Source organism: Sphingobacterium litopenaei (assembly GCF_014692495.1).
Classification (GTDB): Bacteria; Bacteroidota; Bacteroidia; order Sphingobacteriales; family Sphingobacteriaceae; genus Sphingobacterium; species Sphingobacterium litopenaei.
The window spans coordinates 57,672-139,796 of record NZ_JACOIJ010000006.1; the positions used below are offsets into that span (position 1 = coordinate 57,672).

Genomic DNA, 82,125 nt, shown 5'->3' on the forward strand with positions numbered 1-82,125 from the left:
TTCCACAAGTCTATGCAATAGACCTTTAATGTTATGAGATAATGCAAGCTGTACAAACTTAGATACATTAGTATACTTTTCAGTAAAATGTACAAATTTAGCTACTGGAATGCGCAAAAATATGCTCTCGCTCAGCGTTTCAAAAAATAAGACGAAGCGGTCTGTGTCATCGCAGAATCAACCACGCCCGAGAATGAGAATGGATACGAGAAAATAATATTAGCTTCACGCCCATCTGGAGAAACATGATAGATCTCTGTACACCTTCTAACACAAAATACAGGTACGATTCTACCTGTCCATGAAGTGTAATAATTGTTTTCATTGGGAATCTAACACAGCACCATTCCGAACTAAAATCATCCCACTCCTCATCAGCTATTGGGGATATTTTTTCAATATGCTGACGCAGTTGTTGAAGCTGTAATTCCGTAGGCATTGATTTCATATCTAAATTTAAGAAAATTCTACAATGCGTAACGCTGGTATAATGATAAAGATTGGAAAAAAACAAGCCCTTAACCATTGGCTAAGGACTTAATGATATAATTATGATAACCTACAAATTAATTAATTGGCACTCCATCACGCTTAAAACCTTCTATAATCAAACAGGTAATAACATAATCTGAATCTCGCCCTGTATCTTCGTGCGCTCCATTAATACCATAGGGCCAAAAATGTTGATTATCTCCTTTTAACTGCGCACTTGGATCATTGGTCGCTTTTCTCAACGCAAGATTTGCATTGGTCCCCGTATAGATTCCATTTTTTATTAAGGTATTTGTCCAATAAGAAGAAGTTCCTGCACCGATTGTATGTGCAAATTCATGTAAAAAAGTTCCTGCTTTCTGATAAGAAACATTGCTTCCCCATCTCATCCAACCCGAAAGACTTGCATCAGCAGTCGCTACTCCCGTATTATATTCTATAGTTACTGTTTTTACAATACTCGTATGTTCTTCCAGTAAGCGGACACCATGGTCTGCCATAGCTTTAAGACGTGCAAATACATCGGCAGGAATATTAGACTGATTGTGATAGTTCACCGTAATCTTTCCTTTATTATACGTTTGAAAACTACCTTGGCTACCATAAAATGTGCCTTTAACCGTAGTGACATACGAACGAATAAAATAACTTTTACCTAATTCCAAGTTTTTAACATCAACTTTGAAACTTTCATTCTCAATTTTGGATGCAATAACTTTAGTATCGTTTATCGTCGGATTTTGATTATGAGAAATACACACCCCTGCTTCTAACACATTAGCACCTCCGGTTGATTCGATTTTAGAGGATGCTTCCATGCTATTTAATTTGTAGAACAATACTGATGTTACAGCCATTTTAGCATCTTCGTAACTATCTGTTTTAAATTCAAAAACAGGACCGTATGCTCTTCCCTTACTATTTGAAGCAAAAGATTTCGCATAATATGTCTTACCACCTTCCAGAGCCGTTAGTTCTACTTCAAATTCTCCGCTTCCCGAAACACTATTTGGACGTGCTTTAGAATCATTTACCGTAGGAGTATTGTGTATAGCCCAGCAAATACCCCGTTCTGTAATAGATGCCCCACCTGTATTTTCGACTTTAGACTTTAGAGTAGCTTTCGTCGTGCTTACACTTAGCAATGTTGTACTAGCCAATTTGGGTAACTCTATGGTTGGAGCAGGCGGTTCATTACCTTCATCAGGCGCAGGTTGAGGATTATTAGTTTTGCCACATGCAAAGGAAAAAACTAAAGATATTAGAAGTAAAAATCTATTCATTTTTAGAATGTATAGGTGATAAAAAACTTAATCAATCAGAAAGGCAAAGCCATTCTGATTGATTAAGATATAATTTGGTTTTTTTAATTAACGCGTTTCTAGGCGGATATTACCCAATACTTTGAAATAAGAACCCGTATTTGGCATATTTCCTAAGAAACCGATTAGATAAGTCCCGCCTTTGGTAATGGTAAAATTCATCTCTTTACTCAAGGTTCCGGCAGCAAAGCTGGAATATGCTATAGCTTGTGTAGCTAGGTTAGCCTCATCTGGAATTTCTGTTCCTTCTGACACCACGAGATTCACCACTCCTGCAGCACCTTTTTCATACTTTTCGACTGTTATCTTATAATTACCTTCAGGCAACTCAATACTTTGATAGATTTTTCCATTTACTACAGCAGGAAGTCCCCAGCCCCCTTCAAGAGATAAGGCTCCATTTCCTGAACGCAGTTCATAACCTCCGTAGGTATTATTTCCTGCATTACGTGTTGCTGCATTTACAGTCCAATCTGCAGGATTCCCCCATCTACTTCCGTCCCAAGCTTCACGAGCAAAAGGAAAAGTTCCATTCTTCAACTCAAACTTCAAGGCAGGGTTAAAATGTGTATAATCCGTGTAGAACGTGTCCAAACATAATGTATCCGGTAGATATAAACTACGATAAGACATCAGTTCGCCTACTTTCACATTCGATAAGCTCAACGCATTTTCGTCAATTTTAATTCTCTTAACTTGCTCTTGCCCTGATAAATCAATGTATTTCAACTCTGTAGCAAATATTCCCAATGTACGATCCACATTACCGAAAGTAACGTCAAAAGTATTGGTTCTTGTATTCAAACTGTTCGTTGCGATAGGACGATTGGTTAACGAAAGTTGATAATTTTCACCGTATGATCTTCCAAAGGCATATACTTTGACTGACTTATTGCCCAGATCATCATATGTTACAATTTCAAAATTATAGACACGATCCTCTAGATTGGCAATAGCAGCTTTTAAGGTATCTACTCCTGAAGTTCTGGAAATAGGAACTACAAGCGAATCTCTACGGCCATCCCAATAGATTCTCGCCTCTTTGATTTTTGGATCAGACACCAATAAGCCTTTTATTAAGACTCTATTTTTACCAGAAAATACACGGACAGAATCTACTTTTCCTGTATAATTAATTACAGGTTTATCTTCGATATATTTCTTATAATCGTCCATTTTTTTACACGAAGCAGCAGCTATTACAAACAATAACACGGCTACACATGTAAATATTCTATGATTATTCATCTTATTCATAACTTAGTATTTAATTATCTAGGGTCACCATATACTTGAATCTCTCCAATTGCCATATAAGAAGATCCATCCCAATTCTTTGTACTTCTGATACGGATATATCTAACTTTTGGCGCTGTGATATCAAATTCCCAATTGAAGCCGTTTACAGCAGTTTGGTAATCTTCATCCGATTGTTGACCGAATGGTAATCCCGAAGGCTTAGTCGCGTTATAAGACCCTAATAAATGCCAGTTATTCCACGATCCATCAGCCGGAGGATTATCAGAACCCCAAACTTCAAACTCTTTTAAGTTTCCTTTGTAATAATAAGTACGTCCATTATAGTATTCTGGATAATCCCAAATCACTATACGGCTGAGCTTCGATAAGACACCCAAATCAATTGTCGTGAAATGTGGTCCAGAAATAGCTGCTTGAGTCATATAAATACGAGGCCAGTTCATAATATCGCCATCCCACATACCTGCATGTGATGTGGAAGTATGATTTGGCGCATCACCTGGCAATCTAAAACCACGATAACCAGATTTAGGAATAGCCGTTTCGTACAAAGGTTTGATTTGTGTATACAATGTGTCTGTGTAATTCAACCAACGATCACGCACCACGAAAGCAAAGTCACGAGAGATTGTATCCATACCACGCATAGTCGCCAAGATTTTGTCCGTAGAAGTATACACACTATTTGGATCAGCCACCCACTCACCGTATTCATTTTTTTCCATGATCAATATTGCGATTTTAGCACGGTCTGGATTTTCAGCTCTTAATTGCAAACCGCCAAATGAAGGTTGTACTGCTAAAGAACGATAGATATCCCAAATAGGAGATTCTTCAGGCGTAACAGTCACTTCTGTAGGTTCAGATGCTACCTCTGAACGATTAACAGCGTATAATTTAACTTTATACGTTCCTGGCTCTGAAAATCCATCGACAATTAGCTGATTCGTATAATAAGAAGCTATAACTGATCGTATTGAACCATTTGGAAGTACATATTCAGCTTTTACGTACGACAAATCTTTATCGTTAGGTATGCTATAAGTCAAAACTGATAACCCCTTTTTATTCAAGACCTGCACATTCGTTACTTTACCCGGAGGAGTAGAATTTGATTCCAAGGGGTTTAGCATATTCTCTTCTTCGCAGGAAGTTGTCAACAATGCTATATTACACAGCATCATTATTCCTAAAATTAATTTCTTCATGATATATAAATTATTACTACCAACCATAGTTTTGAACAAGATTCAAGTTCTGAATTACCGTATTTTCACTAATAGGCCAGAAATAATCTCTTGGCGCGATAAATCGCTGATTATACACTGTTCTGATCACATAATAGGAGGCTGTGTTTTCTCCCTGCATATTCCACCCTGTAATAGGTTCATTTAAGGATACCGCAGCTGTTTTCCATCTTCTCAAATCCCAAAAACGTTGACCTTCAAATGCTAGCTCAATTAAACGCTCACGACGTATAATCTCTCTAAGCCCTTCTTTTGTTGTAAACTTATTAGGGTTGGTAGAAAAATTTGTCCACGACTCCTTCACGCCTTTTAATCCGGCGCGAGTTCTGATTTTATCCAAATACACAAAGACATCTTCATTGCCCGGACCTTCGGATTCGTTTAAGGCTTCTGCATACATCAGATACAAATCTGCTAAACGAATTTTTGGCCAAGGATATTCTTTATATGTTACCCCCGAAGCTGTAGTTACCTGATTCCAATCGATTAGTTTTTTGATAAAATAGCCTGTTTCATTAAAGTGAAATGCGTGTGTACTACCAGCATAGTCTGGTCTTTTACTACGAACTACTTTAGAATTTTCGTCAGAATATCCTGGAGTATCGTATTTAAACCAACGCGCACCATCGAAAGCTAATGAAGAATAAAACCTAGGTTCACGATCAAAATGCAATCTTGCTGTTGTGAAATCTGGTTCGATACGATATTTATCGTCTTGTGTAGCTGTACGCAATTCCGTATCATCATTAAAATTCAATGTTTTATCTTCATTAATAGGCACACCATTTTTGGTATAAAACATCTTCGCAATCTTCAATGGCGGAGAGAAAATTTTACGGTTATCATTGTGATTTTCTTCTGCACTCAATGGAGGCATCGCATCACGTTGTAAATCCCAAGTACGGCTATTTGGATCCGCCCAAATATGTTCTTCATTAAATTTTTCACACACAGCCTGTCTCAATGTTAATTCCAATTTAGTCACATCAGAAATAGACAAGTTACCCCCTTGTGTGAATGTAAATAACGAATGTAAATTAGCTTCTGCAGTTTCTATAGCATCTTTCGCTGCTTCTGCTGCCCTTGCCCACTTAGTTTGGTCAAACTGCTGTGGAAACAAGAATTTACCGTCTTTATTTTTCAAACTTGAAAAATCAGGATTACCATTAAACAAAGGACTTGCTGCTAGCAATAGAGTTTGTGCTTTCACCGCCTTAGCAATCGGCAAGGTAATACGACCCAATTCATTTTGTCGGTCAACAATTTGATCTGGTAAATCGGAATAAGATTCCTCCAGTAAATTAACGATATATTCTACACATTCATCCACGGAATTACGCGGAACATCCATCACTTCCTTAGGCGCACTTACCGGAATATCATCATCCATAATTGGAATAGGCCCATACATACGCATCAAATAGAAATGAAAATAAGCTTTCAAAAATTTTGCTTCCGAAATCCAACGAGCTCGTTCCGAAGAACTAATATCAGGGACTAAAGTTGGATCAGACATATTATCAATAAAGATATTGCAGTGTCTGATACCCTGATACAAACCTCTGTTAGCATCATAGTTCCCATACCAATAGTTCACATAGGGATCAGTCACACGTTGATTACCTCTCGCGATCTCGAAAGACCATGGAGAAATACTGGTTTGATAAGGAATCCATATTTCGTCTCCCGCTAGAAAGGCTGGATTATTCCATACATTGCCTTCTTTGGGAATATAATTATAAAGTGTAAAAAGGTACTTTTCAGCTTCTACACGTAATCTAAATGCATATTCTATTGTAGCAACGTTATCAGGCACAATATCCAAAAAATTCTTACAAGAATTCGTTGTACTCAACAATACAGCTGACACAGAAGCTAACGTGATATATTTCTTTAATTTTTTCGCTTTCATAATTAAAAATTTGCTTGAATACCAAAATTGTATGTACGTTGAATTGGATAACCTAAACCGTTACCTCCCATCTCAACATCCCACAACTTAAAATTGCTAATTGTAAATACATTCATCATATTGGCATAGAAACGAACAGAACCTAACTTATAGCGATCCAACAAAGATGAAGGCGCATTAAATCCTAATTCAATATTTTTTAGACGCAAGAATTCGCCATTACGCATCCACCAAGTAGATTGTTGGTTGTTATTACCTACAAAATAGTCACTCAATCTCGGGAAGAAAGCATACATATTTCTGTTTTCTTCAGACCAATGACTTTCAGCAATCGCAGTCAATAAACCGTTTTGAGCGCCAGCATTAACATTATGGACGAATGGCGTTATGTTTTCTGGATTGATAAAGAATGAAGATTTACCCGAACCTTGGAAGAAGAATGAGAAATCAAAACCTTTATACCCTGTTGTACCCCCAAATCCATAAATCAATTCAGGAGAAGTAGGATAACCAATGGGCACAGCATCATTCCAAGTAATCATCTCATCCCCATTCATATCACGGTATTTGATATCCCCAGCCATATAATCACCGAATTGTTGGATTGGAGAGTTAGCAACATCATACTCATCAATAAACAAGCGTTCTGCAATTAATCCAAACTGTTGTGCTGCCGAATGCCCAACTTGGTATCGATATGACATATTTTCTGGATACAGCAACTCATCCCGTTTTGTGATCTTAGATTGGGCAAATGTTAAATTACCTCTGTATTGGAAAAACCATCCTGTAGATAAGCTTTTGCTGTAATCTATCGCAATATCAAAACCTTGTTTTTCTACTTTACCCGTATTAGCCATAGGAGTTGCTTGAAGACCTATAGTTGTACCGATGTATGATCTAGATTCTAGAATATTTGATTTATAATCTTTATATGCGTCTGCTACGATATTGATACTTCCATTCAAAAATGACATATCAAAACCTAAGTTAATTTGTCGGGATTGTTCCCAGGCGATGTCATGGTTTGCATAGCGACTCACACTGACACCAGGCCTACTATATTGGTAATCGTAACCAAACGTAGAGCTATAGTTTCCATTTCCAATATTAACTTCTGACAAGTAAAAAAATCTATCAGTATCCGAACCTATTGCATCGTTACCAATAATACCATATGTCGCTCTTAATTTCATATCCGAAATCACAGGCTTTAGCGATTCAAAGAAATTCTCATTCGAAATTCTATACGCTAAACCAAATGAAGGGAAGAAACCAAAACGTTTTGATTCGTGAAAACGTTCAGACCCATTATAACCGAAGTTAAATTCAGCTAAATAACGATTATCATAACCGTATGTAAAACGCCCTGAAAGACCATTGTTTCGACGAGGAAGACCTAATTGTAGTGAAGTAATATTATCTCGTGCAATTTTATAATCTTGGAATAAGGTAATCAACATACCCGATACATCATGTTTACCAAAATTGCGGGCATAGTTAGCAGCAGCTTCTAAATATAAAGTAGAATTGATATCCGATCCTGATGAACCATATCCTAAAAATTCTTGGCCAACCTGTCCTACAGATCCAGTGGTACCGTCATTGATTACACTTAAATCCACAGTATAATCAGCCGGATCTAATCTTGCCGAATAGTAGAATGGGTTATATGAGCGAGAAGTCTGACCATACGAGTAGCGCTTTGCATAAGCCATTGTTCTGAAATTCAATCCTTTTGTAAGGAAATCTAAATTTTGTTTGATCTCCAATTGTGGCATTAATGTGGAACGATTATATTGTCTATATCCCCTAACCAATTCTGCGTATGGATTAGTTAATAATGAACCATTCGTATTAACACCATCCATTACCACATATCCACCAAATAAGGGGTGTTGGATATATGGAAGATACTCTGCTGGATAAACTGCGGGGAATTGAACTGGATTAGACCATAATGCCATTCTAAAGTATTCTGCACCATCGCGAATAGGTCCATTATAATCATCAAATTGTCCATATAGATTTACACGAGCTTCTGTAGTTTTAGTTAAGTCAATATTGATATTCGAGCGTAATGAATAGTTAATTAATTTGATGTTGTTATTGAAATTACTTGTTCCATGTTTTTTCAATATACCATTATCAGCATTATATGTTCCTGACACATAGAAGCGTACTCTATTACCACCACCACTTGCGCTTAAATTGTAGCCTTGGTTGAATGTATAATCTTTGATCAACATATCTACCCAATCATTATTTGGGTACAAATAAGGGTCAGTTCCTCTAATCGTATGCTCTATTTTAGCTTGTGAATAAGGCAAAGGTTTTGGAGTGGGTCTTGTTAAGACAGCTTCATTTGCCAAGTTCATGTAGGTAATATTGTCGGTCAGCTGAATATGCTGCGTATTAGTAGACAACTTCCCTTCCGTTCTAACCATAAATTTTGTTTTACCTTGAGCACCGGTCTTAGTGGTAATCAAAACAACACCATTTGCACCACGAGCACCGTATACAGCTGCTGCAGTTGCATCTTTCAATACAGAAAATGCCGAAATATCATCGGGTTGAAGACGAGCCATATCAGTTGCTGTAGACTCAATACCATCTATTAAGATCAATGGATCAGTTTTTCCTGAACCAAAAGATCCCAAACCACGAATAAAGAATTGTGCGTTATCTGCACCTGGTTCTCCCGATCGCTGGTATGCGATCATACCTGAAACACGTCCAGCAAGCATGGTGGTCAAATTGGAACTTGGCCCCTTTAGTTCCTTGGGATTAACCACAGTAATCGAACTCACTAACGACGCTTTTTTCTGTGTACCGAATCCAACAACGACGGCTTCATCGATTTCATTACCTATTTTTTCGTTTAAAGCTAGGTCAATGACATAAACTCCTGTCGAGTTTGGTTTATAATCCGTGATTTTAATCTCTGTCTTTTCATAAGCGAGGTGATTAAAAATCACTGTGGCGGTTCGAGGAACCTCAAATTCATAATACCCTTTAACATCAGTAGAACCTAATGTTCTTCCTGCTTGCAAGGAAATAGTAACTCCTGATAGTGGGCCATCTGTCCCCGTGACCACACCAGCGATGCGTATCAAATCTTCTTGTGCATAGGATGAAAGAATCATCAAGGAACACATCAAGGATAACAACAATCGCTTAAACGGGCTTGTTTTTAAGTAAAGTTTGTCTCTCATAATTGGTAACTATAGATTGATTAAATTTTCATAATTAATAATAAATGTTTTTTTAACACTTATTAAATAAGGCATAGATTTTCTTTAGGTCATTTCGTGTTAATAAAGTCTTTGATTCTTATTGGTTATATAATCAGGCTATAAATTTATATAATTATTAAATAGAATTGTGAAATAGCCTCAAACATGTTAATTCTTGATAAGGATATGTTAATATCTTGTATTATACAAGATACCAGAAGGCATAATTGGTATTATGCCCCTAAAGAAGAAGAAGTATTAGTAAAAATTTAATAAGCATTTCTATGCATTCGTAGAGATATACAGAAATTGGTTTAGGATAGAATTTTAAATAAATAGGTAAACCTTAGTACAAAAAAAGCCCTAACTTTCGTTAGAGCTTTCTTGTCGGGGTGGCAGGATTCGAACCTACGACCTCCACATCCCAAATGTGGCGCGATACCGGGCTACGCTACACCCCGAAAAGATATCACCTTTGTTGATTGTGATGCAAATATACAGCGTTTTTGATTACTTCCAAATATTTATTTGTATAAAATTTAAAACTTACTGATTTATTGAAAGATAATTTTCACTACTCATCAAAAACGTATGTCTACATATTCGAGAAAAATAAAATTGCAAGATTTGAGGCTCGTCCAGATGATTTCATTTCATCTAAAAACAAAATATCTAATTTCAAGTTATCTTTTTGAAGTCTTATACTTTTATTTAAGAAATAAGGATATGGAGACTAAACTATTTTTAATTCTAATTAGCTTTATATTCACTTTGCAATCTTGCGAAGCGCAACAAAATTTAAACTCTTCATCTGCAAAAATGACAAAACAAGATGTTATAAAAGCCATAAATCAAAATGATACAATCGCTGTGGTTAATGCTATCCAAAGAGGATTTGATATTAATACTATAGATGATGAAGGTCGTTCATTGTTACTCTTAGCGACAATCGAGGGAAATTATGAAATGGCTAAATTACTTGTTATTCAGGGCGCGAATGTCAATCAACAAGCAAACAATAAAGACAGTGCATTTCTTTATTCTGGTGCAACTGGTCAAACAAAATTGGTCGAACTATTTTTAGCAAACGGAGCCAGGTTTGACATTTTTAATAGATATTATGGAACAGCTTTGATACCTGCCTGCGAACGTGGTCATATTGAAACCGTCAAATTACTTGCTAACACAAAGGATTTTCCTATAGATCATATCAACAGATTAGGTTGGACGGGATTAATGGAAGCTGTTATTCTAGGAGACGGCAGCCTCAAATATCAACAAATAGTGCAGATACTAAAAGATGCTGACGCAAATATGCATATTCCTGATCATGACGGAATCACTCCATTACAACATGCCGAACAAAGAGTATTTAAAGAAATTGTAGCCATTATTAAATCCTAATCTATTTACAGCTTCATGACGAGGTATTGCGTAAAAATCATCAACTTTGCATCATACCGTTTAGCACATGAGAGATATAGAAAATATGGAGGATATAAAGCTATTGGTGGACACTTTCTACGGAAAGATCCAACAAGATGATATGCTTGGTATTATTTTCAATCAAAACATCCAAGACAGATGGCCTCAACATTTGGAAAAAATGTACAGATTCTGGCAAACCATTTTGTTAGATGAATACACCTATGACGGCAGACCATTTCCTCCTCATGCGCATTTACCTATTAGCAAAGTTCATTTTGATCAATGGTTATCACTCTTTGAGACTACGGTAAATAGCTTATTCAAAGGCGAAAAAGCAAATGAAGCCATTTGGCGCGCGCAAAAAATGGCTGTAATGTTTGAAAGTAAACTAGATTACTTACGCAATAATCCTGACAAACCCTTTTTATTTTAAGTCGATGAGAACACTTCCTAAACCTCCTAAAACAGTTGATTTACACGCAGAAGCTTTTGTGGACGATTTCCAATCTTATGAAGCGGATGAATTATTAGCGCTGTCGATTGATCGTTTTAGAGAATGTCTTGATTCGGCAATTTATTGGGATTTTTCAGAGATAAAATTCATACATGGCAAAGGAAAAGGCCGATTGCGTGAAGTCTTATATGAAGAATTGAGAGATTACAAAAATTCGGGATCTATATCTTCTTATTATCCGGCTTATCATAATGAAGATATTGTTGTAGTACAAATAGGGGTATAAAAAATGGCTTTGAGATTTCAAAGCCATTTTTGTTAGTATTGAATAGGTGTAATTTTAATTTTTCTAAATTCTACACCTGTATGATCTCCTTGCAAATAAATTGGACCAGGTTCGCCTTCTTTGCTATTTAAAGCTCCGCCAGTAATTCCAGGAATTTCTTGATTACTGATAACAGTTTTGCCATTCGCCACTACTGTTACCATTCTACCTTTCAATGTAATTTCATATTTATTCCATTGGTCAGGACCATTTGTCACAATCTCGCTTGGTGTCAAAAAGCCATAAACACCGCTAAAATACAACGATCCTGGATGTCTATCTAATGGAGAATCCTCAATTTGGACTTCATAGCGTCCGCGAAGATAAATTCCTGAATTACCATCTTTAGCATATTTGAATTCTACTTCTAATTTAAAATCTTCGAAAGTTTGATCTGAAATTAAATTCGCACCAGCTTTTTTATTAATTAAAATTCCATCTTTCACCTCCCATTGATTGTCATCCGAAGAAGTCTTCCAACCAGTCAAATCTTTACCATTAAACAATTCAATTGGCGTACCTAATTTTCCTTCTGCTGTACGCACTAGATAAGGAGCCTTTTCACCCTCATATGTATATTCATTACCTTTATTGCTAATGATCTTTCCTTTTAGCTTGCCTCCTTCCAATGATCCTTCTACTTTGATAAGCCCCGTCCCATCTTCCCATTGCGTAGGCACTTCAAAAGAAAATTTCCCATTCTCAAATTTAATATGCGATACAGGACGCGCACTACCTGCATCAGCGACATAATAACCCACTAACGTGCTGAAACCAGATAATTTTACTTCTAACCATGAAGGAACTTGCTTTCCATCTTTTTCCACCGTAAGATCCCATCGACCAATAATATCTTTGGCTTCTTCAGGTATAACTTGGGTCGCCGCATTATGGACTTCATCTTTATCTTCTTTATTCTGTGAATTACAAGATGCTAATGTCCCTAATGCTAAAGCTGCACAAACAGTAAACGTATTAAGCTTATTAATTTTCATATAATGTATGGTTTATAAAATCTGAAAAACAAATATACTATAATATAATAACGAAAATATCGAATAAACTTTTTTACCAACAAATAAAAAATAATGTTATTTTAGGTTAAACTTTAACAATAATAACCTAAAAAAAAATGCCCAAGTTTTTATCAATATTATTCATGCTGCTTTTATTTTCTTACGTAAAGGCACAAGATTTTTCTTTTGGAAAAATTTCAAAAGAAGACTTCGACCAAGATACCTATGCTCCACACGCAGAAGCCATAGTGCTACAAGAATTCGGAAGAGCTCGTATCGAATACCAAGACATCAAAGGAGAATTAGTATTAAGATTTTATTATCATACCAAAATCTTTATTAAAAATAAAGAGGGCTTGGATTATGCTAATTTCACGGTTCCATTATATAAAAGTAACAGTAATAGAGAAACAATAGATGGTATAAAGGGAATAACATACAATCTATTAGAAGATGGAAAAATTGAAAAAATAGACCTAGAGAAGAAAAATATTCTGACAGAAAAAGTTTCGGAAAACCGGGATGCAGTAAAGATCGCCTTAGCCAATGTGAAAGAAGGTTCTATCATTGAACTTCGTTACACGACCGAATCTCCTTTTTTATACAATTTAGAATCTTGGCAGTTTCAAAGCTATATTCCTAAAAAACATTCTGAGTTTATCTCTGAGATCCCAGAAATATGCCAATACAACGTGAACATGAAAGGTTATGTCAAGTTAGATACAAGAAAAACTCTACCTTACGACACCAAAATTGTGACATCTACCGGTGATGTCCGCGGAACACAGACTATTTATATCGCGAAAAATATTCCTGCTTTTATTCGTGAAGATTACATGACATCACCCAAAAATTTCATGGGAACTCTAACATTTGAATTGGCTTCCTTCTCTATTCCCTTCGGTCCAAGACACAATTACACTAGTACATGGGAAAATGTGCGCGATCAGTTATATGGAGCTGATAATTTTGGCAAAGAGTTGAGCAGAACTGGATTATTTAAGTCCATTCTTCCCACCGTTATCAAAGACGACATGACTCCATATGCAAAAGCAAATGCCATTTACAATTATATTAAATCCCAAATAAAATGGAACAAGTCCTATGGATTATTTACAGATAATGGTGTAAAAAAAGCCCTAGAACAACGTAGCGGTAATACAGCAGATATTAATCTCGCTTTAATTTCCGCTCTTCAAGCTGCAAATATTGATGCCAGTCCAGTAATTCTTTCTACCAGGGATAATGGAATGCCTGCTCTATTCAGACCAACCATTACAGATTATAATTATGTAGTTGCCCATATTGAGCTGGATTCGATAGAATACTTATTAGATGCCTCAGACGCACATGCTCCATTTGGAAATTTACCACTTCGGTGTATAAATTATCAAGGAAATTTACTTAAAAAAACTGGCTATAAATGGGTTAAATTAGAATCACTTCTTAGTAGCAGAGTTTCCTACGATTTTACAGGCGAATTGAGTGAAGACGGTACGCTTCGAGGGACCTTAAATTCTATGCGAAATGGATATTCAGCAACCAATAGACGAGAAGAAATTTTCAGTCATAATTCATTGGAAGAGTACAAAGAAAAAGTGTACGAAGAAACAGTCAACTATAGAATTAATAACCACGAAATTCATAACCTGGATGATCCATCACAAATGTTGACTGAAACACAAGAAATAGAATTTAAAAATTTCGCAAATATAAATGGAGGTGATCTAAAATTTATTCCGTTCATCACTGGAAAAACCACAAAAAATCCATTTAATCTCGATGAAAGGTCTTATCCTGTAGATTTGGGTTCAAATTTAGAAGAGTCTTTTATTTTAAACATAAAACTTCCAACATCTTATACCATTAAAAACAAACCCAAAAACATTAATATGGCTCTTGCAGATAAATCTGCAAGATATCTTTATATTATAAAGGAAAGCGAAGGAACATTAATTGTTCAGATTCAATCCTTAATAAACAAACCTATATTTTTGCCAGATGAATACTTGGATTTGAAAGAATTCTTCTCGCACATCATTCAATCTCAAAGTTTAGATATTACAGTAGGAAAATCCAGTATTTAAACCTCACAAAAGTATATTTCGATTTTAGCTTATAATAATTAAATATTTACAGGTAATTTAAATTTTACCTGTAAATATTACGTTATTTCATCTCAATTTGATATTTTTGAATATTATCAAAACCTGATATATAAATGAACTTAGACCCTACCGATATTAAATTGCTGAAATTATTGCAGGAAGATGCTACATTAAGCAACAAGGAATTGGCCGAGAAACTCTACAAATCCATAGCTGCTATTCATGAACGTGTTAAGAAGCTTAAAAAAGCAGGTTATATTAAAAAGACTGTTGCGATATTGGATAGAAATAAAATTGGAATAGGCTTAATCTCCTTTTCTCAAGTATTCCTCAAAGCCCATACGTTCGAAACACTAAATGAATTCGAAAATGAGGTTTCTAAATTTCCTGAAGTAATGGAGTGCTATCAAATGGCAGGTTCGTATGATTTTATGTTACGTATTGCAACTAAAGATATGGAATCCTATCACATGTTCTTGCGCCATAAATTGGCAGTTCTTCCTCAAGTAAATACTGTTCAGACTTATTTCGTCTTATCGGAAACAAAAAGCGAAACAGCCTACCACTTTTAACAAAAAGCGAAACAACAAAGAGAAATTGTTCCTCCAAAAATTAATGGCTATATTTAATTTCATCAAAACCATTAATTATGAGAAACTTACTTTTAATTTTATTCTTTTTCGCAAGTACGCTTACGTATAGTTTTGGGCAAGATTTATCCGGTGCTTACCTCGCCAAAATGAACGAGGACAATCATTTGATCCTGGTGATCGACGGCTATATAACACATAGTATATACAGCGATAATACCTACAAAGGCACACAAGGCGGTACGTACAAAATTGAAAACAATAATTTGGTTGTTAGTTATGAATTTGACGACCAGTCTCCAGAAAAAGTCGGAGAAACCTTCTCTTTACCGCTCGAAATTGAATCCAATAACCTACTTATCAATGGATTTCCTTTTCAAAAACAATCGGTTAAAAAACAGGATCTCGATGGACTATGGCGAATCACGGGACGTAAAACAAATGATAACATCCAAACGATTCAACGCGGAAACCGAAAAACTATCAAAATCCTCGTAGATGGCTATTTCCAATGGATAGCTATTAATCCTGCTGAAAAAGGCTTTTATGGAACTGGAGGTGGTAAATATTCTTTTAAAGATGGAAACTATCAAGAAAATATTTTATTCTTTTCAAGAGATAATTCACGGGTAGGTGCTACATTAGATTTCAATGGAAAAATAGAAAAGAGCGATTGGCATCATAGCGGTAAAAGTTCAAAAGGCGATCCGATATATGAGATTTGGTCACGAGAAAAATAAAAATTAAGCCCAATTGTTTCCAATTGGGCTTTGTGTTTATAAGGTTAGGTTGAATCTATTCTTTTGATTTGAACTTTTCTAAAGCAGATTGAAGAAAAGCTTCATATTTGTCGATATCATATACAGCGCCACTTGTTGGAACTAGTAACTCTCCTTGAGAATCCAATAAAGCATACAACGGCTGCGAATTGCTCTCAAATCTGGTGATTTGCAAGTCTGCATTGCGTTTGCTTACTGTATTGACGTTCTTTCCTGTTTTCGGAGAAATATAATGTTCACTTTCTGGCAGCGTCAAGACTTTATCATCTACATACAATTCCACCAAAATAAACTCCGTGTTGATTAAGTTTTTGATTTTAGGCGAGCTCCACACTTCAGCTTCCATCTTGCGGCAGTTTACACAGTTCCAGCCTGTAAAATCAACCAAAAGTGGCTTGTTTTGTTCTTTAGCAGCGGCCAAAGCTTCTTCGTAATCGTAATAAGGATCCATGCCTTTTATCGTTGCCTTGCTATGGAAATAGGTGTAATGCTTGCGCGAAGAAGCATCAACATGTGCTGTAGTGTTTGAGGATGTAATACCCGAAGTCAGATCAAAATCCTGTGTGCCAACTGGAGGCAAGAAAGCTGAAATAGCTTTCAATGGTGCACCCCACATTCCTGGAATCATATAGATCACAAACGTGAAGACCAAAATGGCGATAATCGTACGCGGCACCGACAAATATTCCAATGTACTGTCGTGTGAGAATTTTATTTTGCCGATTAAATATAATCCCAACAACCCGAAAATCACAATCCATAAAGCCAAATACACTTCTCTATCCAAGAAATTCCAGTTGTATGCTAAATCCACATTCGACAAGAATTTCAAGGCTAAAGCCAGTTCTAAGAATCCTAAAACCACTTTTACGCTATTTAACCATCCGCCAGATTTTGGCAAAGATTTCAACATGGATGGGAACATTGCAAAAAGCACAAAAGGAATAGCTAGTGCACTAGAGAAGCCGAGCATTCCGATAGCTGGTCCCAAACGTTCTCCACGTGTAGCTGCTTCCACCAATAATGTTCCGATAATAGGACCTGTACAGGAGAAAGAAACCACTGCCAAACTAGCTGACATAAAGAACAATCCAACTAATCCTCCTTTGTCTGAATTGGCATCGATTTTATTAACAAAAGAACTTGGCAAAGTAATTTCGAAAGCTCCTAAGAACGAGGTAGCAAAAACAACCAATAAAAGGAAGAAGAAGAAATTGAAAATACCATTGGTTGAGAGTTCATTTAAAGCTTCCGGACCAAAAGCAATGGTAATCAACATGCCCAGAGCCACATAAATCACAATAATAAACAAGCCATACATGAAAGCCTGAGATATGGCTTTAGAACGAAAACCTGCTTTTTTCGTGAAGAAACTCACTGTAAGCGGAACCATTGGGAAAATGCAAGGCATAAAGAATGCGGCAAAACCACCCAACACCCCTGTGATAAATATGCCCCAAAGAGAAGAATCTTCAGTATTGGCCTCGTCTGAACCAGGAAGAACCGTCTGTACCGAATCTACTTGCGTACTGTCTTTTAAAAGCACATCTTTAGTAGAATCTACATTTGTCCCATCTGTAAATTCAACATCATCAAAATTCACCACCGCACTTGAATCTACCGCATCACCATCCGAAAACTCTATATCCGTTAAATTAACTAAAGAATCCTGAGCAATAACCGTATGCGAACACCAGAAAAGAGTTACTAGAATCAAAAATTTAAAAAATAATTTCATAGACTTGGTTTTAAAAGCTAAAATCAAGATCAGCCGAGCAGGAACTCGGCTTAATCTATTCTAACACAAACAATTCCTAATCAAATAAGATGAAACAAAATTTTTATTAACCGATTAAAGGCTTTGCCAGCCTTGCAATTGGTAGAAATTCCGTAAAGTTAAGATCTGTAGAAATATAACCTTCTTTTACAGGTTCATCTTTTACCAAATCTGTACTTAAATATTTTTTATTGTCATCACACAAAAGTGTCACAACGACCGCATCATCACCCAATTGCTCTTTCAATTTTATAGCTCCAATAACATTGGCTCCGGAAGAAATTCCTACGGCCAATCCCAATTGCTTAGCTAATTTTTGAGCCATAATGATAGAATCACCATCCGATGCACAAACTACTTCGTCCAATTCATCCAACTTCACTATCGCTGGAATAAATTCATCCGAAATCCCTTGAATACGGTGAGCTCCTACTTTGTATCCCGTTGTTAATGTAGGACTTTCTTGTGGTTCTAAAGGATGTATCTTCACAAATGGATTATAATTTCTCAATTGCTTACCCACTCCCATCACTGTACCTCCTGTACCTACACCCGCTACAAAAGCATCGGCTACAAGACCTTTAGATGCTAACTGAAGTGCTATTTCTTTACCAGTAGTCAATTCATGCGCTTCTGAATTAAATAAGTTTTCGAACTGACGAGGCAAGAAAACTCCACCTTGAGCCGCCAATTCCTCACTTAATCGTATACTACCTAAAAATCCACCCTCTTCTTTACTGATTAGTTGAATATCTGCACCCATACTTTTAATAATATCGATACGTTCTTTACTCAACCAATTAGGCATAATGATTTTTACAGGATGTCCCAAAGCTTTTCCTATAGCCGAGAATGCGATACCTGTATTTCCACTTGTTGCTTCTACAATGATATCATCAGGTCGAATTTGGCAATTCATATACGCTTTGTACATAATATAAAGCGCCATACGATCCTTAATACTTCCTGTTAGGTTGTAATTTTCGCACTTTACATAAATCTTCCCTAACTTCCCTTTATAAGTATATCGTAATTCTAGCATCGGAGTATTTCCTACTAGACACCACAAATGATTGAAACGACTATCTAATTCAGGAGACAAACATTTACTATAGGTAGCATTTGATGACATAATTCTCTGAACTTATCTGTTAATGATTTAAATCACAAAACTGCATTTAATCAATATAATTTTCAACAACAAATGCATTATTCAGAAAATTTTATTAATAACTATATTATTACCAGAAAATTTTACCTTTTAAAAGCTAAAATAATTTTTAATTCGAATAAACTATCGTTTATTAAAAATCGATATAAACAAAAAAGGATTCGATATCGAATCCTTTAAAAACAAATTATGGCTATGGAAAGTTGATTTATTGTTGCTGCTGCTGTTTGAAGATGGCCTCCTTAAAATTATAGCTATAAAAGAAGACTATAAAGGCGGTTCATTTACGTCCTCAAGAATCAAAACTCAAGGAAAATTTGATTTTAAATATGGCATCATCGAAGTTAGAGCTCGCGTTCCTGAAGGTAAAGGAACTTGGCCTGCTGCATGGATGCTTGGATCCAATATCACAACTGTAGGCTGGCCACAATGTGGAGAAATAGACATTGTCGAACACGTTGGCAAAGAACTCAATACAGTATATGGCACATTACACTATCCCGAGCGATCAGGAGGTAATGCAGATGGCAGTAAGCTGATTATTAAGAATGCAACTACTGAATTTCATATATACAAAGTGGATTGGAGTGAATCGTCCATTCGAATTTATGTAGACGACAAGCTGATTCATGAAATGAAAAATTCTCCAAATATTCCATTTCATCACAATTTTTTTATCATTCTCAACCTTGCTATGGGCGGAAATTTTGGAGGTCCTATAGATGAGAATATTCAAAAAGCTTTATATGAAGTCGATTATGTTCGAGTCTATCAAAAAAATAAATAGATGGTTATGAAAAAGGAGTGCATATACACTCCTTTCGCGTAACTATTATTAAATTTTAGGGTTCGCTATATATTCATTCCACAATTCATCTACATTTTTACCTGTCTTATTTACCCAAAAAGCATCTGTATAGGTTTTATTTCGCATTTGAGCATCTAACGCCTTAACCAATCCTTTTTTCTTATTATTCTCTAGCCACAAGAAAAAACGCGCTGTAATACGATAAGCGTCTGTATATTTATGCGTGCTTCGATATTCTGGCAAACTCCAATTAGCGCCCGCATTATCTACTCCCATAGTATGACGCACATAATCTGCAATTCCTTCTGTAATCCAGCCAGGACCCGCATTATGCGGATAGCTTTGAACCAGGTGCATAATTTCATGCGTTACGATGTCAATATCTTTAGGATTCTTTTTGAACCATTCTGGATTAAAACGAATAACTCCACCTCCCGCAGCAGCTATTCCGTCATATTCTGGATCAATCACAAAAATCACCTGAGGAGCTGAGTTTTTGTTATAAAGCTTTACCTGCTTTGGATAGTTTATAAAAAACACTTCCTTCAATCGATCCCCTATTTGTGAATCGAAATCTTTGGATTTATTGATAAATATTAAAGTGAATTTTTTCTTCTTTAAGGTATCCACTTGGACCGCATGCTGTATATCACGATTGATATTAGACCAATCGCGTTGCGCAAAAGAAAAATGAATAGTCAAAAAGAAACAAATTACAGAAAGTCCAATATAATTTTTGAAATGCATATTACAGTTTAGAATTTATTTTTATCAGTTGTAAATGAATAAGGAAACGATGATGATTGTGTACCTCTAGATTTGTTGGGTTGCTCACGCATATCAACTTTGAAAACACCACCTTTCAAAATATCAGCATGTTTGATATAATTATAATTATGCGTTTTGGCATTTAAACTTGCTTGATGCACATAGATATTTTTATCCGAATTGTTTGGCGCTTCAATGACAAAACTCTTTCCATTTTCTAAGTAAATAGTAGCCTTTTTAAACAATGGTGCACCTAATACATATTCGTCCATAGCGGGACAAACAGGATAATAACCTAAAGCTGAAAACACGTACCAAGCTGAAGTCTGTCCATTATCTTCATCACCGCAATAACCATCTGCCGTAGCACTGTACATTCGGTTCATGGTTTCACGCGCCCAATATTGAGTTTTCCAAGGCTCTCCGGCATAATTATACAGGTAAATCATGTGTTGAATAGGCTGATTACCGTGCGCATATTGTCCCATATCAGCGATTTGCATTTCACGTATTTCATGGATAACACCTCCATAATAGTTATCATCAAATATTGGTGGCTGCACAAAAACAGAGTCCAACATATTCACGAAAGTTTTGTTTCCTCCCATCAAGTCAATTAATCCTTGTACATCATGAAAAACGGACCAAGAGTAATGCCAACTATTTCCTTCTGTAAATGCATCTCCCCACGTCAAAGGATTAAAAGGACTTTGGAAGCTTCCATCCTTATTTTTTCCACGCATTAAATTCGTTGAAGGATCAAAAAGATGTTTGTAATTCTGACTGCGTTTCGCATATAGTTCTAATTCTTCCTTTGGTTTTCCTAAAGCTTTTGCCAATCTATAAATCGCAAAATCGTCATAAGCATATTCTAAAGTACGCGCCGCATTTTCATTAATCCCCACATCGTAAGGCACATACCCTAAATCATTGTAATACTGTACCCCTTTTCGACCTACAGCGGTCATAGGGCCTTCATTATTTGCGCCGTGTTTTAAGGCTTCATAAAGTGTTTCAATATCATACCCGCGTATTCCTTTTAGATAAGCTTCAGCTACTACAGATGCCGAATTGTTACCTACCATGATATCTGCAAAACCCGGACTACTCCATTCTGGAAGAAAACCTCCTTCCTTATAACAATTTAACAAACCTTCTTGCATCTCTTTATTGATGGAAGGATACACCATATTCAACAAAGGATATAAAGCCCTAAAAGTATCCCAAAACCCTGTTCCTCCAAACATATATCCTGGTAAAATCTCTCCAGTGTAAGGACTATAATGAACTATATTTCCCTTGGCATCCAGCTCATATAATTTATTCGGAAAGAACAATGTACGATACAGACAACTGTAGAAAGTTCGCATTTGATCAATTGTACCACCCTCTACTTTTATCTTTCCAAGTTTATCATTCCATTGTTTTCTTGCATTAGAGGCAACCGTATCAAAAGAATTATTTCCCAATTCTTTCAAATTGAGCTGCGCTTGTTCTGCACTAATAAAAGATGATGCGACACGCGCATGGATTACATCGTGCTTACCTGCAGATTTAAATCCTACAATTGCACCCACGTGATCCGCTTGAATTTTAAGCACACCATTTTTCTTCGTCTTTCCTTCCCAAACAGCTTGATTTGTAAATGGTCTATCAAAAACGACTACAAAATAATTTTTGAAATTTGGCAATTTCCCTCTGCTATATCGAGATGAGTAACCAATAATCATATTCTTCTCTGGAATAATTTGCACTTCCGAACCGCGATCAAAAGCATCCAATACCACAAACGCACTATCGGTTTTTCCAAAAGAAAATCTAAACATAGCAGCTCTTTCTGTTGGTGTAACTTCAGCTGTCACATCATAATCCGCCAGGTAAACTTTATAATAATGCGGTTTTGCAACTTCCGCTTTATGCGAGAACCAGCTCGCACGCTCATCCTGGTCAAATACAGATTTACCACTCACAGGCATTAATGAAAACTGACCATAATCATTCATCCAAGGAGAAGGCTGATGGGTCTGTTTCAATCCCCGAATTTTGTTGGAAGCATAGGTATATTGCCATCCATCCCCCATTTTTCCTGTCTGAGGAGTCCACATGTTCATTCCCCAAGGCACTCCAACAGCTGGATAAGTATTTCCATTAGACAAGGAAGGGTTTGAATCCGTTCCCATCAAAGGATTTACAAAATCCACCAGATCAGTTGCTCCATGACTTTGTGCAAATAGATTTGGGAACCATAGCGTGAAAAAATAAAAGAAAAGGGCTAAAAATTTAATTTTCTGTTTGTTCATATTAATAGAAGTCTATATTAGATTTATTAGTAAGTAATAGCAATGAAATCTTGCTTAGCCTTTTGAAATTGAGGTTGCCAAGGATTACCATGTCGATCTTTGTCCCCAAAAGCCGCTAACGCTAATTCGGAAAGATCTTCACCAGCCGCTCCGCTCCAAAAATGTATGAATTCCCCAAAATTTAAGTCCCGGGTATACTTTCTTCCGTTAGGAATACTAGTTGTAGGAAAATGCTGAGAAAGAAGCTTAAAGTATTTATTCAAAACGGTTACATTTCCGTATTTGTCATAAATAGGATAAAACCAATCTCTATACCAATAGGTATTTTCTTTAGGGAAATTATCCTTTGTTACCAACATCCGATTATGCCAGTTTTGTGCCTTGTCAGCCCAACCTAAAGCTTTGTAAACATCATACTGATAAATTTCCATCCATTTACTATCTCCCCAAATCGGCATAGAGGGAGAGTTTAACGTATTATATGATGTACCTTCCACAATATGTCCTATTTCGTGTGCTATCAAATCCAAAGGCTCTCCGACACTATCTAACCAACGTTGGCGACCTAAACCCACGTCGATTATATTAATATATCCATGGCTATTACTCAAATAATAACCCGGGTGACCTCCTCCGTAAGTACCACCATGCAGCGCTACCTTTAGACGTATATCAGAACCGAATCCACCATACGTTTTCCACGTATAATTCCAAATCTTGGTTGCAGCTCGTCTAGGCCACGTCACCGATGGATCCATATCGTCATCGTGATAAATAACGATGGAATCATTGTAATACTGTCTAGTAAGTAAAAGCTCATGTTCTAACCAATTTTCACGCCACAACCGCGGAGGTGCATTGGGATCTTCAGAATCAACCGGAACCTCTTCCTCTTCCTCCTCGGGAAGAATTACTGCTGCTTCTTGGCAAGAGAAGCTAAGAAACAGCAGAAGACACACACACAGTAACTTTGAGTTTATCATAGGATACATATTAATATTTTATGAGGCTTCATATAATTCTAATAATATTGAATCAATCGCCATTCAGTCATTTGGAATAAATTCGATCCATTATTAGACACTACAGTCACACGATAATGCGTGTATGGCGTAGTATTGGTCGTTTCAAATCTTTTAGTTTGATTACGGTCAGAAAAGAAATACTCCACTTTATTATCCAATACAGTCCATGTATTACCATCATTAGACGCTTCAAAACGCCAAGTTTTAGGATCTCTTTCACTCGCATCATTACCAGAAGTAAAAGTGTACGCACCTATTACTTGAGGTGTATTATATTTAACCTGAAACCACATACCCGGAGCATATCCTTGTGTTAAATATTTGGTTCCCAAATTATTATCTACCAACTTTGGAGAACCTTCGCCAGCACCTGGCCCACCATTATTTTCGTGACTCACAGAGAAAGCACCTAAATTGGTAATATCTCTTTCTCTCCGAATAAGCGAATCAATTCTAAAATAAGCTGTATTCAAATCGTCTTTTATGTTTGAAGAACCTGCTGAAACTAACTTCACAGGCAACATATAGGATTTACCAATTTGAAGTTGTCTAGCCGTAATCATCACTTTTATAGGATCACTATTCGCCGTTCCTGCTCTGATTACCGATTCTAAGCCTGATATATTATATGACGCTTGGGGGAAAGCAATATAATTGGTACCATGTTCTTGGTTGTATGCGTTGATCAAACTTTCATCCACAGTGAATTTGACGTTTATATCAATATCAGGATATTTAATACCTCCATACGAGGCACCAAAGAATATATCTTGAATTGTATCTATATCAAATAGCTGAAGATATGATTTACTTTCTAAGGCCTGCGCCATATATATCGTTCCCTCATTTTCTACTGTATAATCCACATCTTCTACACAGGAATTTGCAGAACTTAGGATGATACCCGAGAGAGTCATAACCGTTACCAATTGCAAGCAACTGAATTTTATGTTAGTTATAATATTCATTTCTGTTCTTTTTAAAATACTACCATCCAGGATTTTGAACCATTAATTCATTTTTCAAGATTTCATTATTCGGTATTGGGAATAAATAATCTCTTTGTCTGAATACACGTGTTTCGATTAATGTTTTGTCATAAAAAGCATTGCCATCCGCAAACATATTCATCCCGAAAACTTCACCCGCAAATTCTGTAGCAGCTGTCTTCCAACGTCTACAATCGAAATAGCGAACATTTTCAAAAGCTAATTCCACTTGACGTTCACGGCGAATAGCATTACGCATAGCCGTTTGCGATGCCGGAGGAGTAATTTGTCCAGCTCCATTGCCATACGTCGGAATACCTGCACGTTGACGAACAAGATTTAGGTAAGTCAAAATGTCGGCGTTGTTTGGAGCGTATTCATTCAGAGCCTCTGCATAATCTAAATAGATTTGTGCTAACCGCAACTGAACAGATCCTCTACTGTTATCATTGGTCGCGACATTTTTACGGACAATATATCCGGTTGGAGAGACATCGGAAGTACTTTGTTTACGTCCGGAATTTCCTGAAAGTTCCATAACTGTAATTACTTCACTGGAATTTGAACCTTGGTTGAGCCAATAACTTCTATTATAGGTGATCCCTACATAAAACCGTGGCTCACGATCTGCCCAAGCCTTGAACGTACTTCTAGCATTTACGTCAAATGGTGCGCGGAAATTTTCAAACCCCGAAGATTCATATCCTGAAGCCGCATCTGTAATAGGCAAACCATTCGCCATATAATAAGCGTCCACAATTTTTTGAGTAGCACCCAATGCGCCTCCGCCCTGTACATTGGTAGTATATCCTACGTGTTTTGGTCTTCTATCGTAATCTGAATAGTTTGCTGCATTGGTACGTGCAAAAATCCATTCTTCATTCCATTCTCTGGTCATTACATTACGTGTCGACAAATATGCTTTTACAAATGGATCGGCATTATTTTCTTCATACAACTTGTAAGTCGTTGGCACAAATTCATTCAAAAATTCTTTAGCGGCATCCGCAGCTAATTTCCATTTATTGGCATCATACGTTGTATTAATCAATTGCTTGCCATCCGTGTTTTTAAGATTGGCATAATCGCTATTGCCATTGAATAATGGGCTAGCCGCTAGATGCAATGTTTGTTGTTTGAAAGCTTTTGCCATACCTTTGGTCATACGGCCATATTCACTATTCACGGGAATAGTCGGCAGATCCACATAAGCTAAATCTAACTCTGAAACGATAAATTCAACACATTCATCGAAGCTGCTACGTGGCAAAAGAACCTCAGACAATGGTGCATCTACAGGAATAACCTGTGTAACCAAAGGAACTGGTCCGTAAATTCGAATCAAAAAATAATAATATATCGCTCGAAGCGCTCTGGCTTCGGCTTTATATCTTGATTTCATAGACTCATTAACTTCCGCTGGATTTGCTGAATCTATTTTATCGATAAAATCAGTTGCATTACGAATGGATTTATAATAATTGTCATAAAATGTAGATACCGAACCATCTGTAGTAGACCACGTACTTTTGTTCATATTATTGGCATAATTGAAATCCCAATTATATTTAGCTTCATCAGAAGCAGCGGTCCATGGCCCAGAAAATTGAGTTCCAACAAATCGTTGAGCCATTTCATTGGGAAGGTTCGCATATATTTGCGTAAGGTAATTATCTACATAATTCTTTGACTTGAAGATATCATCTACAGTCAAAACATCATCAGGAATTTGATCCAGAAAGCCGGCACAAGAGGATAGAAAAACACCTCCTGCCATCAGTATTGATAATATTTTAGTTTTCATGTTGTTTACTTTAATGTTGCTAATCCCACCTAATTGGATATGATTTTTCTTCATCGCTAAGTTTGTTTTAGATTAAAAATTAGCTTGAATTCCTAATGAAATTGTACGTGTATTCGGATAAGAAGAACCGTTACTAGTATTCAACTCTGGATCCCAAAGTTTGAATTTACTCCAGTAATACAAATTCACTCCTTGCACGTAAATTCTAGAATTTTTCAATCCCCAATTTTTCAAACGCTCTGTAGGCAAGTAATACCCAAAATCAACAGTTTTTAAACGTAGAAAATCAATATCTTTTACCCACCAAGATGAGGCTACAGCGTTGTTTGTATTCACCGAATTACCATACCCTAAGCGTGGATAGAACACATCAGATGAAGGATTATCTTCAGTCCAACGCGACTCTGCAATAGCAAACAAATTGCTTCGCTCCGCACCGATACTATTGTTGAATGGAATTATACCATCACCCGAAATTCTTCTCTCGGCTCCTTGCACCCCTTGGAAAAAGGCACCGAAGTAAACTTTTTTATAGTTCACATTGAAGCCAGCACCATACACCAAGTTAGGCACATCGCCATTACTTATTTTTGTTTGGTCATAGGTATTGATTACACCATCACCATTCAAATCCTTGTATCGAATATCTCCAACACGTTGCGCACCCAAAGCTGTTTGATCTGCATGCACGTCTATTTCTCCTTGACTTTGGAAAAGACCATCTGCAACATAACCGTAGCCCGCTAAGTAATTTCTTCCACGACGTTCTAGATAAGGGAATAATTGACTTGGATTATCATTCTCCATTACTTGATCCTTGTTGTACGAGAAAGTACCATTGAAAGACCAAACTGTCTTGCCTAACTCTAGATTTTCTAAGGCTACAGTACCGTCAAAACCTTGGTTTTTGATGATACCTAAATTTCCATAAGGTTGGTTTTGAAGACCTAAATAATTTGGCAAACTACCTCTTTGCAAGAATACTCCAGAGCGATTTTCTTTAAACCAATCCACCGTAACATTTAACTTTCCTTTCAGCGTAGTAAACTCTAAACCGATATCATGTTTGTGCGATTCAGCCCAGGTCACATCATACCCATAATCCGAAATTGCTACTCCGCCGTAATTCACATTACTAGTACCATTCCAGAAAGAATAGCCGTTAGCACCAGTGGAAACAATAGTTAAGAAACCGAAGCGACGTCCACCACCGCCAGATCCAGTGATACCGTTGGAATAACGCAATTTGACCATTTGGAAAGTTTCTTTAGCCGATTCGAAGAATTTCTCATTCGATAATATCCAGCCTACACCAAAAGAAGGGAAGAAACCAAATCTTCGGCTTGGCACAAAGTTTTCCGAACCATCATATGCAAAATTGAATTCTGCAGCATAACGATCATCGTATAAATAATTCGCTCTACCTACCATACGTTGCGTACGATAAGGTAATGAAGAGGTTAAATCGCCAGCGAAAGCAGAAACTTCATCAGTCTGCGTATACAACAATAACGCATTCAGATTATGCTTATCAAACTGACGATTGTAATTGAAACCGCCTTCGAAATAAAATTGTCTATCACCGCTATTGCCTCTGTCATAGCCCAAATCTTCTGAACCATTGGACATAATCACTAAATTCAATGAACCATCTTCATTGTATGGGTTTGCACGATCAATAGAATAGGTTGTTCTGTTACGCGTACGCGCAATATTGTGTGAGTTATTCGTATCAAATGAAAACATTCCATAAGCCGATAAGCCATTGGTGAAACTGCTCAAATCTTGTGTAATTCTCGCACTAGAATTCAATTGGCTGGAAAAATTATTTTGATAACCAGTCTGTGTTACTAACGCATAAGGATTAGGTTGAGCATCAGAAGATTGGTTAACTGCGGGAACAAAATTCCCTGGATACATCAAAGGATATAATACCGGATTTGTCTGCATCACACGTCCAAACGCTTCTTGCGGATTTACACCCGGATAATTATTGTTAATAACATACCCTAAAATTCCCAAAGAAAATTTTGTGGTTTTGGTCCAATTCATATCCACGTTTGAAGTGAAATTATACCTTCTGAAACGAGTATCAGCCTTATAGCTTTGTAAATTATCAGTTTTTAGCAAACTGGTCTCATCATAGTATGAAATAGCCGTATAGTATTGCGTATTTTCTGTTCCCCCACGCGCACTAAAATTAGCCCTTCTGTTATAAGACGCTTTTTTGAATAAAGCATCTAACCAATTAACATTAGGATATAAATTCGGATCGGTACCATTTAATGTATTTTGGATATACTCATCACTGTATTCTGGAGCCAATCCAGAAGCCACCATCGCTTCATTACGCAAGCGCATATATTGCTCCGCATTAGTTAAATCTGGTCTTTTGGTAAAATCTACCATACCTTGATTGTAGTTAAACATCAAAGAAGGTTTTCCTACACGACCTTTTTTGGTGGTGATCAAGATCACGCCATTTGCACCTTGCGCTCCATATACTGCCGTAGCTGATGCATCTTTCAAGATGGTCAACGTAGCGATATCCTCGGGATCAAAAGCATTTAAATCCCTTCCTTGTACGCCATCTACCACGATAAGTGGTGAAGCACTATTCTGTGAATTGAACGTCGAGATACCACGTATCCAAACATCAGCGGAATTACTACCCGGAAGACCTGTACGTTGTACACCTACCAGACCTGCAATTCGACCCGCTAACGTCGCACTTAAATTCGCTACTGGCTGTTTAAGATCTTCGACTTTTACAGTAGATTGCGAGCCGACCATGTTGATTTTACGTTGTTGGCCATAACCTACTACCACGACTTCATTTAAGCTGTTGTTCAATGCTTTTAGCGTAATGGTAAGAGTAATGCTGTTGTTAATGGCTACAACCTGGTCTTCAAACCCAACATAAGAGAAGCGAAGAGAATCGCCACGCTGAGCTAAAATTTGAAACGCACCAACTTGATTGGTCACAACACTTTGTTTGGATTTTAAATTGGTAACACTTACGGAAACCAAATTCTCGTTCAATTCGCTTTTTACGACCCCTTGAATTTCGATGTTGGAATTACCTTGAGCGAATACCATAGAAGTCCCCATAACTATTAGCAATAGTATTTGAACCGCTCTTGTCATAAACTTTAAAATGTGTAAATTTCTCATCTCATAAATAATTGATTAGTTTGTTTTTCTGTAGATATTAATAATTCAGATAGGTATATAATTTGAAATTCTTGTTAATCTAGTCCATAATCACTGAAAAAATGGTTTACCAGAATGTTCACTACGCATATTTGTGTTTAAATTCATCGTTTAATTGGTATAATATAATCTCACTTACAAACGGTTTAGAGCCGTTGCATAAAATTAAGAAGAGAATAAACAGCAAGTTGTTAACCCATTCCTAATGGATTGTTAACAGATTGTTAATAAAAAGAGAAATAGTAAAATACGAAGGCGATATTTTACGGATTGGAATCCTCCAACTTGAATATAAAACCTACACCGTATATGTTTTCAATACGAATAGTGGAAGATTGACTAAGAATTTTTCGCAAGCGCGAAATAAAAACATCCAAACTGCGGCCCATGAAATAATCGTTTTCACCCCACACCGCTGTAAGGATTTCATCCCTTTTAAGCACTTTATTTTTGTGTGTAAAAAAGTATTCCAGCAAGTCGACTTCACGTTGCGTTAACACGATAGGTTTTTGATTACCAACCACCAGCTGCATCAAGCTCGTATCGAAAGAAACATCCGAAGTTTGATATAATACATTGTGAGGAACGGTATGGGTTTCTGCATCATTAAATAGTCCCGATCGTCTTAAAATAACCTTTATACGTAATATTAATTCATCTATATCAAAAGGTTTGGTAATATAATCTTCCGCGCCTATGTCGAGACCATAGATACGGTCTTTCTTTTCATTTCGAGAGGTTAGAAACAGGAAGAATATATCTTTGTTAATCATTTTGATTTGTTCAGCTATTTCAAAACCATTCATATCTGGAAGTTGAATATCCAGAATAACTAAGTCATAGTGAACTTTAGATACTAAAAGCTCTACTGCAGGTTTGCCGCGTTGCACCCAAGTCACTTCAAAGCCTTTTAGCTCCAAATATTGCTTTACAACATTTCCCAAATCCAGTTCATCTTCGACTAAAAGTATTCTCGCTGACATATTATTTCTTTGCGTTAATCTTAATAATAAAACTACTTCCCTTATCGACCTCACTATCCACACGCAATTCCCACCCATGCAGATTGACCACTTGTTGTACATAAAATAGACCAAGACCTAGTCCTCCTTCTTCCACACGTTCTTTGCCGCGGAAAAACTTTTTGAAGATATGCCTTAAGTTTTGCAAATCTATTCCCACACCATTATCTTGTATCTCAACGAACACAAAATGCTCCTTAGAATACACTTTTACTTGGATAATCTTTTCTTTGGAAGTATTATACTTAATACCATTATCCAGCAAGTTGTATATCATCGTGGTAAAAAGAAATTTATTCAATTCCACTTCATTGACCTCATGTTGCAAATCAGGAACAATAGAGACATTGCTATCTAATTTTAAACTGTAATCTTCTAATAACTCCAACAGTACTGAAGGCAGGTAATATCGCTTCTTTTCTAAATTGACACTAGAAAGTTGAGAAATCATCAGCGATTGATTGATAAGATTCTTCAAACGCAAGGATTGCCGCTTAATAACAGCAATCAAATCTCTGGATTTGGTTCTATCATTATCATTAACTGAGCTTTCCAAAGATTGGTTAGCTACCAAAATAGTTGCTATGGGCGTATTAAATTCATGCGAAATACTATTGATAAAATCAGAGGTCATCGCGGTCAATTTCTTCTGCTTCATCCAATTGCGATAAGTAATAAAATAAATTCCGACCACAAGCGCTATGGTTAACAGCGATAGCATAAATGTAGGAAGCATTGCCTTAAAAATTTGTAATTGTCTATTTTCCTGATCTACATACAGCATAAATGTTATTTGGTAGGAATTCTTCGTATGCGCACTAACCGTATATCCAGACACCTGACTTTGCTTATCTACTTTATTCAGCGTGCCTGCTATCATATCACCATTTGGATGAGAAGGAGTAATACCTTTGACACTTGGCAAGAAAACGGGAACATAATTTACGCCATCAAACGAAAGACTCAAATGCTCAATGTATAGCCCATACCGCAGTTTGTCACTGAGATGGTATTTCTCGATCATATTAGGAAAAATCGTATCCATGTTTTGCTTCAACCGCAACTCAGCGACCATCTCCTTCCATACCTGAGCTAATGTCTTCTCATAAGCTTCACTATCAGTTTCGTACAACTTTTGAAAGAGTGCCATACGGGGCATAATATGACTATCGATAATTTTTTGAGCACCAGGGAACAATTTATCGTTACGAATCTGGGCGCTATAATGTTGATTGATAATATCCTTTTCTTTGAGATAATATTGGTTGTTCGTTAATTCGAACGTATTGTATATCAACTTAAACTGCACAGTCACGAGACACACTAGACTGATAATAGCAATCAAACGGTAGATGCTGTGCGACTGAACAACCATAGGACGATCCGAAATTTGATGTATAGATTTTAATTGGAAAAAACATCTAAATATAGCGGATATAATTTATTATTCTAGAAAAGATGATTTTTTAAGGCGCCTTCTAGTATTTTACACTTCCAATAAAATTGACTTTAAAGTTTTAGTGCTGGAGAAATAGCGGATCTCGGAGCATATAGTTCACAATTTATTAGTGAAGTTGATTTGAAAAGAATGTTCAATTAACAAGTAATCCACCCAATTTTAAAAACTACTGTTTGACTTCATAATTCTTAAATTGCTTTTCAAAAGTTTTTCCGTTAAACTTAAATATATTACCATCGGCCATTCCAAAAAGCAAATTGTTTTGGTTGTCTTTATAAATGGTCCAAATCATGGGTTTAGATGGATTATCGCTAATTGAATAGCTGGTAAACTTTAGACCGTCATATTTCCAAGCCCCAGTATATAAATCACCAAACCAAATATTGCCATCCAAATCTTCTTCTATAGCAAAAGGGTGTTCAAGCGTACCGGGTAGTGATTTATTACCTCCTCTTCTGGTGCTTGTTGGGTGGATTAAATTATTCTTTTCAGAAAAATTAATGATGGAATTATTTTCAATTAGCAAAACGCCAATTCCATTATTTCCTATCCAGATCCGACCTTTTGAATCGGCTAATACAGTTCTTATATGCAATTGCTCATTATCCTTTAGTTTTAATTTTTCAGCATCAAAGATGTTTACCATTTTGTTATCATAACTAAATAATGCTGAATAAGTTGCAATCCAAATTTTACCGTCTTTATCTTTTGAGATACCCGTAACACCATAAGATTTATCAGGTTGTTTATTTTTGGGTTTTGGAAAAATCAGATAGTTCATATTTATGCCGTCAAAACGATTAATTCCATCTTCTTCCCAAGCATAAAACCATAAATCTCCATGGGTTTTATTCCAATCTAATATTCCATTGTTATTTTTAGATGGGTAATTAGTAAGCTTCCCTTTTTCATATACACTTATTCCGTTTGCAGTTCCAAACCAAATTCTACCATTCTCATCCTCTTGGATAGATCGAATTTGATTGTCGGATAACCCTTCCTTTGTTGTAAAATAATCATATGATTTCCCATTATAAAAGCTTACACCTTCATTATGACTTCCCAACCAATAATTGCCTTTACTGTCCTGAAAAATAGCACGTATTGCAGAAGTAAATTTTAAAGTATCAGTTTTTGAAGTTGCGATCGGTTCGGGATTGATAGTTTCTATTTTGGTAGATTTCTTTTCAACGCAAGAAAAATTTAGCGTTAATACGAATATTAGATATATCAATTTTTTGTTCATTTTGGCTTTTGGAATATGATTCATAATGTCTGCGGGGCTTGGCTTCAGAGGTGAATTTCGAAGCATAAAAGTTTCAAAACTATTGAGACGATAAGCAAACCCAATTAACAGATTAAATTTAAGAAAAAAGTCAATATAGCTGGCTTTTAGTGGAATAGAAAGTTAAACTTCAATTTTCATCTTAAACGCCTGACGCAAAACCCGTTTTAGCTGCTGCCAAATCTCACATCGAATATAATGTTTGCAAAAATGTCCCATAAGTTCCGATATCAATCAACTCGTCTTTGTCAGAATTTATTGCAAGTCCGAACATTTTAGTTTCTTCGTCAAAATAAATTTTGTAGCCATTTCCGTCTTCAGTTCCTTCAAGCACAGTCCATAATTCGTAAACGTTAATAGAGTCATTAGCGTTTTTATATTTCTGTTTTGTAGGCTCGATCAAACACTTTGTTAAGTCAAGTCCAGATACATTATTTATATCAGGTTCGGCAATTATTTCACTATTTATTATGTCTCTAATATCCTCGGCTGTCATTCTATGAGTTTTAAATGTTTGATAAGATTTTTTTCAACTTCTTCCGCAGACAAATTATTAAAGTCACTCAGGGTGTATATGGAAATTCTTCTGTTGATGGTGGGTTTGACAGCGAAACATAAAGCACACTGTCAACTCTTCCGTTGTCAGTTATATAAACTGTATATTTTTTTGTTTTATCTGCAAGTCCAATTGCTGTATTGTCAGCGTCCCAATAGTCCGTTACGAGCATATTTTCTGAACCATACTTATCTAAAAGATGGTCTGTCAATTGCTTTATTGGTTAAGTCTTTTGTTCCAAGTTCTAAATTCTTGTTATTAGATTGTTGTCTCTATTGGTTGCAGCTAACATTTTTGAGCTTAGCGTCAGTGGCGGAAATTGAAGCATCCCGATAAATATCGGGATCAATTTAGCGATACTGTAAGCAAAAGCCAAATAATTGAATAAATTTAAGAAAAAAGTCAATATAGCTGGCTTTAGTCGAATAGAAAGTTGTAACTTTAATTCCTCCCTTAAACCGCCATTGCGCCAATACGATGCTGCGCGATCAGCATTATTTATTTAGTGTTAACGTTTTAAGACTTTTAGTCGTTAGATAATAGGTCTTTCTAATTCAGTCCTAACCACCATTGCTTAAATTGTTGCGTAGTATCTTTTAGATAAACTAATTCCCCAATTATTGGAGTTACTAAGGGAATGTTATACGATTTATTAAGTTCTGATAATTTAACTAGCGGCTCGTCCCAATCATGACTTGCTAATGCAAATTTTGAGGAATGGACAGGAAAAATCCGTTTCGCATTTAAGTCCTGGGCTGCTTTCAACACGTCTTTGGGCAGGTTATGAATGTATTTCCAAGCCTCATTGTATTGTCCATTGTCTAAAATGGCTAAATCAATAGAACCATATTTATTGCCTATTTCTGCATAATGTGTGTCATACCCGCTGTCGCCACCAATATAAATTTTCATGCTTGGGGTTTGTAATACATACGAAGCCCATAAAGTGTTGTTCGTAGATAAACCTCTACCCGAAAAGTGTCGGGCAGGCTCTACAAAAGCAGTAAAACCGTTATTCAATTCTACTTTTTCGTTCCAATCCTTTTCAATTATTTTACTACTATCGTATCCCCAATGTTCAAAATGAGAGCCTACTCCTAAACCACAAATCACTTTTTTTGTTTTCTCTTTTAATGCAATTAGTGTTTCATAATCAGCATGGTCGTAATGGTCGTGAGAAATAAACAAATAATCAATACTAGGCAAGTCGGCAACAGTGTAAATGTCCGTACCTGTGAATGATTTGGTCGTGCCTGGAATTGGCGAAGCATTTCCACTAAAAACAGGGTCAACCAAAATTCGCTTTCCATCAATTTGCATAAAGTAAGACGAATGTCCGAACCACACTAAAATATCCTTATCAACTGGCAAATTCAGCAAATCTGTTTTCACGGAAGTAATGATGTCGGACGGGTTATGTCTTGGTTTGTCTTTTAAGTAGGCTTCGTAAAGCACTTTAATCCAACTATGTCCTTCGGCAAGAGTAGGTGTATGATTTAAATTTTGGAATTTCCCCTTTTTAAAATTCGGTGATTGTTGCATTCTTTCAAGCCGTGTTCCACTTGGGCTTTTCCCGAATTTAGCTTGCTGCATATACAGCCCAGTTGCTATAAGCAATGCTCCAATGGTGATGAATGTTATTACCACTAATCTCTTGAAAATTTTTAAAAAATTCTTTTTCACTTCTTATCATTCAAACAACTACCGTTTGCTCACGTTAATCCGAAGTTGTTTTTTTAACTTTATTATTATTGATTTCATACGTCAACAAAAAACAGCCCGTCAATCAGAATAATATTTTTCAAATTATTGAAAATACTTCTACAACATATTTGTACTCATAACCTGCAGATTTTAAAGTTAATCCATAAAAATATGATGTATATTTAATACCTACAAGTATGAAGTATGGTATATACTTCATATTTTTTTTCAACAATAATACTATATTATGTTAATAAACGAATTATCAAAGCGGACAGGTGTCTCTATTCCGACATTGAGATACTATGAAAATTATGGTTTGTTCAAAGGCGTTTCTGATGAAAAAGTAAAAACAAACAACTACAAAGACTACGATGAAAGTATTGTAGAAAAAATTGAAATGATAAAAGGTGCAAAGGAAGCGGGCTTTACCCTGTCAGAAATTAAAAAGCTGATTGACAGTTGGTATAATAATCGTCTTTCTATTGATAAGAAAGTAGAAGTAGTAAAAAATAAAATAAATGAAATCGATAGCAAAATTCGTCAATTAAAAAATGTCAGAAAATTACTTTCAGAATGTATTGTTGCTATTGAAAAAGGAGATTGTTAATCTAAAAGTGGTATAGCCTGACTGATAACCTATAGCCTGACTGATAACCTTTTTCTTCTTCGGGAAGTGGTGGAAATTGAAGTATAAATGTTCAGTTTTGCACAAAAGTGTATTAGAAGCACAGAGCTCCAAGATTGCACGTCAGCCCGCCTAACGCAAAAGTCGTGTTATAGGTAGCTATTATCTTTAAAAAAGATCAATAATAAAATTACCCATTTCAATACTAAACATAAACATTACAGCTATTAAAATTCCAGTCAGAATAAAAGGATTTTGTCGGTATGACAGGATTGGCTTAGCCCCGCATTCTCCAAACACCCACCTTTAGCCTTCTTCGAATTGAACCTAGGCTCTCTTCTGCCAACCCTATAAACGCAGTACTTAGGCATTGACAAAAATTCAGGCTCTTTTGCTTGCGAAGCGGTCGCCCGTTCGTTGGGGCAAGCAAATGTGCCTGAATGTGCGGTTGGCTTTTTATTTCTGTCCTTCATTTTGTTCACTGTCGTTGTCTTTTTACACTGAGCGATTGTTAGCAAGGAGCGCAGCGGATTGCTAACAACGTTTTGCAGCTACCCGAAGGTGGCGATTTCGAAGCACTTCACTGTCATCCAAGCACAAACTTTGATAGAAGCACAAAGCTTGATTTAACCACTGAACCGCCACTTTTGGGTAGGTGCTGTTGTGCGTTCGTACTTTATTTAACTTGTTCAATTAACCCCTTTATTTTATTATGATAATCTTTATTTCCGTAATTTATTAAAATCAAGTTTGCTCGACTTCTTGTGATTCCTGTGTAGAGTATTTCGTCAAAAGTCATTTGAAAATTTAAGTTCTCTAAAATTAAAAAAATGGTTTCACACTCCCAACCTTTAAAACTATGAATAGTAGATATTTTCACTGTTCCACTATTCATATGGAAATGTATTTTTTTGTTGTTGCGAATCATTTTAAGATTGCTTGTTTGTCTTGATGGACCAAAATCCTTTTTAAAATCAGAAATCTCACTTTTGTATTTTTCGAGATAACTTTGGAATTTAGCCAAGTTTGTCGAGTATTTTTCACAATAAATATTCATCTTATCTTTAAATCTATCAGGATATTCGGTAAATAAATCGTTCAAAGTGAAAAGGATACTAAGTTGATTATATGCTTTTGTTTCTGTTCTATCATTTTGTCTATTCATCAAAATAATGCCTTCTTTTAGCCATTCTGGTTTTTCGTTTTTCAAATAGTTAAGTCCCATTCGATACACCATTTCATATGTTTCAAACATTGTGTTTGTTCTTTCATTTGATGAGTATCTATAATAGGCTTCAAATTTTTTCAAAAGCGAGGTTGAATTTCCTAAAATAGTTATGTCATTAGGTGGAATATCCTTGTTTATAGCATTTTCGTGAATGATTGTATACAAAGTGCTCACACTGTCTGCATCTTGTAAATAAATATAATTTATACTTCCTTGTTGATTCCTTTCAAATGCTAATTCGAGAGTTTGTGTCTTTTGATTAAAGGTATCTATTTCATACTTGTCTTTAAAGATGTCTTTTTGGTATAATATTGCTAAATCTTTGATTTTAAAATCAGAACGGAAACAATTTTTTAGTTCGGTTACACCACGAACATTTGTTGATACATCTCTTGAGTCCGTTTTATTGTTGTAGATATTTTGCTTGACATCACCAAATAAAACATACTCACCGTTTTCAGCAAGAAAACATTCTTTGATAATTTCCATCCATACTCTTTTATAGTCTTGTATTTCATCAATAAGAATGACATTATATGGCTTAATTTTATCTTTGTTATCAACGAAAAGTTGTTTGTTTGAATAGTACTCTTTTTCGAAATGCTGGTCTTTTTCTTCTTCAGAAAGTTCGTTAAACCCTTCAGGAACTTTTACAGGAATACCCAAATTATTTAATTCAGAGTTTATAAATAGGTGGTAATTGGAAATCACAAAATTCTCCCAAGCAAATTCTTCTCTTACTTGACTGATTTTATCCTTAATGTAGTTTCTTAAAGTAATGTTGTAGGTCAATATTAGAACATTCCCTTTTGTTCTTTTGTGCGCTTGTACCGCCCTTGCTGCAAGAACTGTTGTTTTGCCTAAGCCAACCACCCCCTTTATTCTTTGTTCTTTTCTTGTGGCATCATAAATTATCTCAAGTTGTTTAGGGCTATAATGAATATCTTGACCTTGCTCTTTTAAATGGATTGGTGGTTTAAGGAATCTTTTAAAGCTATTGTAAATATCATCTGTAAAAAGAAAAGATGGTCGTTCTGATTTCAAATATCTATTAATAAGAAGAGCATTGAAGTCCATTTCATTTAGATTATCTCTCCCAATAAGGTCAATATTATACTTTAGAAAAGTCAAATAATTTTTGTCGTGCTTGAATGGCTCGATTAGAAAGTCATTGATTTTGTCAGAATTTGCATTGTGGAAGTAAACCGCACAAGAAACAATATTAAAATGTCTTATGTCTTTAATTTTCTTTTCAAGCAAATTTTCAATGTGTAGTTCAAATAGATTGTCTTTATATTTAAGTGCTTGCGAAATGGGTGATTTTATGTTGAAATTTTGATTTTTTACTTTCCAATTCTTTTTGTCGTCTAACTGGTAGCTGTCTAGTTCATAATCTTTAACTTCAATTATCAAAACACCTTGACCTTTTCGCATTACTACAATATCTGGTCTATCGCCATTCATAAATGGGTTGAAATACACTTCAAATGACTCGTCAAGATGTGAATCCAAAAATTTCAATAAATGTAATTCTCCTTCTTCAGGTTTTACCTTTAATGACAGTATTTTCTCGTATGAAGGTATTAATGTTGCCATTTATCTTTCTTGGTTACGGGGACTCTTAGTATGACGCACAACCGCTCGGCGAATTGGCGAAGTAGCGAAGCTGTATCGAAGATACAAAAGCGGAGCTATTTAGCCAAGTCGCTTGTTGTAAGCAGTCCGCGAAGCGGCGGCTTACGGCAAGCGACGTAAGTCGCCGAGCCATTGTTAGCAAGGAGCGCAGCGGATTGCTAACAACGAAAAAGTATTGGCGATAGTGGCGGATTAGAAAGCCAAAACTTTCAATTTTGCACTAAGCTAAGCAACAGCCTTTTATTATTTTCTAAATTTATGAAAAAAGGAAATATAAAAGGCTGTTGCGATAAAAAAAAGGAGAAACTTTCAATCTCTCCCTTAAACCGCCATTTCGCCAATACGATGTTAGGCGACGTTTTTATTTTAACTTTTTATTTCTGATTATTTGAAAATTAAATAGTCCATTTGATAAATCCAATTCTACAAAGTTTGCTTTTTTCCAGTTTTCGATTTGATCTCGTCCGAATTTTATTTCTTTAGTAAATGAATTATTTATATCTATTACTGCCAACGGAGACTTTTTACTTCGATTATATTTTGGTAACATAACTTCCTTTTTTTCTTGAATTCTATAGTTTTCCGTATTAATTTTATTACTAGAAAAGAAGTAATTAAAACCTAAAAGTAGAAAAGATAAAAAACTTCCAATTACAGAAATACAAAAAATAAAATTATTGAAATTATTCCAAGGACTTATATTTTTGAGTTTATTAATTAAAACAAAAAATGTTAAAACTCCAATTAGATAGAAAAAGCCAATTATTTCAAATCGAATAATTGTTCTTTCATATATTTTCAAATTCACTAATATTAATATAAGTGAAATAAAAAATATAGAATTAAAGTAGAGTGATTTTTTACTGATTTTCAATTTATGTTGCGTTATTTTGTAAAATGTCGCCTAACGTTTCGGGGCTTGGCGTCAGTGGCGGAAATTGAAGCGAAAAGTTTCAATTTAGCGAAACGGTAAGCAAAAGCCAATTAATTGAATAAATTTGAGAAAAAAGTCAATATAATTGGCTTTTTGCGGAATAAAATGCCGAAACTTTTATTTTAGCCTTAACCCGCCATTGCGCCAAGCCAATGTTATGCACAGTAATTTTATTTATAGACAAATGGTTTGTGTTTATATTCTGTCTTATTATATTGTTGTGCAAGTGCGTCAAAACGATTATTTTTTTTGTCACTACCAAATTTGCAAAAGACACTTTCAATAGACGTATTTTCAAGTGCTGGAATTAATTTTTCAGGTTCTTGGTTTTCCGCCAAAACATAAATGAATTCTTTTAAACTTGGTGCATTTTTCAAAGAAGACAAATCATTCAGACCCTTTAAATTTTCTAAATAAATACGCCTAAGCTTCTTGTTGTTTGAAAAATCAGGTAGTCTCGTTAATTGTTTTAGGGATTGAATAAATAAGTTCTGAAGTGTTTCCAGTTTGGAAATGAAGGAAAGGTCTCCCAAGTCTCTTACTTGCCATAGTTCCAAATACTTTATTGATTTAAGACTTTCCAAACCACTTAAATCTTTTATTCCACCTAACTTTATGTCTACTGACCATAGATGTTCTAAATTTTTCAGATAGTCAATATTGTTTGTTGAAATTGACCTTAAAACAATTTTTTTCAGATTTTTCAAATTGCTTATAGTTTCAATTCCCTTTTGTTGTCCTTCCAAATACAAGTATTCGAGATTTTCAAATTTCTGTAGGCTATTTATTTTTGGCTTTTTTGACCTTGTTTGATGAAGATAAAGTTCCGTAAGGTTTGGATTTATTTCGTCAAGAAAATCGAAGTTATCTAAGTTGAATACTCCAACTCCTAAATGTTCTAAATTCTCAAGTTGAGTTAAAACGTCTATTCCTTTTACGTCCATTAAACAGTCAGCTGAAATTCTTCTTAAGGACGGAATTCTTTGAATGAATGACAAGTCACAAGTTTCTCCATAGTGCCCATAAACTCGCAAAGAGATGTCTGGTCTTTTAGAAAAAACAACTAGTTCCAATTGTTCAATTTCTTCGTCAGATAATGGACTTACAAATTGAATAGATTGTGTTTTAGGATTATTAGCTAAATTTTCAAGGTCAATTTTCGTTACACCTTTAGAAATATGATATTGACCAACTATTTCATTTACTATCTGTACGCTCATTTTTGGATTATTGTGCATAACGTAAAAGTATTAGCGAAGTGGCGGATAAATTGGACGAAAAGTTCAATTTAGCTGAAACGTAGCCGATGTGTTTTCACAGAGCTAACTTACAAAATAAAAAGCGAATGTGTTCCACATTCGGCGGATAAAATGCACAAAAGATGAGTTTTGCACTTAACCCGCCATTTTGCCAATGCGATGTTGTGGGCAGTATTATTTTTTTAGATTTTCACTTCGTATTAATTTTTGAGAAATGTCGAAGTAAATTATATCTGAGTGATAATACTCAGTTGGAGAAATTTCAAATTTGTCACATAAACCAACTAAACTTTGTTTTTTAATATTTTCAACATCAAAATAAGTGTATATTACATCATATTCATCCGAAACGCTAATTACTTTAAAAGCAGTTTCACAAGTCAAACCATTTCCACTATAAACAATTACTTTTCTAAGTGCTCTATATCTTTCTTGAAATTTTCTCCATTCCGATTCGGGTTTGTTGAGTTTATAAAGTGAATAAGCCATTAAGTCATTTGCTTTTAAACTTACAGGATTTATTAAAAGATATTTTTCACAAGCGGAAATTAGCTCCTCGTATTTCCCTTCTTTTTCTAATTTAGAGAGTTCGATTTCTTCCGATTGATTTTTTAAATAATTTTCTTGAAAAGTAAAACCGTAATATAATAATGCATATTCTTCAAGTGTTAATTTCTTGTCAAAATTATTATATCTCTTTAAAATAGTTGGATAATAATTAGGTGAATTTTGGTTTTCAATTTTCTCTTTAATTTCAGAATAATTAATTGTTAGTTCATTCTGAGCATTGGCTTGTGAGAAAACTGATATGAATATTAAAAGTAAAAATGTTCTCATTAATTTTTAGGTTAGTTTTTAAGCTGTGTTTTTTTTTATATTGCCTACAATGGCTCGGCGACTTGGCGAAGTAGCGAAGCTGTATCGAAGATACAAAAGCGGAGCTATTTAGCCAAGTCGCTTGTTGTAAGCAGTCCGCGCAGCGGCGGCTTACGGCAAGCGACGTAAGTCGCCGAGCCATTGTTAGCAAGGAGCGCAGCGGATTGCTAACGTTTTCGGGCTTTGCGTTCGGGCGGGTTTCAGAGCACAAAGTTTCAATTTATTACAAAAGTTTAATAGTAGCACAAAGCCCAAAGTTTGCACGTCAGCCCGCCTGACGCAAAACCCGTGTTATGCGTAGTTTATTTGAATATATTTTTTAGTCTGTTCCAAAACGTGTTTTTAGTCTGAGTGTTTGTCTGTTTTGGTTTAACAGGTTCTTGATGATTTGCTGTTCTTCTACTTTGCTTTTGAAGTTCCTCGAGAAATTGTGGTGTGTCGGCAACTAACATTTCTCTTGAATATTTCATTTGGTCGTCCATATAGTAAATCAAAGCATTACTATGGTCTATTAAAGCAAGAGAAATAAGTCCGATGCAAGCACCTGCAGCAAAGTCTGCACCCCAAACAAATGAAATCGCTGTATCTTGGTCGGTTATGTCTGTTATATAATCTGCTTCGTTGTCTTCTATTGTGTTGGTAGCGATGTCAACATAAGTTTCAAAATATGTCTGATGTCCATTAATGTTGCATTCAAGTCCGTCTTCATCTATTTGTTTGTCAAGTCCACTCAATATTTTAAAGTCATACCCAAGTTTTTGGATAGTTTCTTGAATTTGTCCGTTTGTCGGTAAGTCCGCTTTTCTTATAAAAGCTATTTGTGTCATTGACATAGTTCGTCTGTTTTTAAATTACGCATAATGGCTCGGCGACTTGGCGAAGTAGCGAAGCTGTATCGAAGATACAAAAGCGGAGCTATTTAGCCAAGTCGCTTGTTGTAAGCAGTCCGCGAAGCGGCGGCTTACGGCAAGCGACGTAAGTCGCCGAGCCATTGTTAGCAAGGAGCGCAGCGGATTGCTAACAACGTTTTGGGTATTGCCGAAGGCGGGGAAATCGAAGCCGTAAGTTTCGATTTTGCACCGAGGCGAGCCAAAACGAATTTTTATGAGTTAAATTAAAAATAAAAAACGAATAAATTTCGTTTTTGGCGGAAAAGAAGGGGAGAACCTTGAATTTAGCACTTTAACCCCGCTTTTGGCAATACCTTGTTAGCCGTTCGGTGTTCTTTTCTGTTCGTACGAAAGTGTTGGCAAAGACATACTTTTTTGCAATTTTTGGCTCCTGTTTTGGCTTAGGCGAATTGCAAATATGTATGGCTTTAAGCGTTGGCTATTCAAAAGTCCTTTCTCAAAAACTTTCTTTGTCTTTCCCAATCTCCACTTCTTAAACAAGATTCAATTTGTTCATTGATATAGTTTTTAATAGGAATCAATTTTATTCCCACATCCGATTTATTAGCGATTTCCAATAAATTTCTCCATTCTGAGGCTTGGATATCTCCAATAATAACATCTCCAGAATAAGTCCCGCCATTTCCTCTCCACATTAACCTGCTAAAAGTTTCTTTATCTTGATTTAATGAAATGAATAATAGGAAAATCTCTTCAAATAATTCTTTTCTTGAATGCCTGATTAGGTCAACAACAATTTGCATCTTTTTGTAATCGTTATTATTATCGCTTACATATTGTCTAATGAAATTATCTGCTCTCAATCTATGTTCTTCTTTAAGATTTCTAAAGAATACATTGCAGTAATGCTCCAAAATGCCAAAGTATAAATCTTTCTCAATAACTAGGTCAAATACTTGGATGAGCGTATTTTCTATATCATCAATATTCCATACAAAACTCATATCACTATGGTCTCCACCAAGACTATGTCTTTCAGTGGAAGAATATAGACTTTCAACAAACTCAACTAGGAAATTTTTATCAACCTTTAATATTTCCAAAAATCCTTGTCCTTGATAATCAAAATGATGTTGAATAAGATTTTGTTGGATGTAAGCTTTTTTAATCAACTCAATGTCATCTCCAAGACTTTCAAAGTGTTTGCTGAAAAAGTCCATCCAAACTTGTAATCTTACACCTTCCTTTTCGTTTTTATCTGTAATTAATTTTAAAATTGACTGAAACAGGTTTGGCTTTACTTTTAAAAATCGCTCAAGTCTGTCAAAATGAATTGTATTGGGTTTATTCATTTTTGAAATTGTTTTAATCAATGAATCGGCTAGTTCATCATTGATTAAAGTATCATCTATGTAATCATAAAATGATAATTCCCAAAGCTCTTTGTTTTCAAATTGTGATTGCTGAATAAGTTCCCAAATTTGATTCACTGCATTTTCAACTTTCAACTGATTTCTAAAAGTAACTCTTGGAACATAGTTAATTTGATTATCATTTTCAATTACTTTCTTTAACAAGGCAAGACCTATTTTTAGGTCTTTTGAGCAATTTTCATCAATAACAAAATCTAGTGAATTGTTATAACTCCAATTATTGTCTGCTGAATTCTTAAGTAAAATGAAAGTATCGTAAAAATCGTTGATTTCGTCCTCGTTGGATAAAATGAATGAGCTTCTAATTTCCGCCTCTTTTAATCGATCATATTCTCGAAAATCATCAAATTCATACATTTCCTTATCTCTAAATCTGTCCCAATCAATTTTCAAAAAGGCTAAGTATGTTTCATTAACAAATCTGTTCGTTAGATTTGAGAATTCAAGTAAATCAAAATCGTGTCTTCTAAACCATCTTATTTGGTTTTGAACATATTTACAATGCTCAAAATTTTCATTGGTTAAATGTTTGTCAATTATATTGAGTACAAATGGAATGTCGAATGACATTATCTCTTTATTGACATCCGGATGAACCTTTGAATAATTCTTTAAAAGACTAAAAGCCATTATAGGTCGAGATTCAAAACTACTTTCTAAAGTATTCCAAATTTTTGTTCTGAATTCCTGAATAGTCTTATTGTTTGGAATTGGATACTGATAGTGAATAAAACTATTTTTTCTTCCTCCTTTAAATTGTTGAAATTTATGAGAAAGGAAAGTTTTTGCTAGTTCGTAAAAGGATGTAGAAAGTAACTCATCATTCTTTTCAACTCCTTCTATTAGAATATCAAATAGAGTTTTTTGTCTATAAAAGTTCGAGTATTCATCATCTCTATCAAAAATCAAAAATTCTCTAATTTTATGTATTAATTCGGGTAATTTATCTGGTTTACGTGATACATACTCAAATAATAATCCAATTGAATCCTTTAAATTCTTGCTATTAAGACGAAAAAAATTACCTAGTAATTCAATGATTTCATCCTTGTTATAATTGAACTGATTTGTTTCATAAGAAGTATCGTATGTAGTTTCTGCTACTTTCGGAAATGCTTCTATTTGCTGATATGTAAACTCTAAAGTTTGGTCTTGTAAATAGAACCAAAATGAATTGAGAAAATCAAAAGATTTGTTGCTGTCAGAACTAATGTGATTCCAATATTTTACTAAGTCGGGTTTAATTTTGTCCATTACATTTTGTGGACCAAAGGTATTGTTGGCAGGAATTATACTATCTGTAAATCTATTTTTATAATTCTCAAAATAGTTGTTTAAGAGAGTGTTAAATGAAAGTAAATTATCCTTGATGAATGCTTTATAAAAGAAAAAAGTCGCAAGATTTTGCTCTGGCACTTTCACGTGTTCAAATTGAATTTCCACCAATTCTAATTTGTCGAGAGTATCAATTATGTCAATAAAATCATTATACGAAACATCAAACTCTTTTAAAATGGATTCTGTTACTTCTCTATTTTTATATGGAATAGTATAAAAGAAAGCAATTAGTCCAAGACATTTTATGTTTAAAGGACTTTCAAACTCGCCATCATCTTTGATGAAAGTTGAAAAATATTTTTCAAATAAATCGGAAACATTGTGTAAGGCATATAAATTTTGCTCTTGCTTAGCTAAAAGCGAAGTCATTATGGCCAATCTTGGATTTCCATCAGAAATTCTTACTATTTCTCTATGGTAATCAGGGTTTAATATTTCAAATGGCTTAGATTTTATTATGTCAATAATTTGTTCATCTGATAGCTTGAATAAATCTATTCGTTGAGTTGAAAATTCTTGACATTTTCTTCCAATTTCTTGAAACGCATAATCCCTAACTGTAATTATTATCTTAAGTTTCCCTTTTCTATTGGCCTTGAAAAAACCTGTTATTTGTTCAAACGCATCAATTCTGTTTGCATCATCTACAAAAAGTATATAATCTTTGTCTACATCAAAATATTGATACAAATCGTCAAGTAGAGTATGACTTTTGTAAGAAACACAGTAAGCCTGAAAAGAATGGTTTTTTGATAGATAATTATTGATAGCTTCAATTGCTAATTTCGTTTTTCCAACTCCTGGTGCTCCTGTAAGAATTATAAAGTCGTGACTATCTATGGCATTACTTAATTCTTCGAGTTCTGATTCTCTATGTAAAAATGTATTGTTTAATGGTGTTGCAATACCTTTTGAAGCTCTATCATACTCCTTGATGAAGTTTTCTATTGAAACTATTTGACCTGTATCTAAAGGTAGACCCAAATAATAATGAGCTAAATCTCTATGATTTAAGTGAAGTTCTAAAGCTAGTTCTTGTAGCATCAAATAACGAATTCTAACATCAGCTTTATAGCTTTGAGCAAGCGTATTCAATTCGGTTATTTTATCTTGGTCTATGTTCCAATTAAAGCAAAGAATGATTTCTTGAATTTTTTCAACAGGGATTTTCGTCTTGTCTGGGTCAAAACAAGCTTTTATGTCATTGGCAAGCTTGTTTTTTGTGCTTGTATCAGTTGTTATTTCAGAGTACAAATAATTTCCGTTAGGTAATTGAAAGAAAGTATCAGGTGTTCCTTTTGTTGTCTTTTGTTTTCCTGTTTGACTTCCTGTCCTAGATATTGCCAAGTAATTATTATCCCTAATAGTTAAATAACTATCACATAGTTCTTGAAAGACAGTTCCGTTTATTTCTTTTAGTCGATTTTCTATTGTTTGCAGTCTACTCATATTGGTCATTTACTTAGAGCGTTGGTAAAAAACAGCTCTTTTGGTTTTTCAGTGTTGGCTTTTGTGTTGGGAAAAGCCAAATGTGCTGTTTGTGCGTTTGGCGTTTACACTGACGGCTAATGGCTCGGCGACTTGGCGAAGTAGCGAAGCTGTATCGAAGATACAAAAGCGGAGCTATTTAGCCAAGTCGCTTGTTGTAAGCAGTCCGCGAAGCGGCGGCTTACGGCAAGCGACGTAAGTCGCCGAGCCATTGTTAGCAAGGAGCGCAGCGGATTGCTAACAACATCTGTTTTAACGAAACGAATATACGGAAAATTTCGCTTAACCAACCCTATATACGTGTTTCGTTATTTGACTTTTCTTTCTACATAAGATATTGATATATTTGTATTTAAAAAATAAAACCGCACAAATAGCGAAACAAAATATTATAAAATACTATCTCCCTGATATGAATAGCGAAATCATACTTGAAACCTTCGAAAAGAGATTGCTGATGCAGAGATATGCTGGCAATACCATTAGATCGTACAAGGATTACGCTAGTATATTTCTTAAACATGTTAGCAAATATCCCTCCCTTGAAGAAATTCCACTGTCAGATATTGAGGCGTTTATAAACGAAAAAGTTCAAAATGGGAAAATTAGTGTTTCCTATCAAAAAGGATTAGGGGGCGCAATCAAGAAGATGTACGAACTGATATTGGACAAAAAAATCCAATTGGATTACTTATACCCGAAACGCTCATTTTCTAAATTACCTAAATTCTTTTCAAAAGAAGAAGTAAGAAATATTCTCGATAACACTCAAAATCTAAAACACAAGGCTATTCTGATGACAATCTATAGTTGTGGACTACGTCTTAGCGAACTGTTGAATCTCAAAATCAAAGACATAAAATCTTCCGATGGAATTATCAGAATCCATCAAAGCAAAGGTAATAAAGATCGGATTGTATCATTACCAGACAAATTGCTGGCGACTTTGAGACATTATTATCAAGCATTCAAGCCAAAGGAGTACCTCTTCGAAGGTGAGAAGGGTGGCAAGTATAGCGAACGAAGTGTACAGTTGATTCTGAAAAAAGCATTGATCAAAGCAAATGTTCAGTCGGAAGGCTCTGTACATACATTGCGACATTCTTATGCCACACATTTAATCCAATCAGGTATCGATATCCGAATTGTAAAAGAGTTATTGGGTCATGAAAATATAAAAACGACTATGATCTACACTCATATCACTGACATAGACAAGCAAAAGACTCCTAGCCCTCTTGATTTTTTATAAGAATAAGATGAACTTTTCACGCTCTATAGAAACAAGCATTATGCTCCAATCATTCTTTAAGAAGGGTTATTCTTCTAGCTTAACTTAACTTTGCTTAGGTTATTGAATAATCAATATTCAGATATAATTTGTCCGAAATGTGTCCGAAAAAAGAAAAAGCCACTGATAATCAGTGGCTTTTGTCGGGGTGGCAGGATTCGAACCTACGACCTCCACATCCCAAATGTGGCGCGATACCGGGCTACGCTACACCCCGAAAAGGTATCACCTTTGTTTGATTGTGATGCAAATATACGGCGATTTCTTTACTTGTCAAGACTTTTTTCACATTTGTCCATTAACCCACTGATTTATTGTAAAATAATTTTTCACGAACCCTAATCCGGGATTTTTCAAAAAATGCTTTTTAATAATATAGGAAAAATCAGATATAATTCCTACCTTTGCACTCACCTTCGAAGTGAGGTGACTTTTTAATAAAAGATTTTTAAAATTAAAATAAAAGCTGTAATATTGCATTCCGATTTTTACAGGATATAAATCGTTATATAATTACTCGAAATCATGGATTTAGTAAAATTTGTAGAAGAACAAGCGGTAGTAAGAAATGAGATTCCCGCTTTCAAAGCAGGAGATACCATCAGCGTGCATTATAAAATTCGCGAAGGAAACAAAGAGCGTGTTCAGGTGTACCAAGGTGTAGTTATCCAATTAAACAGCGAAGGTGCTAACGCTACTTTTACCGTTCGTAAAATCTCAAACGGTGTAGGTGTTGAACGTATTTTCCCTGTAAACTCTCCTAACATTGAAAAAATTGACGTAAACAGCGTAGGTAAAGTACGTCGTGCGAAATTATTCTATTTGCGCGGCCTTACTGGTAAAGCTGCTCGTATCAAATCTAAACGTATTGCAAAATAAGTTTAGACGTACTCGAGACGTTTCAAAACATAAAAAAGGATGTAACAATGTTACATCCTTTTTTATTTACCTTAATATCTCTGGCTTTGTACCCATTATTTCATCAATCTTCGCTAACACTTCCGGTGTCAACAAAGGTAATACCTCTAAAGCTTTCAGATTTTCATTTAATTGACTTTCTTTAGTAGCTCCTAGTATGGCAGTAGTTACATTTGTATTGTTGATACACCACGCAATAGACAATGTAGGTAAACTTACACCCAGTTCATCAGCCATCTTAGCCAATTCAATTACCTTAGCAATTTTGTCATCTAATACGGATCTTTCTTTTAGCCATTCATAACCTTCCAAAGACATTCTTGATCCTTCAGGAATACCGTTATTATATTTTCCAGTTAATAAACCCGAAGCTAAAGGACTCCAAATCGTAGTACCCATGCCGATATTTTGGAAAATGGACAAGAATTCAGCTTCCATTTTGCGACGGTTGAATAAATTATATTCTGGTTGCTCCACCGCTGGACCTTCTAAACCTAATTCTCTTGCGACCATATGTGCTTCCATTATTTCCGCAGCAGACCACTCGCTCGTACCCCAGTACAATATCTTTCCTTGCTGAATCAATGCATTCATCGTACGCACCACCTCTTCCATAGGTACATTTGGATCCGAACGATGGCAATAATATAAATCCAGATAATCTGTTTGAAGGCGAGTTAAAGCCTCATGACACGCTTCCATCAAATGTTTGCGACTTAAGCCATGTTGATTAGGCTTTTTATCTTCACCCTTCCATCCAAAAAAAGCTTTACTGGACAAGACATACGAAGTACGATCCCAGTCTTTTTGCTTTAAGATACGCCCCATCATTTCCTCAGATTTGCCTGCAGAATACACTTCAGCATTATCAAAGGAATTTACGCCAGCCTCGTACGCTATCGACATTAATCTATCATTATCCTGATCATCAGTTTGACGAGCAAATGTTACCCAAGACCCAAAAGACAATACGCTCAATTGCAGTCCCGATTTCCCCATTCTTCTATATTCCATAGTTATCTTATTATTTTATTTAAATGTAAAAAATCTATAGCATTTACTTTGTAAACGAATGAAAAAGTTAGGCACAACAAATTAAATATGTAAATTGTATGACCATGAATAAACTTTTTCCGATCATACTTTTCTTCATTATAGGGGGTGCGAATTTCGTAAATGCACAACATACTATCCAGCACGTACAGGCTTTGCAGGGTGATCCCAAAGTGTATACGGCAAAGAAAATATCTCAAGAAATCGAAATTGATGGTAAGATGGAAGCGATTTGGAATAACGCGCCATGGTCTTCAGAATTTATGGATATTGAAGGTGTTCACAAAACTAAACCCAAATACCAAACTCAATTTAAAATGCTTTGGGATGAAGCTAACTTATACATCTATGTAAAATTGGAGGAGCCACATATTTGGGGCACTTTAAAACAGCACGATGCAATTATCTATCACGACAATGACTTTGAAATTTTTATCAAGCCAAAATTATCCTCACCCGTTTATTATGAAATTGAAATCAACGCACTCAATACCGTTATGGATTTGCTTATGCCCAAACCTTACCGTTTTGGTGGACAAGCCGTAATGCATTGGGACACCAAAAACATAAAATCAGCCGTACACGTGGATGGTACGTTGAACAATCCGAATGATATAGATTCCTATTGGGCAGTAGAAATGGCTATACCTTTTACTTCACTAGGGAATTTTGGTGGTAACCCTACCCCAAAAGTAAATTCTTATTGGCGAATAAATTTTTCGAGAGTGCAATGGCAACATGATATTATAAATCAAAACTACATTCGAAAAAAAGAAAACGGAAAAATCATTGAAGAAGATAATTGGGTGTGGTCGCCAATTGGACTTATTAACATGCATTATCCTGAAAAATGGGGTTTCCTCAAATTTGCAGACGATGATTTGCAGAGTGCGTTACCAGTGTATTATAACATCGAAAAAACAGCTTGGAATATTCATTATTTACAACAACTATATAAAAATAAACATCAGTACTACACAGCTGATTTGAAACTTTTAGAAGGATTTTCTTCTTATGTAGAAAAAAATTTATCAAAGTACGATATACAAATCACCTTATCAGCAGACATGAAGTTCTATCATATACTTTTAAAAGAAAAGGGAAAAAACTATTATTTCACCATAGATAGCCACGGAAATTATACTACGAATTATGAATAACAGACGATCATTTCTGAAAGCAGCCGGAATGGGGCTGGCCACTTTACAGCTAAATCCTGCCCAACTATTAGCTCAAACTTCACCTTCCTTTACATTTGATTATTGGCTATGGATCAGGCCCAATATTAAAGAATCGGAAGCACAGATAAAAAAGAAACTTCAAAGCTATAAAGAAGCTGGCGTACGAGGACTATTCTTTGAAAATTACAGCAAGAAACATTTTCAGCTTACCAAAGAATTGGGAATGGAAGCACATCGGTGGATGTGGACAATGAATCGTGGGGAAAAAGAATTATTGGAAAATCATCCAGAATATTACGCTGTAAGCCGTTCAGGAAAATCCTGTGCGACTAATCCGCCTTATGTGGGATATTACAGATTTTTGTGTCCTTCGCATCCCGATGTTCCAAAATATCTGGAAGAAAAAGCACGAGAACAATTAGCCATGGATGATGTGGATGGATTGCATTTGGACTACATTCGTTATCCCGACGTGATTCTTCCGGTTAGTCTTTGGGAAAATTATAATTTGGACCAATCAACCGAATTAGCTGATTACGATTTTTGTTATAGCAAATACAGCAAAGAAGCTTTTCTAAAAGAAACAGGAATCGATATTGATAAAGTTCAACGTCCTGAGCAAAGCCTTTCTTGGCGAGCATTCCGATACGGACAAATTACAAAGGTAGTAAACCGTATTTGTGAAGTAGCAAAAGAATATCAAAAGCCCGTAACGGCAGCTGTCTTCCCTACTCCAGATTTGGCTCGACGCATCGTGCGACAAGATTGGCCAATGTGGAATCTTTCGGCTGTCTTTCCGATGATTTATCACGGATTTTACAAAGAACCCATTCATTGGATCGGCACTGCTGTAGAAGAAGGCGTAAATTCTTTAAAAGGAAAATATCCATTGTACGCTGGATTGTATTTACCTGATTTCAAGAATTTAAATGAATTAGAACAAACTATTCGATTAGCGAAAACCAAAGGTGCAGCTGGCGTGTCGCTCTTTGGGGAATCCGAATTTGATGCGCCTACTATTCAATTATTGCAAAAACTTCGTTAGTCAATTTCTTGCCGCTGACCTGTCAAAGTCATGCAAGAAATTGTTAACAAATGATTATAATTTCCCTAATCCCGAAAAAAATATTACCTTTGTATCCCGTACATAAGGCTGATGTAATGGAGTAAAATCCCCACATCTAGAGTTGAAAATTCCATAATTGCTATGACTAAATATATCTTTGTTACGGGCGGCGTAACCTCGTCGTTAGGGAAAGGCATTATTGCTGCCTCTCTTGCCAAGCTTCTTCAGGCACGTGGCTTTAAAGTTACCATTCAAAAGTTTGACCCATACATCAATATCGATCCAGGAACCCTGAATCCATATGAGCATGGAGAGTGTTACGTGACGGAGGACGGTGCTGAAACTGACCTTGACTTAGGACACTACGAACGCTTCTTGAATGTTCCGACTTCACAAGCAAACAATGTAACAACAGGTCGTATCTACAAACACGTAATCGAAAAAGAACGTGAAGGTGCTTACTTGGGAAAAACGGTACAGGTGGTTCCACATATCACGGACGAAATCAAACGTCGCATGCAGCTTCTGGGCCAATCTGGCGAATACGACATCGTCATCACAGAATTAGGTGGTACGGTAGGTGATATTGAATCTTTACCTTTTGTAGAAGCGGTGCGCCAACTACGTTGGGAATTGGGTAACAATGATTCTTTAGTTATTCACTTGACATTAGTACCTTACTTGGCTGCCGCTGGTGAGCTAAAAACGAAACCAACTCAACACTCTGTGAAGACTTTATTAGAATACGGTGTACAACCTGACATTCTGGTTTGTCGTACAGAGCACAAATTGACACAAGATATCCGTAAAAAATTAGCTTTATTCTGTAATGTAAACATCAATGCCGTTATCGAATCAATCGATGCGTCGACTATTTATGATGTGCCTTTATTGATGTTGAAAGAGCAATTAGACAAGACGGTATTAACAAAATTGAAATTATCGACTAAAAATGAGCCTAATCTAGAAAACTGGAAAGCATTTTTAGGTCGTCTTAAAAATCCTACAAATGAAGTGAACATCGCTTTAGTAGGTAAATACGTAGAACTTCCGGATGCATACAAATCTATCACGGAAGGATTCATTCACGCTGGTGCTGCTAATGAAACTAAAGTAAAAGTGAAATACTTTGCAGCAGAAAGCATGACTGATGACAACGTAGCTGAAAAACTAAAAAATATTGATGGGGTATTGGTAGCGCCAGGATTCGGAGAAAGAGGTTTACAAGGTAAGCTTACTACCATTAAATACGTTCGTGAAAACAAAATTCCTTTCTTCGGAATTTGTTTGGGTATGCAATGTTCGGTAATCGAATTTGGACGTAACGTATTAGGATTGAAAGATGCAAATTCATTCGAAATGAATGAAAACACACCTCACCCTGTGATCAACTTGATGGAAGAACAGAAAAACATCAAAAACATGGGCGGCACAATGCGTCTTGGTGCATATGACTGTGAAATCAAAAAAGGAACTAAAGCTTTTGCTATCTATGGCAAAGCGAAAATTTCAGAACGTCACCGTCACCGTTACGAATTTAACAATGAATATTTGGAACAATATGAAAAAGCGGGTATGATTGCTTCAGGTATCAATCCAGATACGGGCTTAGTAGAGATTGTGGAATTAAAAGATCACCCTTTCTTCGTAGCGGGTCAATTCCACCCAGAATTAAAGTCAACTGTTGCAAATCCTCACCCACTTTTTGTTAGTTTTGTAGCTGCTGCATTAGCAAACAAAAAAGCTTTAAAGAAATAATTTTTGACCAAAACAATTTAAATGGATAGAAATAACATTATTGGATTAGTTTTAATCTTCTTAATCTTCGGGGGATCATTCTACTTAATGAAACCTAGTGAAGCGGAAATAAAATTAGAACAAGCAAGACAAGATTCTATTGCTGCTGCAAAAAGCGGAGTGGTAGCAGTTAAAGATACAACAAACCAAATCGTTCAATTGGATTCTGCAGCTTTAGCAAAACCTTTTGGTGCGGCTAAAGTAGGCCAAGAAGAATTGGTTACTTTAGAGAATGACATTCTAAAAATTGACTTGACATCAAAAGGTGGTAAGGTTAAGAATGTATTATTAAAAGGTGAGAAAAACTTCGACGGTTCAGCATTGAACATCTTAGAAGGTGAAAACAATAAATTTGGTTTTGTTTTCAAAGCAGCTGGCGAAAATATTCACACGAATGACTTAGTATTCTCGGTTGTAAATAAAACAGCTACATCAGCTACACTTCGTTTAAATTACAAAGAAGACCAATACTTAGAGTATAACTACACATTGACTGATGGTCACAATTTAGCATTAAATGTAAATGCGGTAGGTATTCAAAATTTGGTAGATGTTCAGCAAAAAACAATCATCTTAGATTGGGAAGCTACACTTTTACAAAAAGAGCAAAACATCAAATCTGAAAGAGAAAAATCATCAGTTTTCTTCAAAGATGCTGAGGGTGATATCGACCACTTGTCCGAATCTAGCGATGACGAAGAGAAAATTGAAGACAGCAAATTGGAATGGATTGCATTCAAACAACACTTCTTCTCTTCTATCCTTTCTTCGAAACAACAGTTCGAAAACACGAATTTGGTAACTAAACTTGCGACGCAAGATGGTGTGGTGAAAACGTACAAAGCAACTGCTGAATTAGCTTTCAACGCGCAAGCAAATAATACGTACGAATTCAATTATTTCTTTGGACCTAACAAGTACAAAACTTTAAAAGCCGAAGATAAATCATACGAGAAAATCATCAATATGGGATGGGGTCCAATGGGCTGGATCAACAGATTCATCACAGTTCCATTGTTTGATTTCTTAGATGGATATGCATTGAGCTACGGTATCGTTATCTTAATCTTAACATTATTGTTAAAAGGTGCGATGTTCCCGTTGACACGTAAATCCTACTTGTCTATGGCTAAAATGCGTGTTTTGAAACCACAATTGGATGAAATCAAAGAAAAAGTTGGTGATGACAACCCTATGTTATTGCAACAAGAGCAAATGAAGTTGTATAAACAAGCTGGGGTTAACCCACTTGGCGGATGTTTGCCAATGTTGCTTCAAATGCCTTTCACATTAGCTTTCTTCTTCTTCTTCCCTAACTTATTCGAATTAAGAGGTGAAAGTTTCTTGTGGATGCAAGACTTGTCGACGTATGATGCGCCTATTACATTCTCAGGTTTCCTCGGTATCAACCACATTTCATTAATGTGTGTGTTGATGACTTTAGTGACTTTATTGACTACTTGGTACAATAACGCGACTTCAGGAGCAACTTCAGGAATGGGTAACCAAATGAAATACATCGGTTACATCATGCCATTGTTATTCTTCTTCATGTTGAACAACTTCCCTTCAGGATTAAACTATTACTATTTCTTAGGTGCGGTATTCACATTCTTAACACAATTTATTATCCGTCAATCAATCAATGACGAAAAGATCTTGGCTAAATTGGAAGAGAATAAAAAGAATCCTAAAGTGCAAAAGAAATCTTCTTTCCAATCTAAAATGGAAGAAATGATGAGACAGCAACAAGCTGCACAACACAATAAAAACAAATAATCTCTACGAGATTTTAAACATAAAAAATCCCGATTAGCAAATAACTAATCGGGATTTTATTTTTATTTCTACTTCGTCATTCCGACGTCAGAAGCAATTAACTTTTTAAGATGACGTCATCTCGACGTTAAGGAGAGATCTAAAGATATGATATTTCCTAATTGACACTTCAAATGAGATTTCTCACTACACTTCATTTCATTCGAAATGACGGACTAAAAAAAATCGTCAATCGAAATTCTAAATCTTAATTGAAATAATTCTTAATTCAAATCAAACTTATATCCTACACCTTTCACGGTTGAAACATAACTTTCTCCAATCTTCTCACGAAGTTTACGAATATGCACATCTATAGTACGGTTTGTCACCACTACAGAATCTTCCCAAATGGATTTAAGAATCTGTTCGCGCGTGTAAACCTTGTTAGGCTTAGATGCCAAAAGATAAAGCAATTCAAATTCCTTACGAGCTAAGATAATTTTATCTGTTCCACGGTAAACAATGAATTCATCACGATCAATCACCAAATCTGCAATGGCAACTTTATCAGAATATGTTTCCACGACTTCCTGACTCGTACGTCTCAAAATTGCATTGATACGCGACATCAAAGCTCGCGGCTTGATTGGCTTAGCGATATAATCATCTGCACCGACATGAAAACCTGCTATTTCAGAATATTCCTCACTTCTGGCAGTCAAAAACACCATAAATGTATGTTTGAACTCTGGCATAGCACGCATCAAACGACAGGCCTCTATCCCATCCATCACAGGCATCATGACATCCAAAATGATTAAATCTGGGTTTTCTTCTTTAGCCTTTTCAATGGCCAATCTTCCATTGGTAGCGGTAAAAACCTGATAGCCTTCTCGCGTTAAGTTGTAGGAAATGAGGTCTAAAATATCTGGCTCATCATCTACCACAAGTATTTTTTGCTTCGCACTCATAGCTTCTTTTTTTGCTAAAATATGTACTTCATGGTAAGATAAAGTTAATCAAATATTATGAAATTGTTAAGCCGTAAACCTAGCTTAACAATTTCATTAATATTTCATCTTATAGAGTAGACTTGAGCAAGTCTTCCAATTCTTTACTTCTAAGATTTTTGGCTATAATTTTTCCTTGTGGGTCTAATACCACCGAACTTGGGATAGCTTTGATTCGGTAGTTGATAATCAAATCCGAAGACCAAGCTTTTAAATCTGATACATTCGTCCAAGTCAGCTTATCTTCTTCAATTGCACGCATCCACGAGCCCGGATTATTGTCCAACGACACTCCCAAAATATCAAAACCTTTACCTTTGTACGTATTGTAAATACGCACCAGGTTCGGATTTTCCTTACGACATGGCATACACCACGAAGCCCAAAAATCCACCAACACATATTTACCACGGTAATCTGAAAGCTTCACCGTTTTGTTAGTAGGTGTATACGCTTCGAATTCTGGAGCAGGCTGACCAACAGCTAATTTCTTCAGTTTTTCAATTTCCTCACGGAATTGATTAACCATCGCGTTATCCTTGAACATCTCTTTAGTTTTATCAGAATAAGCAATTAGTTCTGCTTCCGCCAATTCAGGATCCAATGTACTTACGGCATAGAACCCCGCTAGGTCATTGTGTTTTTCAGCAAAAGAAACCGCTTCCTTCGTGTAGAAATTCATGGTTTTCTTATACTCACCCAAATATTCCGAACGTAAAGCATCAATTTCAGCTTCTGATTTATTAGCAATACGTTTGGTAAAATCCGATTGCAAAGAATCTTCCAAAAACTCCTTACGCGCTTTGATAGGCGCAAATTGTTTCAAAGCCGTAGACAATTCAGAACCTACTACCTGATAAGCTTCAGGTTGTTGTAGATCTGCTTGAAATTTCACCTTTTCTCCTGGAGTCAGGATAATAGGGTATTTATTTTTTCCAATTTGAACAGAAAGCAAACGCGATTGCGTTGCCGCACGCTCAAATTGGAATTTATTTTGGTCCGAAAGAAAGACGGAATCCAACTTACGGTCACCTTCATAAAAAGCTACTACTTTCACGTTTCCAGGATTCTGAATTTCTCCTGAAATGGAAATTGTGTCTTTGTTCGAACATCCTATCACACTCAATAATACTGCACCCGCCAAAAAAGATTGTAGCTTTTTCATGTTATTTTTTCTATTTTATTTTGTCAAAAAATCTTTTGCTCTTGCAATTGCTTTATCCAAACCGCTTGCGTCTTTACCACCTGCTGTCGCAAAGAATGGCTGACCACCACCTCCACCTTCGATATCTTTCGCTAAATCACGAATAATTGCACCTGCATTTAATCCTTTTTCTTTTACTAAGTCTTCTGATACCACCACAGTTAAGCTAGGTTTTCCATCAAATTCAGCACCTAATACAAGGAATAAATTATTCAACGCTCCTTTCAATGCGTACGCTAAAGTTTTCACCGCATCTGCATTTGGTAAGTCTACTTTAGAAGACAAGAAATTCACCCCATCAATTACTTCGAATTTAGATTCCAAATCCTTTTTCATGGCTAATGATTTTTCACGAACCGCATTCTCGATTTCTTTTTTCAACGCACCATTTTCTTCTACAATTTTAGAAACTGCAGAAACGAAATCTTTAGGATTGTTTAAGATTTCTTTCATGTTTTGCGCCAACTCGAAATGCTCACGAATAACCGCAGCAGCTTTTGTACCTGTGATGGCTTCAATACGACGAACCCCCGCAGCAACTGCCGATTCTGCTACGATTTTGAAGAAACCAATTTGTCCAGTAGCTTTCACATGCGTACCACCACAAAGCTCTTTGGAGAATTTATCATCAAAAGTAATTACACGAACGTAATCACCATATTTCTCACCGAATAATGCCGTTACTCCGGATTCTATCGCTTTTTGATAAGGAACTTGACGCTCTTCTTTCAAGGCAATATTCTCACGAATTTTCGCATTTACAATATCCTCTACGGCTATGATTTCATCATACGTCATTTTTGAGAAATGCGAAATATCAAAACGCAAGACATCAGGATTTACCAATGAACCTTTTTGATTCACATGGTCACCCAATACTTGTTTCAATGCAGCATGCAACAAGTGCGTAGCCGAGTGGTTAGATTCTGTATCCAAACGTTTAGTTGCATCAACTTTTCCATCAAAGAAACCTTCCAAAGAAGATGGCAATTGATTCACAAAGTGAACAAAAAGACCATTTTCTTTTTTCGTATCTGTAACATAAACTTTCTCACCTGATTCAGAAACTAAAACACCAGTATCACCTACTTGACCACCGCCTTCTGCATAGAAAGGCGTAACCGACAATACTAATTGATATTGGTCTTTACCTTTAGCCGAAACTTTACGGTATTTGACGATTTCTGTTTTCGCAGTTAATGTATCGTAACCTACGAATTCTGTATCTTCATTATCACTTACAATTACCCAGTCGCCCGTATCAATTGCTGTAGCCGCTCTTGAACGCTCTTTCTGAGCTTGCAAAGCTTTATCAAAAGCTTCCATATCCACAGTCAAGCCTTTTTCACGAGCCAACAATTCTGTCAAGTCAATAGGGAAACCATACGTATCGAACAATTCAAAAGCAAAATCACCATCAATTACTTGATTGCCTTCTGCGTAATTTTCGAAACGTTGAATACCTGTAGTCAAGGTACGCAAGAAAGAAACTTCTTCTTCTAAAATAACTTTCTCTACGAAATCTTGTTGTTGATACAATTCATCAAAAACACCTTTGAATTGCTCTGCCAAAACAGGAACCAATTCGTGGAAGAAAGGATTTTTGAAATTCAAGAAAGTATAGGCATAACGTACAGCACGACGTAAAATACGACGAATTACGTAACCAGCTTTATTATTTGACGGCAACTGACCATCTGCAATTGCAAAACTTACTGCACGAATGTGGTCAGAAATAACGCGCATTGCGATATCTGTCTTCTCGTCAGCACCATATTTAATACCTGATTTCTCTGAAATATAACCAATCAAACCTTGGAAAACATCTGTATCGTAATTCGATGTTTTGCCTTGAATACAACGTACCAAACGCTCAAAGCCCATACCCGTATCCACATGTTTGTTTGGTAGGGGTTCAAGACTTCCGTTTTTCAAACGGTTGAATTGCATAAATACCAAGTTCCAAACCTCAATAACTTGAGGATGGTCTGCATTTACCAAATCTTGGCCTTTTACTTGTGCGCGTTCTTCTGGTGAACGCATATCAAAATGGATTTCTGAACAAGGTCCACATGGTCCTTGGTCACCCATTTCCCAAAAATTATCCTTTTTATTACCTAATAAGATTCTGTCTTCTGCAATATGTTTCTTCCAGAAATCGTACGCTTCTGTATCACGTTCCAAATTTTCCGAAGCATCACCTTCAAAAATCGTAACGTACAAACGGTCTTTGTCCAACTTCAACACCTCCGTCAACAATTCCCAAGCCCATTCAATAGCTTCTTTTTTGAAGTAGTCACCAAATGACCAGTTACCCAACATTTCAAATAACGTATGGTGGTAAGTATCAATACCTACTTCCTCTAAGTCATTGTGTTTACCAGATACGCGCAAACAACGCTGTGTATCGGCTACTCTCGCATATTTGACCGCTGCCTCACCCAAAAACAATTCTTTGAACTGATTCATTCCGGCATTTGTAAACATTAAAGTAGGGTCATTTTTAACTACCACTGGAGCAGATGGTACAATATGATGTGATTTGCTTTGAAAAAAATCCAAAAACGCTGCGCGTATTTCTCTACTGGTCATGAAATTATACTTTTTTAAAGTCGCAAATTTACTCAAAATAGCTGGCTAATACAATCATATTACAGATTTGTTCTGGCTTTAATTTACTATGAAAAACGACCAAAATCATTTCTAAAAGCTACCCCTCATCATCTTTTTATTGAATAATGTTTAGTAAATTTATCCTATTGCTTATCAGTGATAACTAATTTATATGAGAAAAAAGATACTAGTTCCGACCGATTTTTCGACAAATGCCTTATATGCAGCTCGCTACGCTTGTCAGATTGCTAAACAGAATGATTATGACATTCACCTTTTTCATTGCTACACTACTAGCACAGCTACCGACGCAGAAAACTCTACGCAGTTAAAAGCCGATGTATTGATGCAAGAATTGAAAGATCAGTTAGCAAAAGATTTTCCAACTATAGCCATTGAATCGGAATGTGTGTCTCGTTTCTTGACTGATGTACTACCTGAGTATGCAGTAGCGCCTACATTTGTTTTGATAGTAATGGGTACCACGGGCGTAGGCAAAGGAAAATCTGTTATTTGGGGCAGTAATACATCTTTTATTACGAGTAATTCAAAAATCCCGGTTATTGCTATTCCATCTGGTGCAGAAACTTTCTCGGCAAATCATACGGCTATCCTAACAAATTTTAAAGCCGAAGAAATCGAAACGCTAAATAATTACATCAATTATGTTTCTCCAATAAAAAATCTTGATATTATCCATATTTATAGAGATAACAAGAAAGAAAAGGATGTCAAACAACAACTTACAGACTGGACATTTAATATTAAACAATTAAGTGATATTGAAACCATAAATATAGTAGCACAACCCATCCAAAATGATAATGTACATTTAGATACCGTGCCAGAAGTAATCAATCATATTATTGACACTAATAATTATGAGATGATTTTGGTAACGAAAACCCGTAAATCTTTCTTCGAACGAATATTTTCAACATCCGTATCGCGCGAAATCACATTGCAATTACACAAACCAACTTTCTTTGACAATATTTAATAGCATACCAATGAGCAATAAAATATTAATACCAGTAGATTTTTCTATTCACTCGGATAAAGCGGTGGAATATGCTGTTCAGCTTGCCGAAAAGAATAATTTTCAAATAGACTTGTTGCACGTCTTTACGGACCACAGCAATATTTATATGAATGCGTTAAAAGATCCTAGTTTGGTAGATCCTCGCGTTCCTGAAGCCAAACAAAAAATGGCAAAATTGATGGAAAAGCAGAATCAAGACACGCCAGGAATTCAATTTCAGCCTTTATATGCAGACGGAAATTTATACGATGAGGTACGTAGATTAGCAGCGAAAGAGCAATATGACGCCATTATTATGGGTACAAAAGGTGCTTTTGGTTTGGATGCTTTACTGATTGGATCCAACATGTTTGATGTGTTTTTGAACACCAAAGTTCCAGTATTGGCGGTTCCATATAGCGAGAAAAAATTTAAAGTAGATAAAGTGGGATTGCTGTGTAATTTCAAATATGGTGAAATCGATGTGTTGAAGCAAGCGATTAAAGTTTATGGTACGAATTTCGAATTGGTATTAATACATGTGAACACAAGCAACGAATCTGTTCACAATATAGATAAAAGCTTCGAAGTCTTTATTGACAAGATTGTTGAAGAAACTGGAATTGAAGATATTTCTTATGTTATTAAATCTCAAACTTTCTTCGTACAGTATAAAGAAGATATTTCATCAGCCATCAACACCGTGATAGCAGACGAATTATTAGACGTACTCTTGGTGACAAAAAGTAAAAAGACCTTTTTACGCAAAATAATCGAAGAAAATATTGTTAAGAAAATGGCATATGATATCAAAATTCCTAAATTCTTCGCACGCAGAACGGAAGAATAAAACCTCTCTTTTGTAGAGAAATAATTACATAAATCTTTAAAAATCGCTTTTCTAATAAGCAATTTTTAAAGATTTATTTTTTGGCAACATAATTGTTTAATAGAGAGAAAAAAAAGAATTATATTATGATGAACAACTACAAAAAAGTTTCTCTCGCATTAGCAGCTGGATTATTTACTACAGTAACATTCGCGCAAGTTTCACATCCTACTATTGACGACACGACTCCATTTGCTCCTAGTACAGATTACAAAACTTGGTCTATTGGACTGAATGCAGGAGTTTTAAATCAATCCAATATTTTTGGTTTCAACAGAGCTGGATTTGATAAATTAAATCACAATTTAGGTTATAGTGCTTATATCAAAAAATACATTTCTCCATCTTTTGGCTTAAAAGCTCAATATTTGGGTGGTAAAGTTGGCGGTATCAATGAAGACGCAACAGCTACTATATCAGAATTCGAAGCTAAGACACCTTGGTCAGCTGCTTTGTCTGCTGAATGGACTCTAGCAAATACAAACTGGAGATTTGTAAACAGCATTATTAAGCCATATTTCTCTGTAGGTGTTGGAGCATTAAATTTTAAAACCACTACTACGACTGCTGCTGGAACTAATACTGCTGATGCTCAAACCAAATTATATGTACCAGTAGATGCAGGTTTGAAATTTGCAATTGCAAAAGGTGTGAATTTGGATTTAGGTTACCAATTAAACTGGGCTAACCAAGATTTTGATGGTATCCCGGGAGGTCAATACAAAAATGATTTATTCTCGTATGCACATGCCGGTCTTGAATTTGCTATTGGCGGATCAGGTAAACCATTCTTAGGAAATAGTAACCCTGCTGCAACGTTAGCCGCTGACGTAAATAAAAAATACGATGAAATTAAAGCTGAACGCGATGCTTTAATTGCTTCTAATAATGAATTGAAAGGCCAAATTGCGCAAATCAATGATGACTTGAAAGATGATGACGGCGATGGTGTTCCAAATAAATTCGACAAATGTCCAAATACACCTACAGGTGTACAAGTAGATGGTGCAGGTTGTCCTATTACCGTTAAAAACGAAACTAAAGTAATTGAGAAAATCGTTGTTACGGAAGAAGACAAAAAAGTGGTAGATGAAGCTATCAAAAACTTAGAGTTCGAAACAGGGAAATCTACTATTCGTTCGACTTCATATTCTTCATTAGATAGAGTTGCAGCAATCTTAATTGAGAAAAACTTTAGCTTAAAATTAGCAGGACACACAGACAATACAGGTTCTTTACAAACAAACTTACGTTTGTCAAAAGAGCGTGCAGAAGCTGTTAAAGCGTATTTAGTATCTAAAGGTGCTAATGCTTCACGTATAGAAGCAACAGGCTACGGTCCTAACCAGCCAATTGCATCTAATAGTACTGCAGAAGGACGTCAACAAAATCGCCGTGTAGAGTTTACTTTATTTTAAAAATAAAAGGTTTTAAAAAATGATTAAAAGGCTTTGGAATATTCCAAAGCCTTTTTTATGCAGGATAGTGTAGATTTCCAACTACAGCTATCGAATTTACACACGAGACAAAAACCCCACCAACATATTGTATATCAATACATTATTAAATAAAATTAATTAATTCTAATAATAAAATTATTTTCATAAATCATGAGAATATAAAAACTATATTTATATTTGCAATATAAAATTGTATTAAACAATATAATATTGTTATTTATTAATTATACTTAACTTCTCATTTATGAAAACGATTAGTTTTACCAAACTCACTACTTTACTTGTAGCCATCTTCACCACTTCTAACAGTATTGCGCAGGAAACAACTATTTTTGATAGCTCTGCTCCAAGCTCGACTTACAGAACTTGGTCAATGGGCCTCAATGTTGGTTTATTAAGCCAAGAAAATAAATTTGGTTTTAATGAAGGTAATTTAGAATTAGGCTATAGCGCATATCTTAAAAAACATTTATCTCCAAATTTTGGGTTTAAGTTTCAATATTTAGGTGGTAAAATCCGTGAAGAATCAAATTCTACTACACAATTTGAAACTAAACTTCCATGGTCTTTTGCTTTTTCTGGAGAGTATGTTTCTAATTTATTCAATTCAAATGTAGTAAGACCATATTTGTCAGCGGGTATCGGGTATTTGAATTTAAATAGAAGCTCTAGCTCATCAGAAACGGATTTAAACAGAGTATTCATTCCAGTAGATTTAGGACTTAAATTCGTTGTAAGCAAAGGTGTTAATTTAGATTTAGGCTATCAACTTAACTGGACTAATGATTATTTTGACGGAAAAACTAATCATTCATTCCCATACGATTTATTCTCTTACCTACACGCTGGAGTTGAATTTGCATTAGGTTCGAAATCAAAAGCATTCATTCAAAATACAAAACGTAGCAACTCCAATGACTTATTAGCTCTTAAATATGATGAGCTAAAAGCTGGTCAAGATGCACTTCTTAAATCTCAACAAGCTATCAATGATCAATTGAGCAAATTAGCTAAAGATTTAAAAGATGACGACAATGATGGTGTAGCTAATATTTATGACAAATGTCCGAATACACCTGCCGGAACAAAAGTGGATGGAGCAGGATGTCCTCTTCCAGAACTTAAATTAACTGATGGTGAAAAGCAAGTTGTTATTGAAGCAGTAAGAAATCTAGAATTTGATTTCAATAAGGCAACTATCCGTTCTTCTTCATTTAGCTACTTAGATAAAGTTGCTGAATTAATGAAAGATAAAGGATATAATTTAAAGTTAGATGGTTATACGGATAATATTGGTTCAGATGCTGTAAATCAAAAATTATCTAAAGATCGTGCAGATGCTGTAAAAGCATATTTAGTTTCAAAAGGTGTAGAATCTCGCAAAATTGAAACTGCAGGTCATGGTTCTAAATTCCCTATTAGTTCTAATAGCACAGAAGAAGGCCGTCAACAAAATCGCCGCGTAGAATTTTCATTATATTAATTCTCAGGATTGTTAAAGGTTAACCGGGAGCTGGCGAGTTCCCGGTTATTTTTTTATACAAAGGCGCTGTAACCTGTGATACTGCGACCGACTATTAAGGAATTGATTTCCTTTGTTCCTTCGTAAGAGTATATAGCTTCCGCATCCGCTAAAAATCTTGCCACGTTATATTCTAACAAGATACCATTTCCCCCCATAACTTCTCTCGCACGTGAAACAATATCTCTTGTACGCAACGTACAGAATACTTTCGCTAGTGAAGCATGCTCATCCTTCAGTTTTCCCTCATCTTGTAATTCGGATAATCTATAGGTTAATGTTTGCATCGCCGTCAAATTGGAGAGCATTTCTACCAAATGATTTTGAATCAATTGGAATGATGCAATAGGTTTACCAAACTGCTCACGCTTCAATGTATATTCCAAAGCGTTCTCGTAAGCTCCACGCGCACAGCCTACCGCCATCCACGCTACTCCTGCCCTAGTCATTTGTAATACTTTTGCAGTATCTCTAAAACTATTGGCATTAGGCAAACGATCGGATTCTGGAACTAAACAATCCGTCAGTGTGATTAACCCATTTTGAACAATTCGCAAAGCCATCTTACCTTTTATCTTCTCTACCGAAAAACCTGGATTTTCTTTGCGAACTATAAATCCTTTTACCTGATTGTCTTCAATATCTCTAGCCCATATAATAGTAATATCCGAAAAAGTGGAATTACCAATCCATTTCTTTTGACCATTCAGAACCCAACCGTCGGCAGTCTTACGACATGTAGTAGTCAAACCTCCAGCCGTAGCCGATCCTACTTCAGGCTCTGTCAAACCGAATGCCCCTATCTTTTTCAGTTGCTGCATTTGTGGTAACCACTCCTGCTTTTGTTCTTCCGAACCACACATATATATAGAACCCATCGCTAAACCACTTTGCACACCTAAAAAAGTAGCAATCGAAGGATCAATACGTCCAAATTCGGCCGCAATAATTCCATCCATTAAGGAAGTTCCTCCAGCGCAGCCATAGCCTTCATATACATATCCGCAAACATTAAGCTCTGCTAATTTTGGAATAATCTCAAAAGGGAATTCATCATGTAACCAATAATTATTGACAAGAGGTTTTATTTCAGCTTCCAAAAATGCTCTAACTTTTAATTGCAAAGCGCGATCTTCGTGAGACAATTTTTCTTCAACTGAATAAAAATCTGCATCAATTGGAGGAGGATCCTTTTTTTTCTTTTGCGATGTCAACATTTTCATAGCCATTTGCAATTGGTGCTCATCCATTTTAGAAACAGAATTTATGACCGCAGCCAAATCCACTTTCTGGGATAATTTGTCCAGTTGCGCTAAATCCACAGATTTAAACAACTTTATCAACTTTTGAACTTTTTCAAACATAATCTCTCCTTTAGCTATAATTCTTTTTTGTATTAAAATAACTTTTTATTGTTGCATTTCAAGAAAACTGTACTATATTTGCATCCGAAATAAGACAATTAACAATTTTTTCCCCTGATAATCAAGGTGTTAAAAGAAAAATAAAAAAGTTTTATTTTTTGGGTTACCTTTTAGAGTTACCCGTATTAATAGGTATAGTAAACAAATTTGTTTCAATTAAAATAGAAAATTTAAAAAGATGAAAAATTTATTCGCATTCGGATTTTTAGCATTAGCTTTAACTGTAGCTTCATGTAACAACACTACTAAAACTGAAGAAACTGCTGATTCTTTAACTAACGCTATCGATTCTACAGCTTCAGCTTTAACTGATTCTATCAACGCTACAGCTGATTCAGCTACTGCAGTTGTTGATTCTATCGCTGATTCAGTAGCTAACGCTCAATAATTCCGATAAGAGTTAAGATACTCCAAAAAGCTCGTGTTCTAAATGACACGGGCTTTTTTGTTTATAATAATCTGCCAATAAGTACTTTATTTTCGTATTTTTGGAGCTAACTTAATTAGTCCTTCAGACTTATATTATTTTAACTTATGACATTATCATCGCTTACAGCCGTAACTCCCGTAGACGGAAGATATTACAATGCTACGAAAGAATTATCTGACTATTTTTCAGAGTTTGCCCTTATCAAATACCGTGTATTAGTTGAGGTGGAATATTTCATCGCGCTTGCTGAATCCGGAATTCCTCAATTAGCACATTTTGATGGTTCTTTGAACGATAAATTGAGAAGCATTTATCAAAATTTCAGTATTGAAGATGCTCAATGGATCAAAGACACGGAAAAAGTCACTAACCACGATGTAAAAGCTGTAGAATATTTTCTTAAAAACGAATTTGAAAAACTCGGATTACACGACTCTTTAGAATTCATTCACTTTGGATTGACTTCTCAAGACATCAACAATACAGCTATTCCATATTCGTGGAAAGAAGCAATCAACAAGGTTTACCTTCCTACAGTGAGTGAACTGTTGAATGAGCTAAAAGGTTTAGCAGAAGAATGGAAAGATATCTCGATGTTGGCTCGTACACATGGACAACCAGCATCTCCTACTCGTCTTGGTAAAGAAATCAAAGTTTTCATCGAGCGTATCGAAAAACAAGTAAACGCATTGACCGCTGTTCCTTATTCGGCAAAATTCGGTGGTGCAACAGGTAACTTCAATGCGCATAATGTTGCTTATCCTGCAGTGGATTGGGTTGCTTTCGGTAATAAATTCGTGAATGAGCAATTAGGTCTGGACCGTTCGCAAACGACAACACAAATCGAGCACTACGATAATTTTGCAGCAAGCTGTGATGCATTAAAACGTATCAATAACATTGTCATCGACCTTTGTCGTGATATTTGGACGTACATCTCTATGGATTACTTCAAACAAAAAATCACTGCTGGACAAATCGGTTCATCGGCAATGCCACACAAGGTAAATCCTATTGATTTCGAAAATGCAGAAGGTAACCTGGGTATTGCAAATGCTGTCTTAGAACATTTAGCGGCTAAATTGCCAATCTCAAGATTACAACGTGATTTAACAGATTCAACAGTATTGCGTAATATCGGTGTTCCTTTAGCACACACTCTAATCGCTTTCAAATCAACTTTACGTGGATTGCGTAAGTTAATTTTGAATGCTGAGGCTTTCCAAAAAGATTTGGAAAACAACTGGGCAGTAGTTGCTGAAGCTATTCAAACGATCTTACGCCGCGAAGGTTATCCAAAACCATATGAAGCATTGAAAGACTTGACTCGTACTAATTCACACGTAACCCAAGAAACTATTGCGACCTTCGTAGAAGGTTTGAATGTTAGCGAGGAAGTAAAAGCAGAAATCAAAAATGTAACACCTTGGAATTATACAGGGGTGTCTTTATAAGCTTTTACGATTTAATGACGTTTCGAAATATTCTAAGCCCTATATTTGTATAACTTTTTAAGAAATGGCAACAATTAACGTATATACAGAGTCTACTCCTAACCCATCAACAATGAAGTTTTTGGTTAACAAACTTCTTATTAATGGTAGCGTAGATTATCCAGATAGAGAAAAAGCACAAGAATCTCCTTTTGCACGTGAATTATTCAAATTCAACTTTGTAAATGGTGTTTTCTTTGCTTCCAATTTTGTGACTATTACTAAAACTGAAGATGCAGATTGGAGTGATATCGAAGCATTATTGAAAGAATTCGTAAAGGGTGCTGTAGAATCAGAATTAAAAATCCAAGAGATTGCAAAAGATGAAGAAATTACTTTTGACGGTACGGATGTAGAAATAAAAATTCAGCAAGTATTACATGATTATGTAAGACCAGCTGTAGAACAAGATGGTGGTGCTATTGCGTATAAATCTTTTGAGAATGGAACAGTGACGGTGGAATTGAGGGGTTCGTGTAGTGGATGTCCTTCATCGACTATTACGTTGAAGGCTGGGATAGAAGGTTTATTAAAACGCATGGTTCCGGAAGTGGAAGAAGTGGTGGCAGAAGCCATGTAATAAAAAGCAATTTCACCTCATAAAAAGGCTTAGTAAGTTTTTACTAGGCCTTTTTTTGTATTTTATGCCTTCGTTTAATAACTTTAATAAATTAAGATTCTTCCCATGAAATTTTCAATAAGCCTAATTCTCACTATTCTATTATTTGTACGCTGTACAACCAATATTGAAGCGGATCTAATTGTTTATAATGCACGAGTCTATACTGTGGATTCTGCTTTTACCATACAAGAAGCTTTTGCTGTAAAAAATGGAATCTTCATTGACATTGGAACCAGCAAACATATTCTTGACCGCTACAAAGCCAAAGAAATAATTGATGCAAAACAGCAACCCATTTATCCTGGTTTTTACGATGGTCATGGACATTCCTTTATGTTAGCTGACTATTTCCAGCAAGTTGATTTAGTAGGCTGCAAGTCTATACAGGAAGTGATTAACAAAATCCAAGAATTTTACAAAACACATAAAGAAAACAAATGGATTATAGGTGCTGGATGGGATCAATCACTTTGGCCAGACAAACAATACCCGACTCGCGACACCTTAGATAAGTACTTCCCTGATATTCCAATCTTCTTACATCGTATAGATTATCATGCTGCTGTAGTCAATTCTGAAGCACTAAGAGTAGCGCAAATTGATTCTACAATAACAGTAGAAGGAGGAAAAATTGTGGTTGATAGTACGAATCGCATGACGGGCGTATTAATTGATAATGCCATGGCATTGGTATCGAAATATATACCCGCAGGCAATGAGGTTAATATCTTAATAAAATTAAAGCAAGCACAAGATTCATTATTTGCTGTAGGTCTTACGAGTATAGTGGACGCTGGCTTAGATATTGAACAACTGGAATTATTGAAAAAATTCTATGAACAGGATTCTCTAAAAATTCGGAATTATGCTATGATCTTTGCCGAGCCGCACAATATCACAAAATATATAAATGAAGGAATTTATGAATCCGAAAAGCTCACTATAAAAGCCATCAAAATGATGGCTGATGGCGCTTTAGGGTCACGTGGGGCTTGTATGCTCGAAAACTACAGTGATGATAGCACAAAGGGATTTCTACTCCATTCCAGAGAAGAATTTGAAACCTCTTTAGCTGCACTTGCCAATTCCTCTTTTCAAGTCGCTATACATGCCATAGGAGATTCTGCTAATAGAATGTTATTAGACTTATATGGAGCTTTAAATTTACAAAACAGAAGATGGAGGATTGAACACGCTCAAGTTGTACATCCTTCAGATTTCATCAAGTTCAAAAATTATCAAGTTATGCCCTCCATTCAGCCTACGCACGCCACCTCCGATATGAAATGGCTGGAAGAAAGAATTGGAGCCGAACGAGCAAAAGGAGCATATGCGTATAAAGAATTGTTAAGAAATTACGGAAAAGTAGTTATTGGAACAGATTTTCCTATCGAACATTTTAATCCTCTATATAGCTTCCATGCTGCTGTAGCCAGACAGGATGCAGCCAATTTACCTAAAGAAGGCTTCCAGATGGATAATGCATTGTCTAGAGAAGAGGCTTTAAGAGGTATGACCATTTGGGCAGCTTATGGTTGTTTTCAAGAAAAGAAGCGTGGATCTATTGAAAAAGGTAAAGATGCAGACTTCGTGATATTAGCTGAAGATATAATGACCGCTTCTACTGATAAATTGAGAAATATAAAAACAAATCGAACAGTTGTTGCTGGCGAATCGGTTTATATTAGACAATAAAAAGGAGCTTTAAAGCTCCTTTCTACTTATTGCATATCGAATAAATGTTTTTCGGCATGGTAAGAAGAACGAACCAAAGGTCCTGACTCTACATATTTAAAGCCCATCTCCAAACCAATTTGCTTGTATTTATCAAACTGCGCTGGAGTAATCCAATCTATGACTGGATGATGTGCTTTTGTAGGTTGTAAATACTGACCTAAAGTCAATATATGCACACCTGCATTATATAAATCTTGCATAGCTTCAATTACATCTTCTTCTATCTCGCCTAAACCTAACATAATACCAGATTTGGTACGTAAGCCTGCTTCAGAGATACGGCGAAGACATTCTAATGAACGATCATATTTAGCTTGTATACGAACTTCACGAGTTAATCGACGTACAGTCTCTAAATTGTGCGAAACAACTTCAGGGCGCACCGCTAGAACGCGTTCTAAGTTATTCCATTGACCTTTGAAGTCTGGTATTAAAGTTTCTAAAGTTGTCTCTGGACTTTCACGACGAATCGCGTTGATTGTTTCAGCCCAGATTGTTGACCCACCATCTTTCAAATCGTCACGATCGACCGATGTAATGACGCAATGTTTAACCTGCATTAACTTGACTGAATTTGCTACACGGTTTGGTTCATCTAAATCCACTGCTAAAGGTCTTCCGGTTGCCACAGCACAAAAAGAACACGAACGCGTACAGATATTACCCAAAATCATAAATGTAGCAGTACCAGCTCCCCAACATTCTCCCATGTTAGGACAATTACCACTCTCACAAATTGTATGTAGTTTATGTTCGTCTACCAAATTACGAACATGACGATATTCTTTTCCTACAGGAAGCTTTACGCGTAACCAATCTGGTTTACGCTGTGTCTGATGGACAGGTATAACGGGTAGTTCAATCATACTACAAATGTAAACAAACTTTGGAAAATCTATAAGTGAATATTTATTGTGAAATCATATCTATGTAATAAAATAAAATCATTGACAGAGATGGATAAACAACAATAAAAAAGGTCTCCCCTAAAGGAAGACCTCATCATAAAACATATTACCTTTATTCTTAGAATTCGAAACCGATACCAAATGATAAAACTCTATTTTTAACATCACTTGATGGGAATTTATCTCCAGCGATGTTAGTAAGACCTAATCCATAGTTCGCATTGATTAAGAAACCGCCAGCTAATTTGACACCAGCTGTAATGTTAGCACCAAAATCAACTCCTTTTAATGTTTCATCTTTACCAAATTTAAATTCATTTAATGTCGTTGATGCAAAATCTCCATCACCTGAAATTCTATCGAATTTATTTTTACCACTAATACCGAATCCTACATACGGACCAGCACCTAATTGCAATTCAGCACCTCCTACTGGAAGTTTACCTACAAAGTTTACAGGAACTTCAATCCACATCGTATTTTGATTAACTTCGTAAGTAGTTCCAGCTACTTTGTAATCTACTAAAGTAGCACCTTTTCCTTGCAATGAAATACCTGGTTGAATAGCAAAATTAGGACTTACATTAGCATTCAAATAACCCGTAATATAAAAGTTAGTTGCTGATTTTGTATCTGATAAATTATCAGAACTACCGTAGCTATACGATGGAAGTGTAACACCTGCTTTTAAACCATAGCCAGTTTGAGCTTGAGCTCCTGCTGCCATTAATAACACTGCTCCTAATGATAGTAAAATTTTTTTCATACCTTAATATTTAAATTAATCTAAATGTTAGTGTTACCTCTATAAATCCCAATGAAGTAACCTCTCGTTGTAGAAATACAAATTAGATGCCAAAAACCAGAGCTCGAAAAAATATCTTTTATTTGAATTTATTTTTGGCATTTTCAAAATTAAGAGTTACTTTTGCACACCCAGTAAGGGAAAAGGGTCGGATGGCCGAGTGGCTAGGCAGAGGTCTGCAAAACCTTGTACAGCGGTTCGAATCCGCTTCCGACCTCGTTTAAAACGTAAAATAAAAATATTAAATACAATGGGAGTTACACGTTTAAAAAGAAAAGATAGAAGAAACAAAACTGTTTCACGTGTTGAAGTTCAGTTTTTGAAATTAGGTCGTAACATTGAACTAGGTTCTCGTTCACAAATGCCTAAAAAAAGTCAAATCGTTAAAAACGATGAAATCTTAAACAAATTAGCTGCTGACGCTAAATAGTTTTATTTCATTTCTATGATATAAAAAAGGTTTACATTCATTTGTAAACCTTTTTTATTACCCCGTATATGAGACTAACATAAAAAATAAAAATCCCATAATGATTTTATTATGGGATTTTTATTTAAAATAGATAAAACTTTAGTCTTGGATTGCAGCAATACCTGGTAATACCTTACCTTCCATATATTCTAATAATGCACCACCACCAGTACTTACATAACTTACATGCTCCGTCATATTGAATTTTGCTACTGCTGCAGCAGAATCACCGCCTCCGATTAAAGAGAAAGCTCCTTGCTCTGTAGCTAATACTACCGCATCTGCTACGGCTTTAGTTCCTTTAGCAAAAGTATCAAATTCAAACACACCCATTGGACCATTCCATAATAGAGTCTTAGATGCCGAAATTACCTCTGCAAAGTGTTTAGCAGATTCAGCGCCAATATCTAATCCTTCCAAACCAGCTGGAATTTGATCATTAGGACCATCGTATACATTAGCATCATTGGAGAAAGCATCAGCAATTTGCGCATCAGTAGGTAATACTAGGTTAACACCTTTTTCTTCTGCTTTTTTCACTAATTCATTAGCCAAATCTAATTTATCTATTTCACACAATGAATTACCTATTTCACCCCCACGTGCTTTTACAAAAGTGTAAGCCATACCACCACCGATGATAAGATTATCAACTTTATCTAATAAAGCTTCGATCAATTGAATTTTATCTGAAACTTTTGCTCCACCCATAATTGCCGTAAACGGACGTTCTGGATTATTTAATACTTTCTCAGCATTTTTCAATTCCGCTTCGATCAAGTAACCAAAATATTTAGCTTCTGGGAAGAATTGTGCAACAATGGCTGTAGAAGCATGCGCACGGTGAGCTGTACCAAATGCATCGTTAACATACACATCGCCTAATTTTGATAATTTCTTAGCGAAGTCTTTATCTCCTTTTTCTTCTTCTTTGTAGAAACGCAAGTTTTCTAACAATAAAACTTCACCTGCGTTTAGGTTTGCAGCTTTATCAATAGCTTCTTGTCCAATACAATCATTAGCGAATTGTACATCGACACCTAAAACTTTGGATAAATGAGCTACAATATGACGTAATGAATACTTATCTGTAGGACCATCTTTTGGTCTACCTAAGTGAGACATCAAAATCACAGAACCACCATCTTTTAATATTTTTTGAATTGTAGGTGTTGCTCCTTGAATGCGGTTATCGTCAGTAATGTTAAAATTTTCATCCAATGGAACATTAAAGTCCACACGAATTAAAGCTTTTTTACCCGAAAAATTAAAGTTGTCAATTGTTTTCATATTCTTTTCCTGTATTCGAAGGTGTTTTAAAAATTATTGTTATATAATAATTTCTCCTTAAAATATATTTTTTAGTTAAGTTGATTAAAGGTGTAAATATATAAAAAGCAAAGAAATATTTACATTTCTTTGCTTTTTAGTAGTTAATAAATTTCTACAGCGTAAGGTAAGCGCGCTTGGATACCCGTTTGATTCATTACTTTTTTCAATTCCATCAAGTATTTTTGATATTCACCAAGTTCCTCGGCAAACATCCAAGTTTTTATTTTGTCTTTAGACGTAGAGAAAATGGAAGCAAAAGGATCTTGTTTAGCAGGATATTCCTTTGTGTAATAAGAACTTAATTTTCCTTTTGAAGCTGCCGCATTAATAGCGGTATTCAAATCCCCTATTCTATCCACTAATCCAATTTTTAAAGCTTGATCCCCTGTCCAAACACGTCCTTGACCAATACTATCCACTTGCGCTATGGTCATTTTTCGGCCTTTCGCCACGCGATCCATGAAGGTTTGGTATGTATTATTTACTTCACCTTGAATAATGGCTTTTTCTTCCTCTGTCAAAGGTTTATCAGGTGTAGACATCAAGCTAGCAAATTTTCCTGTTTTGACATCTTCAAATTTAACACCTAGTTTGTTATTCATTAATCCTTTGAAATTCGGAATAACACCAAAAACGCCTATAGATCCAGTTAAAGTTGCTTTTTCCGCAAAAATTGAATCCGCTGCTGCCGCAATATAATAACCACCAGAAGCGGCATAATCACCCATCGAAACAATAATTGGTTTTACTTTTTTGGTTAATTCCACCTCTCTCCAAATAATATCCGAAGCTAATGCTGAACCACCACCAGAGTTAACACGTAAAACAACCGCTTTTACTTTGTCATCCTGACGTAGCTTACGTAATTCGCGTGAAATCTTATCACCACCAATCTGGCCAGACTCACCTTCTCCATCTACAATATCACCATACGCATACAATACCGCTATTTCATCAGAGCCTTTAATCTCTTCCTTGCTTCCTGCATATTTAGTCACGGGTACAATAGAAATATCGTCTTTATCTGCTAGACTCAAACGCTTTTTGATTTCAGCGATCAACTCGTCTTTATAAAGCTTGCCATCGATAAATTTATATTTCAGCGCATCATCTGCATTACGTACCGCGTAAGTATCGGCATATTGACGCAATGATTCTTTGCTAATTTTGCGACCCGCTGACAAATCATCCAAAAAGGCATCATAAATGCTATTCAGATAAGACGTAACTTGTAATCTATTGGCTTCGCTCATTGAATTTAAAATCAATGGCTCTACAGCAGACTTAAATGTTCCAACTTTTACGACCTGCATTTCTACACCTAATTTGTCAAATGCATCCTTCATGAACATGGTACTAGAACTTAAACCGCGAAAATCTAAAGAACCTTGCGGATTTAAGTAAACTTTATCAGCTACAGAAGAAAGATAGTATGCTTTTTGAGAATAACCATCACTATAAGCTACAATAAACTTTTTCGAAGTTTTGAAATCCACTAATGCATCACGAATGGCTTTTAATGTAGCAAAGCCAGAACCTACTGTAGTTGGATTCAAAAATATACCTTTGATATTATCATCTGTTTTAGCTGCTTTAATACGAGCCAAAATATCATTTAAACCTACTTCTTTCGCTCCTACACCAAATGGCAGATCCAAATCATTCAAAGGATTAGATTCAGATTTCTCTGTGATAGCGTAATCCATAGAAAGATACAACAACGAATTAGCTGGTGCAGGTACATTCGTCTCCGAAGAAGAACTAGAAACTAATACGGCAATAAAAAAGATAAAAGCAAAAAACAATATTACACCAGTAATCAATACTCCTGTAATAGTTGCAAGAACTTGTTTTAAAAAATTCATACGTTATAATATATTTAAGTAATAAATTTACTGCAATTAAACGGAAAACAAAGAAAATATATTTAAAGGGCTTTAATGAATTTAATTTATATCCTACTTGGTGCTAATCTTGGAAATCCTAGCGAACAATTGTACAGTGCTAAAACCTTACTTTCCCAAAAACTAGGCAATCTTGTCATAGAATCTTCTTTATACGAATCCCAAGCATGGGGTGTAGAAGACCAACCAACTTTTCTCAATCAAGTACTACTGTTCGAAACATCACATGATGCCCAGGAAAGTTTATTGATTTGTCAGGAAATTGAAAACGAATTAGGTCGTGTCCGAAAAGAGAAATGGGGTGCTCGGATAATCGATATAGATATATTGTATTTTAACTCGGAGATTATCGAAACTCCACAACTAACAATCCCTCATCCTTACATCCAAGATCGAAAATTCACCTTACATCCACTTTGTGAGATAGCTGACAGCTACAAACATCCAAAATTAGGTCTGACCAATGAAGAATTATTATTAAATTGCATAGATAACCTAGTAGTCACAAAAATCTAATACACAATGATCTTTCAAATTATTAATCTGGACATTATTAATGAATCCATGATGGGGAATGCTGATTTGATTAAAGAGCTAGTAGATTTATATATCTCTCAATCTCCGGGCGATTTCAAAGCTTTAGAAGATGCATTGTCTACTGGGGATACAGTTCTTATCAGAAAAACTGCTCATCACATCAAACCTACTATGCAGTATATTGGCGCAAAAGACTTACTTCAAGATTTTCAGGTTTTAGAAAATATGGCTAAAGAGGGCGTTCCTATTGAGGAAATGAATGCGCAGTTTCAAAAAATAAAGCCCAAGTTCTCACTTATGCTGGAAGAACTTCAGCAACTTTCAATTAGTTAGATTAAGGTCTTTTTCGTATTAACAATTCTTTTTTTCACGTATTCTATCCTTTACGAATTGAAAACTACAAGCTTAAAGTAATACTAAAATTCAGCAAATCTTATGCGATATTTTTAATAAGTTTGTATTGGAATAGAATACATTTACATGGCATATAAGGGCAATTCATTTAAAAATAATACGCAAAATAAAAGTTCGAAAGAAACTAAGTATGCAGCTAAAACATCGAGTCCTAAAAAGGAACCGTTATTAAAGCCGTTTAATACAATAGATTTCAGCGAAGGACAACGCAAAGCACTTAAAATAGGAGGATTATTTTTAATTCTATGCGCCTTTTTACTAGCCGTAGCTTTCACTTCTTATTTGTTTACATGGAAGGAAGATCAAAGTTACATCAGTGCTACAAATGGTTCCTGGAGTACACTTTTCGGTACTAGTGAAGAGTTGGCCGATGAAGGTGTGGAAATCCCTGTTGTTGAAAACAAATTAGGTAAACTAGGTGCTTTACTTGCAAACCAATTCATTTTTGAATGGTTTGGAGTGGCTTCTTTCTTATTTGTGCTCCTATCCTTTGTTTTGGGTTACAAATTATTATATCAAAAATCCTTACTTCCTATTTGGAAAACACTTCTATATTCCATTATTGGTATTATCTTTTTGTCCATAACACTTGGTTTTATTCAGGATTATATTGCCGATACACCTCATATATTAGAAGGCAAATTTGGCTACTGGACCAATCAACTCTTGAATGCGCAAATTGGAAAATTTGGTGTCGGAGGAATCATAATTTTTGCTTATCTGACTGCTTTAGTATTAATCTACAATCTAGATTTAAAATTAGCCTTAACTTCTATGGCTTCATCTTCGGATTCTGATGCTGCGGATTATGATTTGGTTAATGACAAACCTGTACAAAAATCAAACACTGCACTAGCAACGGACAAAGAAGAGGAAGAAGTTATTTCGGAAGAAGAGGAAAACATTGATGGTGCCATTATTGAAGTTTCCAATACACTTCGTAACGTTCGTCCAGATGCTTCTACTCTAACGCTAAATGATCGTTATGCTAGCCTTCGTGAGCAAGAAATCGAAAATGAAGAAGAGGAACTAGATGAAGAAGAAAGCTCTAATAGTATTGTATTTGAGACTAAAACACCTGCTAGAGAAGAAGTATCTTCTAATTCAATAGATTTATCTGTCAACGCTCCTTTGCAAATCGAGACACCAGCTGAAGAAGTATTAGTAGACGATGTCGAACTCGCAGTAGAAGAAGTCAAAGAAGAAAAACAGATTACAGCAAATGACTTGGTGGCTCAATTCGGAGAATATGATCCTAAACTCGATTTATCAGGTTACCAATACCCTACTTTGGATTTATTGAAAGAATACGGAACAGGAAAAATTACGATCAATCAACAAGAACTTGAAGCCAACAAAAATCGTATTGTAGATACCTTGCGTAACTATAATATCGAGATCGAACATATCAAAGCTACTATAGGTCCAACAGTAACGCTGTACGAGATTATCCCGAAACCAGGTGTTCGTATTTCGAAGATTAAAAACTTAGAAGACGATATAGCTTTGAGTTTAGCAGCATTGGGTATTCGTATCATTGCGCCTATGCCGGGTAAAGGGACTATTGGTATTGAGGTGCCAAACAGTACACCAGAGATGGTATCGATGCGTTCGGTATTGGCGACAGAGAAGTTCCAAAAAACGGATATGGATTTGCCTATTGCATTAGGTAAAACCATTTCTAACGAAGTTTATATAGCGGATTTAGCGAAAATGCCACACTTGCTTGTTGCTGGTGCTACAGGCCAAGGTAAATCGGTGGGTATTAATGCGATCCTTACTTCATTATTATACAAAAAACATCCAGCAGAGCTAAAATTTGTCTTGGTGGATCCAAAGAAAGTAGAGCTTTCCTTATTCAAAAAAATTGAAAGACATTTCTTAGCCAAATTACCAGGTGAAGAAGATGCTATTATCACGGATACTAAAAAGGTAATTAACACATTAAACTCCTTGTGTATCGAAATGGATCAACGTTATGATCTATTAAAAAATGCACAGGTTCGTAATTTAAAAGAATATAACGCAAAATTTATCAATCGCAGATTAAACCCTGAGGAGGGTCATCGATTCTTACCGTTTATAGTTCTTATTGTTGATGAGTTTGCAGATTTGATGATGACAGCCGGTAAAGAGGTCGAAACACCGATTGCTCGTCTGGCCCAATTGGCTCGGGCGGTAGGTATTCACTTGGTGATAGCGACACAACGTCCATCGGTTAATATCATTACAGGTACGATCAAAGCCAACTTCCCTGCACGTCTAGCATTCCGAGTGTTGTCAAAAATTGACTCACGCACGATCTTAGACACAGGAGGTGCGGATCAGTTAATTGGTCGTGGAGACATGCTTTTAGCGTCTGGTTCGGATCTTATCCGTATTCAGTGTGCATTTGTTGATACACCAGAAGTTGAAGGAATTTCTGATTTCATTGGTGGACAGCGTGGGTATCCTTCAGCATTTATGTTGCCTGAATACGTTGATGAATCGGGCGAAGGATCTGGCTCTATGGATTTTGATCTTTCCGATAGAGATGCCTTATTTGAAGAAGCTGCCCGTCTTATCGTCATGCATCAACAAGGCTCTACGTCCTTAATTCAACGTAAATTGAAATTAGGATACAACAGAGCAGGAAGAATCATCGATCAATTGGAAGCTGCAGGTATTGTAGGTCCTTTTGAAGGAAGTAAAGCAAGAGAAGTTTTATATCCGGATGAGTATTCTTTGGAACAGTTTTTAGAAACGTTAAGATAAGAAAATTAAACATGAGAAAACTGTTATTATCATTTGCCTTGGTAGGAAGCGCGTTAATGTCATTTGCACAAACAGATGCTGCTGCTAGAAAAATTTTGAATGATGTATCTAAAAAGTACAGCACTTACCAAACGATTCAATCCGATTTCACGCTGAGTATTCAAGATGCGAACAAAAAAACACATACTACAAATGGAGTAATGTACTTCAATAAGCCGAAAAATCAATACGCAATTTCTTTGCCTGAGCAAGAAGTTATTTCGGATGGTAAGTCAGTTTGGAATATTTCAAAAGATATCAAGGAAGTTCAAATTTCAGAAAACGAAAACAATAGCAACACTATTGGCCCTAATAATCTGTTCAACTTCTACCAAAAAGGTTATAAGTATGTTCTGATGCCAGACGAGAAAATTGTGAGACAGGGAAACACTGAATGGGCTAAAGTCATCGAATTATCTCCAGAAGACACAAAGACGAATTATTTCAAGATTAAACTGCGTATCAACAAAAATAACCACATCCAAGATGTGACTATCTTTGACAAATCAAGCAATAAGTATACTTATACCATTAATAGCTTGTATTTAGGTAAGAAGTTTAGTCCTCAATTGTTCACCTTTTCAAAGGACAAATTCAAAGGATACGAAATAGTAGATTTAAGATAGAGTAGGAAGGTAATCATTATTTGATTACCTGACCCCTCACACCACCGTACGTGCCGTTCGGCATACGGCGGTTCATTAAACATTAACAGTCTTTGGGACTATTATATCGGTAAGATATAGTA

The 82,125-nt window shown here is 35.7% G+C and carries 63 protein-coding genes and 3 tRNA genes; 28 read left to right on the forward strand and 38 right to left on the reverse strand.

The window, feature by feature from the left end:
- Positions 1-166: 166 nt before the first annotated feature.
- The 7 genes from H8B04_RS05000 to H8B04_RS05030 all read right to left on the reverse strand — a co-directional run bounded on the left by H8B04_RS05000 (position 167) and on the right by H8B04_RS05030 (position 9,930).
- The gene (locus H8B04_RS05000; RefSeq protein ID WP_190301653.1) at positions 167-448 is read right to left on the reverse strand and encodes a hypothetical protein; all 282 of its coding nucleotides are present in this window, start codon (positions 446-448) and stop codon (positions 167-169) included.
- 118 nt (positions 449-566) lie between these two features.
- The gene (locus H8B04_RS05005; RefSeq protein WP_190301654.1) at positions 567-1,775 is read right to left on the reverse strand and encodes a hypothetical protein; all 1,209 of its coding nucleotides are present in this window, start codon (positions 1,773-1,775) and stop codon (positions 567-569) included.
- An 87-nt stretch (positions 1,776-1,862) separates the two neighbouring features.
- The gene (locus tag H8B04_RS05010) at positions 1,863-3,071 is read right to left on the reverse strand and encodes a DUF4998 domain-containing protein (protein WP_165290616.1); all 1,209 of its coding nucleotides are present in this window, start codon (positions 3,069-3,071) and stop codon (positions 1,863-1,865) included.
- Positions 3,072-3,085: 14 nt separating this feature from the next.
- Complete coding sequence (locus H8B04_RS05015; RefSeq protein ID WP_165290615.1) at positions 3,086-4,282, reverse strand: DUF5000 domain-containing lipoprotein; 1,197 nt, start codon at positions 4,280-4,282, stop codon at positions 3,086-3,088.
- Positions 4,283-4,298: 16 nt separating this feature from the next.
- Entirely contained in the window at positions 4,299-6,233 is a 1,935-nt protein-coding gene (locus tag H8B04_RS05020) for a RagB/SusD family nutrient uptake outer membrane protein (RefSeq protein ID WP_190301656.1), read from the reverse strand.
- A 2-nt stretch (positions 6,234-6,235) separates the two neighbouring features.
- A complete protein-coding gene (locus tag H8B04_RS05025; protein ID WP_190301657.1) occupies positions 6,236-9,448 on the reverse strand; it encodes a SusC/RagA family TonB-linked outer membrane protein in 3,213 nt (1,070 codons plus the stop codon).
- 408 nt (positions 9,449-9,856) lie between these two features.
- Positions 9,857-9,930, reverse strand: a tRNA-Pro gene (locus H8B04_RS05030).
- Positions 9,931-10,195: 265 nt separating this feature from the next.
- On the opposite strand from H8B04_RS05030, the gene H8B04_RS05035 reads away from it, so the two are divergent.
- From H8B04_RS05035 to H8B04_RS05045, 3 genes are all read left to right on the forward strand, one after another.
- Positions 10,196-10,873, forward strand: coding sequence for an ankyrin repeat domain-containing protein (locus H8B04_RS05035; RefSeq protein WP_190301658.1), 678 nt, complete (start codon positions 10,196-10,198; stop codon positions 10,871-10,873).
- A 67-nt stretch (positions 10,874-10,940) separates the two neighbouring features.
- Positions 10,941-11,330 (forward strand): group III truncated hemoglobin, encoded by a 390-nt coding sequence (locus H8B04_RS05040; RefSeq protein WP_190301659.1) that lies wholly within the window; start codon positions 10,941-10,943, stop codon positions 11,328-11,330.
- 4 nt (positions 11,331-11,334) lie between these two features.
- Positions 11,335-11,637 (forward strand): hypothetical protein, encoded by a 303-nt coding sequence (locus tag H8B04_RS05045; protein ID WP_165291653.1) that lies wholly within the window; start codon positions 11,335-11,337, stop codon positions 11,635-11,637.
- A gap of 32 nt (positions 11,638-11,669) precedes the next feature.
- Here H8B04_RS05045 and H8B04_RS05050 read toward each other — a convergent pair whose 3' ends face one another.
- Positions 11,670-12,671 carry a 3-keto-disaccharide hydrolase gene (locus H8B04_RS05050; RefSeq protein WP_190301660.1) on the reverse strand — a complete coding sequence of 334 codons (1,002 nt, stop codon included), beginning with the start codon at positions 12,669-12,671 and terminating at the stop codon, positions 11,670-11,672.
- Between the two features lie 164 nt (positions 12,672-12,835).
- Between H8B04_RS05050 and H8B04_RS05055 the strand changes: the two genes are divergently transcribed.
- The 3 genes from H8B04_RS05055 (at position 12,836) to H8B04_RS05065 (ending at position 16,130) form a co-directional block, all read left to right on the forward strand.
- Positions 12,836-14,779: a DUF3857 domain-containing protein gene (locus tag H8B04_RS05055; protein ID WP_223815280.1), complete on the forward strand. Its 1,944-nt coding sequence runs from the start codon at positions 12,836-12,838 to the stop codon at positions 14,777-14,779.
- A gap of 134 nt (positions 14,780-14,913) precedes the next feature.
- Entirely contained in the window at positions 14,914-15,372 is a 459-nt protein-coding gene (locus H8B04_RS05060) for an Lrp/AsnC family transcriptional regulator (RefSeq protein WP_165291656.1), read from the forward strand.
- A 77-nt stretch (positions 15,373-15,449) separates the two neighbouring features.
- On the forward strand, positions 15,450-16,130 hold the full coding sequence (locus tag H8B04_RS05065) for a hypothetical protein (RefSeq protein WP_190301662.1): 681 nt from the start codon (positions 15,450-15,452) through the stop codon (positions 16,128-16,130).
- A 55-nt stretch (positions 16,131-16,185) separates the two neighbouring features.
- Here H8B04_RS05065 and H8B04_RS05070 read toward each other — a convergent pair whose 3' ends face one another.
- Both H8B04_RS05070 and H8B04_RS05075 read right to left on the reverse strand, forming a co-directional pair.
- A complete protein-coding gene (locus H8B04_RS05070; RefSeq protein WP_190301663.1) occupies positions 16,186-17,907 on the reverse strand; it encodes a protein-disulfide reductase DsbD family protein in 1,722 nt (573 codons plus the stop codon).
- Positions 17,908-18,013: 106 nt separating this feature from the next.
- The gene (locus H8B04_RS05075; protein ID WP_190301664.1) at positions 18,014-19,078 is read right to left on the reverse strand and encodes a PLP-dependent cysteine synthase family protein; all 1,065 of its coding nucleotides are present in this window, start codon (positions 19,076-19,078) and stop codon (positions 18,014-18,016) included.
- A 253-nt stretch (positions 19,079-19,331) separates the two neighbouring features.
- Between H8B04_RS05075 and H8B04_RS05080 the strand changes: the two genes are divergently transcribed.
- Complete coding sequence (locus H8B04_RS05080; RefSeq protein ID WP_190301665.1) at positions 19,332-19,904, forward strand: glycoside hydrolase family 16 protein; 573 nt, start codon at positions 19,332-19,334, stop codon at positions 19,902-19,904.
- 48 nt (positions 19,905-19,952) lie between these two features.
- Here H8B04_RS05080 and H8B04_RS05085 read toward each other — a convergent pair whose 3' ends face one another.
- The 12 genes from H8B04_RS05085 to H8B04_RS05140 form a co-directional block, all read right to left on the reverse strand.
- Complete coding sequence (locus H8B04_RS05085) at positions 19,953-20,672, reverse strand: basic secretory protein-like protein (RefSeq protein WP_190301666.1); 720 nt, start codon at positions 20,670-20,672, stop codon at positions 19,953-19,955.
- An 8-nt stretch (positions 20,673-20,680) separates the two neighbouring features.
- Positions 20,681-22,993 carry a GH92 family glycosyl hydrolase gene (locus H8B04_RS05090; RefSeq protein ID WP_190301667.1) on the reverse strand — a complete coding sequence of 771 codons (2,313 nt, stop codon included), beginning with the start codon at positions 22,991-22,993 and terminating at the stop codon, positions 20,681-20,683.
- Positions 22,994-23,019: 26 nt separating this feature from the next.
- Positions 23,020-23,976, reverse strand: a complete 957-nt coding sequence (locus H8B04_RS05095) for a hypothetical protein (RefSeq protein WP_190301668.1) — start codon at positions 23,974-23,976, stop codon at positions 23,020-23,022.
- A gap of 38 nt (positions 23,977-24,014) precedes the next feature.
- Positions 24,015-24,986: a BT_3987 domain-containing protein gene (locus H8B04_RS05100; protein ID WP_190301669.1), complete on the reverse strand. Its 972-nt coding sequence runs from the start codon at positions 24,984-24,986 to the stop codon at positions 24,015-24,017.
- 19 nt (positions 24,987-25,005) lie between these two features.
- Entirely contained in the window at positions 25,006-26,865 is a 1,860-nt protein-coding gene (locus H8B04_RS05105) for a RagB/SusD family nutrient uptake outer membrane protein (protein ID WP_223815281.1), read from the reverse strand.
- An 18-nt stretch (positions 26,866-26,883) separates the two neighbouring features.
- Positions 26,884-29,958 carry a SusC/RagA family TonB-linked outer membrane protein gene (locus H8B04_RS05110; RefSeq protein WP_190301670.1) on the reverse strand — a complete coding sequence of 1,025 codons (3,075 nt, stop codon included), beginning with the start codon at positions 29,956-29,958 and terminating at the stop codon, positions 26,884-26,886.
- A gap of 329 nt (positions 29,959-30,287) precedes the next feature.
- The gene (locus tag H8B04_RS05115; RefSeq protein ID WP_190301671.1) at positions 30,288-31,007 is read right to left on the reverse strand and encodes a response regulator transcription factor; all 720 of its coding nucleotides are present in this window, start codon (positions 31,005-31,007) and stop codon (positions 30,288-30,290) included.
- A gap of 1 nt (position 31,008) precedes the next feature.
- The gene (locus H8B04_RS05120; RefSeq protein WP_190301672.1) at positions 31,009-32,421 is read right to left on the reverse strand and encodes a sensor histidine kinase; all 1,413 of its coding nucleotides are present in this window, start codon (positions 32,419-32,421) and stop codon (positions 31,009-31,011) included.
- A gap of 250 nt (positions 32,422-32,671) precedes the next feature.
- Positions 32,672-33,775 carry a ligand-binding sensor domain-containing protein gene (locus H8B04_RS05125; protein WP_223815282.1) on the reverse strand — a complete coding sequence of 368 codons (1,104 nt, stop codon included), beginning with the start codon at positions 33,773-33,775 and terminating at the stop codon, positions 32,672-32,674.
- 199 nt (positions 33,776-33,974) lie between these two features.
- Entirely contained in the window at positions 33,975-34,286 is a 312-nt protein-coding gene (locus H8B04_RS05130; RefSeq protein WP_165291676.1) for a hypothetical protein, read from the reverse strand.
- A gap of 67 nt (positions 34,287-34,353) precedes the next feature.
- The gene (locus tag H8B04_RS05135) at positions 34,354-34,557 is read right to left on the reverse strand and encodes a hypothetical protein (protein ID WP_165291677.1); all 204 of its coding nucleotides are present in this window, start codon (positions 34,555-34,557) and stop codon (positions 34,354-34,356) included.
- Between the two features lie 338 nt (positions 34,558-34,895).
- Entirely contained in the window at positions 34,896-36,029 is a 1,134-nt protein-coding gene (locus H8B04_RS05140) for an MBL fold metallo-hydrolase (RefSeq protein ID WP_317166115.1), read from the reverse strand.
- Positions 36,030-36,297: 268 nt separating this feature from the next.
- Between H8B04_RS05140 and H8B04_RS05145 the strand changes: the two genes are divergently transcribed.
- Positions 36,298-36,660 (forward strand): MerR family transcriptional regulator, encoded by a 363-nt coding sequence (locus H8B04_RS05145; RefSeq protein WP_165291678.1) that lies wholly within the window; start codon positions 36,298-36,300, stop codon positions 36,658-36,660.
- A 694-nt stretch (positions 36,661-37,354) separates the two neighbouring features.
- Here H8B04_RS05145 and H8B04_RS05150 read toward each other — a convergent pair.
- The 6 genes from H8B04_RS05150 to H8B04_RS05175 all read right to left on the reverse strand — a co-directional run bounded on the left by H8B04_RS05150 (position 37,355) and on the right by H8B04_RS05175 (position 47,681).
- Positions 37,355-39,502, reverse strand: coding sequence for a nuclease-related domain-containing DEAD/DEAH box helicase (locus H8B04_RS05150; RefSeq protein WP_190301673.1), 2,148 nt, complete (start codon positions 39,500-39,502; stop codon positions 37,355-37,357).
- Positions 39,503-39,902: 400 nt separating this feature from the next.
- Entirely contained in the window at positions 39,903-40,415 is a 513-nt protein-coding gene (locus H8B04_RS05155) for a hypothetical protein (RefSeq protein WP_223815283.1), read from the reverse strand.
- 230 nt (positions 40,416-40,645) lie between these two features.
- Positions 40,646-41,713, reverse strand: a complete 1,068-nt coding sequence (locus H8B04_RS05160) for a leucine-rich repeat domain-containing protein (protein ID WP_190301675.1) — start codon at positions 41,711-41,713, stop codon at positions 40,646-40,648.
- Between the two features lie 195 nt (positions 41,714-41,908).
- Complete coding sequence (locus tag H8B04_RS05165) at positions 41,909-42,571, reverse strand: DUF4919 domain-containing protein (RefSeq protein ID WP_190301676.1); 663 nt, start codon at positions 42,569-42,571, stop codon at positions 41,909-41,911.
- A gap of 341 nt (positions 42,572-42,912) precedes the next feature.
- Positions 42,913-43,443, reverse strand: coding sequence for a hypothetical protein (locus H8B04_RS05170; RefSeq protein ID WP_190301677.1), 531 nt, complete (start codon positions 43,441-43,443; stop codon positions 42,913-42,915).
- Between the two features lie 500 nt (positions 43,444-43,943).
- On the reverse strand, positions 43,944-47,681 hold the full coding sequence (locus H8B04_RS05175; protein WP_190301678.1) for an nSTAND3 domain-containing NTPase: 3,738 nt from the start codon (positions 47,679-47,681) through the stop codon (positions 43,944-43,946).
- A 451-nt stretch (positions 47,682-48,132) separates the two neighbouring features.
- Between H8B04_RS05175 and H8B04_RS05180 the strand changes: the two genes are divergently transcribed.
- Positions 48,133-48,972 carry a tyrosine-type recombinase/integrase gene (locus H8B04_RS05180; RefSeq protein ID WP_190301679.1) on the forward strand — a complete coding sequence of 280 codons (840 nt, stop codon included), beginning with the start codon at positions 48,133-48,135 and terminating at the stop codon, positions 48,970-48,972.
- Positions 48,973-49,154: 182 nt separating this feature from the next.
- On the opposite strand, the gene H8B04_RS05185 is transcribed toward H8B04_RS05180, so the two are convergent.
- A tRNA-Pro gene (locus tag H8B04_RS05185) sits at positions 49,155-49,228 on the reverse strand.
- Positions 49,229-49,536: 308 nt separating this feature from the next.
- Here H8B04_RS05185 and rplS point away from each other — a divergent pair.
- Positions 49,537-49,890: a 50S ribosomal protein L19 gene (rplS, locus tag H8B04_RS05190; RefSeq protein ID WP_165291884.1), complete on the forward strand. Its 354-nt coding sequence runs from the start codon at positions 49,537-49,539 to the stop codon at positions 49,888-49,890.
- 66 nt (positions 49,891-49,956) lie between these two features.
- Here the strand turns inward: rplS and H8B04_RS05195 are convergent, their stop codons facing one another.
- Complete coding sequence (locus H8B04_RS05195) at positions 49,957-50,943, reverse strand: potassium channel beta subunit family protein (protein ID WP_190301680.1); 987 nt, start codon at positions 50,941-50,943, stop codon at positions 49,957-49,959.
- 104 nt (positions 50,944-51,047) lie between these two features.
- On the opposite strand from H8B04_RS05195, the gene H8B04_RS05200 reads away from it, so the two are divergent.
- From H8B04_RS05200 to yidC, 4 genes are all read left to right on the forward strand, one after another.
- The gene (locus H8B04_RS05200) at positions 51,048-52,142 is read left to right on the forward strand and encodes a carbohydrate-binding family 9-like protein (RefSeq protein ID WP_190301681.1); all 1,095 of its coding nucleotides are present in this window, start codon (positions 51,048-51,050) and stop codon (positions 52,140-52,142) included.
- Positions 52,135-53,208, forward strand: a complete 1,074-nt coding sequence (locus H8B04_RS05205) for a family 10 glycosylhydrolase (RefSeq protein WP_190301682.1) — start codon at positions 52,135-52,137, stop codon at positions 53,206-53,208. Before H8B04_RS05200 ends, H8B04_RS05205 begins: the two co-directional genes overlap by 8 nt.
- A 162-nt stretch (positions 53,209-53,370) precedes the next feature.
- The gene (locus H8B04_RS05210; RefSeq protein WP_223815284.1) at positions 53,371-54,987 is read left to right on the forward strand and encodes a CTP synthase; all 1,617 of its coding nucleotides are present in this window, start codon (positions 53,371-53,373) and stop codon (positions 54,985-54,987) included.
- 21 nt (positions 54,988-55,008) lie between these two features.
- Positions 55,009-56,805 (forward strand): membrane protein insertase YidC, encoded by a 1,797-nt coding sequence (yidC, locus tag H8B04_RS05215; protein WP_165291889.1) that lies wholly within the window; start codon positions 55,009-55,011, stop codon positions 56,803-56,805.
- Between the two features lie 263 nt (positions 56,806-57,068).
- Here yidC and H8B04_RS05220 read toward each other — a convergent pair whose 3' ends face one another.
- From H8B04_RS05220 to alaS, 3 genes are all read right to left on the reverse strand, one after another.
- A complete protein-coding gene (locus H8B04_RS05220) occupies positions 57,069-57,758 on the reverse strand; it encodes a response regulator transcription factor (protein WP_165291890.1) in 690 nt (229 codons plus the stop codon).
- 109 nt (positions 57,759-57,867) lie between these two features.
- On the reverse strand, positions 57,868-58,962 hold the full coding sequence (locus H8B04_RS05225) for a TlpA family protein disulfide reductase (protein WP_165291891.1): 1,095 nt from the start codon (positions 58,960-58,962) through the stop codon (positions 57,868-57,870).
- 15 nt (positions 58,963-58,977) lie between these two features.
- Positions 58,978-61,593 (reverse strand): alanine--tRNA ligase, encoded by a 2,616-nt coding sequence (alaS, locus tag H8B04_RS05230; RefSeq protein ID WP_190301683.1) that lies wholly within the window; start codon positions 61,591-61,593, stop codon positions 58,978-58,980.
- A gap of 193 nt (positions 61,594-61,786) precedes the next feature.
- Here alaS and H8B04_RS05235 point away from each other — a divergent pair, with 193 nt between their 5' ends.
- The 4 genes from H8B04_RS05235 (at position 61,787) to H8B04_RS05250 (ending at position 66,467) form a co-directional block, all read left to right on the forward strand.
- Entirely contained in the window at positions 61,787-62,614 is an 828-nt protein-coding gene (locus tag H8B04_RS05235) for a universal stress protein (protein ID WP_165291893.1), read from the forward strand.
- 10 nt (positions 62,615-62,624) lie between these two features.
- Complete coding sequence (locus H8B04_RS05240) at positions 62,625-63,485, forward strand: universal stress protein (RefSeq protein ID WP_190301684.1); 861 nt, start codon at positions 62,625-62,627, stop codon at positions 63,483-63,485.
- Between the two features lie 125 nt (positions 63,486-63,610).
- A complete protein-coding gene (locus H8B04_RS05245) occupies positions 63,611-64,942 on the forward strand; it encodes an OmpA family protein (RefSeq protein WP_190301685.1) in 1,332 nt (443 codons plus the stop codon).
- Positions 64,943-65,228: 286 nt separating this feature from the next.
- On the forward strand, positions 65,229-66,467 hold the full coding sequence (locus tag H8B04_RS05250; RefSeq protein ID WP_190301686.1) for an OmpA family protein: 1,239 nt from the start codon (positions 65,229-65,231) through the stop codon (positions 66,465-66,467).
- Between the two features lie 53 nt (positions 66,468-66,520).
- Here H8B04_RS05250 and H8B04_RS05255 read toward each other — a convergent pair whose 3' ends face one another.
- On the reverse strand, positions 66,521-67,870 hold the full coding sequence (locus tag H8B04_RS05255) for an acyl-CoA dehydrogenase family protein (protein WP_165291897.1): 1,350 nt from the start codon (positions 67,868-67,870) through the stop codon (positions 66,521-66,523).
- A gap of 238 nt (positions 67,871-68,108) precedes the next feature.
- Between H8B04_RS05255 and H8B04_RS05260 the strand changes: the two genes are divergently transcribed.
- The 4 genes from H8B04_RS05260 to H8B04_RS05275 all read left to right on the forward strand — a co-directional run bounded on the left by H8B04_RS05260 (position 68,109) and on the right by H8B04_RS05275 (position 72,170).
- Positions 68,109-68,318 (forward strand): DUF4348 domain-containing protein, encoded by a 210-nt coding sequence (locus tag H8B04_RS05260; protein ID WP_165291898.1) that lies wholly within the window; start codon positions 68,109-68,111, stop codon positions 68,316-68,318.
- 146 nt (positions 68,319-68,464) lie between these two features.
- Positions 68,465-69,814: an adenylosuccinate lyase gene (gene purB, locus H8B04_RS05265; protein ID WP_165291899.1), complete on the forward strand. Its 1,350-nt coding sequence runs from the start codon at positions 68,465-68,467 to the stop codon at positions 69,812-69,814.
- Positions 69,815-69,878: 64 nt separating this feature from the next.
- On the forward strand, positions 69,879-70,433 hold the full coding sequence (locus tag H8B04_RS05270; protein ID WP_165291900.1) for a NifU family protein: 555 nt from the start codon (positions 69,879-69,881) through the stop codon (positions 70,431-70,433).
- A 105-nt stretch (positions 70,434-70,538) separates the two neighbouring features.
- Positions 70,539-72,170, forward strand: coding sequence for an amidohydrolase (locus H8B04_RS05275; RefSeq protein WP_165291901.1), 1,632 nt, complete (start codon positions 70,539-70,541; stop codon positions 72,168-72,170).
- 26 nt (positions 72,171-72,196) lie between these two features.
- Here H8B04_RS05275 and lipA read toward each other — a convergent pair whose 3' ends face one another.
- Positions 72,197-73,078: a lipoyl synthase gene (gene lipA, locus H8B04_RS05280; protein ID WP_165291902.1), complete on the reverse strand. Its 882-nt coding sequence runs from the start codon at positions 73,076-73,078 to the stop codon at positions 72,197-72,199.
- 160 nt (positions 73,079-73,238) lie between these two features.
- Positions 73,239-73,886, reverse strand: a complete 648-nt coding sequence (locus H8B04_RS05285) for an outer membrane beta-barrel protein (RefSeq protein ID WP_165291903.1) — start codon at positions 73,884-73,886, stop codon at positions 73,239-73,241.
- A gap of 185 nt (positions 73,887-74,071) precedes the next feature.
- Between H8B04_RS05285 and H8B04_RS05290 the strand changes: the two genes are divergently transcribed.
- Positions 74,072-74,142, forward strand: a tRNA-Cys gene (locus H8B04_RS05290).
- Between the two features lie 33 nt (positions 74,143-74,175).
- A complete protein-coding gene (locus H8B04_RS05295; RefSeq protein WP_149913080.1) occupies positions 74,176-74,355 on the forward strand; it encodes a spore protein in 180 nt (59 codons plus the stop codon).
- 141 nt (positions 74,356-74,496) lie between these two features.
- On the opposite strand, the gene H8B04_RS05300 is transcribed toward H8B04_RS05295, so the two are convergent.
- Complete coding sequence (locus H8B04_RS05300) at positions 74,497-75,687, reverse strand: phosphoglycerate kinase (protein WP_165291905.1); 1,191 nt, start codon at positions 75,685-75,687, stop codon at positions 74,497-74,499.
- 143 nt (positions 75,688-75,830) lie between these two features.
- Entirely contained in the window at positions 75,831-77,594 is a 1,764-nt protein-coding gene (gene sppA / locus H8B04_RS05305; protein ID WP_165291906.1) for a signal peptide peptidase SppA, read from the reverse strand.
- 75 nt (positions 77,595-77,669) lie between these two features.
- Here sppA and folK point away from each other — a divergent pair, with 75 nt between their 5' ends.
- The 4 genes from folK (at position 77,670) to H8B04_RS05325 (ending at position 82,003) form a co-directional block, all read left to right on the forward strand.
- Positions 77,670-78,149, forward strand: a complete 480-nt coding sequence (gene folK, locus H8B04_RS05310; protein WP_165291907.1) for a 2-amino-4-hydroxy-6-hydroxymethyldihydropteridine diphosphokinase — start codon at positions 77,670-77,672, stop codon at positions 78,147-78,149.
- A 6-nt stretch (positions 78,150-78,155) separates the two neighbouring features.
- Positions 78,156-78,503: an Hpt domain-containing protein gene (locus H8B04_RS05315; RefSeq protein ID WP_165291908.1), complete on the forward strand. Its 348-nt coding sequence runs from the start codon at positions 78,156-78,158 to the stop codon at positions 78,501-78,503.
- A 147-nt stretch (positions 78,504-78,650) separates the two neighbouring features.
- Positions 78,651-81,338: an FtsK/SpoIIIE family DNA translocase gene (locus H8B04_RS05320; RefSeq protein WP_165291909.1), complete on the forward strand. Its 2,688-nt coding sequence runs from the start codon at positions 78,651-78,653 to the stop codon at positions 81,336-81,338.
- A gap of 11 nt (positions 81,339-81,349) precedes the next feature.
- Positions 81,350-82,003 (forward strand): LolA family protein, encoded by a 654-nt coding sequence (locus tag H8B04_RS05325; protein WP_190301687.1) that lies wholly within the window; start codon positions 81,350-81,352, stop codon positions 82,001-82,003.
- The last annotated feature ends 122 nt before the right edge of the window (positions 82,004-82,125 follow it).

Excerpts from the sequence above, each read along its gene's own strand:
- H8B04_RS05175 (WP_190301678.1), bottom strand. The coding sequence starts at position 47,681 with ATGAGTAGACTGCAAACAATAGAAAATCGACTAAAAGAAATAAACGGA.
- H8B04_RS05105 (WP_223815281.1), bottom strand. The coding sequence starts at position 26,865 with ATGAAGAAAAATCATATCCAATTAGGTGGGATTAGCAACATTAAAGTA.
- H8B04_RS05165 (WP_190301676.1), bottom strand. The coding sequence starts at position 42,571 with ATGAGAACATTTTTACTTTTAATATTCATATCAGTTTTCTCACAAGCC.
- H8B04_RS05035 (WP_190301658.1), top strand. The coding sequence starts at position 10,196 with ATGGAGACTAAACTATTTTTAATTCTAATTAGCTTTATATTCACTTTG.
- H8B04_RS05010 (WP_165290616.1), bottom strand. The coding sequence starts at position 3,071 with ATGAATAAGATGAATAATCATAGAATATTTACATGTGTAGCCGTGTTA.
- H8B04_RS05110 (WP_190301670.1), bottom strand. The coding sequence starts at position 29,958 with ATGACAAGAGCGGTTCAAATACTATTGCTAATAGTTATGGGGACTTCT.
- purB (WP_165291899.1), top strand. The coding sequence starts at position 68,465 with ATGACATTATCATCGCTTACAGCCGTAACTCCCGTAGACGGAAGATAT.
- H8B04_RS05000 (WP_190301653.1), bottom strand. The coding sequence starts at position 448 with ATGAAATCAATGCCTACGGAATTACAGCTTCAACAACTGCGTCAGCAT.
- rplS (WP_165291884.1), top strand. The coding sequence starts at position 49,537 with ATGGATTTAGTAAAATTTGTAGAAGAACAAGCGGTAGTAAGAAATGAG.
- H8B04_RS05040 (WP_190301659.1), top strand. The coding sequence starts at position 10,941 with ATGAGAGATATAGAAAATATGGAGGATATAAAGCTATTGGTGGACACT.
- H8B04_RS05085 (WP_190301666.1), bottom strand. The coding sequence starts at position 20,672 with ATGCATTTCAAAAATTATATTGGACTTTCTGTAATTTGTTTCTTTTTG.
- H8B04_RS05220 (WP_165291890.1), bottom strand. The coding sequence starts at position 57,758 with ATGAGTGCGAAGCAAAAAATACTTGTGGTAGATGATGAGCCAGATATT.
- H8B04_RS05065 (WP_190301662.1), top strand. The coding sequence starts at position 15,450 with ATGAGAAACTTACTTTTAATTTTATTCTTTTTCGCAAGTACGCTTACG.
- H8B04_RS05050 (WP_190301660.1), bottom strand. The coding sequence starts at position 12,671 with ATGAAAATTAATAAGCTTAATACGTTTACTGTTTGTGCAGCTTTAGCA.
- H8B04_RS05195 (WP_190301680.1), bottom strand. The coding sequence starts at position 50,943 with ATGGAATATAGAAGAATGGGGAAATCGGGACTGCAATTGAGCGTATTG.
- H8B04_RS05250 (WP_190301686.1), top strand. The coding sequence starts at position 65,229 with ATGAAAACGATTAGTTTTACCAAACTCACTACTTTACTTGTAGCCATC.
- H8B04_RS05020 (WP_190301656.1), bottom strand. The coding sequence starts at position 6,233 with ATGAAAGCGAAAAAATTAAAGAAATATATCACGTTAGCTTCTGTGTCA.
- H8B04_RS05300 (WP_165291905.1), bottom strand. The coding sequence starts at position 75,687 with ATGAAAACAATTGACAACTTTAATTTTTCGGGTAAAAAAGCTTTAATT.
- H8B04_RS05225 (WP_165291891.1), bottom strand. The coding sequence starts at position 58,962 with ATGAAAAAGCTACAATCTTTTTTGGCGGGTGCAGTATTATTGAGTGTG.
- H8B04_RS05270 (WP_165291900.1), top strand. The coding sequence starts at position 69,879 with ATGGCAACAATTAACGTATATACAGAGTCTACTCCTAACCCATCAACA.
- H8B04_RS05145 (WP_165291678.1), top strand. The coding sequence starts at position 36,298 with ATGTTAATAAACGAATTATCAAAGCGGACAGGTGTCTCTATTCCGACA.
- H8B04_RS05235 (WP_165291893.1), top strand. The coding sequence starts at position 61,787 with ATGAGAAAAAAGATACTAGTTCCGACCGATTTTTCGACAAATGCCTTA.
- H8B04_RS05100 (WP_190301669.1), bottom strand. The coding sequence starts at position 24,986 with ATGAATATTATAACTAACATAAAATTCAGTTGCTTGCAATTGGTAACG.
- H8B04_RS05025 (WP_190301657.1), bottom strand. The coding sequence starts at position 9,448 with ATGAGAGACAAACTTTACTTAAAAACAAGCCCGTTTAAGCGATTGTTG.
- H8B04_RS05070 (WP_190301663.1), bottom strand. The coding sequence starts at position 17,907 with ATGAAATTATTTTTTAAATTTTTGATTCTAGTAACTCTTTTCTGGTGT.
- H8B04_RS05325 (WP_190301687.1), top strand. The coding sequence starts at position 81,350 with ATGAGAAAACTGTTATTATCATTTGCCTTGGTAGGAAGCGCGTTAATG.
- H8B04_RS05200 (WP_190301681.1), top strand. The coding sequence starts at position 51,048 with ATGAATAAACTTTTTCCGATCATACTTTTCTTCATTATAGGGGGTGCG.
- H8B04_RS05180 (WP_190301679.1), top strand. The coding sequence starts at position 48,133 with ATGAATAGCGAAATCATACTTGAAACCTTCGAAAAGAGATTGCTGATG.
- H8B04_RS05075 (WP_190301664.1), bottom strand. The coding sequence starts at position 19,078 with ATGTCATCAAATGCTACCTATAGTAAATGTTTGTCTCCTGAATTAGAT.
- H8B04_RS05005 (WP_190301654.1), bottom strand. The coding sequence starts at position 1,775 with ATGAATAGATTTTTACTTCTAATATCTTTAGTTTTTTCCTTTGCATGT.
- H8B04_RS05125 (WP_223815282.1), bottom strand. The coding sequence starts at position 33,775 with ATGAATCATATTCCAAAAGCCAAAATGAACAAAAAATTGATATATCTA.
- H8B04_RS05095 (WP_190301668.1), bottom strand. The coding sequence starts at position 23,976 with ATGATAAACTCAAAGTTACTGTGTGTGTGTCTTCTGCTGTTTCTTAGC.
- H8B04_RS05210 (WP_223815284.1), top strand. The coding sequence starts at position 53,371 with ATGACTAAATATATCTTTGTTACGGGCGGCGTAACCTCGTCGTTAGGG.
- H8B04_RS05055 (WP_223815280.1), top strand. The coding sequence starts at position 12,836 with ATGCTGCTTTTATTTTCTTACGTAAAGGCACAAGATTTTTCTTTTGGA.
- lipA (WP_165291902.1), bottom strand. The coding sequence starts at position 73,078 with ATGATTGAACTACCCGTTATACCTGTCCATCAGACACAGCGTAAACCA.
- H8B04_RS05295 (WP_149913080.1), top strand. The coding sequence starts at position 74,176 with ATGGGAGTTACACGTTTAAAAAGAAAAGATAGAAGAAACAAAACTGTT.
- H8B04_RS05260 (WP_165291898.1), top strand. The coding sequence starts at position 68,109 with ATGAAAAATTTATTCGCATTCGGATTTTTAGCATTAGCTTTAACTGTA.
- H8B04_RS05090 (WP_190301667.1), bottom strand. The coding sequence starts at position 22,993 with ATGAACAAACAGAAAATTAAATTTTTAGCCCTTTTCTTTTATTTTTTC.
- H8B04_RS05285 (WP_165291903.1), bottom strand. The coding sequence starts at position 73,886 with ATGAAAAAAATTTTACTATCATTAGGAGCAGTGTTATTAATGGCAGCA.
- H8B04_RS05315 (WP_165291908.1), top strand. The coding sequence starts at position 78,156 with ATGATCTTTCAAATTATTAATCTGGACATTATTAATGAATCCATGATG.
- H8B04_RS05160 (WP_190301675.1), bottom strand. The coding sequence starts at position 41,713 with ATGCACAATAATCCAAAAATGAGCGTACAGATAGTAAATGAAATAGTT.
- H8B04_RS05045 (WP_165291653.1), top strand. The coding sequence starts at position 11,335 with ATGAGAACACTTCCTAAACCTCCTAAAACAGTTGATTTACACGCAGAA.
- H8B04_RS05150 (WP_190301673.1), bottom strand. The coding sequence starts at position 39,502 with ATGGCAACATTAATACCTTCATACGAGAAAATACTGTCATTAAAGGTA.
- H8B04_RS05205 (WP_190301682.1), top strand. The coding sequence starts at position 52,135 with ATGAATAACAGACGATCATTTCTGAAAGCAGCCGGAATGGGGCTGGCC.
- sppA (WP_165291906.1), bottom strand. The coding sequence starts at position 77,594 with ATGAATTTTTTAAAACAAGTTCTTGCAACTATTACAGGAGTATTGATT.
- H8B04_RS05060 (WP_165291656.1), top strand. The coding sequence starts at position 14,914 with ATGAACTTAGACCCTACCGATATTAAATTGCTGAAATTATTGCAGGAA.
- H8B04_RS05015 (WP_165290615.1), bottom strand. The coding sequence starts at position 4,282 with ATGAAGAAATTAATTTTAGGAATAATGATGCTGTGTAATATAGCATTG.
- folK (WP_165291907.1), top strand. The coding sequence starts at position 77,670 with ATGAATTTAATTTATATCCTACTTGGTGCTAATCTTGGAAATCCTAGC.
- H8B04_RS05320 (WP_165291909.1), top strand. The coding sequence starts at position 78,651 with ATGGCATATAAGGGCAATTCATTTAAAAATAATACGCAAAATAAAAGT.
- H8B04_RS05120 (WP_190301672.1), bottom strand. The coding sequence starts at position 32,421 with ATGGTTGTTCAGTCGCACAGCATCTACCGTTTGATTGCTATTATCAGT.
- alaS (WP_190301683.1), bottom strand. The coding sequence starts at position 61,593 with ATGACCAGTAGAGAAATACGCGCAGCGTTTTTGGATTTTTTTCAAAGC.
- H8B04_RS05240 (WP_190301684.1), top strand. The coding sequence starts at position 62,625 with ATGAGCAATAAAATATTAATACCAGTAGATTTTTCTATTCACTCGGAT.
- H8B04_RS05130 (WP_165291676.1), bottom strand. The coding sequence starts at position 34,286 with ATGACAGCCGAGGATATTAGAGACATAATAAATAGTGAAATAATTGCC.
- H8B04_RS05245 (WP_190301685.1), top strand. The coding sequence starts at position 63,611 with ATGATGAACAACTACAAAAAAGTTTCTCTCGCATTAGCAGCTGGATTA.
- H8B04_RS05255 (WP_165291897.1), bottom strand. The coding sequence starts at position 67,870 with ATGTTTGAAAAAGTTCAAAAGTTGATAAAGTTGTTTAAATCTGTGGAT.
- H8B04_RS05275 (WP_165291901.1), top strand. The coding sequence starts at position 70,539 with ATGAAATTTTCAATAAGCCTAATTCTCACTATTCTATTATTTGTACGC.
- yidC (WP_165291889.1), top strand. The coding sequence starts at position 55,009 with ATGGATAGAAATAACATTATTGGATTAGTTTTAATCTTCTTAATCTTC.
- H8B04_RS05115 (WP_190301671.1), bottom strand. The coding sequence starts at position 31,007 with ATGTCAGCGAGAATACTTTTAGTCGAAGATGAACTGGATTTGGGAAAT.
- H8B04_RS05170 (WP_190301677.1), bottom strand. The coding sequence starts at position 43,443 with ATGTCAATGACACAAATAGCTTTTATAAGAAAAGCGGACTTACCGACA.